Annotated in this window: 82 protein-coding genes (2 of these 82 only partly in view); 37 read left to right on the top strand and 45 right to left on the bottom strand. The window is 40.5% G+C overall.

From position 1 onward, the window contains the following. From KO525_RS08610 to KO525_RS08580, 7 genes are all read right to left on the bottom strand, one after another. Positions 1-688, bottom strand: the 5' portion of a protein-coding gene (locus KO525_RS08610) for a Na(+)-translocating NADH-quinone reductase subunit C (RefSeq protein ID WP_215963377.1). It extends 77 nt beyond the left edge of the window; only the first 688 of its 765 coding nucleotides appear in the window; its start codon is at positions 686-688; its stop codon lies off the left edge, out of view. Further along, entirely contained in the window at positions 681-1883 is a 1203-nt protein-coding gene (locus tag KO525_RS08605; protein ID WP_215963376.1) for an NADH:ubiquinone reductase (Na(+)-transporting) subunit B, read from the bottom strand. The genes KO525_RS08610 and KO525_RS08605 overlap by 8 nt, the downstream gene beginning before the upstream one ends. A 2-nt stretch (positions 1884-1885) precedes the next feature. Beyond that, entirely contained in the window at positions 1886-3226 is a 1341-nt protein-coding gene (locus tag KO525_RS08600) for a Na(+)-translocating NADH-quinone reductase subunit A (protein ID WP_215963375.1), read from the bottom strand. A 356-nt stretch (positions 3227-3582) separates the two neighbouring features. Beyond that, complete coding sequence (fabV, locus tag KO525_RS08595; RefSeq protein WP_215963374.1) at positions 3583-4773, bottom strand: enoyl-ACP reductase FabV; 1191 nt, start codon at positions 4771-4773, stop codon at positions 3583-3585. A 114-nt stretch (positions 4774-4887) separates the two neighbouring features. Continuing rightward, positions 4888-5985: a TRAP transporter substrate-binding protein gene (locus tag KO525_RS08590; protein WP_215963373.1), complete on the bottom strand. Its 1098-nt coding sequence runs from the start codon at positions 5983-5985 to the stop codon at positions 4888-4890. A 20-nt stretch (positions 5986-6005) separates the two neighbouring features. Then, positions 6006-7370, bottom strand: coding sequence for a TRAP transporter large permease subunit (locus tag KO525_RS08585; protein WP_215963372.1), 1365 nt, complete (start codon positions 7368-7370; stop codon positions 6006-6008). A 2-nt stretch (positions 7371-7372) separates the two neighbouring features. Beyond that, the gene (locus tag KO525_RS08580; RefSeq protein WP_252736728.1) at positions 7373-7924 is read right to left on the bottom strand and encodes a TRAP transporter small permease subunit; all 552 of its coding nucleotides are present in this window, start codon (positions 7922-7924) and stop codon (positions 7373-7375) included. Between the two features lie 347 nt (positions 7925-8271). Between KO525_RS08580 and KO525_RS08575 the strand changes: the two genes are divergently transcribed. Further along, positions 8272-8715: a hypothetical protein gene (locus KO525_RS08575; RefSeq protein WP_215963371.1), complete on the top strand. Its 444-nt coding sequence runs from the start codon at positions 8272-8274 to the stop codon at positions 8713-8715. A gap of 104 nt (positions 8716-8819) precedes the next feature. Here the strand turns inward: KO525_RS08575 and KO525_RS08570 are convergent, their stop codons facing one another. After that, on the bottom strand, positions 8820-9134 hold the full coding sequence (locus KO525_RS08570) for a BolA family transcriptional regulator (RefSeq protein ID WP_215963370.1): 315 nt from the start codon (positions 9132-9134) through the stop codon (positions 8820-8822). A 102-nt stretch (positions 9135-9236) separates the two neighbouring features. Beyond that, positions 9237-9848, bottom strand: coding sequence for an alpha-ketoglutarate-dependent dioxygenase AlkB (locus KO525_RS08565; RefSeq protein ID WP_215963369.1), 612 nt, complete (start codon positions 9846-9848; stop codon positions 9237-9239). A gap of 63 nt (positions 9849-9911) precedes the next feature. Here KO525_RS08565 and KO525_RS08560 point away from each other — a divergent pair, with 63 nt between their 5' ends. After that, the gene (locus KO525_RS08560; protein WP_215963368.1) at positions 9912-11072 is read left to right on the top strand and encodes a methyltransferase; all 1161 of its coding nucleotides are present in this window, start codon (positions 9912-9914) and stop codon (positions 11070-11072) included. 1 nt (position 11073) lies between these two features. After that, a complete protein-coding gene (locus KO525_RS08555) occupies positions 11074-11622 on the top strand; it encodes a YajG family lipoprotein (RefSeq protein ID WP_215963367.1) in 549 nt (182 codons plus the stop codon). 77 nt (positions 11623-11699) lie between these two features. On the opposite strand, the gene KO525_RS08550 is transcribed toward KO525_RS08555, so the two are convergent. Beyond that, on the bottom strand, positions 11700-13790 hold the full coding sequence (locus tag KO525_RS08550; protein ID WP_215963366.1) for a hypothetical protein: 2091 nt from the start codon (positions 13788-13790) through the stop codon (positions 11700-11702). A gap of 564 nt (positions 13791-14354) precedes the next feature. Between KO525_RS08550 and KO525_RS08545 the strand changes: the two genes are divergently transcribed. The 3 genes from KO525_RS08545 (at position 14355) to KO525_RS08535 (ending at position 16778) form a co-directional block, all read left to right on the top strand. Beyond that, positions 14355-14954, top strand: coding sequence for a peptidylprolyl isomerase (locus KO525_RS08545; protein WP_215963365.1), 600 nt, complete (start codon positions 14355-14357; stop codon positions 14952-14954). Between the two features lie 89 nt (positions 14955-15043). Next, positions 15044-15367, top strand: a complete 324-nt coding sequence (locus tag KO525_RS08540; RefSeq protein ID WP_215963364.1) for a hypothetical protein — start codon at positions 15044-15046, stop codon at positions 15365-15367. Between the two features lie 79 nt (positions 15368-15446). Then, entirely contained in the window at positions 15447-16778 is a 1332-nt protein-coding gene (locus KO525_RS08535; protein ID WP_371744396.1) for an MFS transporter, read from the top strand. Positions 16779-17159: 381 nt separating this feature from the next. On the opposite strand, the gene KO525_RS08530 is transcribed toward KO525_RS08535, so the two are convergent. The 3 genes from KO525_RS08530 to erpA form a co-directional block, all read right to left on the bottom strand. Then, positions 17160-20297, bottom strand: coding sequence for an efflux RND transporter permease subunit (locus tag KO525_RS08530; RefSeq protein WP_215963362.1), 3138 nt, complete (start codon positions 20295-20297; stop codon positions 17160-17162). 13 nt (positions 20298-20310) lie between these two features. Then, a complete protein-coding gene (locus KO525_RS08525) occupies positions 20311-21399 on the bottom strand; it encodes an efflux RND transporter periplasmic adaptor subunit (protein ID WP_215963361.1) in 1089 nt (362 codons plus the stop codon). Between the two features lie 145 nt (positions 21400-21544). Continuing rightward, positions 21545-21910, bottom strand: a complete 366-nt coding sequence (erpA, locus tag KO525_RS08520; protein ID WP_215963446.1) for an iron-sulfur cluster insertion protein ErpA — start codon at positions 21908-21910, stop codon at positions 21545-21547. Between the two features lie 391 nt (positions 21911-22301). Between erpA and KO525_RS08515 the strand changes: the two genes are divergently transcribed. Both KO525_RS08515 and KO525_RS08510 read left to right on the top strand, forming a co-directional pair. Continuing rightward, a complete protein-coding gene (locus KO525_RS08515; protein WP_215963360.1) occupies positions 22302-25052 on the top strand; it encodes a calcium-binding protein in 2751 nt (916 codons plus the stop codon). Between the two features lie 86 nt (positions 25053-25138). Continuing rightward, the gene (locus KO525_RS08510) at positions 25139-27799 is read left to right on the top strand and encodes a tetratricopeptide repeat protein (RefSeq protein WP_215963359.1); all 2661 of its coding nucleotides are present in this window, start codon (positions 25139-25141) and stop codon (positions 27797-27799) included. Here the strand turns inward: KO525_RS08510 and KO525_RS08505 are convergent. After that, positions 27788-28504 (bottom strand): DUF6776 family protein, encoded by a 717-nt coding sequence (locus KO525_RS08505; protein WP_215963358.1) that lies wholly within the window; start codon positions 28502-28504, stop codon positions 27788-27790. The two genes, KO525_RS08510 and KO525_RS08505, sit on opposite strands and share 12 nt — an antisense overlap. 136 nt (positions 28505-28640) lie before the next feature. On the opposite strand from KO525_RS08505, the gene KO525_RS08500 reads away from it, so the two are divergent. The 4 genes from KO525_RS08500 to hemL all read left to right on the top strand — a co-directional run bounded on the left by KO525_RS08500 (position 28641) and on the right by hemL (position 33154). Further along, entirely contained in the window at positions 28641-30332 is a 1692-nt protein-coding gene (locus tag KO525_RS08500) for a chloride channel protein (protein WP_215963357.1), read from the top strand. Continuing rightward, the gene (hemJ, locus tag KO525_RS08495; protein ID WP_215963356.1) at positions 30329-30757 is read left to right on the top strand and encodes a protoporphyrinogen oxidase HemJ; all 429 of its coding nucleotides are present in this window, start codon (positions 30329-30331) and stop codon (positions 30755-30757) included. Before KO525_RS08500 ends, hemJ begins: the two co-directional genes overlap by 4 nt. An 81-nt stretch (positions 30758-30838) precedes the next feature. After that, entirely contained in the window at positions 30839-31843 is a 1005-nt protein-coding gene (locus KO525_RS08490) for an aspartate carbamoyltransferase (RefSeq protein ID WP_215963355.1), read from the top strand. 30 nt (positions 31844-31873) lie between these two features. Continuing rightward, positions 31874-33154: a glutamate-1-semialdehyde 2,1-aminomutase gene (hemL, locus tag KO525_RS08485; RefSeq protein WP_215963354.1), complete on the top strand. Its 1281-nt coding sequence runs from the start codon at positions 31874-31876 to the stop codon at positions 33152-33154. Positions 33155-33222: 68 nt separating this feature from the next. On the opposite strand, the gene mrcB is transcribed toward hemL, so the two are convergent. Beyond that, positions 33223-35487 (bottom strand): penicillin-binding protein 1B, encoded by a 2265-nt coding sequence (gene mrcB, locus KO525_RS08480; RefSeq protein WP_215963353.1) that lies wholly within the window; start codon positions 35485-35487, stop codon positions 33223-33225. Positions 35488-35921: 434 nt separating this feature from the next. Here mrcB and KO525_RS08475 point away from each other — a divergent pair, with 434 nt between their 5' ends. Continuing rightward, a complete protein-coding gene (locus tag KO525_RS08475; protein ID WP_215963352.1) occupies positions 35922-37997 on the top strand; it encodes a trypsin-like serine protease in 2076 nt (691 codons plus the stop codon). Between the two features lie 89 nt (positions 37998-38086). On the opposite strand, the gene hrpB is transcribed toward KO525_RS08475, so the two are convergent. Then, a complete protein-coding gene (gene hrpB, locus KO525_RS08470; protein ID WP_215963351.1) occupies positions 38087-40549 on the bottom strand; it encodes an ATP-dependent helicase HrpB in 2463 nt (820 codons plus the stop codon). 67 nt (positions 40550-40616) lie between these two features. Between hrpB and thpR the strand changes: the two genes are divergently transcribed. After that, positions 40617-41168, top strand: a complete 552-nt coding sequence (gene thpR, locus KO525_RS08465) for an RNA 2',3'-cyclic phosphodiesterase (RefSeq protein ID WP_215963350.1) — start codon at positions 40617-40619, stop codon at positions 41166-41168. A gap of 48 nt (positions 41169-41216) precedes the next feature. Here thpR and KO525_RS08460 read toward each other — a convergent pair whose 3' ends face one another. The 8 genes from KO525_RS08460 to KO525_RS08425 form a co-directional block, all read right to left on the bottom strand. After that, on the bottom strand, positions 41217-42260 hold the full coding sequence (locus KO525_RS08460; protein ID WP_215963349.1) for an MJ1255/VC2487 family glycosyltransferase: 1044 nt from the start codon (positions 42258-42260) through the stop codon (positions 41217-41219). Positions 42261-42274: 14 nt separating this feature from the next. Continuing rightward, a complete protein-coding gene (locus KO525_RS08455; RefSeq protein WP_215963348.1) occupies positions 42275-42808 on the bottom strand; it encodes a phosphatase PAP2 family protein in 534 nt (177 codons plus the stop codon). Between the two features lie 105 nt (positions 42809-42913). Beyond that, positions 42914-44443, bottom strand: coding sequence for an exopolyphosphatase (locus KO525_RS08450; RefSeq protein WP_215963347.1), 1530 nt, complete (start codon positions 44441-44443; stop codon positions 42914-42916). Further along, positions 44436-46526: a polyphosphate kinase 1 gene (gene ppk1, locus KO525_RS08445; protein ID WP_252736730.1), complete on the bottom strand. Its 2091-nt coding sequence runs from the start codon at positions 46524-46526 to the stop codon at positions 44436-44438. The genes KO525_RS08450 and ppk1 overlap by 8 nt, the downstream gene beginning before the upstream one ends. Before the next feature lie 198 nt (positions 46527-46724). After that, positions 46725-47555, bottom strand: a complete 831-nt coding sequence (locus tag KO525_RS08440; protein WP_215963346.1) for a UDP-2,3-diacylglucosamine diphosphatase — start codon at positions 47553-47555, stop codon at positions 46725-46727. Between the two features lie 62 nt (positions 47556-47617). Beyond that, positions 47618-49324, bottom strand: a complete 1707-nt coding sequence (locus KO525_RS08435) for a lysophospholipid acyltransferase family protein (RefSeq protein ID WP_215963345.1) — start codon at positions 49322-49324, stop codon at positions 47618-47620. Positions 49325-49458: 134 nt separating this feature from the next. Further along, positions 49459-49866 (bottom strand): VOC family protein, encoded by a 408-nt coding sequence (locus KO525_RS08430; protein ID WP_215963344.1) that lies wholly within the window; start codon positions 49864-49866, stop codon positions 49459-49461. Between the two features lie 152 nt (positions 49867-50018). Further along, on the bottom strand, positions 50019-51614 hold the full coding sequence (locus KO525_RS08425; protein ID WP_215963343.1) for an isocitrate lyase: 1596 nt from the start codon (positions 51612-51614) through the stop codon (positions 50019-50021). A gap of 150 nt (positions 51615-51764) precedes the next feature. On the opposite strand from KO525_RS08425, the gene KO525_RS08420 reads away from it, so the two are divergent. Continuing rightward, entirely contained in the window at positions 51765-52700 is a 936-nt protein-coding gene (locus KO525_RS08420) for a LysR family transcriptional regulator (RefSeq protein ID WP_215963342.1), read from the top strand. Between the two features lie 156 nt (positions 52701-52856). Beyond that, complete coding sequence (locus tag KO525_RS08415) at positions 52857-55055, top strand: malate synthase G (RefSeq protein ID WP_215963341.1); 2199 nt, start codon at positions 52857-52859, stop codon at positions 55053-55055. Between the two features lie 85 nt (positions 55056-55140). Here KO525_RS08415 and KO525_RS08410 read toward each other — a convergent pair whose 3' ends face one another. Beyond that, positions 55141-57024 (bottom strand): methyl-accepting chemotaxis protein, encoded by a 1884-nt coding sequence (locus KO525_RS08410; protein ID WP_215963340.1) that lies wholly within the window; start codon positions 57022-57024, stop codon positions 55141-55143. Between the two features lie 266 nt (positions 57025-57290). On the opposite strand from KO525_RS08410, the gene KO525_RS08405 reads away from it, so the two are divergent. From KO525_RS08405 to KO525_RS08380, 6 genes are all read left to right on the top strand, one after another. Continuing rightward, entirely contained in the window at positions 57291-58118 is an 828-nt protein-coding gene (locus tag KO525_RS08405; RefSeq protein WP_215963339.1) for an MBL fold metallo-hydrolase, read from the top strand. A gap of 49 nt (positions 58119-58167) precedes the next feature. Beyond that, positions 58168-59538 (top strand): surface lipoprotein assembly modifier, encoded by a 1371-nt coding sequence (locus KO525_RS08400; protein ID WP_215963338.1) that lies wholly within the window; start codon positions 58168-58170, stop codon positions 59536-59538. 9 nt (positions 59539-59547) lie between these two features. Beyond that, positions 59548-60828, top strand: coding sequence for a FecR domain-containing protein (locus KO525_RS08395; RefSeq protein WP_215963337.1), 1281 nt, complete (start codon positions 59548-59550; stop codon positions 60826-60828). 27 nt (positions 60829-60855) lie between these two features. Then, positions 60856-77205, top strand: coding sequence for an Ig-like domain-containing protein (locus KO525_RS08390; protein WP_215963336.1), 16350 nt, complete (start codon positions 60856-60858; stop codon positions 77203-77205). A 7-nt stretch (positions 77206-77212) separates the two neighbouring features. Then, the gene (locus tag KO525_RS08385) at positions 77213-78040 is read left to right on the top strand and encodes an MBL fold metallo-hydrolase (protein ID WP_215963335.1); all 828 of its coding nucleotides are present in this window, start codon (positions 77213-77215) and stop codon (positions 78038-78040) included. A gap of 104 nt (positions 78041-78144) precedes the next feature. After that, positions 78145-79773: an HD domain-containing phosphohydrolase gene (locus KO525_RS08380; RefSeq protein WP_215963334.1), complete on the top strand. Its 1629-nt coding sequence runs from the start codon at positions 78145-78147 to the stop codon at positions 79771-79773. Between the two features lie 84 nt (positions 79774-79857). Here KO525_RS08380 and gpsA read toward each other — a convergent pair whose 3' ends face one another. The 4 genes from gpsA to KO525_RS08360 are packed head-to-tail and all read right to left on the bottom strand — an operon-like array spanning position 79858 to position 82121. Beyond that, positions 79858-80868 (bottom strand): NAD(P)H-dependent glycerol-3-phosphate dehydrogenase, encoded by a 1011-nt coding sequence (gene gpsA, locus KO525_RS08375; RefSeq protein ID WP_215963444.1) that lies wholly within the window; start codon positions 80866-80868, stop codon positions 79858-79860. A gap of 31 nt (positions 80869-80899) precedes the next feature. Then, on the bottom strand, positions 80900-81403 hold the full coding sequence (secB, locus tag KO525_RS08370; RefSeq protein WP_215963333.1) for a protein-export chaperone SecB: 504 nt from the start codon (positions 81401-81403) through the stop codon (positions 80900-80902). Positions 81404-81418: 15 nt separating this feature from the next. Further along, positions 81419-81676, bottom strand: a complete 258-nt coding sequence (gene grxC, locus KO525_RS08365; protein WP_215963332.1) for a glutaredoxin 3 — start codon at positions 81674-81676, stop codon at positions 81419-81421. 13 nt (positions 81677-81689) lie between these two features. Then, positions 81690-82121: a rhodanese-like domain-containing protein gene (locus KO525_RS08360; protein ID WP_215963331.1), complete on the bottom strand. Its 432-nt coding sequence runs from the start codon at positions 82119-82121 to the stop codon at positions 81690-81692. 216 nt (positions 82122-82337) lie between these two features. Between KO525_RS08360 and gpmM the strand changes: the two genes are divergently transcribed. Further along, positions 82338-83867, top strand: a complete 1530-nt coding sequence (gene gpmM, locus KO525_RS08355; protein ID WP_215963330.1) for a 2,3-bisphosphoglycerate-independent phosphoglycerate mutase — start codon at positions 82338-82340, stop codon at positions 83865-83867. Between the two features lie 97 nt (positions 83868-83964). Then, positions 83965-85113: a murein hydrolase activator EnvC gene (locus KO525_RS08350; RefSeq protein WP_215963329.1), complete on the top strand. Its 1149-nt coding sequence runs from the start codon at positions 83965-83967 to the stop codon at positions 85111-85113. A gap of 19 nt (positions 85114-85132) precedes the next feature. Here KO525_RS08350 and KO525_RS08345 read toward each other — a convergent pair whose 3' ends face one another. After that, entirely contained in the window at positions 85133-85666 is a 534-nt protein-coding gene (locus KO525_RS08345; protein ID WP_215963328.1) for a DUF1569 domain-containing protein, read from the bottom strand. Positions 85667-86034: 368 nt separating this feature from the next. On the opposite strand from KO525_RS08345, the gene KO525_RS08340 reads away from it, so the two are divergent. Beyond that, positions 86035-86838, top strand: coding sequence for a divergent polysaccharide deacetylase family protein (locus KO525_RS08340; protein WP_252738701.1), 804 nt, complete (start codon positions 86035-86037; stop codon positions 86836-86838). A gap of 47 nt (positions 86839-86885) precedes the next feature. Here KO525_RS08340 and KO525_RS08335 read toward each other — a convergent pair whose 3' ends face one another. The 5 genes from KO525_RS08335 to ftsY form a co-directional block, all read right to left on the bottom strand. Continuing rightward, positions 86886-87707, bottom strand: coding sequence for a DUF2797 domain-containing protein (locus tag KO525_RS08335; protein WP_215963327.1), 822 nt, complete (start codon positions 87705-87707; stop codon positions 86886-86888). A 167-nt stretch (positions 87708-87874) separates the two neighbouring features. Further along, positions 87875-88741 carry an RNA polymerase sigma factor RpoH gene (rpoH, locus tag KO525_RS08330; RefSeq protein WP_215963326.1) on the bottom strand — a complete coding sequence of 289 codons (867 nt, stop codon included), beginning with the start codon at positions 88739-88741 and terminating at the stop codon, positions 87875-87877. 441 nt (positions 88742-89182) lie between these two features. Further along, positions 89183-90169 (bottom strand): permease-like cell division protein FtsX, encoded by a 987-nt coding sequence (gene ftsX / locus KO525_RS08325; protein WP_215963325.1) that lies wholly within the window; start codon positions 90167-90169, stop codon positions 89183-89185. Between the two features lies 1 nt (position 90170). Continuing rightward, positions 90171-90857, bottom strand: coding sequence for a cell division ATP-binding protein FtsE (gene ftsE / locus KO525_RS08320; RefSeq protein WP_215963324.1), 687 nt, complete (start codon positions 90855-90857; stop codon positions 90171-90173). Between the two features lie 140 nt (positions 90858-90997). Continuing rightward, positions 90998-92398 carry a signal recognition particle-docking protein FtsY gene (gene ftsY, locus KO525_RS08315; protein WP_215963323.1) on the bottom strand — a complete coding sequence of 467 codons (1401 nt, stop codon included), beginning with the start codon at positions 92396-92398 and terminating at the stop codon, positions 90998-91000. A 115-nt stretch (positions 92399-92513) separates the two neighbouring features. Here ftsY and rsmD point away from each other — a divergent pair, with 115 nt between their 5' ends. Both rsmD and KO525_RS08305 read left to right on the top strand, forming a co-directional pair. After that, positions 92514-93149 carry a 16S rRNA (guanine(966)-N(2))-methyltransferase RsmD gene (gene rsmD, locus KO525_RS08310; protein WP_215963322.1) on the top strand — a complete coding sequence of 212 codons (636 nt, stop codon included), beginning with the start codon at positions 92514-92516 and terminating at the stop codon, positions 93147-93149. Positions 93150-93254: 105 nt separating this feature from the next. Further along, positions 93255-94058, top strand: coding sequence for a DUF481 domain-containing protein (locus KO525_RS08305; protein WP_215963321.1), 804 nt, complete (start codon positions 93255-93257; stop codon positions 94056-94058). Positions 94059-94163: 105 nt separating this feature from the next. On the opposite strand, the gene KO525_RS08300 is transcribed toward KO525_RS08305, so the two are convergent. Then, positions 94164-94781 (bottom strand): YjaG family protein, encoded by a 618-nt coding sequence (locus KO525_RS08300; protein WP_215963320.1) that lies wholly within the window; start codon positions 94779-94781, stop codon positions 94164-94166. Between the two features lie 13 nt (positions 94782-94794). After that, on the bottom strand, positions 94795-99438 hold the full coding sequence (locus tag KO525_RS08295) for a hypothetical protein (RefSeq protein WP_215963319.1): 4644 nt from the start codon (positions 99436-99438) through the stop codon (positions 94795-94797). Between the two features lie 230 nt (positions 99439-99668). Here KO525_RS08295 and KO525_RS08290 point away from each other — a divergent pair, with 230 nt between their 5' ends. Both KO525_RS08290 and KO525_RS08285 read left to right on the top strand, forming a co-directional pair. Then, on the top strand, positions 99669-100049 hold the full coding sequence (locus tag KO525_RS08290) for a DUF2721 domain-containing protein (RefSeq protein ID WP_215963442.1): 381 nt from the start codon (positions 99669-99671) through the stop codon (positions 100047-100049). A gap of 78 nt (positions 100050-100127) precedes the next feature. Next, positions 100128-101666: a DUF3369 domain-containing protein gene (locus KO525_RS08285; RefSeq protein WP_215963318.1), complete on the top strand. Its 1539-nt coding sequence runs from the start codon at positions 100128-100130 to the stop codon at positions 101664-101666. A gap of 108 nt (positions 101667-101774) precedes the next feature. Here the strand turns inward: KO525_RS08285 and KO525_RS08280 are convergent, their stop codons facing one another. Both KO525_RS08280 and orn read right to left on the bottom strand, forming a co-directional pair. Beyond that, on the bottom strand, positions 101775-102656 hold the full coding sequence (locus tag KO525_RS08280; protein ID WP_215963317.1) for a sulfite exporter TauE/SafE family protein: 882 nt from the start codon (positions 102654-102656) through the stop codon (positions 101775-101777). Between the two features lie 112 nt (positions 102657-102768). Then, entirely contained in the window at positions 102769-103314 is a 546-nt protein-coding gene (gene orn / locus KO525_RS08275; RefSeq protein WP_215963316.1) for an oligoribonuclease, read from the bottom strand. 113 nt (positions 103315-103427) lie between these two features. Between orn and rsgA the strand changes: the two genes are divergently transcribed. From rsgA to KO525_RS08255, 4 genes are read left to right on the top strand one after another with little or no spacing between them, the layout of a single operon-like run. Then, a complete protein-coding gene (gene rsgA / locus KO525_RS08270) occupies positions 103428-104483 on the top strand; it encodes a small ribosomal subunit biogenesis GTPase RsgA (RefSeq protein WP_215963315.1) in 1056 nt (351 codons plus the stop codon). A 38-nt stretch (positions 104484-104521) separates the two neighbouring features. Next, a complete protein-coding gene (asd, locus tag KO525_RS08265) occupies positions 104522-105385 on the top strand; it encodes an archaetidylserine decarboxylase (protein WP_215963314.1) in 864 nt (287 codons plus the stop codon). Between the two features lie 24 nt (positions 105386-105409). Beyond that, positions 105410-106297, top strand: a complete 888-nt coding sequence (locus KO525_RS08260; protein ID WP_215963313.1) for a DMT family transporter — start codon at positions 105410-105412, stop codon at positions 106295-106297. A 9-nt stretch (positions 106298-106306) separates the two neighbouring features. Then, on the top strand, positions 106307-107020 hold the full coding sequence (locus KO525_RS08255) for a glycerophosphodiester phosphodiesterase family protein (protein ID WP_215963312.1): 714 nt from the start codon (positions 106307-106309) through the stop codon (positions 107018-107020). A gap of 70 nt (positions 107021-107090) precedes the next feature. On the opposite strand, the gene epmA is transcribed toward KO525_RS08255, so the two are convergent. Beyond that, positions 107091-108059, bottom strand: a complete 969-nt coding sequence (epmA, locus tag KO525_RS08250) for an elongation factor P--(R)-beta-lysine ligase (protein WP_215963311.1) — start codon at positions 108057-108059, stop codon at positions 107091-107093. 50 nt (positions 108060-108109) lie between these two features. Then, positions 108110-108679, bottom strand: a complete 570-nt coding sequence (gene efp / locus KO525_RS08245; protein ID WP_215963441.1) for an elongation factor P — start codon at positions 108677-108679, stop codon at positions 108110-108112. A 39-nt stretch (positions 108680-108718) separates the two neighbouring features. Here efp and epmB point away from each other — a divergent pair, with 39 nt between their 5' ends. Beyond that, positions 108719-109726, top strand: coding sequence for an EF-P beta-lysylation protein EpmB (gene epmB, locus KO525_RS08240; protein WP_215963310.1), 1008 nt, complete (start codon positions 108719-108721; stop codon positions 109724-109726). An 8-nt stretch (positions 109727-109734) separates the two neighbouring features. On the opposite strand, the gene KO525_RS08235 is transcribed toward epmB, so the two are convergent. Continuing rightward, positions 109735-109944, bottom strand: a complete 210-nt coding sequence (locus KO525_RS08235; RefSeq protein WP_215963309.1) for a hypothetical protein — start codon at positions 109942-109944, stop codon at positions 109735-109737. A gap of 114 nt (positions 109945-110058) precedes the next feature. On the opposite strand from KO525_RS08235, the gene KO525_RS08230 reads away from it, so the two are divergent. Continuing rightward, the gene (locus KO525_RS08230) at positions 110059-110367 is read left to right on the top strand and encodes a prephenate dehydrogenase (protein WP_215963308.1); all 309 of its coding nucleotides are present in this window, start codon (positions 110059-110061) and stop codon (positions 110365-110367) included. A gap of 70 nt (positions 110368-110437) precedes the next feature. On the opposite strand, the gene KO525_RS08225 is transcribed toward KO525_RS08230, so the two are convergent. Together KO525_RS08225 and KO525_RS08220 are read right to left on the bottom strand one after the other, a co-directional pair. Beyond that, positions 110438-111049: a dUTP diphosphatase gene (locus KO525_RS08225; RefSeq protein WP_215963307.1), complete on the bottom strand. Its 612-nt coding sequence runs from the start codon at positions 111047-111049 to the stop codon at positions 110438-110440. 170 nt (positions 111050-111219) lie between these two features. Next, positions 111220-111759 carry a DUF3016 domain-containing protein gene (locus KO525_RS08220; protein WP_215963306.1) on the bottom strand — a complete coding sequence of 180 codons (540 nt, stop codon included), beginning with the start codon at positions 111757-111759 and terminating at the stop codon, positions 111220-111222. A gap of 213 nt (positions 111760-111972) precedes the next feature. On the opposite strand from KO525_RS08220, the gene KO525_RS08215 reads away from it, so the two are divergent. Beyond that, positions 111973-113118, top strand: coding sequence for an MFS transporter (locus KO525_RS08215; protein WP_215963305.1), 1146 nt, complete (start codon positions 111973-111975; stop codon positions 113116-113118). Between the two features lie 4 nt (positions 113119-113122). Continuing rightward, the gene (locus tag KO525_RS08210) at positions 113123-114478 is read left to right on the top strand and encodes a sodium:alanine symporter family protein (protein WP_215963304.1); all 1356 of its coding nucleotides are present in this window, start codon (positions 113123-113125) and stop codon (positions 114476-114478) included. A 105-nt stretch (positions 114479-114583) separates the two neighbouring features. Here KO525_RS08210 and KO525_RS08205 read toward each other — a convergent pair whose 3' ends face one another. After that, positions 114584-115343 carry the 3' portion of an extracellular solute-binding protein gene (locus tag KO525_RS08205; protein ID WP_215963303.1) on the bottom strand. It continues 410 nt past the right edge of the window, so only the last 760 of its 1170 coding nucleotides appear in the window; the start codon falls outside the window, past its right edge — the gene reads right to left on this strand; it ends in the stop codon at positions 114584-114586.

The raw sequence follows: 115343 nt of genomic DNA, 5'->3' as shown, positions 1-115343 counted from the left end.
CACCGTTACTTGTTAATGTTGCACCCGATAATGCGTCCACACCGTGAACATCATTAGCATCTGCACCACCTTTAACTAAGTTAACCACAGGCTCACCTTTACCGTTGTAAATCCTTTTGCCAGGCCATAATGCCTTCCACTTAGGATTCATAACTTCAGCGCCTAGTCCCGGAGTTTCTTTATGGTCTGAATAAACAACATTTTTAACTGTGTTTAAGTCAGCCTCAAGACCAACATAACCATACATTAAGTCCCATAAACCTGAACCTACAATTGGTAATACAATCGAAGCAACTTTACCGGCATCGTCATGAACCAAGTAAATAACAGCTTCGTTTGCTTGACGATTAATACCTGCAGGGTCATTTGCAAGTTTCTCAGATTTTTTCGGGTCACGTGCATTTCGACGCTCTTCGAATAAATCAGGATTACCTTCAACAAATTTACCAGTCTCTAGGTCAATCATACGAGCTTCTACATATTTATTATATGTTGCAACAATGTTACCAGCTGCTTTGTCTTGTAAGCCTGCAGCTTCAAGTACTAGAGTTTGTTTATCAAGTAGCTTGTTGGCTACTTGACGAGGTTTAAGTTGTACCGCAGACACTGATACCAGCGCCGCACAAACGATACATACAGCAAATACGAAACCAACCGTTTTGCCAAAAGTCTCTTTATTATTAGACATTGCGTGCTAGCCTCCGTTTTACGTTACCTTGAACCACAAAGTAGTCGAACAATGGTGCAAATAAGTTAGCGAATAAAATAGCTAACATCATGCCTTCAGGGAATGCAGGGTTCACAACTCGAACAACTACAACCATGAATCCAATTAACAAGCCATATGCCCATTTACTTTTATCAGTAAATGACGCCGATACTGGGTCTGTTGCCATAAACAATGCACCAAGTGCAAAACCACCAACAACAACGTGCCAATGCCAAGGCATTTGAAACATTGGGTTAGTCGCACTATCAATCGCATTAAATGCAGTTGCCGTTAAAATTGTACCGATTACAACACCGGCAACAATGCGCCAAGATGCAATTCGAAGATAAATAATAAACAAACCACCAATTAACAAGGCAAGTGTTGATGTTTCACCTACAGAACCAGCAATGTAGCCGTAAAATGCTTCAGTCCAAAGCGCAATGTTATTGTAGTCCAACGAACCAGCGGCTGCTTGACTTAACATAGTTGCACCAGAGAAGCCGTCAGCGGCAACCCACACTGCATCACCTGAAATTTCGGCAGGGTAAGCGAAGAACAAAAACGCACGACCCGCTAATGCAGGGTTTAAGAAGTTTCGACCCGTACCACCAAATATTTCTTTTGCAACAACAACACCAAAGGTAATACCAAGTGCCGCTTGCCAAAGTGGAATAGTCGCTGGAAGGATAAGCGCGAATAAAATTGAAGTAACAAAGAAACCTTCATTTACTTCATGTTTACGCACTGATGCAAATACAACTTCCCAGAACCCACCAACAAGAAAAACCATTGCATAGATAGGTAGGAAGAAACAAGCACCGTAGAACATTTTCATCAGGGAGCCTGAGTCACCGGCGAGTGATCCGCCTAATGCTTCAAACAGCCCAAACTGCCATGTGTCAGGTAATGAGTATCCGGCAGCTAAAGCATCAGCCGCTTGATGGCCAATATTAAACATACCAAAAAACATGGCTGGGAATAATGCCAACCACACCATGATCATAATACGTTTTAAATCAACGCTATCACGAACGTGGGTTTGACCTTTATTAACAAGACCAGGCGTATAGAAAATAGTCGCAGCTGCTTCATACAGAGCGTACCATTTTTCGTATTTTCCACCTGGTTCGAAATTAGGTTCAATTTTTTCTAAATAACTTTTAAGACCCATGATTAGCCCTCTTTTTCAATCGTGGTCAAGCAATCACGAAGAATCGAACCGTATTCATATTTGCCAGGGCAAACAAATGAACAAAGTGCCAAATCTTCTTCTGCTAATTCCAAACAACCCAATTGTTGTGCTGAATCTGTGTCGCCAGAGATCAAGTCACGTAATAACAATGTTGGTAGTACGTCTAAAGGCATGATGCGTTCATAGTTACCGATTGGCACCATTGAACGGTCAGAACCATTTGTCGTAGTTGTCATTTTGAAAAGCTTCTTAGGCGTTAAATGGCCTAGGAATGCACGAGTAACCGAGAATTTATTAGAACCAGGCATCGCCCAACCCAAAAATTCTTTTTCACGGCCTTCCGCAATAACAGAAATTTGCAAATGATAACGATGCAAATATCCGTGTACGCCCATCGCTGAAGTACCACTTAACACTGAACCAGAGATAATACGGTTTTCACCACTCTCTAATTCACCTGCCGTAATATCTGCAGTTGATGCGCCCACAGTTGTGCGGATCAAACGAGGATTTTTAACAACTGGGCCGGCCAAAGCGATAATACGCTCACTGCTTAATTCACCTGTTGTAAACAAGTGACCAATTGCTATCACTTCTTGATAGTTTACATGCCAAGCAACTTTGCTTGCAGAAACTGCATCAATGAAGTGCATCTGGGTACCAACCAAACCAGCTGGGTGTTTACCACCAAACTCGTGCAATTGAACATTTGGAGCTTCAGCTGTAATGTTTGCACCTGGTTTTTTCGATACGTGAATTTTGCCATCAGTCAATCGGCTTAACACGGTTAAACCCGCATTGAATAGCTCTTGTTGCTCTGCAATAACGACTGCTGGGTCCGCAGCAAGCGGATTAGTGTCTGTTACTGAAACAAAGATTGATGACGGAGTGCTGTCTAAGGCAGGTGTCTTGTCAAACGGACGAGTGCGTAACGCAACCCATTGTCCTGATTCGACTAGATTATCAACCACTTTGTCACGTTCAATAGAAGCTAGCTCGCTAGGCTCATATTTTGCGAATGTGACTTGCTCGTCGCCTGAAACTTCGATCACTACTGATTGAAGTACACGCTTCTCGCCACGGTTGATTTCCTTGACTACACCGGCTGCAGGGGCAGTGAATTTCACGCCAACATTCTTTTTATCTACAAAAAGAACCTGACCTTTCTTTACACTGTCGCCGACCTTAACATGCATCGTAGGACGCATGCCATGGTACTCTTCGCCAAGCGTAGCAACAGTTTTAACTGCTGGACCATCGTGGATGGCTTGTTGTGGAACGCCTTCAATAGGCAGATCCAAACCTTTTTTTATGTTGATCATACGCATATGCACTAATTTTAAGTTGGAAGAAATGGAATCTTTTTGGCAATCAAATTTCCTATCTAACTGCCTAGCACTCGATGCACTATCAAATGCCGTAAAATCTTTATTTTTTGTAAGCGTAACCCACCTACATCATTTAGCCGCAAATTGTAGCATCTTATCGGCCTTTTTGCCTATCGCAAATTTGCATTATTTGCGTCTCAACACCCTAATTAGTAGGCTAAAAATCAACCACTCAGTTAAAATTCAACGTAGAATCCCAAATAGATATCTTAATTGGGATAAATCCAATTCCATAAAAAAACCGAGTATTTTGTCAAAACTCGGTTTTTAATTAGCAATTGGCTCTAAGGTTAGATGACGTTAGCAATTTCTGCCACTGGGTTTATATCCGCATCATAATCAACGTTGTCGTAGTCGAAACCAAACAAGTGCAAAAACTCTTGATGGTAGCCAACATAGTCAGTCATTTCGTCAATTGTGTCGGTATCAACACTGTCCCACACCGCCTGTACTCGCTCTTGTACCGAGTCTTCAAGCTCTTTGTAGTTTTGGAACAAGTGACCACCATCGTCAAAGCGAGGTGTATCGCCATATAAATTTTCTCTAAACAATGCAGAAATTTGTTGGATAACGCCTTCGTAAGTACCGTCTTCTTTCATCACTTTGAAAAGTGCAGAAATATATAGTGGCATAATCGGAATTGCTGAACTCGCTTGGGTGACAACGGCATTAAGCGACGAAACATAAGCTTCACCTTTAAGATCTTCAGTAAGTGTGCGGATTGCTGTGACCGCTCGGTCTAGATCTTCTTTCGCTTTACCAATAGTTGCATGACCGTAGATTGGCCAAGTCAGCTTTTTCCCGATATAGGTATAAGCTGTTGTTTTGAACCCTTCAGACAACACATCAGCATCTTTTAATGCATTAATCCACATTTCCCAGTCTTCGCCACCCATGACTTTAACTGTATTAGCAATTTCATCTTCGTTTGCTGCTTCAACCGAAACTTCATCAATAATACGTTTAGACGTATTTAAGTTTTTAGTGGTGACGCTATTACCAATCGGTTTTAGTGTTGAAGAATATGTTTCGCCCGTGTTTGGATCTGTACGACGTGGAGAGGCAAGTGAATAAACGACCAAATCGATTTTGCCCATATCAGCTTTGATCGTTTCAATCGTTTTTGCTTTTATTTCATTAGAAAATGCATCGCCGTTAATACTTTTTGAATAGATACCAGCCTCATCTGCAGCTTGTTGAAAAGCGGCGGTGTTGTACCAACCGGCAGAACCTGTTTTTCTTTCAGTGCCTTCTTTTTCAAAGAAAATACCCAATGTATTTGCACCATGTCCAAACGTAGAAACGATTCGTGACGCTAGGCCGTAACCTGTTGATGCACCAATGACTAATACATTTTTTGGTCCGTTCGCAGCAAACTCTTGCTCTTTTACAAATGAGATTTGACGCTTAACGCTTTCAGCACAGCCAGCTGGGTGTGCATTAGTGCAAATAAATCCACGAATTTTCGGTTTAATAACCATCTTTATAATTTCCTATCTGAGTATTGTGCTGATAAGCATTCAAAATTTTCGGCAAGTTTACCTGTTCATTCACTAAAAACAGATCAGACTAGCCCAATTCTTTTTCAATTTATCTTATTGTTCTCTATTTTTGTAATATTCAACTTCGGACAAATTATGATATTCAGAGACTTGTAGTTGGAATTGTCGATATGATTTCATAATTTTAGCGAACGTTTCATCACTTGCTTCTTGCTCTGCAATCACTTCATTTGAAGCTTGCTTCAAAGCCGCCATCACGTCATTTGGAAACGACTTAAACACAACACCATGCTTGTTTTTTAGCGTTTCCATCGCATTATTATTACGTGCCGTATATTCATCCAACATATCTTGATTTATAGCACGGGTCGCCACTTCCACTATTTTTTGCAAGTCTTTAGGCAACTCATTATACGCTTTTTCATTGACAGTAAATTCTAACATTGCCCCCGGCTCGTGCCACCCAGAGGTATAATAATGTTCAGCGACTTTATGAAACCCAAATGCAAGGTCATTATATGGTCCAACCCATTCAGTTGCATCAATCGCTCCTGACTGCAAAGACGTAAATAATTCACCGCCAGTTAAAGCCACTGGTACCGCACCAAGTTTTTTCATCACTTCGCCACCAAGGCCGGGGATCCGAATTTTGAGACCTTGCAAATCCGCTACGCTATTTATTTCTTTTTTAAACCACCCCGCGGCTTGTACACCGGTATTACCGCCAGCAAACGGGATCACGCCAAATGGTTTGTATAATTCACGCCACATTTCGATGCCACCACCATAATGCAACCAGCCATTCGTTTCTTGAGCGTTAAAACCAAATGGTATTGCGGTAAATATTGGTGCTGCAGGCATTTTACCTTTCCAATAATACGATGCTGCATGGCCCATTTGCGCTGTGCCTTGCGATACAGCATCAAAAACTTCAAAGCCAGGGACAATTTCACCAGCGCCGTAGACTTTTACGGTTAATCGTCCGCCACTCATCTCATTGACAAGTTTGGCAAAATTTTCTGGTGCAGTGCCTAGGCCCGGGAAGTTTTTAGGCCAACTTGTCACTAATTTCCACTTAAAAGTTTTTTGGCTTTTAACAACATCGCCAGATGACTGCTTATCGCCACCGCAAGATACCGCCAGCATAGATATAAACGCTAAGCCTATTAATTTTCCTACTAATTTTTTCATCAACTTTTCCTTATCTATCTCTAACCATATATATAGTTTGGAAGTGCAGTTGCTAATTCCGGCCATATCGCCAAGGCAATTAACATAAAAATTTGCATAATAATAAAGGGTATTACGCCTTTGTATATAGCGGTGGTAGGAATAGATTTTGGTGTCACGCCGCGCAAATAAAATAATGCAAAGCCAAACGGGGGGGTTAAAAATGAAGTTTGAAGGTTTATTGCGATCATTATTCCTAACCATATTGGATCTACGCCCATCATAAACAAAACCGGAGCAACTAATGGTACAACTACAAAGGTAATTTCAATGAAGTCTAATATAAAGCCGAGTAAAAATATTACCACCATCACGATTAAGATTGCGCCAAATACGCCACCAGGCATATTTTGAAACAAACTATGGATCAACTCTTCACCACCAAATCCGCGAAAAACAAGCGAGAATATAGACGCGCCAATGAGGATCATAAATACCATTGACGTTACGCTAACAGTTGAAGCCATTACCTCTTTTAACGTCCCTAGGGTTAAACTGCGTTTTGTCATCGCAATGAGCATAGCACCACAAGCACCAATTCCGGCTGCTTCGGTTGGTGTCGCAACGCCAAATAAAATCGAACCTAATACCAAAAAGATCAGCACTAACGGCGGGATTAGACTGCTAATTAGTACCGACACTGATACCTTTTCAACGTCTGTTTGCCTTGGTGTCCATTCCGGCTTAAAAAGGCCAATACATATTGAATATAATAGATACAAACCCACTAGTATCACCCCTGGTACAATAGCACCAGCAAACAGATCCCCTACTGAAATTGTTTCGGGTGAGAAGTTACCTTGGGCTAATTGCGCCTGTTGATAACCATTAGATAAAACGTCTCCAAGTAGTACGAGTGCAATTGATGGTGGGATTATTTGACCTAATGTACCCGTAGCTGCAACAACGCCCGTCGCGTAGCTTTCTTTATAGCCTGTTTTTAGCATTGTAGGTATCGCCAACAAGCCCATCGTAACAACCGTTGCTCCGACAATTCCGGTACTTGCCGCCATTAGGGCACCAACTAAAGTAACAGCAATGCCCATTCCCGCTGGTAAACGGCCAAATACTTGAGTCATACTTAACAATAGCTGCTCAGCAATTTTTGATTTTTCGAGCATGACGCCCATAAAAACAAATAGCGGTACGGCAAGTAATGTTTGATTTGTCATCACGCCATACAACCGACTAGGTAGTGCGCTTAACAACGAGCCATCAAAAACATCAAATAACACACCAAAACCAGCGAAGATCAACGCCGTTCCAGCCAAAGAAAACGCTACAGGATAACCAAACATCAGCACAACACAGACTATAACGAACATCAAAAGACTTAACCATTCCATCTTTAAGCCTCCTTATCTGTGGTTTGGGTTATTTGTTGGGGTCCAAATTTGTTAGCAAGTATTTCTACTACTTCAGCCAACGCCTGCAGGATTAATAATAAAGGCATAATGAATAAAAGTGACTTAAGTAAGTAAACAATCGGTAACCCACCGGCTTCTTGTGACCCTTCGCTAACTTGCCAAGATTGTAAAACATAATCCCAACTCATCATTAAGATAAAAATACAGGTCGGGATTAGAAATAAGCAATGTCCAATTACATTGATAGATTGTTTATGTTTGGAACTCATTCTTCGATAAAAAATATCAACGCGAACATGTTGGTCGTTTTTTAGGGTTGTTGCCATGCCAAGCATTAGAACAAATGCATGCAAATACATTACGCCTTCTTGCATGGCAATTGAGCCAACATTAAAGGCATAGCGCAAGATAACAACTAAGGTCATGAGCAACATCATTGTAAGTGTTAGCCAAGCGATAGTACGCCCAACTAGATTAGAAAATTTATAACATAGGGTTACAAATTGAAAAGCAATACGATTTTTGGAAATCAAGGAGTCACCTATTTGTTATTATTTTGTTATCGACTCTACCGCGCAATTCCGCTTCGTCTAGTGTTAAACGCGACCAAATAGCAGGATTGCGGCAGTACTTTATTAAACTCATCGCAAAGAGGCAACTTTAAGCTTATGTATGCCACACAAGTTAAAAAAAATTAAACCATGGGGTTAAAAAATCTTTTTTGTAACTTTATTACACAATCTACAGATTAATTTAAATAATCTATCAATAAAGTAACTATCATGTAATTTTATTACGTAATTTAGTTTACAGACTCAAGTTAATTAGTATAATAACTCTAGTTTTAAAGAGTTATAACTTTACTATTTGGGAGAATATTATGAAAAAGTTATTTTTAGCAGCAGCCACACTAATGAGCGCAAATTCATTTGCAATGTCAACTGACTATAAATTTGTCGCCGTAAATGACACACAAGTTACTAATTTATGCGTTATCGCCGCAGAACAGGGAATTTCAGCAGCCAAGAAAGCCGCACGCTTTAGTGGGCTAAATACCGACGGCGCTTTCAATTCAACAGAATGCAATGGTACAAGCATTCGTCGTTTTGCAGCAAAGTTCAAAACGCAAGTTGAACAAGTAGAAGCTGAACAAGTAGAGTATGTATTTAAAGCCAAAGTTCAGGATGATGCATCTCAAATATGCGTACTTGCAGCTGAAGAAGGTATCAATGCAGCAATTAAAGCCGGTGGCCTAGAAGTTACTAGCTATATCTGCAACGGTATTAACATCAAACGCTTTGCTCGTAAATACAACAAAGCATAAACATTATTAAATGTTTAAAGATATTAGTTCATGCGTATAAGTTTTAGTACAGACGAGCACCCAACCGCTTGTCGTACTAAACTTATACCACCTAACCACTTTTACTAACCCAGTTTACTGCCACCGAGACAATCGGGAGACTCTGGCGCTGCATTTACTTCCTGCCATTCCGCCTCAGAATATGTGTGGATTGCTAAAGCATGAATGTCATTCGCTAACTCTTCTGCAAGGCATGCATTAACTAAACGATGTCTTTGAATCAGTCGCTTACCATCAAATAACTCACTCACAACTACCACTTTAAAATGAGATTCGCTGCCAGCAGGCACATTATGATTATTGCTTTCGTTTTCGACCTGTAAATGTAACGGTAAAAACGCATTTGTTAGTTTGTCTGTAATTCTGTTTTGGATCTGCATAATTTTATCGTGTTAATCCTAGTTTCGTGACCGGTATTCTATCGGGTTTAGAGAATATTTATAATAATTTTTGAGCAGAGGATATGGTGTCTTATTTGCAGCTCACTGCACTATATACCGAAACGTTAAGCTAATCCGTTCTGATGACACTTTTTTTCTGACTGGGATTTGATGATGGAATTGAGACTGCATCCCCGCTTTCATCAATAATAAACTGCCGTCTTCGAGCAAGATGCTACTAACCGTTTTACTTTTTAACTGCTTAAACTGGATTTCTCTTGCGGCTCCAAGTGAAATAATGGCGACAACCGGATCTTTACCTAATTCTGCCTCATTGTCAGCATGCCAGCCCATTTTATCTTCACCGTTTCGGTAGCGATTCAATAAAACAGAATTAAAACTAAAAGCGGTATCTTCTATCAATTTATTTTTTAACGTATTCAATGCTTGCGGCCAACCAACGGATTGATGGTCAACGCCGCTATAACGGTAGGTTAATCCTTCGTCTCCATACCAAGCTTGCATTCTGGGTATGATATGCCATTTATTATAGACATGAATCTTAGGTTGCTGCCATTGTACTTTAGCTTTTAACGTAGCGAATAAGTCTGCGCTTTGATTCGATAGCCAGTTCGGACGATATTCGACCCAAGGCGATAACGCCCCTAAATCAGCTTTTATTAACGAATTTATGTCAAATAGTTCCTGTTGCAATTTACTTCACCTCATAGCAATGGGACAATCATATTTTATTGCTTCATAATTAACTGGGCCACTATGCCACTCAATACCACACTGCAATGCGCAACCGGCGAATACTCGTTGTTTCGATACCCAAAGAATCAACACGATGCTGCTCTACAAGCATGGGACAGCGCTGACGAACTTGTTATCGAATACGTTGCAAACACCTATCCTGCAGAAAAGTACATCACGATATTAAATGACCAATTTGGCGCTATCGCCACTGCACTTAATCAGTTTAATCGAGTTTCAGTGACTGACTCACGTGTTAGCGAACTTGCAACAATACAGAATGGTGCCGAGAATAAAATTGTTGACCCTATTTTTTGCAACAGTCTTGAGCCAATTCCAAGTCGCGATGTGGTTATTCTAAAACTCACTAAAAGTGTCGCGTATTTACAGGACCAATTGCAACTGTTAGCACAAAACAATAAAGCTGTTGAAATCGTAGCGTGTGGTAAAACAACACAAGTTACATCAAAAATAATGAGTATTTTTGAAAAGTATTGCGACAACGTTAAAACAAGCTTAGCGAAAAAGAAAAGTCGACTTATATTTGGCACACTTAAGAGCAATGGTACATCAGAACCTGAAATATCTCCTGTTGAAGACCGTTTAAATTACATTGAATGGCCAGAGCAAGGGATTCAAATTGGCGCATATGCTAACGTATTTAGTCATGACGGACTTGATATAGGTGGGCGTTTTCTTGCTGAGAACTTGCCGACGTTTACCTCGGATCAGAAAGTGGTTGATTTAGGCTGTGGCAATGGTCTGTTAGGTCTTGCTGTTTTGAAACAAACAACCCAAAGTGAAACACCAATTTCACTGCGTTTTGTCGACGAGTCTTATATGGCGGTTGAGTCAGCTAAACACAATATTGCCCAAACATTCCCTGATGAATTCTCGCGATGCGACTTTATTCAGGATGATTGTTTAACTAAACAGAAAGCCGAATGTGTTGACGTAATATTGTGTAACCCTCCGTTTCATCAGCAAAACACATTAACGGAACATATTGCTAAGCAGATGTTTAGACAATCATTATTGGCCCTTAAACCTGGTGCCTCGCTATATGTTGTTGCAAATAACCACTTACCTTATCAAAGTTATTTGAAAAAGATGTTCGGTGGATTTAAAGTTCATGCACAAAATAAAAAATTCTCAATCTACCACTGCATAAAGAGGGCATAAGATGTCAGTTTTAAGTACTGTAATTCGCGTTACATTAACCTCAGTCGTTATCGGCTTTTTGTCTGCGTGTATAACGCCAACATCTCAACCTATGTTGATATTTCCCGATACGATAATCAACAAACCAATGATGAGCGTAAAAAGCGCTACCGTTGTTGACTCTAGAAGTAATAAAACATTAGCAGTCATTAATAAGGTAGATACCCCTCCTAATCCCAATTTGGAGTCGCAATTAACCACGTGGTTAAACGACTCAGTGACCGTTAATCCCCGTGGGCGATTGGATTTCACTGTTGAAATTTTAAATTATGCGACCTACGTAATGCAGGGAACTATGCAATTTGAAGCCGAGTCTGTAATGGAATGGCAAGCGAAAATCACTGGTGAGAATGGATTTAGTTGGATTAAAAACTACCAAACAACAATTAAGCAAGATGGTCCACTCAATATGGACAAGTCAGAGATTGAAATACATCTTAATAAAATGGCAAACACCTTGTTGTCTCGCACATTAGAAGACCCTGAATTTAATGCTGCGTTGAGCCACTAAAAACAATTTATAGATCTAAAAAGCGATCTACTACGGTCGCTTTTTTGTTGCTGTTTGGCTAGGTTTACTGTTAGTTATCAGATTTCTATCAACAGTTCTTCTTCAAATTCAGGTTGTTCTATTTTGAATAATTCGGTTATTTCTGAAACTTCACCGTAGGCCATTATTGCATCGTCGCCACAAGACAGGCCATCAACAGCAACCGGGTGAACTCTTTCTAAATGATGGTACTCATCGATAAAATATTTATCATTTAATGGTTTTGGTTGGCATAACCGGATAGCCAAAACGGCTGGTTTAGTAACTTTCCCTAATTGGGAGATGAAATCAAAACCAGTCTTTTGTTTTTCTAATGTTAATAAATCTTCAACCCAAAACATATGTTGTTTGCCACTGCGGGTGGTGATACTAGGCAGTAATAATATGTAACCTGTGACTTCGGGCACTTCGTCAGATAACTGCCAATATAGGTTTTTTACATATTCAGCAAACATCTTACTTGATGCAAGTCGCTGCAAATCATCAAAATAATCTTTTTTCTCTAAGTTAGAAATTGATATGTTGCCAACTCCTAAATGTTCAATAAAACTTGTACGCTTATCCATAACATAGGTAAATGGCATGCTTTCATGGTTCGCACTCACAACTGAACGCAAGGCTTGCGTTAACCCTAAAATGTCCTCCGTTTTGCCGCTGGCTTTAAGTTGACCGCAATAACGTTGAAGAAAATCGCTAAGTAACTGACGTCCTTGATGTTCTTTTGCCACTCCTTCAACTTTTAATCTCAGCAGTGTGCCGTCGCCTTCAATGACACTATAAGTTTGGTTTTTAACGGTTCGGTTCATTCGACGGCTGACGCTAGGCAAAGTAACAAGCACTTCATCGTTTGCATTAAAGTCTAACGACTCGTCAAATTTAACAGCCAAACCTTTAGTTGAGAAGTTGAGGGTCTTGCCAACAAATGATTTTTTGGTTTTACGGTGAATAACGATACACGTAGTATTGCAGTGGAATCTATCCTCCATTCGGCAGTCGTTATTATTATTTACCGCAACGCTGATTTTTTGAGTAGCCATCCGGGGTCTTATGACGTACTGCAGAAGTGAAACAGGTAAGCTCTCACTGTTGTCTTGTTTAGCATAAGGCTTCAACAAGTTTAAGTTCCATAACATATCAGACACATCACTCACAGACAGCAATTTGTCACTGCTAGATAACAATGTTGTGACGTCTCGAGATGGCGGTTTGTTGATCGACTGCAGGCGGATATTATTTTGCGAATTTAAAACCGAAGGCGCTTCGATATTACTTCGAATATGTGTCGACATAATATCAATTTTAATTAGTCGCACTTCTTCACTTGTGAGCGCGTCTTGTAATTCTGGGTGCTCTGCTAACACCAAAGACAACTTGGTAAAATCCACTGCGACAAAATCGGTTTGATCGTTAACCAGTAACTTCTTAATGAGATAAAATTTAGTAATGTTTTGGCTTTGGGATAAAACCGCTTGAAACTCCGGTTTGAGAACGAGTGCACTAACGACACAGGAATGCTGATCTATTTGTAGCGACTCCCAAAATGTATAATTGGAATCACTTAAAAATACCGAGAGCGGTTTAAAATTATTTAATCCGTTATCAAGGGTATAAAACACAGATTTGTTATTGTTTAAATAATGTTGCTCTAACACCCGCTGTTCAATGCTATCTACTAGCGCATTAATATCGATATCATCTTCAGAAACGTCGTGTTTTATTCCACATTCTCTAATGCTTTTGATCTTTCTGCGGTTCAATTGGATCAGCTTAGTGTCAATCGCAGGCCCCGTTTCTTTCTCACTTTCGGGTAAGCGAGCATATCGGCGCTTGGCATAATTGCTCAGCTCTTCGTAAACACCTAGTGTGTATCTGCCCTCTGTTTTATCTAGCAGGGCGTTAAATACATCTATTGATTCAGGGTCAAGGAAGTGACGAATACCATTACATTCGAAAGACTTACACATCTCATAGAAATAAATTCTAAAATCCAAGACGCGTGCGCAGGGCTCACCAATATGATTAATCCCTTTAAGTATTGCCATCCGTTCAGAAAACGTCGCTTTTTTTGCGGTGTGCTGAACTAAAGTCGACAACTTAGGATCACCAGCTCGTGATACTAACGTCCACATCAGATATTTAAATTTAGTTATATCTACGCCATCGAATTGCATAATTTAACAATTTATTTTTATTATTGGTTTGCTTAATTTTTAATCGAATAAAAACATTACTTTATTTAAATGTGTTTGTAAACTCCGCTTAAAAAGCGCAATTTTTAACATTTATTTAATTTGGTAATTTCTATCAAAATTTAAATTAAGTATTTCAATACACTACGAAGCTGTTTCGTAATCGAATAAAATAGATACTAAAAGTTATTAAAATTATTGTTCAACAAAATTAAATTAATCATTAACTTAAAACAAGCTACATAAACTAAAACGTCACAAAACAATTACTAACCTTAGAAAAACACGAGTAGCATTTAAAACGAGTAGAATGCTATTTGAATATCATAATATTTTATTGTTACCCTTTTACTTAACCTCAAGCGCTTTTAAATAGAAAAACAATCTAGTGCGATTTCTAGGTCGTTCATTGGCTAATTCAGTCGCCTAGGATATGCTTCATCCATTGGTATAAGCCACTGATTTTGTTACTCTGTTGAGGCATCTGTGTAATAGGAAATATAAATGAAAACAATCCAAAAAATCTTAGTCTGCGTTTTTCTTATGGCGTCTATAGCAAATGTTGCCGCCGCCCCTAGAGGAGAATATATTCAACCAGACAACCTATACCCCAAGGTAAAGTTCATCACTAATATGGGCGAGCTAATTGTTGAATTAGACAGAGCAAAAGCGCCGATTACGGTGAACAATTTTCTAAGCTATGTCGTTGCTGAGCGCTACAACAACACCCAGTTCCATCGTCTAGAACCACAGTTTGTTCTACAAGGTGGTGGTTACACCACTGAAATGGAAAGTGTTACTGAATACCCGCCAATTGTGAACGAATCAGGAAATGGCCTAAAAAACGAGCAATATACAATTTCAATGGCTCGGCAATACGCACCACATTCGGGTACCAGTCAGTTCTTTTTCAACTTAGGGGACAATAAAAGCCTAGACCCAGGCCGAAATTGGGGTTACGCCGTATTTGGTAGTGTTACATTAGGTGAAGACATTTTTGAAAAAATAGAAGCTATTACAACCGGCACGTCACCAGAATTGGGTTGGCCGAGTTTCCCTGATAAACCGATTATTATTCATAAAATAGAAGTACTGGCAGAATAATTTATAACCACTATAATCATTTGGAGGTGGTCAAATAAAGACCACTTGTTAATTCCCTAAAAATAATATCAATAAGCGGGAGAGTTATAGTGGCAAACGCAGCTACATTTATCGACAACAAAGCAAGGCAATTATCGTATTATGCTGATGCCTTTGTTTGGGGATCATTACCAGCAAGTGAGGTTAACTTATATTGTTGGGACACGTTAGAGGAATGGTCACAAGTGGCTGCTAATGATGTCAAAATGACGCCAAAAGAAAGTGCTTTTTGGTACTTGTTGCACCAATTAGTGTGCAGTAATTCAAGTGAGATTAAAGGTTGCCCTAAACTTCGCTCTGAAGTAGATACCTGTATTAATTACTTACGAGGTTGTGGTCGTTATCCCGACTTTTGTTGCGGGATCCGCCCATAAAAATGAGTAAATTAATAAAGCGCTTGATTTAACACACATATATAGAAACAATCGGCTTAGTTGATTCCCTAAAGGCCGATTGTTTTTGTCACTCTTATACTCCATAAAAAACGGATTTTCCGTTTATTTGCAAGCTAATGTCATTCGAGTTTTTTTCCTCGGTTTTTCAGCTGGCATCCCCATCATGTTAGTTTTCAGTACCTTGTCTATTTGGCTTGAAGAGGCTGGTGTTCAGCGTTCTAGTATAGGATTTTTTAGCTGGATTACATTGGTTTACGCCTTTAAATGGGCATGGGCGCCTGTCGTAGATAGGTGGTCACTCCCAGTTTTAGCACCATTGTTTGGGCGTAGAAGAAGCTGGCTATTGTTAAGCCAAGTCTGCCTCGTTATGGCAATTGCTTCTATGGGGATGATTGATCCTCAAAGTCATCTTGCTCAAATGGCCGTTGCAGCGCTCGTTGTCGCGTTTTGTTCCGCCACCCAAGACATTGTCATTGACGCCTTTCGAATTGAATCTGGTGAAACGCGCCAACAAGGCGCAATGGCCGCCTCCTATATGGTTGGTTACCGCCTAGCTATGATAGTTGCAACCGCTGGCACTTTACTGCTTGCTACCTATTTTCAAACAGACAGCACGCTTTACCAGTATGCGAGTTGGCGATGGGCTTATTTTGCTATTGCTTGTGTCATGTTGGTGGGCATTGTCGCCACATTATCATCTCCTGAACCAGAAGAGATACAAGTAACTGAGAGCTTAACGCCTCAACCGAGAAATTGGATTAAAAAGCTGTACTACTCTTTAATCCAGCCCGTTATCGACCTATTTGAACGCTTCAAGTGGATAACTTTGATCTTACTTATTTTAATTTGCACATATCGTATTTCCGACATTGTCATGGGTGTCATGGCCAACGTGTTCTATATCGACATGGGTTACACCAAGCAGGATATTGCGGCAATGTCGAAAACATTTGGTGTCGTTATGACATTGCTTGGGGCATTCTTTGCCGGTGGTTTAATTAATCGCTTTGGCATTTTAAAAATATTATTAAGCGGTGCCATTCTATCTGCTGTGACGAATATCCTGTTTATCTATTTGTCTCGGTCAGAACCATCACTTTTGTTGCTAGGAACGGTTATTGCTGTCGATAACTTAAGTGCGGGCATTGCAATGGCGGCGCTAATTGGTTTTTTATCCTCTATTACAAATAAAGAATTTACCGCAACCCAATATGCCTGGTTAAGTTCTGCAATGTTACTCTTGCCTAAGTTCTTAGGCGGTTTTTCCGGTGTTTGGCTAGAGAGCTTAGGGTATACACATTTTTTCACCATGACCGCGCTTATCGGCATTCCAGCAATTATGTGTATCTTGTACTTGATTAAAAAAGATTGGGTCCCAACAAAACGTTAACTTAATCGAAAAATACGACATTGCTAATGCAACCATGCATTATTTTCATCTACGATGAGCGAAATAGTAGATGCAAAGGCACTAGTTGTGTTTAACTATCAAAATACGAATCGACGGATGTTCACGATAAAATTATGATTAGATTGTTTTTTTTACTGCCACTTATTTTATGTTTTATTTGGTGGCTCTATTTAAAAAATAAAGGCTGGACGATAGAACAAGGTAAGCAGGGCTTTTATTATATTATTGGCTTAACCGGCGTTATGGCAGTATTTTTTGGATTGATGTATTTACTAAATCACCACCTCAAATAAAAAAGAGCAGACATTGTCTGCTCTTTTTACATAAGGGTTGAAGACTATTTAATACCAAGCGATACCTTTATGTAGAAGGAGTCGGTGTTATTATTTCAGTAGTCCTTACCTTCCTAACACCACGATACCAAAGCTTAATATTCTCGCCCATCATTAGTAAGCAAGGCGTTAACACTAACGTCAATAAGGTTGAAAACGCTAATCCACCAGCAACAGCCAGGGACAACTGAGACCACCACTGGGTAGAGGGCCCGCCAAATTCCATTAACCTATCCATTAAGTCAATATTAACCTCTAATACCATTGGCATTAACCCTAAAATCGTAGTCACTGTGGTTAGCATTACTGGACGTAATCGTTGCGCGCCGGTTCTTAATATTGCCTCCGCTACTCGCATGCCCTCTTTACGCAGAACATTATAAGTATCAATTAATACAATATTGTTATTAACCACGATACCCGCCAACGAAATAACACCGATACCAGACATTACAATACCAAACGGTTTTTGCACTATCATCAGTCCTAGGAACACGCCAACCGTCGAGAAAATAACAGCGCTTAAAATTAACAAGGCTTGATAGAAACTATTGAACTGAGTAACCAAAATAATCGCCATGACAAACAGCGCCACTAAAAACGCATTTTGTAAGAAACCTTCCGATTCAGCTTGATCTTCATTTTCACCACGAACTTGAATATTAATGGTTTTACTCAAATTTAAGCTGGGTAGTTGTTCCATCAACATCGGAAGCTCTTGGCTAAGCAAAACTCCCGGTGCCATATCTGCTGCTATTTGCACAACGCGTCGGCCATCGACTCGACGAATAACATCAACTTTTGGAACGGCTTTTTGTTCGACAAAATTACTCACAGGAACGAGACCTGATGCGGTTTTTACACGAACCGACTGCAATTGGCCGATATCACGCTTTTCTTCTGGGTAACGAACTCGAATATCCAACTCGTCATCAACATCGTCTGGGCGGTATTCACCAATTTTTAAACCATTTGTAATCATCGAAATTGAGCTACCAACTAAAGTGGCGTCTGCGCCAAAACGCGCGGCATTACTTCTATCGATAAGTAATTGCCATTCGATACCATCCTTATTTGCGGTGTCACTTATATTGATAAATTTCTCTGTTTCATCGAGTGCCTTCCGAATCGTGCGTACGGCATCTGACAGCTCCCCAGGAAAACGTGAACTTAGTTCGAGTACTAACGCTTTACCACCACTTGGGCCATTTTCATCTTTGCGGACTTCAATTTCGACGCCGGCGATATCTTCCGTCAAAGAATAAACATCGGCAATGATTTTGTCCGCCTTTCGGCGTACTTGCCAATCAACTAAATTCATTCGCATGTAGCCAACTTGATCACTACCACCGGTACGCGCATAAAGGGTTTCAATTTCTTCGAGGCCCACCAAACGCTGTTCTATTTTTTGCATGATTTTGTCTTTTTCATGAATCGACAAATCACCATGGGAACGTACTGTAATATTCGCGCCAACAGGCTCAACATTTGGGAAAAACTCAACACCTAAACCACTTGCACCGTAACCCATAAACACTGCAATGGAGATCGCATTAGAGAGCAACAACGTTTTAAACGGGTGCGCGATTGCCTTCGCCAGAACGCCAACATAACGACCGGTAAAGCCACCTAGCTTGGTTATGTCACCTTCTTCAGCTTGTATTAATTGACGTTTTTTCTTGTCACTCAATGGTCGAACTTTACCGATTAGTGAACCAATGGCGGGAACAAAGATCAGGGCCATAAACAGCGAGGCTGTTAACACAGCAATAAGTGTAATAGGTAAGTATTTCATAAACTCACCCATCATTCCCGGCCAGAATATTAACGGCGCAAAAGCGGCTAAGGTTGTTGCTGTAGATGCAATAATTGGCCATGCCATTCGCCTAGATGCCACTCGATATGCCTCTTTACGTGGTTTACCTTCACTCATCATCCTATCGGCAAATTCGGTCACCACTATGGCACCGTCAACTAACATACCCACGGCCATTATTAATGAAAAAAGAACAACCATGTTGACCGTCATTCCCATTAAAGATATCACCAGGATACCCGTCAAAAATGAGCCTGGTATTGATATACCAACTAATATTGCAGAACGGCTGCCAAGTGTGGCAATAATTACAATAACAACCAAGATAACCGCTGAGAGAACATTGTTCTGCAAATCTTTTAACATCTGCCTAACATCTTTTGATTGATCGCCGGTATAAGTAACTTCGATATGCTCCGGCCATAACCCTTTTCCCTGCTCAACAATATCCTTAACCTTCTCAATGGTTTCAATAATGTTTTCACCTGGTCGCTTTTTAATTTCTAGTGACACCGCGGGGTGAGCATTTAATCGAGCAAAACTATTTGGATCCTTATAAGAGCGGCGGACTTGAGCAACGTCACCAAATGTTATGACTTTATCACCGTCAATTTTAATTGGTTGGTCGTACACGTCTTTTACTGATTCGTAAACAGACGGCACTTTAACCGCAAATCGACCTGCGCCATTGTCTAATGTACCTGCTGCAACTAAGCGATTGTTTCGATCTAATAAGTTAAAGATGTCACCTTGATCAAGGCCGTAACTTTCCATCAAAAGTGGGTCAACAACGATTTCAACAATATCTTCGCGGTCACCACCGACTTCAACTTCTAAAACTTCCTTAAGTCCTTCAATTACATCTTTAAGTTCCCGAGCAATAGTGACTAAACCACGTTCCGGTACCGGCCCTGAAAGTACAACTGTTATCACAGGCTGTTCGTCGGCCATACTCACTTGCTTGATTACCGGCTCTTCGGTTTCTGATGGCAGTTTTGCTTTGGCGATTGTCACTTTGTCGCGCACATCGGCTAGCGCTTCTTTTGAATCAAAACCGGCGATAAATTCAAGTTGAACAGAGGCATGACCTTCACTGGCATTGGAGGTCATTTCTTTGACTCCTTCTAAAGACCTAAGCTCATTTTCCATTGGTCTGATTAACATTCGTTCCGCATCTTCTGGCGAAATGCCGTCATGGACAATCGAAACGTAAATAATAGGAATAGTTATATCCGGATTGGACTCTTTAGGAATGTTTGAATAGGTTACTGAACCGGAAATGATCAACAAAATGAAGAGCATTAAAACGGTGCGAGTGCGGTCTAAGGCCGCGTCGATAACACCTAACATATTGCGTCCCTGCCTATAGTTGCTTGTAACTTACATTGACTTTGTCGCCAATTTTTACAAATCCTTGCCCAAGCGTTATTACGTCAGTTTTAGCTTTAAACCCACCTAACCACACTCCATCTTTGTCTGCTTTAATTAAATCAATGGGATTAAATTTTACGACACCATCTTCTACCGTCTTCACCCCCAAGTTACCCAACTGGTCAAGTGACAACAGCGCTGGCGTGACTTTTATTGCTAATTCATTGTCAAACAATAATGAAATTTCGGTACTGACACCGGCTCGTAAACGCTGATTAGGATTGTCTATTTCGATTTCAACTGGAAACGTATTGGTCCCTTTATCCGACACGCTTGCTAGATAGCTCATGCGTCCTTTAACGGTAGACCCATCCACCATTTTCACCACAACTTTAGTATCAAGATTCAAATTGGCGATATGAGATTCAGTTACATTGGCTGAAACAATAAGTGGATTTAAGTCAATCAGAGTAAACATCACTTGGCCCTTGTTTACAAAACTGCCTAGCTCAATGTTTTGCTCGTCCAATACGCCTGAATATGGAGCGCGAATTGTGCTTTTCTCAAGCATGATTTCGCTTTGTCTTAGGTTGGCTTTTGCAGAGACTAGAGCGGCTTTGGCCTGTGCGAGAAGTGATTGTCCCTGAAGTCCTTTCTCAGATAAAGACTTCATGCCGGCATATTCGATCTCACGTTGTTCAACGACCGCTTTGGCAAATTCTATTTGTTCAATTCGGTCATCGATTGCGAGTTTAACAATTGCCTGCCCCTTCTTAACGCTTTGCCCTTCAATCACTAAAATCTCAGCTACGCGACCATCTAGTTCGGCGCTTAGTTTAAGGCTACGTTCGGGTTCTGTACGACCATACAACTCGATGCTGCGGCTAATAGACGAGGCTTCAAATGAAGTGACTTCAACCTTAGGCAACTTGGTTTCATGTTTAGATTCGTTTTTGGCAGCGACTTCTTTGCTTTGCAAGCTACCTGATGCCATCCAACCCACGAGAATGACAGTAAGTATCATGGCGAGAATGTAAGGCTTTCTTTCGAATAATCCTGGGGCGTTATTTGTAGCGCTCATATTTTTCCTAAATTTGAACTAAAGAATAGTGGCTGGCCCCATTCTATGGCAACAAACTCAACAAAAATAGGCTACATAATAAAAAATGACCAACTTATTGGTCATTTTTTGTAATATCTTGTGTCTCTTTTTTTTACAATTAAGATTAAACGCTGAAACTAGCGCCACAACCGCACGTTGTCGATGCGTTTGGATTGTTAACAAAAAATCGAGAACCCTCTAAACCTTCTGTGTAATCGACAATACCGCCAACTAAATATTGTAGGCTCATTGGATCAATCACCATAGAAACACCTTGTTTAACAACTTCAGTGTCACCTGGGTTTACAGCTTCATCAAAAGTAAATCCATATTGGAACCCAGAACAACCACCACCGGTTACATAAACACGTAGCTTCAATTCAGGATTTTCTTCTTCCTCAACTAACACTTTTACTTTTGCCGCTGCCGCGTCAGAAAACTGAATTGGTAATTCAGGTGCGTCTTGGGCCAAATCAGTTGCGGATACCATTTCTGTCATTACTAAAACCTCTGTTATTAAGGGCGCTGATTATCTAATACCTGACAAATTTAATCAAGTATTCAAGAGAACCAGAAAGCATAATAAAGATAGTTTAAATTGGACGAGGGAAAAACACTGATTAGCGCGGTATTGGGCACCATCCGCTTTACCAAGTCAGGCATAGACACAAACAAGAGTTTTTCTTGTTTGTGTCATGATATTACCGATTATGTGTCAGTATTTTTTACAAACCAACTTCACTTTTTCAGTAAGAATGGATATAACCTTGATTATTAAAGGATTCAAAATTTAAGGTATGTTTTTTGCAGTATTTCTAGTATAAAACGTAATGTATCTCGTAAATGTATTAATGGTTAGAAATCCGTAAGGAATAGTTGTTGTGATCTTACCTAAAAACTCGAAATTTGTATTCAAAACTCTTTTGCTTGGGACGTTATTGCTCCCGACTACCACTTTGGCTGCCGCAAATCCCGTCGTAAATGGAACTGAGAATGCCGACACGCTTAATGGCAATAGTGGCGATGATGAAATTAATGGTCTAGGTGGCAATGATACCATTAGTGGTAAAGGCGGCTCAGACATTTTATACGGCAATGACGGTGATGATGAACTTAATGGCGACGGTGGAGCTGATACCTTAGTTGGCGGTGATGGCAACGATATTTTGAAAGGTGGTAATAGCAAAGATACCCTTTTTGGTGATGACGGCGACGACGAATTATATGGTCAAGATGCTGACGATGTGCTTAATGGCGGCAATGGCAACGACATTGTTAGTGGTGGCAATGGTCAAGATTTGATTATTGGCAGTGACGGTAATGATGATATTGACGGCGGAATAGGCAACTATGACAAGTTATCCTATGAAGAATTGAGCCATGCCATTGATGTAAATTTACAAACTGGCTCTGCGACGAATGCGGCAAACTCAAAAACAGATTCCGTTACAAACATTGAACTTGTCGAAGGTTCAGAATTTGACGATACAATAATTGGCGATAGTAAACTCAATATATTAGATGGTGGCGCAGGGAACGACATCATCGATGCCAGTGGCGGTAACGACTTCGTAAAAGGCAGTACAGGTAACGATGTTGTTGAGGGTGGAGCCGGCACAGATACATTATCTTATGCGCATAGCGATAATGCCGTCATGATTGATTTAGCAGATGAAACTTCACAAGATACAGGCCTGAATGGGTTTGACACTATTTCTGGATTTGAAGACTTAATTGGCTCTGTTTTTGGTGACACCCTTAGTGGTGATGACAACGAAAATGAAATCTATGGTGGAAATGGCTCTGACATTATTAATGGTCAAGGTGGTGATGATACCATTTATGGCGATGAAGACTTCACAGCTAATTCAGATACCATTGCAGACTTATATTCAAATCCTGACGTTACCGGTGTTGCAGGCAACGACATTATTAACGGTGGTGACGGTGAAGACACTATTTTTGGTAATGCTGGCAATGACATTATTAGCGGTGGTAACGACGATGATGAAATAGACGGTGGTGACGGCATAGATACAATTCATGGCGATGCTGGCGATGACGTAATTGACGGTGGTGCTGGCGCAGATTTCCTTTATGGTGATTCTGGCGAAGATAATATTCGTGGTCGTGATGGAAACGACAATATTTGGGGTGGCGACGACAACGACAGACTGCGTGGCGATGATGGCGACGATACCCTTTACGGTGAATCTGGAAACGATGAATTAGAAGGTGATGACGGCAACGATACTTTATATGGCGGCGACGGAAACGACACGCTTAAAGGTTTAGCTGACAATGACATCTTATATGGCGGTAAAGGTGTCGACTCTTTGAAAGGTGGCAGTGGTGACGACTATTTAGACGGTGGCGAAGGTGCTGATGAATTAATTGGTGAAGGTGGCGACGATACCTTTATTGCTGGCGATGGCGATCTCGTCAACGGCGGAAATGGCGATGACAAAGTCTTTTGGGATAGCTCAGTTGAAGCTAGCGCAACGATTGAAAATAACTCAGATGCATTGTTTGTCTCAGGCCCAATTGACAGCGCCAATGTAGTCGCGACATTTGTCGATAACGATGTACGAGTAAACTTCTCAGAACAAAATAGTGTTTTGTTAACGAATCAAGCGGTTGGTAACAAAGCTTCTATTAAAACAATATCTTCGGTTGATGAATCTGGTGACGTAACGGGTGATTACTTTGCTGACTTAGACGATTATAGTTTTAGCAATCTAATAAATAATGAAACGTTTTCGAATTATGGCATTGAGGGCGAATATCTCACTACGACCGATACAACATTAAACGGAAACCTCAATATAGATGGTGAATTGAGTAATAATTACAACTTTGTTAACAATGGCGACATTCAAGTTCAAAACGAAAGTGTTATTACAAACAAACTAAAAATTACCAATAACGAAGGCAAAAAAATAACCTTCTTAGGTGATGGTTCTATCTCAGGAACCTTTACCAGTGGCGGTTCTGTAAACGACATGGGTCGCATATACAACAACGGTATCATCGAAGTGGGTGACGATTTTATTCTGACCTTAGCAGGCCAAACAATTTCTGGTGATGGCACATTCAAAGGCGCTACCGAAATTTCAGACTCCACAATTAATCCAGGCAACAGTCCAGGTACTCTGACATTTGAAGGTGACTCTGAATGGACAGCACTTACGTTAGCCATGGAGATTGCTGAAGACAATGGTGTCTTTATTAATGACAAAATTATAGTTGATGGTGACCTGTCTTTCCTTGGGCTTTTTGATTTTGATATTGCATTCCAAGCCCCATTAGATCTGTCAGATATCGAAGGTGAATCATTTACGTATATCGAAGTAAGCGGTGACTTAATTTATGACGGTGTAGTTGTGGAAGATGCTAGCACTTTTGACTTTGGTGATTGGGTTGAAGGTCTTGTTGAAGGCTGGACTTGGAACTGGTTAGGTAATAGCACAGACGGTTGGCAGTTTAATTTAAGCTATATGGTCAGCGACAATGGTGGTGGTGACGGCAACGGTGGTGGCACGACAGATGTCCATGAACCAAATGCAACATTCCTAGTTGGTCTATTTGGCGCTGCATTATTATGGCGTAGAAGAAAGTCGCTACGCGGTTAGACCAATTTTTACAAATATTTGGAATTGATGTATAAAAGGCGACTCTGTCGCCTTTTTTTGTACTCCTATTGTAAGTTGATTATTGTATGGCAAATAAATTTTGCATTTGGGTTTTACTCGTAACTTTTAATTCTGGGTTACTTACTGCATGTTCACCCACACGTACTCCCAACGAACACTTGGAGGTGGGCCAAAATAAATTCCAGCAAAAAGAATATGCTCAGGCCATCATCCACTTAAAAAATGTCATATCACTCTACAATGCAGAAACTAATGTTGATTTAGACCAGGCCAAATACCTTTTAGCCAAATCATACGATAGCGTAGGAAAGCAAGAAAACGCCGAGAGATTTTGGGTCGATATTACTGATAGCCCGCGTTTCCAAGTCGAAGCAATTAAAGCACTTTCACAGTATTATTTTGAGGAGGCCAACTTAGTTTCTTTGGCGGACTTAATTGCCAAATACCTCGGTAAAAACGTAGACACAGATCCACTATTGTCGCTCTACCAAGTTTTACTCGCCCAAAAATCCAATGAACCCAAAAATGCCAGAGCTCTTCTATCTCAGTTGACGACGGAAACGTTAGCATCACCTCTTGGTCAATATACGCAAGCATTTGTCAATTCAGAGACGGACCCTCAATCGGCAGTTGAAACAATTTCTAAGCTGATATTGTCAGAACCAGACTATAAAGCGGCTTGGTTATTGCGCGGGCAAATTCATGCGTCGAATGCCAAATACAACGACGCCTATCGAGATTACAGTACCTATCTGACCCTAAACCCAACGGCAACCTATGTACACTTCCTGCTAGCCTTAACAGCACAACATCTTGATAAATATGAGCTAATGCAAAAGCACGTTGCGGTACTTTTAAAGCAAAATCCAGAGCAACCGCTGTCCAATCATCTTCAGGCGCTTATTTTCTATCGACAAAGTAATTTTGAATTAACTAAATTTCATGCCGAATTGTCAATCCAAAATGGCCTAGCAAATTCGACGAATGCGTTAATGGCGGGTATTGCGGCTGCGAATTTGGAACAGTTTGAAGTGGCTTTTAACCATTTAGAACGTCTTCAGGATGAGTTTGCAAATCACCAGGGATTTTTGCGTGTGTTTAGTTGGGTCCAGTTAAATTTAGGGTTGCTGAATGACGCTGTTGCAAAATATAACGAAATTAACGTGGATACCGATTCCGAATTTCATTTAGGCAATTTACTTGTTGATCAGCTTATAGCGAAAAAACAGCTTCAAACGGCAAACGAATTACTCGAAAAATTACAATTTGCCCCTGTTTCTAACCCCATGCTTAAACTCAAACAAGGTATTTTGCAACTTAACGCTGGTAATAAGCATGGCTTAGAAATCATTCAGGGATTAGCACAAGAACAAAAAGATAACGTCACGATCAAAATGGCGCATATTTTAAGTCTCGCTGACCAAGGTAAATACGACGATGCCATGAAACAAGCGATTGATTGGCACTTAGATGATAAAAACAACGTACTAGCCGTGAATGTCATCGCACTTTTACACCAGCAAAACAAGCAATTCGACCTGGCTGCAAAATGGCTACGCCATTCATTGCAACTGCAACCCAAAAATGTTCCTGCTTTACTTCACCTAGGATATAAAGCCCTTGACGATAAAGATAGTTCAACTGCAAAACACTATTTTGAACAGGCACTACAATTAAAACCTAATCATAAGAAAGCCATAACCGGATTATTGAAACTCAAAGCAAACGATAACAATGCGATTAGTACTAAGCAATTAATGGCCAGTATAAATTTCAACGGCGATGCCATGCCAGCGATCATAGCGATAACTCAATATCTATATCAAGATGGTCAGTACGACAAACTTCGCGAATTAATAAAGTCAAATATCGAAATTACCGATTGGACTTTGGAAATTTGGCAGATATGGCTCCGTGCCCAAATTGCCACTAACCAATTGGATTTAAAGGATGACTTGTATCTTTTCTCTAATCGTTTTCCTGCCGAAGAAACATACCTTTATGTCATTTCACTAATTGAAGATCAGCGCCAATACGATCTAATCTTGACCTATATCTCTTGGCTTGAATCCCATTCAAAATCGAGCAATAACATTCAATACGCTAAGGCAAATGCATTGCTTTATACCGGTGATTTAGCAACTGCAGAGTTTTTAATTACACAATTAAGTGAAAAACCACCATTACCCGCTCTAATGTGGTTAAAAGGTAAATTGTTAATTGAACAGGGTAAAACGTCAGTTGGTCTGCTAAAAGTGGCAAACTATTTTAATCAATACCCTACACGAAGTGCGATGATTGAATTAGCGACCGCGGCAAAACAACAAGGTCACTTTGACCATCTTGTTATCATTGCGCATCATTACTTCCGACAATCACCCAATGATCACAATGCCCGGGCGATGGTATCTAATTGGTTAATTCAAAATGCCCCAAAAGCCGCAATTGCGATACTTGATGTCCCCCAATCTCGTCGTTTTATCTTACAACACTGGCAAATATCAAATAATTTGGCATGGTTATACTTGTCTACCAACAAGCCTAAAAACGCCCTTGTATTTGCAGAACAAGCTTATTTGCAACAACCAAAGAATCCCCAAGTCGTTATTAATTACGCTCGTATTTTAAAAACGTTGGGCGAGGTTCAGAAGGCAGTGCAAACATTAAAACGGTTCGCTACGCCAACTGAAGATATGAGATTATTACTAAAGGAATTAGGAGCTTAGTTCAGGCCATTCCAACTTTTCATTAAACGATTTATATGGCTGCCATTTTGTTTTGGGCTGAACCACTTTGATTTCAATGTCTTCTGGAATGAACCCTTCTTTGAGCTCAAACTCACCTTCAAAATATTGAAAATAGTGGAAACTAAAACGTAATTGCTCAGATGCTAGATTTGACATTTTAGCTAAATCCAACGTTCTAGTTTGTCCATCTTCAATGCCTACTATATTTAATTTAATATACCCTTTGGCATTTCGCTTGCGTGTATCCGTTTGCACTAATGCGAACTTAAATTTGTAGTGATTAATTCGATTCGTCGATTCTATGTCAAACTGTTCAATAGCTAAACCGTCTGCGACCAGCTCAGGTGCGAGCACTTTCTGATAAAAGTTGAGCTCAGTTCTGAGTTGCAGCGATTCTTCTTTTAATCCCAACAATTCTTGTTTCATCTGCACTGCAGCATTTTGCTCGACTTCCATTTCAACTGTAAGGTAGTTTATTTGCCTGATCTTCTGGTCTAACTCCTCATACAGCCCTGTAAGTCTTTGCTGTTGTGTATTTAACTGATTTTTCTGCCAAATAACAATTTGCCCACTCAATTGAAAACCGGCATAAAATACCGCCGCCAATATAACGATGAGTAATAATAAAAACTGAAAGCGACCTAAACGGTTCTTAATACTTTCGAAACTCCACCACGCATTCATAAAAGATAAATTTGATTATATGTCATGACTTTATGTTACACTTTTGTCTCATCGTTTGACTAGCGCTGTTTTCCTTTAAGGGCATACTTTACTCCCAAATAAAGACAACAGTGTCGTTATTAATTACGGATAAAACATGCTTTCAAACAGTCTTTTCGCTCTTCGAAGACGACTGGCTTACCCGAGGACCAGTATCCAGCTTAGTATACTGGGACTGATTGGTGGGTGCTCAGCGGCTGTTCTTATTGTTATTTTTCGCCTAACTATCGAGTGGATCCAGTCGTTTTTTAATCCTAGAGGACCATTTGACGACATCCTCGAATATATCGTTCCGACCTTACCTATTTTTGCGGCTTTGCTCATTGCCATTTTTGCCGACTTCACAGGCTACAAGCATTATCGTTTAGGGATCCCTTTTGTATTACATCGAATTAAAGCCCATTATGGTAATATCCCGTTTTGGAATTTTGCCAACCAATTTGTCGGTGGCGTACTCGCATTATCAAGTGGTTTTACCGTTGGACGAGAAGGTCCTGCGGTTCACATAGGGGCAACCGGCGCCAGTTGGTTTGGCCAATGGTTACGACTTCCACACAATTCAGTTAGAACGCTTTCAGCTTGTGGTATCGCCGCTGGTATATCTGCCTCTTTTAACACGCCGCTCGCGGCGGTTATATTCGTCATGGAAGTGGTGTTGCGTGAATACAAAATTCATATTTTTATTCCCGTCATGTTGGCGTCGGCAGCAGGTTCTCTAATTACCCAAGCCGTCTTTGGCACCCAAGCTGAATTTGAATTTTTGAGCGTATTTATATTACCGTCCTATCACTATCCTTGGTTAATCATTTTAGGACTGACATTGGGCGCAGTTGCGTTTGTATTTAATCGTAACTTAATGCGAGTCATTAAAGCGTTTAGATATGTTTCTATGTTCCCTCGACTGCTACTCGCTGGCACTATTACCGCCATCTTTGGATACTTTATTCCTGAATCATTTGGTGACGGTACAAGCGCCATATATCAAGCGATGGTCGACCCTACAAATTTAAACTTAATTGTCATACTGCTCGTTTCCAAAGTGATCTTAACTTGGGTGGCGATAGGCTTAGGTATCCCCGGTGGCATCATTGGCCCTATATTTGGTATCGGCGTGTTAATTGGTTTGCTCATCGCTAATGTGGTCATAACGTTAGACCCTACCACCCAATATATGAGTACCTATGCCGTACTTGGTATGGCGGGCCTAATGGCAGCGACTTTACACGCCCCATTGGCCGCATTGGTTTCTGTAATGGAACTTACCGCCAACCCCGGTGCCATAACACCGGCTATTATAGTCATCGTTATGGCTTATGTGACAAGTGCGCAATTTTTAAAAAATCGATCTATCTTCCTTCAGCAACTCGACTTCCAAGGCTTGATGTATCAGACCCCTCCTGCCACAAATGAGCTTGAAAAGATTGGAGTTTTAGCTGAACTGAACCGCAATCTAAAAATTATCGATTATGTCAATGAGCAAGATGTCAGATTCCATATTCGTGAACTCGAGCCTGAGCAATCCCTTGTTGTCGCTATACGCCACGACTTAGGTGTCGACTATTCTCTTGCGGAGTTCGATTCGTCCTTTTCTAAAAAACAGGACAAAGTAAAATACATCCCAATGCAAACCATCGATACTCGCTCTACCCTCGCCCATGTCTATGAATTACTTCAAGATCAACGCGACGGCGCTACTTTAGTCACCTCAATTAGCGGCGAAAAAGTCGTGGGCATAGTGACCTGGGAGCAATTACATTTAATTTTGATGAAGAGGAATGCGTTGATATGAGTATTTTGTGGTTTAAAGCTTTTCATATCTTTTTTATGGTTGCCTGGTTCGCAGGAATTTTTTACCTCCCACGATTGTTTGTATACCACGCAGAAAATCAACACCAAGTAACGTCAGATACGTTTAAGGTGATGGAACGACGATTGCTATATTTTGTAACGCCGTTTGCCATTTTGACATTCATTTTTGGGGTAATACTCATTTTTCAATATGGCTTAGCGTGGTTCAAATCAGCCCATTGGTTACACGCCAAGTTATTACTCGTCAGTTTGCTCTACATTTACCACGGATATTGCTTCAAACTCTTAGCCGACTTTAAGCACGACCGTAATCAAAAGAGTTCTAAGTTTTATCGCTTTTTTAATGAAGTCCCAGTCCTGATCCTACTAGCAATTATTGTTTTAGCCGTCGTAAAACCATTTTAGTATTAGGCGCTAATTTCGCTATTGTCTTAGGTTGAACTTTGTTAAAATCCCGCCAATTTACAGCCAACGAGTAAAAAAGATATGAACTTCACCGGACAACACATCTTATCGGTCAATCAATTCGAACGAGAAGATTTAGAATATATCTTTAACATTGCCCAGAAAATGGAGCCTTACGCTCACCGTAAAGTTCGTACTAAGGTACTGGAAGGTGCGATATTAGGTAATTTGTTTTTTGAGCCTTCAACCCGAACTCGTGTGAGTTTTGGCTGTGCATTTAATTTACTCGGTGGTGAAGTTCGCGAAACCACTGGCATGCAATCTTCGGCATTAGCAAAAGGCGAATCACTATACGATACTGCCCGTGTCGTGAGTAGTTATAGTGATGTCATTGCAATGCGTCACCCAGATACGGGTTCTGTTGCTGAATTTGCAGAGGGCAGCCGAGTCCCGGTTATAAACGGCGGCGACGGAGCAAATGAACACCCGACACAAGCGCTGTTAGACCTTTACACAATAGACAAAGAACTAGCCGCTTTTGAACAAAAAATTGATGGCATGCACATCGCTATGGTCGGTGACTTAAAAAATGGTCGTACGGTCCATTCTCTTTCAAAACTTCTAGCTATGTACAAAAACATTCACTTGAGCTTAGTGTCCCCCTCAGAATTAGCAATGCCAGATTATGTCGTTAGTGCCCTTGAAAATGCAGGTCACAAGGTGACAATTAGCGATAAAATGGAACAAAATATCGATGCAGATATCGTTTACCAAACGCGCATTCAGGAAGAGCGATTTGAATCTCAAGATGAAGCGAATAAATACCGTGGTCAATTTAGGTTAAACAATGAGATTTATACTAAATATTGCAAATCGAATACGGTTATCATGCATCCTCTGCCTAGAGATTCGCGTTCAGACGCAAATGAACTCGATAACGATTTAAATCAAAATCCTAATTTGGCGATTTTCCGCCAGGCTGACAACGGCGTATTAATACGTATGGCCCTTTTTGCAATGACCTTAGGGGTTGCAGAAAAAGTTGATAAATATCAGTGTGACGTACCTTGGGTATCGTCGAAATAACTCCACGTAATTAAAATAGCAGAATCCATTATGACTCGATCTTCAGAATTATTTGAACAAGCTAAATCTCATATCCCAGGTGGGGTGAACTCACCGGTTCGTGCATTTAACGGCGTTGGCGGCACACCAATCTTTTTTGCCAAAGCTGACGGCGCATTAGCTTGGGATGTCGATGGCAATGAATACATTGACTACGTAGGCTCTTGGGGCCCAATGATCTTAGGTCACAATCACCCCGCAATTAAACAAGCTGTTTTAACTGCCGTTGAAAATGGTTTGAGCTTTGGTGCACCCACAGAGATCGAAGTGACTATGGCAGAAAAAGTAACAGAGTTTCTACCAAACGTTGAAAAAGTGCGGATGGTTAACTCAGGTACTGAAGCGACAATGAGTGCAATTCGTTTAGCTCGTGGTTTTACTGGCAAAGACAAATTACTTAAATTTGAAGGTTGTTACCACGGCCATGCAGACTCGTTACTGGTTAATGCCGGTTCTGGCGCGCTCACAATGGGCGTTCCAAGTTCTCCGGGTGTGCCTAAAGTTGTCGCTGAACATACATTAACCGCAGAGTTTAATAATTTAGATTCTGTACGTGCTTTGTTTAAAGAACATGGCTCTGACATCGCCTGTATTATTGTCGAACCTGTTGCCGGTAATATGAATTGCATTCCACCAAAAGACGGATTTTTACAAGGTTTACGTGACATCTGTGACGAATATGAAGCCGTGCTGATTTTTGATGAAGTAATGACTGGGTTTAGGGTCCACAAAGGCAGTGCACAAACATTGTTTAATGTTGTACCTGATTTAACAACCCTTGGTAAAGTCATTGGAGGCGGTATGCCAGTTGGCGCTTTTGGTGGTAAACGCGAGATTATGGCGCATTTAGCACCAGACGGTCCAGTCTATCAAGCCGGGACATTATCGGGGAACCCTGTCGCAATGGCAGCCGGATTAGCCGCATTAAAAGAATTGGAAGTTGAAGGATTTCATCAGGCGTTAGCTGACAAAACGACCTATTTGTTAGATGGCATTAAGCAACAAGCTATTAAACATGGGATACCCCTTACAACTTCCCAAGTTGGCGGCATGTTTGGTTTGTTTTTTACCGATGCTGAAAAAGTTGAATCATTTGCTGACGTAAAATTGTGTGACGCAGAACGATTTAAAAAGTTTTTCCATCTATGTTTGGACAATGGCGTGTATTTGGCGCCGTCAGCATTTGAAGCTGGCTTTGTATCTATTGCCCACACTCAAGCTCAGTTAGATAAAACTATTGCAGCTGTTGGTGAAGCGTTTAGTCAACTTTAACAACTCAGCGTCATCAAAGTATCTATTGATTCAGTGGGTTGTGCTCATACCCACTGAATTTTTACTGATTAAAACCAATCAAAAATAGATGGGCATTCTGTTACTAGGCCAATTTTGTTGGTATTAATTGGCAAAGCAATATTTTCACCACACTCACCGGACAGGATCTCGCCATTTGTTTTATCAACAAATCGCATTTCAATATCGTTAGGTTGCGGCTTTAATACACTCTCGGCCTGTCTTGCTTGTTGTAGCGCAATAAATATCGACAAAGCGCCTCGACTTCCGGTTAACTCCACCGGCGAGTTGTCATCTTTACCAACCCATATAGACGTAACCTTGTTTTGATCAAAACCAACAAACCAACTATCCCTTAAGTCGTCAGTCGTACCTGTCTTTCCACCATAACTAACCTTAGGATAATATTTACCTAGTCGCATAGCCGTGCCTGTTTTTGTCACGCTATTTAATGCAAATCCAAGCTCATAACTCGACGCATAATCTACCACCTGTTTTCGCTCTACATCTTTCTGCCACAAAACAAAACCCGTCTTATCTGTCACCTTTGTTATCGCTGAAACAGCCTGTTTTTGTCCGAAATTAGCAATCGGTAAAAACATGCTTGCAACTTCAACTGGAGACATTGAAATGGCCCCTAGCATTAAACTTGGGTAGCGAGGTATGTTTCGATTTACCCCTAAATCATGTAACGTATCGATTATCTTATTCAAGCCAACATCCATCCCTAAATGCACGGTTGCCAAATTAACCGACTGACTCAATGCATCATGTAACATGATAGTTTCGGAGCTTTTTTTATCGTAGTTTTCAGGCTGCCAGGTTTGGCCTTGTTTATTTTCCATCGAGATTGGCATATTGGATAATTGACTGCCCAAATGAAACTTGCCACTACGTAAACCAGCCAAATACACTGCAGGCTTAATCAACGAACCGATATTTCGATTGGCATCCAAAGCTCGATTAAATCCATAAGCATGTGGATTTTTGTCACCAATTAATGCGCTTATACTGCCGTCTTCTAAACTGATACTAACCACAGCGCCATTGACGTCTTTAAGCTTATGAGTGGTCTGTAGCTTTTTAACTGATTGACCAAAATGCTTCTGATAGTTTTTTTGAAGTACTGGATCTAAACCCGTAAAAACCAATAATCCTCGTTCATTTTGATACTGCAAATCCAAGGCTTTTAATTCACGTTCAACTAACTGAATATACGAAGGAAAACGACTTTTACCCTGCCTTTTTTGCAAATCAACTTCCATTGGAGAACTGACATATAGCTGATACTCGTCTCGAGTAATGACATTTTCAGATACCATCAATTGCAAAACAAGATCACGACGCTGTCTTGTCCGGTCAACATGTTTTGTCGGACTATAATAAGAGGGTCCTTTGACCATAGCCGTCAACAATGCAAACTGTTCAGGGCTCAAATTTACTAATAATTTATTGAAGTAATATTTGCTGGCTAGCGCAAACCCGTGGATGGCTCTGCCACCATCCTGACCTAAATATATTTCGTTAAAATACGCCTCTAAAATAGCGTCCTTACTAAATCGATAATCCAAAATCAGCGCAATAAACGCTTCTTTTATTTTTCTTAAGTAAGTTTTGCGGTTGTCATTAAGCAGTAAATTTTTGGCCAGTTGCTGAGTCAACGTGCTACCACCTTGCACTTTTCGACCGGCCATTAAATTCGCCCACAATGCCCGGGCGATGGCACTAGGTGATACCCCATAATGATGATAAAAATTACGATCTTCGACAACAAGTAACGTATCAACCATCCATTCTGGGACCAAGGATAGGTCGACAATTTCACGATCTTCGTTAGTTCCGTGGGTTTGACGAGATATTAGTACAGGGTCAAGTAGCTCAATTGGTGTCACTTGCCAAGTTGTATCAACAAAACTAGCGACTTGTGCGATACGGTCTTTTTCAAACCCTACTCTAATCTTTTTTGCATCAAGTTCACCCTCAGCGTAAACAAAATGGCGGCGATATATTTCAACATAGTTAGTTTTAACACTGAATTGCCCAGGCTTAATCAACGCCTTAGTTTGTTGATAACCCAGTAATTCTAGTTCTTCTATGAGTTCTTTTTTAGGGAGGAAATAATGTGGGTACAAATTGAGTGGACGGGCAAAAACTTTAACCGGTGTTTGCCACTTCGGTCCGGCCATCCGCTCTTGAACCCAAGCATCTAAATAAACTAAATAAAACGCCAAAACGATAGACAAAAACAACCCAGTTTTTACAAAACGAAAAAACCAGAGCTTTAATATTTGATTTGGGTCAGTCGCTGGATTCATAGACACTATTAATTTAAATACTCGCCGTTGTTGTCAACGGCTATTAAAACGATTAACCAATGAAATTACAAATTCAAATTGGCAAATAGAGAAAAAACACAAATACGAACAGCATAAGTTATAACAATAGCGAATATTAGATTAATAAAACACCGCTTCATTTTTTGTCAGAAACGAGGTCAAGATAAAAAAGCCCTAAACTTCCTATGGTTAAAAGAAATTTCAATTCAAATTGGGTTTTGTTTTTTTATATGAATGTTTACCAATCAACATTCCTTTGTAACTCTTTATAAACAATTTACTGATTTTACACTAAGGTTAAATTGACAATTTAATTTGCAAACCAATACCAGATCTGGGCAAATTGCCGTCTAAGAAAAAAGACATCAGACCACAATCGAGTTTTTTGTCGCCGAATAACAAAGGATCCATGAATGAAATTTAACTTAATTGCCTTACTCGCTTTATTTAGTTTGGCTACTTCGAATGTTATCGCTTCTGATAACGAATTTAAACCGAGCATAGGTAAACGCATAGTTGGTGGAGTAGAAGCCGAACAAGATGCATGGCCTTGGATAACAGCGCTTGTTTATACTTATGAAGAACTCTCTACATCGCTTGAAGTCGATAGCGTATCTTACACGTCAGATTCATTTACTGGCTCCCCAGGTGGCACAGTAACTGGTTTACTTATGAGTTGCGGCCTAGGTGATGCAGAATGTGATGCCGAAGGACAAATTTGTCTTATCCAACGTGGTGAAATCAACTTTTCAGATAAAGCTCTTAACTGTGAAAGCGGTGGCGGCGTTGGCGTTATTATTTATAATAATGAAGACGGCATTATCAGCGGTACGTTAGGAGACGACTTTGCAGGTACTATCCCTGTTGTTTCAGTAATTCAAACAGACGGTGAATTGTTACTAGATAAAGTGGGAACTACGGCATCTATTGAAGTAGCAACTTCTGCTGAATTAATCCAATCTTCTACCTGTGGCGGCAGCTTAATTGGCGACCGTTGGGTGTTAACAGCATCTCACTGTGTCGATGGTCCAAATTCAGAATTTTTAAAAGTGAACGTTGGCGAATATGACCTTAGTGACGGTGCAGAAAATGCGTTAGAAATTAAGAACATTTATATGCATGGCGAATACGATGACGAAGCTCTCGTAAACGACGTTGCATTAATCGAATTAGTAGAGCCAGTCTCAACACCTACAGTTTCACTTGGTTCAGGTACAACTACAAGCCAGGCAGTAACTGATAATTCTATGGTAACCGTTATGGGCTGGGGTGGTCGTGAAGGATATGCAGCGGGCGCCGGTCCAACATCGGATTTCCCAGATGTTTTACATCAAGTTGACCTAACGTTATTTAGCAACCAACAATGCGCCGATATGATGGCAGAGCAACAAGGTATTACAGAAGACGTTACCGCTGAAGAAATGGGTATCGCTCCAGTTATGATTTGTGCTGGTACATATGATGGTGGCAAAGGCTCTTGCCAAGGTGACAGTGGTGGTCCACTTGTCGTCGATTCTAACGGTGAATTCCAACAAATTGGTGTTGTGAGCTGGGGGATCGGTTGCGCCGCTCAGGGTTATCCTGGTGTCTATGCTCGTGTATCTGAGTTTTTACCTTGGATAAATGGTATTACTGAAGGTATTGCCATGCAGCAAAACTTAAACTTAGGTTATATTCCTTCAGCAACAGCTTTAAGTACCTATATTTCAGTTTCAAACAATAGCGCTGTATCGACAACATTGACGTTAACTGCAGAAAGCTCAAATTATGAAATTGATTCATCTGATTGTGCTAATTTAGCGCCGGGTGCATCATGTGACGCTCTTGTTACTGTTAGCTCTTCAGGAGCGCGTAATTTAGATACCTATATTAACGTGACAGCTGATGATGCAAGTATCACCACAACAAGAACAAAAGTAACAGCGATTTCAATTAACGCTTCCAATAACATTGGCACTGAATTTACCGCAAATGGCGATGTTGCTTGGTTCACAGGTGGTGACGCCATTTGGAGTGAAAACCCAACAGATGATGGTGTCCGTAGCGGAACGATCGACAATTTACAAAAAAGTGTTTTGCTTGCACAAGTTACTGGCGAAGGTAAGTTCTCTTTTGAATGGTCAGTTTCATCTGAAGAAAATGTTGACGACCCTGAATCACCTTATGATGCCCTTTACATTTATCTAAATGGCGAATTGTACGACTTTATTTCAGGTGAAGTAGACTTCACAACCGTTGAACTTGAATTAGGTGAAGGTATTAACTTTATTGCTTGGGTATATGAGAAAGACCCCTACACGATGGAGTTTGAAGATACTGGTTACTTGAAAAATGTGGTTTTTGACGCAACAAATGTGACTAACCCGACAACGCCAACGGGTACCGGCACAACCAATAAAAATGCTCGTGAACGCAGTGCACTTGGATTTGGCGCCTTTATGTTAATTATGTTGCCAGCTTTGGTTGCAATTAGACGCAGAAAATTCTGAATCTAAATTTAGTTAACCGTAAAAAGCCAGCGAATTCCGCTGGCTTTTTTCATTCCCGCAATACAGCCAAATACGGCACACCAAAATAATTATAGGCGACTTTTAACTTTAGTTGTTGCTTGAAATTCCACTGGGTTATCCGGCCAAGGATGTTTAGGGTACCTACCTTTCATTTCTTTTTTGACGTCCTGATAAGCATTTTGCCAAAAGTGATTTAAATCTTGAGTAACTTGTAATGGTCGTTTGGCGGGCGATAATAGCTCAATCAAAATTGGCTGTTTACCGTCACAAATCGCTGGATTAGTCGGCGTCCCAAACATCTCTTGTAGTTTTACTGATAATTTAGGGATGTCCCCTAAATAATCGAGTTTACGTTCATGTCCGGCAGGTGTGAGGTATCGAACTGGGCATAAATGATTTAGCGCTTGCTGCTTTTGCCAATCAATTGTGCTCAATAAAATTTGATGCAAGTCGATATTTTTAAGCTGTTTTAACGAACGCACATCAGATAAATATGGCGCTAACCAGTTAGGCAACTCCGCTATTAAAACTTCTTCCCGCCAACTTGGCCAATCCTCGTCTCTGCCATATCGAGTCGCGAAGATAAATCGGTTTCTTAAATTGACAATGTTGTCACTATTCCAACCTAAGACCCCTAAACCATTATCTTTAATGTAATTTAGCCACAAATTTTGCCATTCAGACTGTTCCAAATTAACGGCAACAGGATTTGAATTTAGGATAAGTTGACCAATTTTAGTCTGCTGTAATTTAGACGGTTTTTGTTTTGACTCTGACCATGTAAGTTCATCAACGGTATCGATAATACTCGGAAAAAATGACTCAATATCGACCAAGTTCACCCTTGTATAATGGCCAACATAATTGCCATATTTAGATGCATTGATACTGGCAACAACCACTAATTCAGCGACGGGTTCGACTTCACGCTGATGAAACTCAACGGCACTACCCCCGCTTAACTTCCAGCGTTTAGCTGTTTTTTTAGCGATTTGATCAGGAAATGCCACACACAATAAAAGGCCGATATGCTCTTCCGCTAAATCACCACGGGAAATCGGCTTGATTGCAAGTCGCGAGCTTATTCTGTTTGCTCCAGTTAACAACTGTTGCCATTGATATGATGACAGCTTAAGCAGTGAATTGTGCACGTCACCAGATTGAGCCAGCGAACGTTCTTCTAATAATGCAGCGAGCAAACATGCCGTTGGCACTAAGCGCGTATCATCTATTGTTGTTTGATTGTCCTGAGCAAATTGGATCATTCGAAAACTTCGAATGTCGGTACTCACTTTTTGATACTGCTTGGCCAGTGCCGTCAGTTGCCACTTACTGTCTACTTGTTTTAGATACCCTAGGGAAGCCAATAATTCACAGGCACGTGCGACTCGTGGTGTTTCGGGTTTTGTTAACCAAAATAGCTGGTCTATTGTTGTGCCCCAAAGAAAAACTTCTAACATCAATTGAGCAAGGTCAACTCGTTCGATTTCAGCAACATCAAATCTGCGTCGTCGCTCAAAGTTTTCTTTTGAGCCTAACCGATAACAAAACCCTGGTGCTAATCGGCCAGCACGACCAGCCCGCTGTTCCGCAGAAGCAATTGACGTAGGTTGCGTGATTAATTGTTCGATACCCGACTTAGGCTGGCTATACACCAGCTTTTCATTGCCGGCATCCACCACGACATCAACCCCTTCAATGGTCAAACTGGTTTGCGCCACATTGGTAGCTAATACTATTTTACGGGTTCCGGCAACACAGGGCTCTATCGCTTTGTTTTGTTCCGCTATCGATAAACGCCCATGCAGTTGCAAGCAGTGGGTGTTTTGATCTAAATGAGGCGCAAGCAATCCCGATATTTTGGTGATGTCGTTAACACCCGCAAGAAATACCAGAATTGACGAACTGTGATTATTAGCAGCATGGAGAATGGCCTTTACGATTTCGTCATGGCTTGGCAATAAACTGGCGCCAACATACTCAATCGTTACTGGAAACTGACGCCCTTTGGACTCTACGATTGGAGCGTTTAGTTCGGTCGATAAAGTCGCTAAATCTATGGTCGCTGACATAATCATAAGTCGCAACGCTTCGTTTAACTCCTGAGCGTCAATGCTTAACGCTAACGCCAAATCGGTTTGCAAAGCGCGTTCGTGGAATTCATCGAAAATAATCAATCCAATACCTGATAATTCAGGATCGCGTTGAATTTTTCTAACCATTACACCGTCGGTCACTATGGTAATTATGGTTTGGCTACTCGATTTATTCTCGCCTCGCATTGCAAGGCCGATGGTTTCGCCAATTGACTCGCCAAGCTGCTGCGCCAGAAAAGACGCAATTTGACGCGCTGCAACTCGACGAGGTTCTAAAATAACAATCTGGTTACCGGTGGTGTAGTGGCCACTTTCTAACAAAAGTAGCGGCAACCGAGTTGATTTACCCGCCCCAGGGGGCGCTTGTAATATTACTCGATTTGACTCCGCTAATCGTAATTGTAATTGGTTAAATATGGCATCTACAGGTAACATCAATGATCAGATTACAGGAAAAAAAGTTGCGCTATTATACCCCAATGGCAAACATTTAAGGAATTTTATGTCACAAGGTCAGAGTCGAATGTTTATCGGATTAGAGCTCGATAAAACAACAAAACTTGCAATAAATCATTGGCGTGAAACTCATTTAAGCTTTTTGCCTGGCAAGCCAGTGCCAATGGAAAACTACCATATTACCCTGTCATTTTTGGGGCATATTCCAGCTAGCAAAATGGAATCCTTGGACTTATTGCTGCAAAAAGTATCAGAGTCGAATGAGTTTTCAAGAAGCTTAGTAACAGCCGAAATAGCAGAGCTTGGTACATTTTTGAAACCACAGGTGTTATATCTCGGAGTAACCAAAACGGACACGCTCATGACGTTAGCAAAACGCTGCAGATCGGTTAACAACAAGTTATCTTTGCCACAACACCATAGCGAATACCGTCCACATATTAGTTTATGTCGCAAGCACCTCGAAAACACGCCGATAGATGTACAAACGCCAAAATTAAAACTGCGTTTTGACCAATTCCATTTATTTGAATCAGTTTCAAGTTCAACATTTGGTAAGCCACCTAGCTATATCAAACGATTGTCTTATACGCTTTAACGGCTTCGAGGTGCAAAACTTCCCATTGCACCTCAATTAAAACAGCGATCACCTTACAAATTGAGGCATTAATATTGGTTGCCATAAACTTTGGCATAACTTTTCTGGATTTTTGTAGTCGCCTGCCAATAGCCAATCAATAAGGGGGGTTGGATCACTCGGATAATTAATTGCGTCTTTCGATTCCTGTTGCAACCAAGTTTCCAAAACGGCGTCATCTAAACCGGTCATCACATTCGCAAGTCCCAACAAGCTCAAAGTTTCAGCGTTAGAGGCTTGTTCAAATTGGCCATCTAGTGGTTTTAGCAATAACTTTTTACCCACGCACAGTGCTTCGCTAGAGAGTTCAAACCCGGCATTCGCAATAACACCAGCGCATGACTCTAAGTCTCGTAAAAATCCCTGACGACACGGTTTTCGGTATTTAATTGCTCGGGTATCAACATCCTTTTTAATTGAAGGATGGTAAACAACAAAATTGTGATCATGTTGGCCGTTCAACAAATCACTAATCTCATCAAGCTCTTCAAATGGCATATACACTAAAATATCTTCAGATAAAGCGCTCGTAGGTGTTTCTCTTTCGATAAAAGGGGGAATAATAGCTTGGCCAAAATGAAACCAATGCACACCTAAGGAAATGTCAGCCGGTGCAAAATATTTTAGGATCTGCTTATTAATCCAATTCATGCCCTTTGCAGGAACCTGTTCATAGTTAAACACGGCTTGATGACTAATGTTAATAACCGCAATACCCGCCTTTTTTGCTGCCCATGCAGAAACTGGCTCAAAATCATTAAGTACTAAATCATAGCAACTGACATCCAACTGATGGATGTCTTTTATCAAGCCAAACAGTTTGGCATTGCTTGCCGTTTTTAAATAATTTATCTTGCCGTGATCATGGCTAAACGTCAGTCCGTCAAAAGTACGATATTGACCAAATCGCTCCATATCAAAATATTGGTCTCGCGGTCTGCCCGAAAATACATAATCTACATCTACGTTTTGCGCAGCAAGCGCCTTCGCCATAACTCTTGCTCTTGTGATATGGCCATTGCCAGTACCCTGAATGCCGTATAATATTCTCATTTTTGTCCTTAATCCTAGATTGCCAATAGAACAAATGCTGCTTGAGCACAACCATAACCCAACAAACCACCAGCTAAAATATCACCAGGAAAATGCACGCCAAGTAATACCCTTGCTAAACCAATTAAACTCGCCCAACAATAAGCTAAAACCGCAAACTCTGGATAATACGTTGCAACAATGGAGGCAAAAACAAACGCGGCTGCGGTATGTCCAGACGGCATACTAAATTTATCAGAAGGCGCTATATGAGATTGAAATGCTTGTAATTTATTAAAAGGTCTGTTTCGTTTTACGAGGTTTTTTAAACTGATGTAAATTGGAACTTCAATTGCAAAAGCGGCGAGTGCCGTATAAAAAAACGATTCTCCATGCGGCGTTCCAGCCCACAAGATCAACAGTGCTATCGCGAAGTACAAATAGCCGTCACCAGTGCGTGAAACCCAGACACTGAGGTTTTTAATCGGGTTGTTCGATAATAGATGACACTTATAAAACAAAAATGTATCTAATTGTTGAAGCTTTCCATCTCTAATTACACTTGCCATGCTGTACCCCTTACTAAGGTATAAAAGGTTTCAAGTGTGATTAGATTAGAAAATTTAAATGTCGATTATGTGAACACCGCGCGACAACTTTGTGACATCAGAACGTTATTCGCCAAATTTGAGTTTGAAGCCAATATTAGCCAGATACACTTGTTCCATTTTCAAGTCTGCTGCTATTACAGGGTGGTCCGCCAACCACCCTTTTGGGAAAGTTAAAAACATACTGTGATCATCGACTTCAAATTTGATGTCGGGGATAAAGTTTGCTTGTCGCTTAATATTTAAGAGCACGGACAAACGTAAAATAATCATACATTGCAGTAATTCAATTTGTCGAAATTGAGTTAGTTCTGGTAACTCCGCTAAGCGGATTTTTTTACGGTGAAAGCGCGTCAATAGCGACAGGAAGGTTTGTTGTTCAGCATTAAAGCCATGTAGGTCAGCATGCTGCAAAATATAAGCTGAATGTTTTTGGACACCGCGCGAGTGAATGTGTAATCCAATTTCGTGTAAAAGTGCCGACCACCCGAGTAAATCTTTAACTCGTTTGGTATTTAATGACCAATCTTCTTTGGCTTGTTTAAACAAATTAAAACACGTGTTTAACACTAAATTTGCTTGCTCGATGTCAACATCATACCGTGTTGCTAAGCTTTGAATAGAATGCTCTCGAATATCATCGTGGTGTAAAGAGTCGTCCATTTCATAGATGACCCCCTCACGCAGCGCTGAATTTGAAAAACTTAATTTATCGACACCTAAACTAATAAATATAGCCGTTAATATCGCCAACCCAGCGGGGTAAACTTGTATACGTTGGTCGTTAACTTCACCAAGTTGCAAAGCGTCTATTTCGCCAACTTGCTCGCAATATGCGCGCAACTTTTCCAAGTGTTCCAGGGTCAATTCAAAATCATCTAAATCAACATTATTATCCGCACTAGTAATAATACTTTCAATAGAGCCTGACGTACCTAGCGTTTGTTGCCACGTCGCCTTTAACAACTTATCTTCAATTTTTTCAAGTTGTTGTTGAGCAGCCGTTATTGCTTTTGAAAAGTTACTATGGGTAATCTTGCCATCAACAAAAAAACGTTGAGTATAACTGACACAGCCCATATCCAAACTTCTCAATATTTGAGGTGTTTGGTTTTTTCCTAACGCAAATTCTGTCGAACCACCGCCAATATCAATAATGAGTGAATTTTGTGGTAATTGGTGTGTGTGAGCAACACCATTAAAAATTAAGCGAGCTTCTTCCTGCCCGGAAATAATTTCTACCGGATAAGGAATTATTTTCCGCGCAGCTTTTATAAATTTATATGCATTACGTGCTTTACGAAGTGTGTAAGTACCAACAATTCGAACCGAATCTGGATCAAAGCCACTAATGCTCTTTTCCATCATTTTGAGCGTATCAAGACCACGACGAATCGCTTCTTCAGATAAATAACACTCTTCTGATAGCCCTTCTGCTAAACGTACTTTTTGTTTTACTTTGTGCAGTACCTGTACCGTGCCTGAAATAATACGTACGACAACCAGATGAAAACTGTTTGAGCCTATGTCTAAAACGGCTATTTTAGTCGAGTTACGGAGATCCAGTTCATCAAATGCCGTAGTTATTTCAGTCATTATCGATTTTTTCCAAGTGCTTCAAGTAATGATAGGCTTCGATCTGTGATCGAAGGTTTTTTCGGTTTCCTCGCCTAACATACCCATTTACTTGGTTTTTGTCGATAACTCGGGCCTTTAACGTGTCCTTAAATTGCAATTCAAGCAAATATTTAATGCGTTCTTGCAAAACGGGGTCATAAATCGGACAGCCGACTTCAATTCGATCACGCATATTGCGCAACATCCAATCTGCCGATGATATATACGTTTTTTGGTCGCCGTCATTATGAAACAACATGACTCTAGGGTGCTCTAAAAATCGGTCAACCACGCTAATAATTTGAATGTTGTCACTCAACCCCTTAATTCCGGGCCGCAGGGCACACATACCACGCACAATTCCACGTACTTTGACATTATTTTCACTGGCTAGATAAAGTCGATCGATAATGTCGTTGTCTACCAAGTTATTCACTTTAAATGTGACCGCGCCAACTTTGCCCGCCTGTGCATTTATAATTTCTTGATCAATCAAAGCCAATATTTTTTCTTTAGAATTGATTGGTGAAACCATTAAATGGCGAAATTTTTGTTGGCGGTAAGGTAATTGAATGAGTTCAAATACCGATATTGCTTCTAATGAGAGGTCTTCACGTTTGGTAAATAAACTAAAATCGGTATAAACCTTAGCCGTTTTTTCATTAAAATTACCGGTACCAATATGAGTGTAATGAACAAGCTGTGCTTTTTCTTCGCGGCTGATCACGCATACCTTAGTGTGGATTTTAAATGAGGGATTACCAAATACGACACGCACACCGGCATCTGTCATGGTTTTTGCCCATGCAATATTCGCCTCTTCATCAAATCGCGCACGCAGTTCCATGACTACGGTGACCATTTTACCATTATCCACGGCATCAATGAGCGAACTGACGATTCGAGAATTTGGCGCAATGCGGTACATAGTAATACGAATATGCTTTACAAAAGGGTCAAACGCCGCCTGGCGGACAAACTCAGTGAAGTGTAAAAAGCGGTGATATGGGTAATACAATAAAATATCGGCGTGGGAAATTGCGTCAAACACCGTATCAAAACAACTAAACTGCTTACTTGTAATCGCTGGTAGTGGTGGGTTTTCTAAATTTTTACGACCTATATTGGGGAATCCAATAAAGTCAGATACGTTGCGAATACGCCCACCAGCAATTAGATTGTCATACGATGAATGTTTAAGATGCTTTTTTAAACTTTTTACCATTTCCGGCGGCATTGCGCCGTCGTAGATAACCCGCACAGGCTCGGCAATTAGACGTTGCTTCATGCTGTCAGACATCTTTTCTACGTAGGAATCGACTATGTCATCATTAATGGAATATTCAGAGTCTCGGGTCATTTTAAATGAATAGGACTCTATTTGATCAAACTTAATAAATCCTCGAAAAATAGACTCAATAAATAGCTGTATGACATCGTCTAACAAGATAATGCGTTTGTCTTTGTCTCCTTTTTCCTGCGGCAGGATGACGAAGCGTGACATCTTGTCGGTGGGTATTTCCAACGTGGCATATTTGGTCGGTTTGTCATTACGATGAATTGCGACGTAATAATAGGCCGAGGAATCATTTAGTCGGCCAACCAGATCGACCTTTTTTTCAATCATAATGGGCGCTATATGGCGCAGTATTTTGTTATCAAAAAAACCTTTTAGCCAATGACGTTGTTTGTCGTTAATTTGAGGTTGCTCAATTAGACAGATGTGGTTTTTTTTAAGCTCTTTAACAATTTGCTGAAATACGATTTCAAATTTTGCGCCTAATTCCGCTACTTGTCGCTGGATTTGCGCCATCAGTAGTTCCGTGTCGGCAGCAGCATCAAGATCGGCACTGTTATTAAATATAATGATTTTCCTTCGGACATTGGCGACACGAACACGATAAAACTCGTCCATATTGCTCGAATAGATCCCCAAAAATCGAATACGCTCAATAACTGGATTATTTTTATCTGCAGCTTCTTGCAGTACGCGTGCATTAAACGCTAACCAACTCAGCTCTTTAGGAAAATACTTCTGTTCTTTATCAATGCTTACATTCATCGACTGTCCTACATCATACCAATCGGTAATAAACCTATGATTCTATAAAAGAAATGAAAGCGACAAGATATGCCGCCATAATATTAACTATAATTCAGAAATGTGAAATTTGTATGACAGACATAAAACTTTATGAACAATTTATGACCAAAACAGTGGAGTAAATACGTATTCTTTACGTCTGCTATAACCTCGATATTACGCCGCAGCTTCGTCTAGTTTTGACAGCCGCTCACCCCAGTTCATTTGGCTCAATACTTCAGTTTTATTTTCACCATCTTTCCATCGAAGCAGCTTTAAGTTCCCTGATTGACTTTCTATCATGGTGGTACAGTTTTCAATCCAGTCACCGTCATTACAATACAAAGTGCCGTCAACCATTTCCATTTGAGGATAATGGATATGACCACACACTATGCCATCAACATCCTGTCGTTTGGCGTCAGCTATCGCGGCGTCACGGTACCTACGGATTGCTTCATTGGCCTTTTTAACCTTCGTTTTAATGTAAGACGCCATTGACCAATAAGGTAATCCTAAACGTTTTCGGACTGCATGGCATTGCCGGTTTAACCACAGCAAAACATCATATAAGGCATCACCCAATTTGGCATGAAACTTACCAAAACACACCTCGGAGTCATATTTATCGCCATGTAACATCAATAATTTTTTGCCCGTGACTGTGGTATGAATAAACTCAGAATGTATCTGCACATTACCAAAAAGTTGTTTAACATAAGGCTTCATGAGTTCGTCATGATTACCTGGTAGATAAAAAACGTCGACGCCTTCCTGCGCCCGTTGCAATATCAGATTAAGTATTTGATTATGCGTTTCTGGCCAGTAAACTCGACGTTGCAACGCCCAAAAATCGACAATATCGCCGACCAAAAATATTCTATCAGCGGTGTTGTCATGTAGAAAGTTTAGTAAAAATTCCGCTTTGCAATCACGGCATCCTAAGTGAATATCCGACAACCAAATGGTGCGGTGATGATTCTTGGCAATATAATTGGCTTGGCTCATAACAGATCCTTTCGTTATCCTGATTATCTACAAAGTTATTCCTACAGACTTATTTCTCACGCTTAACTCTGCAGATAGCGTTTCCGCTTTTGGGGTTTCATTTTTTCAATGTCCACCAGCACAAATCCATCAATACAGTCTGAAAAGTCTGGGTCAACGTTATAGCTACAAAACTGGGTTCCGCCGTCGTCACACAGTTCGGAATATTGTTTATATAACGTTGGAACACTAGTGTTTTCATCTTTCATTTTTTGTTTTAGCAAGGTAAATTCGGTTTGATAGTCATCTCCATTAAAGTGAAGGCCGCTATCGGTTGGTAACAAAAATGGTGTTTTGGCATAAACAATTGGTCCACGACTGCCAAAATAGGCCTGATAAAATCGGATTAAGCTGGTTTTTGCTTCCATATTTAAGTCATTGCTGACACTGACGGCCCCCAATAAATATCGAATATCAGGGTGTTTCGCCAAATAAGCACCAATGCCCTGCCACAAATAATCTAAACTACGTTTGCCCCAATATTTGGGTTGCACAAAGCTTCGTCCTAGCTCTAGCCCACGTTGTACTATTTCATCCGTTAAGTGGCTTAAATCAAACAGCGTATCTGTGTATAAACCAATGTGGGAGTGAAACTCCTTAACACGTTTGGTTGGTGCCATTCGGTATGAACCCACAATTTCGAGCTCTTCGTCATCCCATAAAATAATGTGGTCGTAGATATTGTCGTATTTGTCGATGTCTCTTCTTAAGCCTGTACCTTCACCGACCGCTCTAAATGTAAGCTCTCTAAGCCGTCCCAATTCACGCATAACCGACGAATCACTGTCGTGAGTAAAGTTGTAGATCAATTTACCATCACTGGTTGTGCCAATAAGCTCACTTAGCTTGAGTGCTGACTTCAGCTGTTTTCGATCTTCGGGGTGGGCCATACTTTCTAATTGCTCAGAAAAAATGGGTAAGGTTTTTTTCTTTGATAATTTGTATAAATGTTTCTTGAACAACTTAACGAGCTGTTTGTTCTCAACAGGAATATTAGTATAGGTGGCGTAACTTATTGGTTTTCCAATTCTCACTCTAAGTTCTTGGTCATGTTTTTTAAACATCTCGTGAACTAACCACAGCGTTGACACCGGTTTTGCCAGCATCGACAAACCATAAAAGAACGCGGAGTTTTTGCCATCAATATGAATGGGCAAAATTGGCGCTTGTGTTTTTTTAGCAAATCGTAAAAAGCCGTTTTTCCATTTACCGTCTTTAACACCTGTTGCTGACATTCGTGACACTTCACCAGCGGGAAAGATTAACAATGCGCCACCATCGACAAGGTGATTTTCAATCGCTTTCATGTTTTCTTTGGCAGTTTTATTGCCCATGTTATTGACCGGAAGCAATAAAGGTCGCAGCGGTTTTATCGCCCACAAAATGTCGTTGGCAACCACTTTTACATCTCTTCGAATATTGCAAAACATTTTAAGTAAAACCAATCCGTCTAAGCTGCCGATTGGATGATTGGCAATTGCCACAACTTTGCCTGTCGAAGGGATATGCCTTAATTCACGATCTTTGGTGATAAACCCAAATTCGAAAAATTCTAGTGCTTGTTCGACAAAATCAACACCGACGAGATGTGGATAAGTTTGTTCAAAACGTTGGAATTCAGATTCGTGGAAGATAAACCTTAAAAAACGCAAAAACGAGTTCTTTAAAAACGGGCTACCTGACTCAATTGCTGGGAAGTTTTCCGCAACGACATTTTCTACCGAAATCATATTTTACATTCCATAACTACATTACCTCGTCAATGTAGTCTGCCAAAATGACAGTTCCGTGACCGTAACATTGCAACGAGATGAAAGTTGTCAAATTGAAATATAACGCAGATTATCGCGGCAAATTTATCCTGCTAATCACTGGCGGCTTTTAGCTCTACAGTATTGCCATCAGGGTCCTGAATATAAATGGAGGGGCCATATCCGCCGGCGCCATACCGAACTTCAAACCGCGGAGGAGACTGGAAGTGTGTTTTTATATGTTGACTGATTTGCTCTATTGTAGCGTCAGCTACAGTTAAGCAAAAATGATCGAGATTAACGGGTTTACATGGCGCACCACCACCTTCTCGACCAAGCTCGCCTGATATATCGATAATATCAATTAACGAATGACCCGCACGCAATTGTATCAAGCCCAATTCTTCTGTTCTATCACGCTCAATTGGGCAGTTTAAAATGTCAGAATAAAATGAAACAAGACCCGACAAGTTATTGGTACGAAGTACAATATGATCAATCCCAATGATATTAAGTGCCATATTAAGTTGCTCGATTTGCAGTGGGATGTTTTGAGTATAGTTGGTTTTAATTTTAACGATAAAGCGAGCTATTAATAAATTTTAAACAAAAAAAAGTCAGCGAATGCTGACTTTAAACTCATGACAAAATGATTATTGGTTGAGAAACCAGATTAGCCAAATTGATTCATTGTATTGTCATCACCTGCAGCTTTAAGTGCTGCATCACCGGCAAAGTATTCTTTATGGTCATCACCCATATCCGAGCCCGCCATGTTTTGGTGTTTAACACACGCTATACCTTGACGGATTTCTTTACGCTGAACATTTTCTACATAACCTAACATGCCCTGGTCACCAAAGTATTCCTTGGCTAGATTGTCAGTAGACAATGCAGCAGTGTGGTACGTTGGTAGCGTAATCAAATGGTGGAAGATACCCGCTTCTTTGGCTGCGTCCGCTTGGAACGTTCTGATCTTTTCATCAGCTTCTTTTGCCAATTCTGTTGCATCATAAATTGCACTCATTAAATCTGCACGCTCGTAACCTGTTACATCTTTCCCTTCTTCAACCCAGGCATCAAACACCTGTTCGCGGAAGTTTAGTGTCCAGTTAAACGATGGACTGTTGTTATAAACCAATTTCGCATTTGGAACGACTTCTCTGATTCGGTTGATCATTCCACCAATTTGACCAATATGCGGTTTCTCTGTTTCAATCCACAACAGATCAGCGCCGTTTTGTAGTGATGTAATTGAATCTAGAACGCAGCGGTCTTCACCAGTTCCCGGTTTAAACTGGAATAAGTTTGAAGCCAAACGCTTAGGACGCAACAACTTGCCATCACGATTTAATACCACATCACCATTTTTCATATCGGCAACAGAAACTTCTTCGCAGTCTAAGAAGCTATTGTACTGATCACCTAAATCACCCGGTGTATTTGTTACTGCGATTTGTTTTGTTAAACCTGCACCTAATGAATCTGTGCGGGCGACAATAACACCATCATCAACACCCAGTTCTAAAAATGCGTAACGTACCGCTCTAATTTTTGCTAGGAAATCTTCATGGGGCACTGTGACCTTACCATCTTGGTGACCACACTGTTTCTCATCTGAAACTTGGTTTTCAATCTGAATACAACACGCTCCCGCTTCAATCATCTTTTTAGCGAGTAAATAAGTTGCTTCGGCATTACCAAAACCAGCATCGATATCGGCAATAATTGGTACGATGTGCGTTTGGTGATTATCAATCTCATTTTGCAATTTTTGTTCTAGTACTTGGTCACCCGCTTCACGTGCTTTATCTATTTCACGGAAGATGCCACCCATTTCACGAGCATCGGCTTGGCGCAAAAACGTATAAAGCTCTTCAATTAACGAAGATACAGAGGTTTTCTCATGCATCGATTGATCAGGTAATGGCCCAAACTCTGAACGAAGTGCTGCTACCATCCAACCTGATAGGTAAAGGTAACGACGGTCAGTGCTATTGAAATGTTTCTTAATAGAGATCATTTTTTGTTGGCCGATAAATCCATGCCAGCAACCTAACGATTGAGTATATTGACTTGAATCTGCGTCATAATTTGCCATGTCTTGGCGCATAATTGCGGCTGTATATTTGGCGATGTCCAATCCAGTCTTGAATTTATTCTGCGTACGCATTCTTGCTGCGTGCTCTGGGTTAATCGCGCTCCAGCTTTCGCCATTCTGGCTACGGATGGCTTCTAATAGTTCAATTTCATTTGTGTAAACAGACATAGTCGATTCCTCGAGTTGTTATTTTAATAATTGAAACTCAACAAGGTTTGTCGAGATAAAACAAAACTTGTTTGCATTTGTTGATGACAACTCTAGGGTATTGCACTAGGATTCATCAAATAGATAAATCTCATTTACGGAATTCACAGCATGAATATTAGTAAGATCGATCTCAATTTATTGGTATATCTAGATGTATTATTACGAGAGAAAAACGTAACTCGCTCTGCAGATCAACTTTCAATCACTCAACCTGCGATGAGCAATGGCTTAAAAAGACTTAGGGATTTGTTTTCAGATCCAATACTTGTTCGCACCTCAGAGGGCATGATGCCTACAGCCCGGGCATTGCAGTTACAACCTGTGGTCCGTGATGTACTGTCTAAGCTTGAAGCGACAATTCAACCTGAAACCGAGTTTGATCCGCTAACTTCAAATCGCACTTTTCGAATCATGGCCAGTGATTACGCTGAAACAACATTGCTTGCTAAAGTGCTTGGCGAGCTTAGAACAAAGGCTCCTAGCCTCACTTTAGATATTGTAACGCCTTCGGATGTGAGCTTTCACGATGTAGAACTCGGTAAAGTAGACATGGCGATCAACCGGTTCGAAGAGTTGCCGTTGTCATTCCACCAAAAAGTAATTTGGTACGATACTTTCTCTTGCATGGTAAGCAACGACCATCCATGTTTGCCCGATTTTGACTTAGATAAATACTTAAGTTCAAAGCACGTTTGGGTGAGCAAAACCGGCTTTGGCGTTGGTGTAGGTATTGATCCAAACGAAGTTCAAAAGCTTGGTTGGGTTGACGTAGAGTTGGCAAAGCTAGATAAAAAAAGAGACATCAGCGTGTTTACACGGCATTACCACATGGCCATGTGGCTTGCCAAAGAACAGCAATTAATTGCAACGTTACCAACCAAAGCAACCGAGCTTTATGCCGATAACCCCATGATATGCGTGATGGACCCGCCATTTGACATTCCGCCAATAGCCTTAAAGATGGCCTGGTCTCCACTATTGCACCACGATGTTGGGCATATTTGGTTAAGACGCCTTATCGTAGATGTAGGGGCCAAACAGTAATTTGGTCATTTTGGAGCCATAAACTTGTTTAAAAGAAATACCTTAGCACCATTATTCATGTTGTGAATGACAAACATCAAAACACTAAACTGTTTAAATATAGGCATTTCCATTTAATATCAATTGTTATCTAAATTTCCGTTGGGGTCTTATATTATGCAGGACGTAGAACACATTCAATTTAACAATCTATCGATTGACGAAGCTTTGTATCAATTCGTAAACAACTCCGTATTAAAACACTTGGGGTTACAACCAGATGCATTTTGGACGGGTTTTGAGCAGCTACTAGGCAAACATATATCCACAAATGAGGCCTTGTTAGATAAGCGTGAAACATTGCAAAGCCAAATTGATGCGTATCATCAATCAAACCCAACATTTGAATTTTCGGAATATAAACGCTTTTTAAGTGACATAGGCTATCTGTTACCAGAGCCAGATGGCGTTACTATCAGCCCGAAAAACGTCGACAATGAGTTGTCGGAAATTGCCGGTCCACAACTTGTTGTGCCCGTAATGAATGCGCGATATGCCCTAAATGCAGTAAATGCTCGATGGGGAAGTTTATATGATGCACTTTATGGTACAGACGTTATTCCTCATGATACGGGGTCAGAACCTGGCGCACATTACAATCCAATTCGCGGAGAACAGGTTATTGCCTATGGTAGAGCCTTTTTAAATGACATAGTGCCAATATCTGGCGCAAGTTGGGAAGATGTTTTAGGTTTTGACATTGAACTAGGTCAACTAAAACTTAAGGTTGCCGGTCAAATTGCACCACTAGAAACCCCAACGCTATTTGCGGGATACCGTGGCCTGCCTCATGCACCAACCCATCTTTTGTTTAAACATAACAATTTGCATTTCTACATCGAAATCGACGATACCCATATTATAGGTAAAACCGATTTAGCCCATATCAAAGACATCAAAGTTGAGTCGGCAATCAGTACAATAATGGACTGTGAAGATTCAGTTGCAGCTGTTGATGGCGAAGACAAGGTGCAAGTTTATAAAAACTGGCTTGGGTTAATGCAGGGGGATTTATCAACTGAAGTAAATAAAGGGGGTAAGTCAATCCTCCGCAAAATGAATCCAGATCTGCAATTTATTGGTAACAATGGCAATTCACTTAGTTTAAGTGGTCGTTCATTGATGTTTGTCCGCAATGTTGGCCACTTAATGACAACCCCTGCAGTCTTATATAACCAAAAAGAAATGCCTGAAGGCATTTTGGATGGCGTAATTACTAGCTTAATTGGTAAAATCGATTTGCTTAAACCTGTTGATGCCACAATCAAAAATTCGCAAAAAGGGTCAATATATATCGTTAAGCCCAAAATGCATGGCCCAGAAGAAGTCGCATTTGCAAATCAATTATTTGACGACATAGAAGACCTAATCGACGTTCCTCGCCATACCATAAAAATGGGAATTATGGACGAAGAACGTCGAACCTCTTTGAATTTGAAGGCATGTATAGCCGAAGCGGCTGAACGAGTAGTCTTTATCAATACTGGATTTTTAGACCGTACAGGTGATGAGATTCATACCAGCATGTTGGCGGGCCCATTTTTACCAAAAGCTCAAATTAAAACTGAACCTTGGCTAGATGCTTACGAACAATCAAATGTGGCCTACGGATTAGCAACTGGGTTTCACCACGCAGCTCAGATCGGCAAAGGTATGTGGCCTATCCCAGATCATATGCAAGCCATGATGGTTGCCAAACTAGCCCACCCTCAAGCTGGAGCAACAACAGCGTGGGTGCCTTCACCAACGGCGGCCACGTTACATGCATTGCATTATCACAAAATCAATGTTGGGTCGGTTCAGGAGTCGCTACTGACACGCTGTAAGTCAAATATTGATCAGATCCTGCAAATACCTTTGTTGCAAGATGAAGAACAGCTTACACAAACAGAGATCACCGCTGAAATCGAAAATAATGCTCAGGGAATTCTCGGTTATGTGGTTCGGTGGGTTGACCAAGGAGTTGGTTGTTCTAAAGTGCCAGACATTAATAATGTGGGCTTAATGGAAGATCGGGCGACATGTCGTATATCAAGCCAACATATCACCAACTGGCTACATCACGGCTTATGCAATAAACAACAGGTAGTCGACATTTTCAAAAAGATGGCGGTAATCGTAGACAAACAAAACCACAATGACAAAAGTTATGTTTCTATGGCGCCTCATTTTGACTCGTCCATAGCTTTTAATGCTGCATTAAATCTTGTATTAGAGGGAACAACACAACCAAGTGGTTATACTGAACCTTTGTTACATCAAGCTCGATTAGCCAAAAAACAAGCGCAAGCTACACCCGCACAAATGGCTGGTTAAGCATAGTAAATGACCAATCGCTAACACTAAAATGGGGCCACTGTGGCCCCATTTTATTCATTTAATATACCTGCCCTTGAGCTCACTAAGACACTTTATATCGCTCAATTTCTTCATGTAATATTGCTGCTTGCTTAGCAATATCTTGGCTTGCTTCAGCATTCGTCGCTGCACTCATTTGACTGCGTTCGGCAATATCTCGTATTTGAATAACGTGTTTACTCATTTCTGTCGCGACTTCATCTTGCTCCTGCAATGAATTGGAAATTTGACTATTCATATCCACCACTTCCTGCACGTGACTTGAAATTAACTTAAGCGACTCACCCGCACGGTTAGCTTGCTCTGAACATTCAATTCCGTATTTATGGCACTGTGTCACAACAGCAACAATAGTCTGAGTACTCATCTGCAAAGAATTAATGATAGTTTCAATTTCACTTGTGGACTCTTGTGTACGCATCGCAAGGTTTCTAACTTCATCGGCAACCACAGCAAATCCCCGACCTTGTTCTCCAGCACGCGCAGCTTCAATCGCTGCATTCAACGCCAATAAGTTTGTTTGCTCAGCAATCCCCCGGATAGCGTCTGAAACAGTACCAATTGATTGACTGTCTTGTTCTAGTTTTTCAATTTGTGATAAGGCTTCCTGTAACTGACTGGCCAGTTCGTTAATATTTTTCGACGTCTGCTCAACCTCGTTCGAGCCACTATCAGCTAATTCTCCGGTTTTATTCGCGGTCGCTGTGGCTAATTGGGTATTTTGATGAATATCTGAAACTGTTGCCTGCATTTCGGCGCCTGATGTCGCGACCATATCACTTTCTTGGAACTGCTTTTCCATCCCATCTAAAGTATCTTGGGCATTCTCGGCAAGTTCTACCGTGGCATTATCCAATGTAGTTAACGCCTTATTTACGTTGTAAATTAAATGTTTAAAATCACTTATAAGCGTATTAACATCCTCACCTAACTCAACCAGTTCGTCTTTACCTTTTGTTTTAACAAGCCAGGTAAGATCTTTTTTAGTTCGTATATGAGAGATTGCATTTCTAACCGCCAATATTGGACTAATAATGCTCTGACTCGTGTAATAAACAACTACCATGACAAAAATCATAGCGCCGATAAAGACGATAATAGCCGTAATCGTTGCGGTACTAATTGCCTGCTCTAGGCTAGTTTCAAGTTTGCTTTTAATCGCACTCAAGCTGTCTTCAGTTTGCGTTATCGTCCCACGCAGTTGACCTAAAAGGCCAGACTGCGCGTTTAAACCAATCGCTTTTTCCGCTTTCGCTAGGTTTAAAAATTTTTCTTTATAGATATCCAAAGACGCTTTAATTCGGGTTGCGGTGTCGCCCGTTAGATCGGCATTATCTATGTCTTTATAAAAATGCGTCATTTGTTCGTCAAATACCGCAAGGTACTTGGCATCTCGACGTAACATAAAGTCTTTTTCTGTTCGGCGTAATTGCAACATATCAACCAATAATCTATGAGTCTGATTACTCTTTAAAATATCCTCGACATCATGCACAGCATTTCGTAGTTCGCCATATAATCCATCTTTTGAATCCAAGCCGACTTTCTGTTGAAACTGACTCACTTCGACAAACTGCTTCGTGTAGAGCTCAGATATTTGAGCAAAGGTGTCTAGTTCGGATGCTTTAATACCCAAATCAGAGGTCATAACACCTAGTTCTGCAATTTGTTTTGATAAAAGAGCAGAATTCTTAGTAAACAAATCGACGTATTTAAGCTCTTTTCTCGCGAGAAAATCTTTTTCATTTCGACGTAACATTAATACTTGAGAATTTAGCGACTCCACCTTTACTAGCGCTTGTCCCAAATCATTCATTTTAGTTAGGTTAATCAGCATCAAAGCAAATAGCGTAAGTAAAGCCAGAGCAATCACGACTGCGTTTACCTGCAGGCGCGCTCTAATAGTTAAATTTGTCAATAAGTTCATATAGAAGCCTTTCTATAAAGTTTATGATTTAGGATGGTGTTAGTTAAGCTTTATCGGACTATTTTAGTCAGTCATTAATAGAAATGATGTCCTAATTCAATTTAGTGCAACTTCATTTAGGTATAACAAATATTACCGATCTTTCTAGTTCACCTAACAAAAAAACTAGTTTTATAGGAAAGTTCAAGCATATATGGCGTTATTCAATTGTAATATCAGCGGCTTTGGCGTATAAAAATCATACTTATTATAGGGGTAGTTATCTAATGAAAGTTACGTTTTATGGTGTTCGGGGTTCGGTTCCAACGCCAGGAAAGGAAACCAGCCGCTATGGAGGCAATACGCCTTGCACCGTACTGGAAAGTAATAATGGCCAAAAGCTAATATTAGATGCGGGCACAGGTTTACGGATCGCCAGTTGTGAATTTAGCGATTACCCACTGCCAATCAATATTTTGTTGAGTCACCATCACTGGGACCATATACAGGGATTTCCGTTTTTCTCGCCTGTCTTTAAAAAGAACAGTCAAATCACCATTTACCCCGGTCAAACCGATACTCAGCACGATACGGCGATATTAGACCAAATGTCCAAAAGTTATTTCCCGGTTAAATATCATCAAGTCCCTTCGACAATTACGATAAAAAAGACAGATTTTTCAGAAGGATACGACATTGGTGACTTTCATATTCAGTCGATGAAAATGAATCATCCGGACGGTGGCACAGCCTTTAGGATATTTTGTGACAATAAGCTGTTAATATACGCGACTGACAACGAGTTATTAGCCCCTGAAAGTCATAATAAACATGGTGTCCAAGATTGGGTTAAATTTTGCGAAGACTCAGATATGTTAATTCATGATGCACAATATTTAGCACATGAAATGAATGATAAACTTGGTTGGGGTCATTCATCCATTGATGAAACACTAAACTTAGCAGAGTTGGCTAACGTTAAGCTATTGTGTTTATTTAGCCACGACCCACTAAGAACAGATGATCAGCTTGATGATTTAACGGCAAGAATACTCGGTGAGAAACCACCTTATAGTTTCTTTTTTGCAAAAGAAGGGAGGAGCCTGACTTTATAAAAGGCTCAATCAAATTTGGTAACTAATTGAAAATAATTCTAGGTTTAAAATGTTAAAAAGTATGGCAAGGATATATTGTTTAATCGCTGCTTTAGGGATGACTGCACAACTACATGCGGAACAGCCCTCTTTTACCGAAGTGATAAAACAACTTAATTCATTATTAAAAGCCAAAGATTATATTGCTGCATATCAATATGGTGACGACCAAACCTTTGAATACGGTGGTGACCCTGAATTTGATTTATTAGTTGGTTTAGCGGCCTACGGCAGTGAAAAATATCAAGAAGCAGTTTTTGCTTTTGAACGGGTTTTATTAACCAAACCAGGTTCTTATTTGAGTCGCTACTATTTAGCCTCTAGTTATCTAAAAGTAGATAACCTTCATGCCGCAGCCGCCGAGTTAGAGCGCCTATTAACACGCCCGTTAACCCAAACACAACGCGAAAAAACAGAAGCTTTACATAACCGTGTTGAAAGAATTTTAGTCAATCGTAATTTAACCTGGTATCAGCAAGTATCTTCAAGTATTGCATATGATAACAACGTAAATAGCGGTACAGACCAAAAAACGATTACATTACCTAATATCGGCGAGATTCAATTATTTGACACTTCAAGAGCAACACGTGACTTGAGTTATTCTGTAAATTATATGGCAGGATATCAGCACCCTATCAGCCAATATCAATGGTTAAAAATTGATGTATTGGCAAGCTATTTTGGCTATGCACAGCAAACTCAATATCAACGTTTTCAAGCTGGGTTTAATCTCGCCTATGAGCAAGAATTGTTGCGTGGAAAAGTATCAGTCGCAGGTTTTTCTCGGCCACTGTGGCGTGAGGTTGAACAAGCCACAAGTGTTGAAGACTTAACGGGCAATGTTGAAAAAGAAATAGGGCCTTACCGCACAGAGAATGGTATTTCGTTATTTTTTCAGAAGAACACCAGTCGCAAAACCAGTTATCGTTTAGGCGGTAACTATTCAAAAATAGCCAATGATGTTAATCCCCAGCTTGACATGACACGAACCAAAATTAGTGGTTCGTTCCAATACAAAACAAAGCTACTGCACACCATAATTGGCCATTGGCAACAAGATGTTACCGATGATCAAGCAAGTAATTACAATAGTAAAGACACTATGGGTGTTACATACCAAGTCACTTGGCCAATCACCAATACCTTAGTTAGCAACAGTTATATCATGGTTGAAAACCACAAGTATGACGACGAGCACCCACTATTTAAAGAAGTAAGAGATGAGGTAATGACTGCCTTATCTTCACAGCTGCTGTTTAATTCATCAGATAAGCTACAATTAAAGCTCTCGATAAATGTACAGAACAAAGAGAGTAATGTAGAGCTATTTAGTTACGACCGCTTGGAAGTGGCCGGCAGTTGGCAATATCGATTTTAGGAGACGTACATGTTAATTCGTTCAGTACTATTATTATCAGGCTTAATGTTTATATCAAACGGCCAAGCCCAAACCGCAGCGGGAAAGACTCTCGTAACTCGTGGTGCGGTAAGCGCTATTTCGTCTTCCGGTGCAGATACCAGAAAATTAAAACGCCGTTCGCCGATTTATAGCAGCGATGTCGTTTCAACAGGTGCTAATGCAAAAGCTCAGTTACGTATGACCGACGGCGGCATGATTGCATTAAAAGAAAATAGTGAACTCCTTATCTCCGACTACAAGTTTAGCGACGACAATGGTCGTGGTTCGGTTGTTATGGAACTTGTGAAAGGTGGCCTACGTTCAGTTACCGGTTCAATTAAAGCTGAAAGCGGTGATTACAAATTAAAAACCCCTGTAGGCAGTATCGGTATTCGTGGAACTCACTATGAAGTAGAAATCGTTGGCGGCACAATTTGGGTTGCTGTATGGGACGGTGCGGTGGATTTAGACATTACCTCTGGTGATCAGTCGGGTAGCACTTTATCCCTCGGACAGAATGAAGGCTACTCCTACGCCAGTATTGATCCTCAGGGCAAAGTAACCACATTTATCGAACCCCCTCAAACATTTGAAACCGGCATGACCACGGAAGCCGACGATATCGATCAGAATGAAGAAGAGGAAGAAGAAGAAGAAACCCAAGAAGAGAGTACAAGTAGCACGGTAGCAACCACTACTGTCGTTGCGTCAATTACGGTTGAGGCTGATTCCGACTCCGAAGAAAACACAGAAGCTGAAGATGAAGCAGAAATCGATTCTGAAGTTGAACAATCACAAGAAGTGGCAACTACAGTTGAAGAGAATGCAGATAATCTGATTGAAGACGAATCATTTTTAGCAACAGACGATTTTAACTCCTTAGATACCACACCTATTGAAGAGCTTTTAGCAGAACGAACAGGGGATTTCACCTATAACCAACTTGCTAATTCTTCGTTAGAATCATCGGTAGGTCCTGTAAGTAACTTCCAAGTTGCAATGACCATCGACTTTGACAAAGGCACAGTCCCTGAAGGCAATATGTCTTTTGACGACGCTGGTGGCGAATGGTTTGCGACTTTTGATGGTGTCATAAATATTGATGAAATTGACCTAGATATAACCTATGCCTCCCATGGTGACAACTTAGCCGATGGCGATATAGAAGTAGACTTTCTTGACGGATTAGACTCAATAATTGGTGATTTTACGCTGGAAGAAATTGCCAATCCTGACATTAATGTCAAGGGTACTTTCACCATAAAGTAGCAAAATAAATTTAACACGGGCAGTAAAATGATAGTTTTTCTAAAACGACTAATACACACCTCGACAATGGTAGGCCTCTGCCTGATTGTAATGTCCTGCGGTGGTGGTGAAAATACAAGTGACAATACGGATGAGAGTTCTCATTCAACTGCCGATAGTGCCTCAGATTTAACGCCTGCCGAAATGGCAATTAATGCCACAACTTTAAACCGCATCACTTTTTCGCCTGTAGCAAAAATTGGTGGACAAAACGTCAATTCTGCTTTGACCTACAATGCCGCTTTGCTAAATGCTACGGGTAACTTTAAGTACCCTCTCGCTGGCGACTTATTTACTGGCAATGTTACAGTTTCGGTAACGGCAGAAGATACCGATGGTATTAAACGTGTCCTACTTGGTTTCTCAGGTACAAGTGATGTTTTAGTGGTTTGTGAAGAAAATTGCGGAACTGCAGTTTCAACTATGGTTAATGGTATTAGCCCTCATTTATTTGGATGGCAGTCAGGAGAAAATAGTCTGCAACTTTGGGTTGAAGACGTCGCAGATAACTTACAACAAGTTGCAACAGTCAACATTAATTGGCAAAGCAAAGTCATTACTGGCGTTGCAGCAAGCATCGACGAAACTACAGACACGCTCAATGTCAATTGGGATGTCAATGCCAATGTCCTTCGATACAACGTGTATGTCACCACTGAATTTGGTTTAACAGGCCAAAATTACGTTGAACTAGAGGGCGGTGACGCCAAATTATCATTAACTACTAATTCTGCAAGCTTAACTGAAAAACCCATTGGAAATTCCTATTATATCTTAGTAACCGGAATCGACGGTACGGGTGAAAGTGCATACAGCAATACCTTGTTATTAGAAGGTGATGTCATCACCACAGCCCCAATTGCTGTGAATGACGCTTTTACCGTTGTTGAAGACGCCACATTAAATGGCAACTTTATGACGAATGATACCGTATTTGATGATGGTGTAATTTTGGCCAACACGATAGCGGTTAACAATCCTAGTAATGGCCAAGTCACCATCAACAGTGACGGTAGTTTTAGCTATGTACCTAATAACAACTTTACCGGTACAGATCTATTTACTTACGCCATTTTTAATGAAAACAACCAAACAAGTGAAGCATCGGTCACTATTACGGTTACTCCGGTAAATGACGCGCCAACGGCACTTGACGATAATATCATCATGACAAGTTTGCCTTTTACATCCTCTGAAAGTGGTGTGTTAGCCAATGATAACGACGTTGACGGTGACACTCTTACCGTTGCAATTGATTCAACAAACTTACCAGCCTTTGGTACCGTGCAGTTATTTTCAAACGGTACATTTGAATATACTCCTGCTGAAAACTTCGTTAATTATGACCGCTTTGGTTACACTATTACCGACCCTTCTGGCGCAACTAGCCAAGCAATTGTCGAAGTCACCACCCCAGATTTTAACGGTTACCCGCCGATTACGGTAAACGATCAGTTTCAGTTAAACGAAGACTCATTACTTGTTGTTAGTTCAGAAAATTCAATTACAAACAATGACTTTGATGAAGACACCGCGATGAGTGAAATTATTCTCACACTGATGCAAACTACTCAAAACGGTACTTTGCTACTCGCTTCCGACGGCACATTTAGTTACCAACCAAATCCCAACTTTTTTGGTTTAGATACTTTTCAGTATCAACTTGCTGATGAAAAAGATAATGCAACTTCTGCTACCGTAGAATTAACCGTTGTGGCGCAAAATGACATTCCAACAGCTTTAAACGACAGCTATAAACTAACCAATGATAAGACATCGCAGGTGCATAGAAGCTTTGGTGTATTGGCAAATGACACCGACATTGACGGCGATAATATCAATGTTGACTTATCGAGTGTTACCCAGCCAAGTTTTGGCGAAGTGGTAATGGCGGAAAATGGGAGTTTTAGCTACACCGCCAATTCAGATTTTGTTGGGACAGACAGTTTTAGCTACCGCGTAAGTGACGGTAGTTTACTTAGTTCAATAACAACCGTTTCGATTAATGTCGTAGATGTAATCGCAACAACCGAAGATATAACGCCAATTGAAATCGCATTGGCGGACATTTCAGATCAGCTACCAAACAACGCTACGTTGAATACCGTAAGTGCAAGTAACGGTACAGCAACCTTCAGTAACGGGGTTGTGCAATACATTCCAGAAATTGGTTTTGACGGCATCGACAACTTACTGTTAGTTTTTGATTTTGAAGATGGTGAATTTGAAGTTAATTTGCCGGTTCGTGTAAATCTTAGCAACCAAGCGCCACTCTTTATTTCCTCTGAACAAGTTACTTTGTCTGAAAACGCGACTATTAACAGCCTTGTCATCGCGGTATTAATCGAGGATGAAGACGTTGAAAATAGCACATTCACCCTAAGCGACGATTCAAATACGTTTGCTATTGATCAAAATTCAGGTCAAATCACCTTAGTTGCACCAGTCAATTTTGAACAAACCACAAGTTATCAAATTTCAGTTATTGCAGAAGATCCGTTGGGCGTAACTGCGAGTCAAAATATTACAGTTTCAATCATTGATGTGCCTGAAGCACCAATGATTACCAGTAACTCAGCGTTAACGATAGATGAACATTTAGCTGCTGGAACATTAATCTATTCCCCAATCGTTTTTGATGGTGACAACGAAACCGAATTTACCTTTGCGTTAGCTAATGGTGGCGATGCATTTAGTATTGACCCAAATACCGGTGCTATTACCATCGACAATCAAGCCTCTGTTGATTTTGAAACGTCACCAACCTTTAATACCGTCATCACTGTGACTGACAGCACTTCGCTCAGTAACGACTTTGCATTTACAATTTCATTGCTTGATGTGAACGAAGCTCCATCAATATCAAGCCACACGCTGCTAATCGAAAGCCTTGTCGAATCATTTTCCGAACCGCAAACAACGGCCTTTATTACGATTGAAGCAACAGAGTACGATCTATCAGATACCTTAACTTGGACGTTAACCGGCTCTTCTAACTTTGCAATTGACGCCCAAACCGGTGAAATAAGTATTATTGCCAATGCCGTGTTCGATTTTGAAACAACCCCACTTTATACCTTAAGTGTTACTGCTACTGACCAAGCCGGATTAAGCGACAGCTATGATATCCAAGTCAGTGTTACAAACGAAAATGAACCGCCAATGATCACAAGCGCTTCTGCCGTTAGCATTAATGAAAATATCAGTTCAGGCACACTTATTTATACGCCGGTCGTCACTGACGGTGACAACGAAACCGAATTTACCTTTGCGTTAGCAAATGGTGGCGATGCATTTAGTATTGACCCAAATACCGGTGCCATTACCATCGACAACCAAGCGTCTGTTGATTTTGAAACAACACCGACCTTTAATACCGTCATCACTGTAACTGACAGCTCTTCGCTCAGTAACGACTTTGCATTTACAATTTCATTGCTTGACGTGAACGAAGCTCCATCAATATCAAGCCACACGCTGCTAATCGAAAGCCTTGTCGAATCATTTTCCGAACCGCAAGCAACGGCCTTTATTACGATTGAAGCAACAGAGCACGATCTATCGGATACCTTAACTTGGACGTTAACAGGCTCTTCTAACTTTGCAATCGACGCCCAAACTGGTGAAATAAGTATTATTGCCAATGCCGTGTTCGATTTTGAAACAACCCCACTTTATACCTTAAGTGTTACTGCTACTGACCAAGCCGGATTAAGCGACAGCTATGATATCCAAGTCAGTGTTACAAACGAAAATGAACCGCCAATGATCACAAGCGATTCTACGGTTAGCATTAATGAAAATATCAGTTCAGGCACACTTATTTATACGCCGGTCGTCACTGACGGTGACAACGAAACCGAATTTACTTTTGCATTAGCTAATGGTGGCGATGCATTTAGTATCGACCCAAATACCGGTGCTATTACCATCGACAACCAAGCGTCTGTTGATTTTGAAACGTCACCGTCATTTGATACCGTTATTACGGTTTCCGACGCGTCAAACCTCAGCACTGATTTTGATTTGGCTATCACGTTGGTAAACGTCAATGAAGCACCTGAAATCACAAGTCATACGATGTTAATCGATCCGTTACTTGAGTCATTCTCGCCTGAATCTGCAACGTCCTTCATAACGTTTGATGCTCTAGACGTTGACGCGCCAGATACCTTAACTTGGACGTTAACCGGTTCGAGTCAGTTCTCTATCGACGCGCTAACTGGTGAAATAAGTATTATTGCCAATGCCGCGTTCGATTTTGAAACAACCCCACTTTATACCTTAAGTGTTACTGCTACTGACCAAGCCGGATTGAGCGACAGCTATGACATCCAAGTCAGTGTTACAAACGAAAATGAACCGCCAATGATCACAAGCGATTCTGCCGTTAGCATTAATGAAAATATCAGTTCAGGCACACTTATTTATACGCCGGTCGTCACTGACGGTGACAACGAAACCGAATTTACCTTTGCGTTAGCTAATGGTGGCGATGCATTTAGTATTAACCCGACAACCGGTGAAATCACAGTAAACAACCAAGCCTCTGTTGATTTTGAAACGTCACCGTCATTTGATACCGTTATTACGGTTTCCGACGCGTCAAACCTCAGCACTGATTTTGATTTAGCCATTACGTTGGTAAACGTCAATGAAGCACCTGAAATCACAAGTCATACGATGTTAATCGATCCATTACTTGAGTCATTCTCGCCTGAATCTGCAACGTCCTTCATAACGTTTGATGCTCTAGACGTTGACGCGCCAGATACCTTAACTTGGACGTTAACAGGCTCTTCTAACTTTGCAATCGACGCCCAAACCGGTGAAATAAGTATTATTGCCAATGCCACGTTCGATTTTGAAACAACCCCGCTTTATTCGCTAAATGTAACGGTAACGGACCTTGCAGGCTTAACCGACAGCTACGATCTTGATGTATCAATTACCAATGAGAACGAAGCTCCCATTGCTGTAGACGATGTAGCGAGCGTTGTAAATTATGACTCAGTTGAAATATACGCGTTAGAAAACGACTCGGATCCAGAAGAAGATGCACTTTCGATTGTAAACGCAAGTGCTGAGAATGGATCTGTATCTATCGTTGAAGGGGCTTATCTAGTTTATATACCAAATGCCGATATAACGTCGGACATTGTCAGTTACACAGTGAGTGACGAGCAAGGTTTAGAGACTGTTGCACAAATCCAAGTGACTGTAACCCCGCTTTCTTTAGCGGGACAACATGACATCAATGGCGACCAAGTAGATGATATTGATGTCACATATGATAGCGATAATGATGCATGGAGCTTTGCCATCGCAAATCATGTTGAGTCTGCTTTTGAGATTATTGACAACAAGCAGTACCCATTCGAATTAGAAAGTGACAACACGTCAATTTACACAACACTGTCTGATCAATCGGAGCATAATTTTGGCATCGTCATAGATGAGATGCTTTATTACGTGACAATCCCGTTATTGGATACCATGGCCTCTTTGCAAATTGACTTTAACGGTACAGACTTAACGACGTTATTAACTGACGTAGACCTCTTAGGCGAATTCATCCTAAGTAAACCGACTTATTCGGGTAAAAATGCATTCCAACGAATTGCCGTTAATCCGCTTGAAGTCAGTGGTGCATCAATAACATTTGACGACACTTTTGGGGTTAAAACAGGTAGCTATACTTATGATAACGGTCAAGAAGAGTTTACTTGGGCGTTAAATGGAAATGATTTGTCAATCACTTTGACGAGCCCAAAAGTTGACGAAGAAACGGTAAGTATTGACGAACTTTTAGAATTAAATGCGATTGACCAAACAACCTATGACACTTATGTTGCCAACAATGGTTCGAGTGACGCTGAGGTTACGGTTTCGATAGAAACCACCAGCTTAACTTTGTCTCTGGTCAAAAACCGTGCACTTTACTTAGACGTCATCGAGAGCTTTGAGGCGATATACAATTTGCCGTCAGAACTTGGTAGCGGCAGTGTTCAAGTAAATGAAGAAGACAAATCATATCGCCTATATCGTCGTCCAACTATCGGTACTTATACATTTTCTAATTTATCCGGAAATGTTGTTTTACCTTTGTTTGACTTGTCGAAATCAGATTACGAACAAACAGCAATTAATGCATTTTTTGATGTAAATGGTTCCGGCTCATTAGTTGACCTGGGTCTCAATTTCAATTGGAGCATTAATGAATCGTCAGAATTGGAAGTCAATATTGAAAACGGCGATTCTTATACCTTCACTAAGGTAACCTTTGATGATAGCGCTTATGAAGTACTTATTAGTGGCACAACCTCAGATCAAACCCTTTCTGCAATTGGTTATATTGTAAAAGAGCAAGACTTATCGTCTTTAGATTTAACTAACTTGCTAACAAATAACGTATTGCTAGATGGCCGCAGTAACAGTCAGTTAGATAGTTTTGATGGCGACGGTCAATTACAAACTAAATACCTAAATGCGCATATCATCAGCAGTATAAGCGCACAAAATGCACCCGTTGGCATGGTTGAATCCACCGGAATTATGAGCTATTCCGATAGCAGTAGTGTCACTAACTGGGCTGCACAAATTGAGAATGACGCTCTGTATTTAGTGCAATATTTTGATACTGAACAAGGCCTGCAATATTGCGATCCGAAGAGCGACAGCGGTTGTTACGAAGTTCTTATTAACGAATTAAATGTTAAAGCCTACGACCCTGAAACTAATCGTTTGTGGGTCGTTGAATCTATGCAAGTTCTAGACTTTGACTCGATATTGCTAGAAGAACCAGCCCCAACTTATGATGTACTTGTTGAGTTTTTAACGTATTACACAATTTCACCAGCCGCCAATCCGGTAGACGATGCTCTTACGGTAAATGAAGAAGAATTTGCTGCAAATATAGATGTGTTAACTAATGATTTAGATAGTCAAAATGCGGCAACTGAAATGCAACTTGTCGGCGCGACAGCGTTTGCAGGCATGACATCTTTAGATATGTCTGGTCAACTTGATTATTCTACATCGCCAAACTTTAACGGCGAAGATACGATTCAATACGTCGTCCTAGACAGTTTAAACAACCTAGGTACAGCGAAAGTCGTGTTAACCGTAACCCCTGTTAACGATGAACCAAATGCCTATTCCGATATATTTACTTTAAATGAAGGTGACTCGATTGCCCTAAACCCATTAGCAAACGACGTTGATATTGACGGCGATACTTTGACCATAGTGAGTTTTGAGGCAACAACAAACGGCACCTTGACTCAAAATGGCGATGGCACATTGCAATACACTCACAATGGATCAGAAACCATCACAGATTCAACCACTTACATTGCGACAGATGGCACTGTGAATGTTAGTTCAACAATAGATTTTGTTATTACCTTAACCAATGACACACCAGTTGCAGTAGATGATACAGCGAGCTTAAACGAAGCAAGCAGCACAACAATTAATGTTAAAGTTAACGACAGTGATGCAGAGAGTTCGCAAAATGATCTCATTGTTTCAATAAATCAGCACCCGACGTCGGGCACTGTTACCGTTAATGGTGATGGCACGATTACCTACGTACATAGCGGTGATGAAACGATTGCCGATAGTTTTATTTACGATTTAAGTGATGGCGAATTAAGCAGTAGCGCCAATGTCGATATTACAATTACGCCGGTCAATGATGCCCCAGTCGCGGTTGATGACGATGCAACAGTCGTAAATTACAGTACCCAAAACTTCGACGTATTAATAAATGACACCGATGCTGACGGCGATGCATTGACCGTATATTCTGCCACAGCTGTATCCGGTAATGTGGTTATCGAAACTGACAATACGTTAACCTATACGCCAATAGACAACGCAACAAGCGATACAATAAGTTATGTTGTTTCAGATGGGCAACTGCAAAGCGAAGCGGCAACCGTCACCATCACTATCTCTCCAAAACCATTAGTTGGTACTCTAGACATTGATGCAAACAACTCCGATGATATTGTTATTACCGATGTTGGTGAATCTAACGAGTGGCAAATTGCCGTGACCAATGTTGACCTACTTTTTGAGATTAAAAACAGTAGGTATTATCCGGTTGAATCCGAAATTGATGGTTCGTTTGATTTGTCATTGTCATACAGCAGCAGTGATACTCAATTTGGAGCCGTTATTGGAGATGAGTTGCACATTGTAGATATGTATGACTTATCAGATTCTGCGAAAATTTCTGCGGATCGTGTTGGTACTAACTTACCTAATAACTTTGACCAACTGCCATTGTCATTTGAATTAGTACAAGCATTCCCTATAAGTAAAGATGGTTACGTACAGCAGAGTATTGGTGTTCACCCTCGTTTTTCTTCCGGTGATATCTATTACTTTGAACGACTAAACAACACAGGTAAAGTGATTGACCTAACGGGTGAGCAAGAATTTACTTGGACCGAAACCGACGATGTAATCACTATTACTATGGTTAACCCAACTGAGTACCCTGAAGAAGTTACTGCAAGCAGTCTGTTGGATTACAATTTAATCACACAAACTGAATACGATAATTTTGTTGAGACGACAGAAGATGAGTATCAAACCTTTGCTATCACCGTGTCAACGACGTCCAAAGTCATCCAAATCACCGACAATGTTGAACTCTATTTTGATGTAGATATCGAGACTCAAACGCGTTATGAATTAGCACCGATGACTGACTTTGCTGGGGCGACGTATTATCAGTATAGCGATCCATCAAGTTCTCGTTTATATGATAAAACAACCGTTGGCACTTATGGTACAGCGGACTTATCGGACGAAACCTGGTACTTACCACGATTTGAAGAACTCAATAATGTCTTTAACCTCACTCATTATGCCAGCGACTTCTATAGCGACGGAGCAACGGGCTATATCGGTAATTTGTCAGCCGGTTTCGATTGGCAAATTGATAGTGACGGCGTAATTACTGTCCAGATAGATTTCGACCCTAACTTTGAAAACTATACGCTTACACCACTTAGCGAAAGTTCAGAGCATAGGGTTGTTCTTGTAGAAGCCACTAATACGATTGACGGTAACAGCTACGCGACATTAAGTTACTTTGCGAAAGACAATACAGTTAGTACTTCTGACATTCTTAATTTTGTTAGCGACAAAAAGTTATTGAGCTCGTTTGTCACAGCAGCACCTGCTAGTTTTGACGAAAATGGCCAATTGCTTGCAGACGACTTATTGTCATTTAGGTTATTAAGTTCAGCAGCAATAGGAGCACCAGACGGAGAGAGCGAAGTCGTAAGAGATACCGCGTATAAAAATGGTGACTCTATTAATCTTAACCAAACAGATTGGACATGGTCAGAATTCGAAGGTGAAATCAGCCTCAAAGGCTACTACGATGAATTCATAAGTAGTTATATATTTTGTGACCCTGAAGTTGATCAAACCTGTTTAAAACTGCGCGAACGAACGTGGCAAGTTATCAATATAGATCTTGTCAACCGCACTTTGTGGGTGGTCGAATCTGAACTATTTATTGACTTATTACCATCTGAAAATGAAGGAATAGCGACCTATTATCAGCTTATTTCTCCGCGTATAAACCACTATCAAATTAACGATCCGCTTTATTTAACCGATGATACGGCGACTGCAATTGAAGAAGTGGCGCTAAATGATATCGATGTATTATCGAATGATCTAGACAGTAAAGGTAGCACTGGAAATCTGCGAATTATTGGTGTCAGCGCGGTGTATGGTGATGTTACAACCGATGGCACAACTATCGATTACACCCCAGCTGTCGACAATAATTACCAAGATACTGTGAGCTATATCGTTGCCGATGAATACAATCAATACGATAATGCTACGCTAACCATTGATATTACTCCTGTGAATGACGGGCCAAGTATTAACTCGACTCCGGACACATCAGCCACAGAAGCGATAACCTGGGATTATCAAATATCGGTAATTGATGTTGACGACTTTGATCAATCCACAGACTTTACATTTACGATAGTCCAAGGCCCTGCTGGCATGGCAGTAAACTCGTCAGGTTACGTAACGTGGACTCCTGGAGATAGTGTAACGACATCTGGTGAAGTAATCATTGAAGTTGCCGATGGCGGAGAAGACGGCGCGGCCCCTGTCACTCAGACCTTTACAATTACGGTTGAAGTAAACTCACTTCTTAATAACATCAGCTATACCGATAGTACAGTGCAAACCTGTCTTAACGGTCTTTACGACGGTTCGACGACTCGAATGTTGGATGTGAGTTATTTCAACTGTGACACAGTTACTACATTAGATGACTTAGCGTTATTTGATAACTTACAATCCTTGCAAATATCTAGTGCATCAGATTGGTCAGAACTCCCTAATTTAGATTTATCTGAATTTAGCGCATTTGACTCAATCGATATTCCGGACTGGAGCCTTCTCACAAGCAATTCAAACCTAACGACGCTAACGCTTTACAATGTTACGCTTGCAGATTGGTCATTTTTAACTGATCTAAATTTAAATTATTTAAATTTAGATTTTAGTAATTTAAATGACTTATCTGAAATTACTCACATGGCAAATTTGCAAACGCTTTTATTGACGTCAAACAATATTTCAGATTGGTCAGGAATGACTAACTTTTCGTTAACGCATTTTTCCGCAGCGGAAACAAGTTTTTCAGATTTGTCATTGTTAGCATCTATGACCCAAATGGAACACCTCAAACTTTACCAAACGGGGGTTTCTGATTGGAGTAGCTTAAATAATTTCAACTTGCAGACACTAGAAGTACAAAACACTAGCTTTTCAGATTTAAGCTTACTATCTAGTATGTCTAATTTAAATTATCTTAATATTTCTGACACTCCTACAACAGATTTTGTTGGACTATCAAATTTTCAACTTGTTAGCTTTTTCACAGCAAGTACATCGTTTGATGACAATGCAATGTCTTCACTTGCAAATAGTTCAAGTACGTTAATTGAACTTAATATCAACGACACTAGTGTGACCGACCTTTCACCATTACTAACATTCGTAAACCTACAGTCGTTGCACGCCAATATTGCAGGCACGAATCCAGCAGGAAATGCAGTTTTACTCACCCTATTCAATAACGGGGTCAGTATTCATGATGCTGAAGACAGTGACGAAAATTCAATTATGGACTTTTTAGAAGATCCGGACGGCGATGGCCTAATCAATTCCATTGACCCGGACGACGACAACGACGGTGTATTAGACGGCTCTGACGCTTATCCTTACGACGACACGTTGAGTGCGGCGGATGATTTTGCACCATTTGTTGAATACAGTGACTACCCGATGACAGCCGCCTTTACCAACACGGACGCATATTGGTTTGACCAATCAGACGAATTTACATCCGGTGGATCTGCACTGCGTTCTGGTGTCATAGGTGGTAATCAAATATCAGCGATAGAAACAACGGTAAACGGCAGTATCGACGGAGGCCTACTAACTTTCGATTGGAAAGTTTCCTCTGAAAGCGGTGTCGATTTATTAAGCTTATATGTTGACGGTGTTCTCATAACGTCAATCAGTGGCGAGCAAGATTGGACTCAATACCAATTTACGCTAACAGAAGGAACACATGATGTTGAATGGGTATATTCCAAAAATCACGGCGGCACCTATGGCGGCGATGATGCAGGTTGGTTAGATAACGTTAACGTTGTTGTTTACGATATTAATGACGCACCAATTATCAACGAAATGTCGATTAATTACGGCAGCATGAATGTCTTAGAGAACTCAACAAGTTTATTTACGGCAACCGCAACTGACGAAGAAGGTGATACCATAACTTTCTCATTGTCAGGAACAGATGCTGCTCTATTTACAATTGATAGTAATGCAGGAACGGTAAGCTTTACCAATGAACCTAACTATGAGGCCCCTGGTGATAGCAATGGTGACAATGTCTACGAATTTAATATTGTAGTGACGGACGACAACGCTAATTCCGAGTCCTCTTCAGAACCGATTTCAATTTCCGTAGTTAATGCTCAAGAAGCGCCGGTCTTTACATCAACAGATACAATTTCTGTTTTTGAAAACGCGACCTTAGTTACTACTGTCGTAGCCGCAGACGATGACAGCGCAGATACGATTACTTATTACTTTAGTGAAAGCGGTGCTGATTCGGATAAATTCAACATAGACTCTACAACCGGTGTGCTTACATTTAACGAAGCGAAAGACTATGAAATGCCGTCAGATTCTAATTATGATAATGTTTTTGAAGTTATTGTAATAGCTGAAGACAGCAGTGAGACTAACCTAAGTGCTACCCAAACTATACTTGTAACGCTGTTGAATCTAAATGAGCCACCGGTCATATCCAACCAGCAAACATTTGGTATCGCGGCTGAAAATCAATCCTCAATCGTCACTGTCGGTGCCTACGATCAAGATAGCAGCGACTCAATAACGTATAGCTTATCAGGGACAGATGCAGCCCTTCTCAGCATTAATAGCAGCACTGGTGTTGTAACTTTTAATACCCAACCAAACTTCGAAGCTGCGATAGACAATGGCGCTGATGGCATCTACGAATTTACCGTAACAGCCACCGACAGTGGCGATGGCAACTTATCTGACAGTATTTCTTTTGAATATTCCATAGCAAACGTTAATGAAGCTCCTGTGATTTCTACCACATCAAGCGGTGATGCCGATGAAAATCAATTAGTTGCGTTTGACGTCGATGCGACTGATGTTGACTCTGAAGATACACTGACTTATACCATCAGCGGTACTGATGCGGGATTATTAACGATTAACAGTTCAACAGGGCTAATAAGTTTTGCAAATGCACCTAATTTTGAAACACCAGTCGATTCTGGCGCAGATGGTATCTATGATTTTGTAGTTACTGTAACCGATTCAGGCAGTTTGCAGGACTCCGTTGCTATGGCCGTAACGTTAAATAACATTAACGAAGCGCCTGTTATTTCAACTAGCGATTTAATTTATCCCGATGAGAATCAACTCACCGTTGTTGATGTTGACGCCGACGATGATGACTCTAGCGATACACTAACTTATAGCCTTACAGGTACGGACGCTTCATTATTGTCGATAGACAGTGCAACAGGTGTTGTTAGCTTTAATACTTTGCCTGATTTTGAAACTGCAATTGATAATGGTGTTGATGGAACCTTCGAATTCTCAGTAACGGTAACTGACGATGGTACTGGCGCTCTATCTCATACAGTTGATTTTGTTGCCACTATTAATAATTTAAATGAGCCTGCCGTTTTCAATACGGCAAATAGCGTGACCGTTGATGAAAATGATTACACTATTATGACGGTTTCTGCGACAGACCCAGAATCCGATACAGTAACTTATGCAAAAGCTGCGGAAAGTTCGGACGGCGAATTTTTTGCAATCAATTCATCGACAGGCGAGCTAACATTCTCTTCGTTACCGAATTTTGAAGCACTAGATGACAGTGACGCAGACAATATATTTATCGTTGCCATTGAAGCGACTGAAGCTGGTTCTGGATTAGTGACAACCCAGAACATCGCGGTGACATTAGAGGATGTGGTCGAAAATATCGAACTGGCATTGGACACAACCTTTAATAATACGGGTATTCAAAGCTTTAATACCTTTGCCGACAGTTACAGTGAATACTTGGTAGACGCCGTTCAAGATGCCGCTGGCAATCGTTATTTAGCGCTTCAATCATCTGATAACACAACCATTATTGTAAGTAAGTTGAATAGCAACGGTTATTACGACGTAAGCTTTGGCGTTAATGGTATTAAGTTCATAGACCCCAATAATTTGCAAGACTATAACGTAGAGATGTTTGAAGATTCACCTAATGCATTTACGGTGGCTGACATAAAAATTGATGACACTGGTAGAGTTTACCTTGCAGGTACTCAAGACGATGGTTCATATATTGACGCTATGGTGATACGTTTAGATGCCTCTGGTCAACTAGATAGTTCATTTAGTAGCGATGGCAAATACGTGCTATCAACCCCTTCTTCACCTTCTAAAGCCGTCGATGTGTTAGTACATTCGGCCGGTACTGAAATATATGCTCTTTCAGAAAGTAATGGCAACGAGATGGTTATCGAATCAATATTTACAGTCGACGGTAGCTATTCAAATGCAATTGCTGAAGATGAAGATAGTTTTGAACCTGTTGTGCTTGGTGAAAATAGCAGTGGTAATATAATTGAAATTACCAATAACTTAACAAGCACTTCAATTGATGTCGTTGAGTATGATACGTCTTTGGTTAGTCTTGATTCGAAAAACATCAACTTAGCTGGCACAGCGTTAAGCTGTTTACTGTCATCAACTAACGATAAAGCGTACTCATTGATGCAACCCGATAGCAGCACTCTGTTAATTGGCGGTAGTACGAACTGTTTGAGCGGCGGTGGTGGTTCAAGTGAAGAAGATGCATTAATTGTAAGGCTGTCAGCTGACACCCTTAACTACGACACAAGTTTTGACAGTAACGGTATTGCAATGCGAGATATCGATGGCTCAGGAGACGACGACCCTGTCATTTCAATAAGCCAAGATAGCGCAGGTAATATTGCGTTTTTGACAAAAACTTCACTTGGCGGCGGTAATTCATTTGGCTTGACGATGAGTCAATACGAACCGACCGGCATCCTAAGTTCACTTAGTTCTATTTTAAGTGCTCTTGACCTCACCCAGACTTCTGGTTCTGTCTCCGGTGTGCATGCCGTAGTTTTACAGGACTTAACTGATGGGACAGATAAATTAACATTAATATCCTCACGTGAATTACCTGGCGAAACAATCGAATTAGAAACCTATCTAGTCGAGTACACCCCAGAGGTAGATACAGACCTGTCACTGAAAATAGATGAGACCAGTTTTGTTTATGACTTTAGTCCGGTCAGTACGCAAAATATTGCTAGTGCATTGTTGACTAGCGGTGGCGACATCTTTACGACATCGACTCGTTTCAATAGTGGCTCCGGATCAAGTTATCAAGGCTTTAGTTTACACCAACATTATCTGTCTAATGGTTTACAAAACCAGAGCTTAATAGGTAACCGCTATTTGGGGGTAATTCACCATGATGGCAGTGACGACGATTATTATGCGGAACTTTCAGGCGGCATCATTGAGTTAAGCGATGGAAGTTTAGCGGTTATCAAAGCGATAATTGATGATTCAAGTGAAGTGTATTCTGTTTCGATTGAAAGAACGAATATGTCTGGTACGGTTTTAAATTCAATTGAAACCTCAACAACTACCGGTTTAGTTGACTTCGGTATTATTGAGTCAGTTCATAGTAACTACAATCCAAATACAGAAGAAATAATCATTTACGGTAAAGTCATAGACAGCGTCTCTGAATCCCAAGACTCTTACATTGTTAAGTATGATGTGTCTGACCCTACGATGATATCAGAAGTATATAGTTCGGTATTTGACGTATTTGAGGTTGATGAGGACGACTACCTAACAGCCGCTATAATCTTAGATGACGATGATGCTGATGGCATGGGTGATGTCATTGCTGTAGGCACAGCGTATTACTACAGTAGTGAAAGTCAGTTAGATGCCTTTGCCATTAACGTTCAGCAAGATGGGACACTTTTAACCACATTTGACGGGGACGAAGATAATAACCATGCCCTAGAGCTATATATGACGAACAGCAACGGCTTTGAAACAAGAACGATGGTTAAGCTAAGTGATGACTCTCTCGTTCTTGCTGCCAATGATGACTATTATAATGAAGCTTATTTGGTAAAACTCACGCATAGTGGAGGCGGTATTTATCAAGTAGATATTACCTTCGATACTTATATAGAAGAGGGTGAGAGCGCAGACTATGATGATTACCTTCTTTTAAAACCTTTGAGCAATATTGGATCAGGCGCACCACTAAATTACTTCATTAATGATATGGCTGTTGACGACCTTGATAATATTTATATTGTAGGGTCTGTTGATGCCTATGATGTATATGGCTTTGTTGCTAAAATGTCTGGCTACACGGGTGCTTATGATAATCTATTTGGTGGTTTGAATTACCCTGGTTTCTTTATTCCTGCTGGCCGAGCCGCTTGTGACTATGCTGGTTTACCAACAACGGAAATAGATATTTGTGATGTATTCACCTTCGAAAAAATACAAATCGACAACTATATCGATGGTTCTTTAATAATCCACGGCCTAACAAATGGGCTAGAAGGACAAACTAATACGACCATTATGAAGTTTAACGAAATCGTCGATGACACTCCCCTAGCCTATGACTTATTTCAGCCAGGAGCTTAACCTCTATATGAAAGTAACATTTTACGGAACACGGGGCTCCTGCCCAACGCCTGGCAAAAGCACTCTTAAATACGGTGGCAATACCGCCTGTGTTTTAGTTGAATCGGAAGATGGTCGAAAACTTATTCTAGATGCCGGTACCGGTATTAGAGTACTGGGTGATGAAATGGTGAAAAATCACGACGACATTTATTTGTTGCTGTCTCACAATCATCATGACCATATCCAAGGCTTTCCTTTTTTTAAGCCTCTTTATCAGGCTGGGCGAAATATTTATATCTATCCAGCAAAGACCAATCCAAACCAACCTCGTGCCGCAATAGAGCAAATGAATGGTAGCTACTTCCCTCTCGAAGAACACGAATTAAAAGCAAATTTTGAATTCAAAGATACATCGTGGGAACAACAACCAGTAACCATAAACGGCTTTCGTGTTCACCGTCGAGAAATTAATCACCCAAATGGTGGTGCTGCCTATATCGTCGAACATGGCTCTAAGCGGGTTGCTTATGTTACTGACAACGAATTAAATCCCCCCAATAAGATGGCGACATCCGCATATGAATGGAAAGAGTTTCTATTAGGTGTAGACTTAGTTATCCACGATGGTCAATACATCGAAAAAGATATGCCACTTAAACATGGCTGGGGTCACTCACTAATTTCCGAAGTCGTCGATTTAGCAAAATGTGCGAATATTAAAATGCTCGCGTTTTATAGTCATGATCCGGATAGAACCGATGATGAAATTGATCAATGGCAACAAAAAATAGACAATATGAAACTTGATAATGACATTTTTTTTGCAAAAGAAGGTCAATGTATCGAGCTTTAAACAAACAGCAATAAGTAAATTAGTAGTTTAACTCTAGAAATATCACTATAATTTAGCCTGTAACAACAAAATAGCTTCAAAAGCTTTTGGGAATTGAGAACTTAATGAGTACTGACTTTAGTCAATCGGCATTAGACCATCTAATTAATATTGGTGTTGAGCTCTCAACAGAGCAAGATACAACCAAGCTATTAGAACACATATTAGTTAGCGCTAAAGAGTTGTCTAATGCAGATGGTGGTACCATTTATTCAATTACTGAACAAAAGACCCTAAAATTTGAAACCCTAATGAATGACACATTAGGTATGTATATGGGCGGTACATCAGGGACTAATATCCCATTTCCTGACATTCCGATGTATATCGATGGTGAACCAAATCACAATGCTCTTGTTGCCTATGCTGTAGTTTCCGACACCGTTATTAATATTGAAGACGCCTACAATACGGGCGACTACGATATGAGTGGCGCACGTAACATGGATGAAAAAACGGGTTACCGAACAAAATCGGTCCTAACTATTCCTATGAAGAATCATGAGCAGGAAATGATTGGAGTAATCCAATTAATTAATGCTCAAGATGGCGACAATATCATTGGTTTCGAACCGCACTTAGAACACATCATTCGATCGCTTGTGTCAATGGCGGCAGTCGCGCTTACCAACAGACAGTTAATCGATGGCATGGAAGAGCTTTTCCAATCTTTAACACGCCTAATAGCCCGCGCGATCGATGAAAAATCCCCATATACTGGCGGACACTGTAACCGTGTACCTGAACTTACGATGATGGTTGCAGAAGGTGTTTGCCGACAAAACGTTGGGCCGCTTGCTGATTTCTATTTAGATGAAAAAGACAAATACGAATTATCAGTTGCCGGTTGGTTGCACGACTGCGGAAAGATTGCGACCCCAGAATATGTAATGGATAAAGCCACAAAGCTAGAAACTATTTACGACAGGATCAGTCTAGTTGAATGCCGTATTGAACTGGCGAAAAACGAAATACTCGTCGCCCATCAAGCTAAAATCATCGACGGTTTAAAAAATGGTCTGGATGTTACCGAACTAGAACAAAATCTACCTGCCATACTGAGCGAACTAGACGACGACAGAGAGTTTTTATGTAAAGCCAATATCGGTGGCGAATTTATGCGCCCTGACGACCAACAACGGGTGAGTGATATTGCAGCGAAACATACCGTGACCATAGGTGGTGTTCGCCAGCCCTTGTTAACTGAAAACGAGATTTATAACCTTGCTATCGCAAAGGGTACATTGACACCTGAAGAACGTGAAATCATTAACAATCATATGGTCGTCACCATCGACATGCTAGAGTCTCTGCCCTTCCCTAAACATCTTCGCAATGTCACCGAGTATGCGGCTGGCCATCACGAAAAAATGGACGGTACGGGTTACCCAAGAAAGCTCAAGCGAGACGAAATGTCGGTCCCTGCCAGAATGATGGCTATCGCTGATATTTTTGAAGCATTAACAGCGGCTGATAGACCCTATAAAGAACCTAAAAAGCTTAGCGAGTGTTTGCGTATTATGGGCTTTATGAAACTAGACCAACATATTGACCCAGATTTATTTGATGCGTTTGTTGACCAGGAAGTCTATTTAGACTATGCATACCAGTTCATTAGTAAAGAACAGATAGATGAAGTTGATGTGACAAAGATCCCAGGTTATGTCTTACCAAAAGACCGAGAATATAGTTAAGCCCGTAGCGATTTTTTAATCGTTAAGATACTTTTAGTAAATACCTCTAGTTCCTATAACGTACTTTCCATCTCAAGACTCACACTATTCAGATTTTGGATCCCGCGCTAATAAAGCCATAGCAGCCTGAGCGGCAGGTTTGTCTTCGTATAACACTTGAAAAATTTGTTCAGTGATAGGCATTTCAACATTATTACGTTTGGCTAGCATATAAACTTCTTTGGTATTTCTATAACCTTCAACAACCTGACCAATTTCAGTCATGGCATCATCAACACTTTTTCCTTCACCTAAAGCCAAGCCAAAGCGACGATTACGTGATTGGTTATCGGTACAAGTCAAGACTAGGTCGCCAAGGCCAGCCATCCCCATAAAGGACTTTGACTCAGCGCCTAACGCGACGCCTAAACGCATCATCTCCGCTAATCCGCGGGTAATTAATGCTGTACGTGCATTTGCGCCAAAACCAATACCATCGGCCATTCCAGCACCAATAGCGATAACATTTTTCACCGCTCCGCCTAGCTGAACCGCGGTAAAATCAGCATTGATATACACCCGAAACTTACGTTCACAATGTAAATAGTCGCTGAGTTTTTGACAAAACTCTTGATCTTCAGATGACAAAGAAATTGCTGTTGGTAAACCTGCAACCATTTCTTTTGCAAAGGTAGGGCCGGATAAAACAGCAAGTGACGGTTCACTTCCTAACACATCTCGAGCAACGTCTTGTAAAAGTCGACCCGACTCTGGGTCTAACCCTTTGGTAGCCCAACAAATTTTGGCATTCGAAGGTAACCAAGGTTTTATCTGAATTAATAAATCTGAGAATACATGACTCGGCACGACAACAAGATGTATGTCAGCCTGTTTAACCGCTAATTCGAGATCATCGGTAACATCTAACGATTCAGGAAAAGTTGCACCAGGTAAATACTTTGCGTTTTCCCGCGAGTTTTGCATTTGTTCAATTTGAGTTTTATCCCTACCCCACATGATCACATCGTGACCATTGCGAGCAAAACAAAATGCTAGGGCCGTTCCATAAGAACCGGCGCCTAACACTGCAATTTTATATCGTTTAGCAGCTGTCATCATATTCCCAGACTTAAATCCAACGAAGCAATTACGCGTCTAGTTTTTGACCTTCGCCAGCCGCTTCAGCAGTCGCTTTAGCTTGTGCTTGCTGTACATATTGAGCAAATAACGCATCAAAGTTTACTGGTGCTAAGTTTAGCGCAGGGAAAGTACCGCGATTAACTAAGTTAGAAACTGTTTCACGAGCATAAGGGAAAAGTGTATTTGGGCAGAACGCGCCTAACATGTGTGCAGTTTGTGCTTCAGGCATGTTACCGATAACAAAAACACCAGCTTGCTGTACTTCACATAAAAATGCAGTTTGACCTTCAACAGTCGCAGTTACGGTAACAGATAATGTTACTTCAAAAACACCTTCTTCAATTTTAACGCTACGGTTATCAAGATCTAATTTTACGTCTGGCTTCCACTCTTTAGTGAAGATAGCTGGTGAGTTAGGTGTTTCAAACGACAAATCTTTAACATAGATACGTTGAATCGAAAATTGTGGTGCAGCTTGATCTGCAGCAGGTGCTTGGTTTTCTTCAGCCATGGTTTATTCCAGTAATTATTTTATTAAAAGATTGTCGAGTTTATTTGCTCGCTCTAACGCCATCAAATCGTCACAACCACCGACATGGTAATCGCCGATGAAGATTTGAGGCACGGTATACCCACCTTTTGCACGTTCAATCATTGGCGTGCGAAGCTCTGGGTTTTGATCTATTTTTATTTCATTAAATTCAACGTTCTTCGCTTTTAACAAAGCTAAAGCTCGAGAACAAAACGGGCAATACGCCTTCGTATAAATGTCAATTTGAGCCATTAATTCGATTTCACTATTTTTTCTTAACGACAGGTAAATTAGCGCCTGTCCAAGTTTGCATGCCGCCCTGTAAAACAGTGACTTGCTCAAATCCAGCTTTGCTAAGCAAACGTGCTGCACTTTTTGCAGAAACCCCAGCATTACATACTACAACTATGGGGTCCGACTTACGTTTTTCAAGAGAACCAAATTGCTCTGAAGTAATTTTGTCCAACGTTAAGTTCAGCGCATCAGTGATATGACCCTTTGCAAAGTCTGCCTGTGGGCGAACATCCACCACTACGCCATTTGAACGATTTACCATCATAGTTAAGTCTTGTGTACCAATCACTTTGATTGGTGACATTGCGCCACTCACAAAACTAGACACCAACATGACAAATAAAATTGCCCAGGCCATTGTCATCATATAATGGTTACCGAGAAATTCGATAAATTGTGTCATTGTACCCATCCATTTATTTCAAAAGTCGCGCGATTATACCTATTTCAAAGCAAGAAACCAAAAGCTTATAGAATGAAAGTTATATTTCATTTTGCTCCACCCTATCAGGTTCATACTTTTCATAACCGCAAATTACAATTTGTTATAAAAACTTAATTAAAAACAGGTTAGAATAAAGGCACTAAAAAATGAATTCAGCCTAAAAGTGAAGCTCCTATGTCAAATAAAAAACCTTTCGTTTTAGTGATTATGGATGGTTGGGGATATCGTGAAGATACCACTAATAACGCCATTGCTAATGCCAATACTCCTATTTTAGACGCACTATGGAAAAACAAACCTAGCACGTTAATTTCTGGCAGCGGTTTAGATGTTGGTTTACCTGACGGTCAAATGGGTAACTCTGAAGTTGGCCACGTTAACCTAGGCGCTGGACGTATTGTTTATCAAGACTTCACCAAGATCACAAAGGCAATAGACGACGGCACATTTAACGAAAACCCAGCGCTAGTTGCTGCCGTTGATAAAGCCGTCGCTAATGACAAAGCTGTACATGTTATGGGTTTGATGTCACCAGGTGGGGTTCACAGCCATGATGACCATATTTTAGCAATGGTTAAACTTGCCGAGCAGAAAGGCTGTAATAAAGTTTATGTCCATGCATTCTTAGATGGTCGTGATACGCCACCACGAAGTGCTGAAAATGCATTAGCCAAATTTGAAGCTCATTTTGCTCAATCTGGTCAAGGTAAAGTCGCGTCACTAATTGGTCGTTATTATGCAATGGACCGCGACAATCGTTGGGATCGAGTTGAAGCGGCCTATAATTTATTGACACTAGGTGATGGTGAATTTACAGCTTCAACGGCAGTCGAAGGCCTTAAAGCCGCCTACGAACGTAATGAAAACGACGAGTTTGTTAAGCCGACCATTATTGGTACAGCAGCGCCAATAAGTGATGGCGACTCTGTTGTATTTATGAACTTCCGAGCCGACCGCGCACGTGAAATCACACGAACATTCACTGAAAAAGAATTTACAGGTTTTAATCGTACTGCCATTCCTAACCTTGCAGACTTTGTGACATTAACGCAATTTGCTGCTGATATTGACGCCAACGTTGCCTTTCCAAAGGTTGAGTTGACTAATGTTATGGGTGAATGGTTTGAGAAACACAATAAAACACAGTTGCGCATTTCGGAAACTGAAAAGTTTGCCCACGTGACGTTTTTCTTCTCTGGTGGTCGCGAAGATTTATATGTTGGTGAAAAACGCGAACTTATTCCTTCGCCGCAGGTTGCTACTTATGACTTACAACCAGAGATGAACTCTGAGTTATTGACGGACAAACTTGTCGCAGCTATCAAATCTCAAGAGTTTGACTTCATCGTTGTTAACTATCCAAATGGCGATATGGTTGGTCATACGGGTGTGTACGAAGCCGCTGTTAAAGCGTGTGAAGCGGTTGACCACTGTATTGGTCGTGTGGTTGATGCACTAGAATCTGTCGGTGGTGAATGTCTTATCACTGCTGACCACGGCAATGCTGAATTGATGACTAATGCAACAACTGGTCAAGCCCATACTGCACATACTAGTGAGCCAGTACCCTTCATTTATGTTGGTCGAGATGCGCAAGTTGTGCCTAACGGTAAATTAAGCGACGTTGCGCCAACGATTCTTAAATTAATGGGCATGGAACAACCTGCAGAAATGACAGGCAAACCGCTCATGTTGGTTGACTAAATCATCACCTAACACATTGTTAGTTGATTAATTTCCAACAAATTGATTAGATAGGGGCTTATTGCCCCTTTTTATTTTTGTGGACTGCACAGTTAATATGACATCGTTCAAAAATGTTGCCTTTGGTTGGATGATTTGCGTATTTTCGCTATTGTACTTCGCATTACCTGCGTATGCCGAAGATGCCGTGAGCAAAGAGACCGCACGGTTAAAACTTGTTCAGGACAATATCAAGCAACAGCGTTTACTGCTTGAACAACAAATTAAAAAAGAATCCAATATTGAAACTCAGTTTCAAGCCGCCGAACTCAAAGTTGCAGAACTTGCACTTAATCTTGCGCAAACCGAACGACAAATCTCTGCAACACAAACTAAAATAAGAAACCTAGACAAAGAACAATCTGAACTACTAAAACAGAAAAAATTGCAGCAAAAAGTACTCGGTGAGCTAATTAAAACAGCTTACTTAAGTGGTAAACATGACTACACTAAGCTACTTCTTAATCAGGACGATCCGGCACAATTGGAACGCCTTATTACTTACTACCGTAAAATTAATGACGCACGGGTTGCACAACTTGACGAAATTCAAGCCGTATTTACACGACTGACCGAAGTTGAAGAACAACTTATTGCCCAAAAAGAACAGCTTGCCACTAGTAAAGCAGATCAATTAAACGACAAAAAACAACTTCTCAGTTCCCAAATGGAACGTAAAGCAGCGTTAAACAAACTGCGCTCAAATATTAAAACCGACAAACAAAAACTCGAACAATTACAACTCGACCAAGAGCGACTCACAAACGCGATTGCCCGCGCCAAAAGAAATGCAGAACGCGATCCTGAAAACTTAATCGGTTTGTATAATTTGAAACGCAAACTCAAATGGCCAACTCGCGGTCGTTTAGTTCGTAAGTTTGGTCAACGTAGAAGCGGTGCATTGCGTTGGAAAGGCGTTGTTATTGACGGTAATTTAGGCAATAGAGTCAATGTAATCGCAGACGGTATTGTTCTATACGCAGACTGGTTAAAGGGTTTTGGTTGGGTAGCTGTTGTAGACCACGGTAAAGGCTATATGAGTTTATACGGGCATAACCAAGCCCTGTTAAAACAAGCCGGTGACTATGTTGAACAAAATGAACCCATCGCACTTGTCGGTCAAAGTGGCGGCCAGCAATCCGCTGGACTATATTTTGAGATTCGTTACAAGGGCGAAACCGTAAATCCTGCTCGCTGGTGTCGTTAATGCCGCCACTATTGTTAAATTAACTAATAATCTCATCTAGATGGTTGTTGAGGTGCATGATATGCGCCATTTCAAATTCACGTTTAGTTAATGCACCATACGCAAAATGCGGGGCTAATTGGCCTTGATATTGATCAAAAGCGACTAATGTATTTCTAAGATACGTTAGCGCAACTTGCGCACTTTTATGCTGTGCTATGTTGGGTGCTCCAGGAATTGGCTCACTAAGGCTATGCGTCATTTGACCTTTATGCTCAAAAGCGGAAAAAGCCAGCTTACCTATTGTTTCTTTAAACACTCTCGACTTGTGAACTGGAAATTTTGTCATTGAATACTCGATACTCTGAGCACAATGCATAAATATTTGATACGGTTCCCAGACCCCGCTCGAACTCAACTCTTGTCTCGACAAACGGTCTATAACCGTAAGTGCATATTCAGTTGTAAGTTTGTCCTTACTTACCTTGTTAATAAATAAATTTAAGCCTACGATACCTGAAATGGCAATTCCTGAAGTGACGATTGAGCCTTTAATAAATTGCCGACGATTCATGTGACTTCCTTCAAAATTAAAATACGAACACCGTTTATGGGAGTGTATTACAGTTTCACTCAAGTTCAGTGATAAGTTTATACGTGCAGTTGCCAAAAAGAACTCGTTTGCTTCCTTTTTCTTTTTTCCATTTTAAAAGGTGATGTTGAGTTTTATTTAACAACATGCTTTTAAGCAGTTGCCCTCGCTAAAGCCTGAACCGCTTAAATCGATCAATAGTCGGCTTTTGATCCAGAAAAAACATTCAATATAATTGCCGTAAAAGAGTGCAACCAATTGCCGCTCGGTTATAATAATTGTCAATTAAGAATAACGATTGATTCGTTATCAAAAATAATAAAACACAATAATAAGAGTCGTACGCTAACTTGAACCAAATTACGTGTTGGTTCGTCTTGATCTTGAGCTTTGTTTTTTCTACAGCTCATGCTGGCCAGGTGGCCATTGTCATTGACGATATAGGATATAAACAGAGCGACAGAAAACTGCTTGAATTAAGCGGACAGCTTACGTATGCCGTTTTGCCACACACCCCACTTGGTTATGCCTACGCCAAACACGCCAGTAATAATCATCGCGACGTCATTATTCACTTACCCATGCAAGCCAATACTCACAATGAGTTGCTTGGACCAGGAGCTTTGACTCAATCAATGTCAAAACAGCTTTATCAACGAACACTGTTGGCGGCTCTTGAAGATATTCCATTTGCTGTTGGAGTCAATAACCACATGGGGAGTTTGTTAACTCAACAGGAAAAACCTATGGGTTGGACCATGGAATTATTACGTCAACACAATATGTTTTTTTTGGATAGCAAAACCACTAAATACAGCAAAATTGAGAAAGTCGCTAAAGAGTACGGTGTGTCGTCTCTAAACAGAAATATATTTTTGGATCATCACCGTAATAAAATTGCCATTGAACGGCAGTTTAATAAATTAATAAAAATCGCTAAACAACACGGTTCAGCAATTGCCATTGGGCACCCTTACCCAGAGACGTATCAAGTACTAAAAAGTCAACTTAAACGATTGGAGAAGGAAGGGATAGAATTGGTGCCGCTTTCGACATTACTAAAACCGACAACAGTTCCTGTGTTTTTGGTTAAAGATGACGAAGCTGACATATTAAAAGCCCCTGCCCTTGCAACCAAAGACGCAACACACTAATTCACAATAAAAAGTTTAATTAGTGCGCCGATCCCATAAAAGACGCCTTAATAACTCACTTCAATTTCATATGACGTAAATTTTCGAACATTAATCACGCCGGTATCAAAAATAAGGTATTGCCCCTTAATTCCCAGTAACACGCCGTTGACTTCAACATTTTTGTCAAAGTTGTGTGAGGCTATTTTGGTTGGGTATTGCGTCACTGGATAATCAATCGTGACCAATTCCTGATCCAATAATTCTACCGAGTCTTCACCAAATTTTAGTCTAATTTCGTCAAGTCGTTCCGATATTTGTGGCACTAACTCTAGGGCTTTTTGTTTTAAATCGAGTTCTGGATTTTCGCCCTTCAACATTGCTCGCCAATTGGTTTTATCAGCGATAAATTCCGCTAACGCGATCTCCACTAAACCAGACTGTAAACGGGTCTTAACTTTAAACAACGGAATCGCCTGTGTTGCGCCCTGATCAATCCACCTTGTTGGTATTTGCGTATGGCGTGTTATACCCACTTTTAACCCTGAGGTATTCGCTAGATAAACATAATGTGGGATCATGCAATTCTCTTCACCCCATTGAGGCTCTCGGCATGTGCCTTCGGCGTGGTGGCAGGTTTCCGGTTTCATGATGCACATATCGCATGACGCAAGTTTTCTCATACACGGAAAACAATGTCCTTGAGAGAAACTCTTTTTCGTCTTTTTTCCGCAACTGCTGCAATTAATATTGCCGGTATGAGTAAGTGTTAATGACTTACCAATAAAGTCATTTAACGGTAGCTCTTCATCGCCTACTGGCAATAAGTAAGTTACTTGATTTGTTTGCGTGTCTAGACTTGCACGCATTTTTTTGAGGTGTCCCAACATAAATGATGTTCTTAGTGTTTACGTTAATTATTAGAAGTATAAAGCGAATTGGCAGCCAGACCAACGTAATTCATAATGCAATTCTCAGGGCAAAAAAAAACCAGCCACATTGGCTGGTTCTAATTACAACAGTTGAGGTGCTATAAACTGCTAATCGCGTAACTGCTTTAAGCAACTAACAACGCTTGAACTTTTTTCATTGCATTTTTTTCTAACTGACGAACACGTTCAGCAGAAACACCGTATTTGTCAGCCAACTCTTGCAACGTTGTTTTGTTGTTATCGTCTAACCAACGGCTGTGCAATATATCCTGACTACGGTCGTCTAATGTTTTAATTGCAGACATCAAACGGTTGTTAGTATGTTCAACGTACTGTTCTTTTTCAACGTTTGCCGCTAAGTCAGAATTATTTGTCTGTAAATACATTGACGGTGAATACGCTGCAGAATCAGAATCATCTTCATCATTACCGATATCAAACGCCATGTCGTAATTACTCATGCGAGATTCCATCTCTAACACTTCTTTTTCTGACACGCCTAAAGTTTCTGCAACAGTTGAAACTTCCTCGTTGCTAAACCAGCCAAGACGTTTTTTCGACTTACGTAAGTTAAAGAATAATTTACGTTGTGCTTTCGTTGTCGCAACTTTAACGATGCGCCAATTTTTTAATACAAATTCGTGGATTTCAGCTTTAATCCAATGTACTGCGAAAGAAACTAAACGTACGCCAACCTCAGGGTTGAAACGTTTTACCGCTTTCATAAGGCCGATATTACCTTCTTGGATTAAATCCGCTTGAGGTAAACCGTAACCTGAATAGCTTCGTGCAATATGTACAACAAAACGAAGGTGCGACATGATAAGTTTGCGCGCAGATTCCAAATCTTCGTTTTCATATAGTTTGAATGCCAGTTCTCTCTCTTCCTGAGCAGCTAACATATCAATGCTTGTCACGTAAGAAACATAAGACTCAATGCTGCCGCTTTGAGGCGTTATCGCCAATGCCATTGATTGATTTTTTCGGCTCATATTTAAACCTCCTTTAATTAACTGAAAGGCATCTTAGCACTCAAGCTGATAGAGTGCTAATTTATTTTTCGCTATTTATAGATCGATTAGATCTATGGCTATAAGCCTAATATAAGATTTAGAAATAACCTTTAAATACAGACAGATAAAATGAATTTTTGCAGAAAAACCAGCTGGTAAATCAAAATATTTGAAGAATATTGTTCAAAAAAACGCAGATTGAAACACTTTGTTACGCTTTAGCGCTAAATTAAGTGCTGTACTTTTTGACAAGAAACGTCTTGCTGATTGCGGATAGTTATTAGTCAACAACAACCGTGACTATCTGAGTATAAAGTAGAACAATGAGGAGCCTGCGTTGTCGACTGCTAGCGCATAGAGCATTGAGTCCTGCCGCTCAAGTGTTTGAGGCTTCACGGCAATTTTTACGTAAAAGAATGCTTAATCAATGTTTGGTTCAATTTCTTTAATATGACGATGCACAGACCAGAAAGCGCCTGAGAATCCTAAAAACGAAGCTATTGCCATTAACCAACCGAACTCGGCAAATGATAGGCCCTCAATTTCAAAGTCGTTGACATACAAGCCAGAGATTTCGACTAAAGCAGATTGCATCCACCAGACAACAAAGTTTACAACGATAAACGCTATAAAGCCGCCCATCAGTCCGTACCACAAACCGGTATAGACAAAAGGTCGCTGGATAAATGCTTCCGTCGCCCCTACCAGTTTCATTACTTCTATTTCTTCTCGTCTAGAGATTATCGATAGCCTAATCGTATTGCCGATGATTAACACCACAGATACCAATAATAAAATAGCAACGGTAATTACGGACTCCTGCAACATATTAACAATGGCGTTGAGTCGCGTTAACCAATCTATATCAAGTTTACCAAAATCAACTTCGCGTTCTTTCTGCAGTTTAAGTAATAGGTTTTTAGCACTTTCAGCTTGACGAAAACGGGCTGTAGGCGTGATTACAAATGACGCTGGCAGTGGATTAGATTCTAAATATGACAACGCCTGACCAAAACCTGAAAGCGTTTTAAACTCTTCAATAGCGTCATTTTTACTAATGTATCTAAGTTCATCCACTTCGTCATAGGCACTAATTCGTCTAATGGCGCTGGCAATTTGTTGCTCTGACAATCCTTCGTTTAAAAATAAACTGATCTCAGAGGCACTGTCCCATTCAACATTAATAGATTGAACATTTTTGACTATGATGTGCAAAGTAGCAGGAAGCGTTAAACTTAACCCCATGACTAATATCGTCATAACAGAGGCGACTGGGGTACGCCAAATCTCACCTAAACTCGTTACAATTTGTCTAAGGTTATTAATCCAAAAGTATACAAAACGTTGCAGTGGGTTAACACCGCGGTTTGTTGCACCCTTTTGTTCAGAACTAAATAAAATGCTCATTTTACATCCCCAAACCGTTTTCAGCAGATAAGCCATCATTGGTCATTCGACCTTGTTTTAAACTTAATGTGCGATAACGCATACGGGCAATCAATCCTAAATCATGGGTAGCAATTAATACTGAAACACCCACATCATTAAATTGCTCAAATACATTGATGATTTCTTTTGATAACTCAGGGTCTAAATTTCCTGTTGGCTCATCGGCCAATAACAAAGGTGGTTTATTTACGACAGCGCGCGCAATACCAACTCTTTGTTGCTCGCCGCCAGACAGGATTTTCGGGAAACATTTGGCTTTATCTAATAAACCAACTTTATCCAAAGCAGCGTGAACCCGTTTCGCTATTTCACCTTGGGTATAACCTTCGATAACTAATGGCAAAGCAACATTGTCAAATACGGTGTGTTCTTGTAACAGTCGATGATTTTGAAAAATCATACCAATGTCACGGCGCGCGTAAGGCACTTGGTTCGGAGTAATGAGATTTAAATTTTTGTCATTAATAAAGACATTACCGATTGAAGGTCGTTCAATCATGCTGATCAGTTTTAATAGCGTACTTTTACCCGCTCCGGAGTGGCCTGTGAGAAACGCCATTTCTCCACGCTCAAGATGAAACGATACTTTTTCAAGAGCTCGAAACCCACCAGGATAGGTTTTACTGACCTGCTCAAATCGGATCATTAGCGCTACTTCCCTTCATTCTTTATTATTGTTTTTGAACTGGTCATAGATTACCCCAAGGTCAGGATAGATAAAAGCCCATTACTTGAATGGGCTTTTGGTATTTTCGCTGTTTTACCTACACTTGAATAAATTCAGTATTAATTTTCACTTTCATCAAACAAGGCATCAATAAAAGATTGATGCTCAAAGGTTCGTAAATCTTCAATTCCTTCACCAACCCCGATATAGCGGATTGGAATTTCAAATTGTTCTGCAACCGCAAAGATAACGCCACCTTTGGCAGTGCCGTCGAGTTTCGTTAATGATATACCCGTTAGACCAACCGCTTGATTAAATAATTTAGTTTGGCTTATGGCGTTTTGGCCAGTTGTTGCATCAATAGTTAACATGATTTCGTGTGGAATATTGGCATCCAGTTTTTTCAACACTCGTACAATTTTTTCAAGCTCTTGCATTAAGTTATCTTTATTCTGCAATCGACCCGCAGTGTCTGCAATAAGCACATCGGCTTTACGCGCCTTCGCAGCTTGGTAAGCGTCAAAAATAACTGACGCACTGTCAGCTCCAGTATGCTGTGCAATAACCGGCACGTTGTTACGGTCACCCCATACTTGCAATTGCTCAACAGCTGCCGCTCTGAACGTATCACCTGCAGCCAACATGACAGACTTGCCTTGTTGCTGAAACTGTTTGGCCATTTTGCCGATAGTGGTTGTTTTACCAACCCCATTAACACCAACCATTAAAATGACAAATGGTCCATCGTCGTTATCAACAACTAATGGCGCATCAGATTTTTTCAATATGTCTGACATTTCAGATTTTAATAAACCGTACAGCGCATCTGCATCTTTTAACTGCTTTCGGTCTGCGTGTTCAGTCAGTCGGTTAATCAACTTAACCGTGGTATCCATCCCAACATCAGCCATTAATAATTGAGTTTCTAGCTCTTCATAAAGGTCATCATCAATTTGTTTGCCTTTAAATAAAGATAAAAAGCCACCACCGATTTGCTGACGTGTTTTACTTAAACCTCGTTTTAGACGTTCGAAGAAACCTATTTTTGGCTCAGCTGGCGTGCTCTCGTTGTCATTTTCTGTCGCCTCAGCAGCTTCAGCATCAACATCATCAACCAATGTCGCATCATCTGTTACTTCGCTTGTTTCAGTCCTCGTGTCCTGATCTTCTTCAGGTATACCGGGCTCAGTTGATGCGACTTCGCTATTGTCAGTAGCGACTGGCTCGTCAATACCAGTTTCTGCAACGGCAAATTCTTCCGATGAAGGTGTGATTGGGGCGATATCTTCGACAATACTTGATCCCGCTTCATCAGCATCAACATTTGCTTCTTGCAAAGCTCCGTTGTTAGAAGGGGTTGTTTCAGACCCGACAACATCCTTCTCTTGGTTTGATTTTTCGCCAATTTCAGTTGTACTGTCCGACTCTACAAGCTGGCTCTGTTCCGTATTTTCAGGTTGTTTCTGAGGTTCCTGAGCACCTTTTTTAAACCAAGATAAAAAACCAGACTTTTTAGCCATTAAAAAAACCTTTAAATGATGTGTTAGGCGCGGGATAATTGGCGCGTATATTATCTTAAAACAAACTAAATAATAACCACCTGATGAATTTCAACCCCAAAATTGAGGTAAAACTTTGAAACCAACGACTAACTCAGCAAAACGTGGCAAAAATCAAAGGTCAAAATCAGCACAATCAGGTGAGATCAGAATTATTGGTGGCCAATGGCGGGGACGAAAATTAAAAGTTCACGACAAAGAGGGCTTACGCCCAACAACAGATAGGTTAAAAGAAACCGTTTTTAACTGGCTGATGACCCACACTCGTGACGCTTTAGTTCTCGATTGTTTTGCTGGCGCAGGTTCTCTTGGATTCGAGGCTGCTTCACGTCACGCAAAGCAGGTGTATTGCATTGAAAAAGATAAAACCGCGGCATCCCAGTTAACGAGCAATGTCAAACTTCTCGGTGCGCAACAACAAATTACCGTTTTGCAGGGTGACTTTTTTACGCAGCAGCAAATTTTAAATTTTCAGTTTGACCTTATTTTTATTGATCCCCCTTTTAACAAAGGTTTCATGGACAAAGTCGTACCGCACTTGATTGACCACAAACTCATTGCTACAGGGGCTTTAGTTTATATCGAACAGGAAACGACATCTGACTTTGACTTGACGACAAATGCGTGGTCTGAACAATTTGAACAAATTAAAAATAAATCCGCGGGACAAGTCTCTGCCACTTTATATCGATTTATTGGTAACGACGCTTGAGTTTACAGCACAACATCTGTAAAACCCCTGTAAAACACGAAGAGACTCAACGGACTGACATTCATTCAATATAAATAGTCAAAATTAATAAGAATTAAATTACCTATGCTTCAACAATGCCAATCGTTTTATTCAAATTTCAGCAAAGCAAAATCCCTTACAACCTTAAATAGTAAAGACCTTACTGCTTTGTTTTTATTCACCTTCAGCGCACATACTATGGCGATTGATGAGACCGAATCACTTCGACAACGTTCGCAAGATAAAACGCTATTTACCAATCTGTCTTTAGATTTATCCGGAAAAAGTGGTAACTCTGACACCGAAAATTTTGAGTTCGGTCTTTACCACTCACAGCGTCATGATAAACATTTTGGATTTATAATGGCTTCACGTGAATATGCAAAAAGTAATGGTGCAGAAAGCGCCAACAGCTCGTTTTTGCACTTTAGATACAATTACTACTTTGCTAAAGAGAAGTCGTTTGAGCTATTTACTCAAAGTAACTTTGACGATTTTCGTTCACTTGAATCGAGAAATTTATTAGGGATATCCTATCGCCAAGAATTCCATAAAACCCACGCTTTTGGAGCCGGGTTGTTTAACGAGCACGAAAAGTACTTAGTAAATGATGATCCAACCAACTTTACCCAAACCCGTGCCAATCTTTATTGGGTATTTGCAAAACCATTAAGTAAATATGCAAACTTGGCGAATACCCTGTATTACCAACCAAATATAGAAGAGTTTGGCGACTGGCGGGCCTTTAATAAGTTTTCGATTAATTCGGCATTAACTGAAAATTTATATCTTAAATTTGGTGTTTTGATTGAACATAACAGTCAGCCTGTTTTAGATGTAGAAAAAACAGACATCAGCTACCGTGCAGGATTTGAATTCGAGTTTTAGTTTTTTACTCATTAAAAAAAGAGGGTTTGAATAACCCTCTTTTATTTTGCCTTTCTAAGCTCTCGTTTCAGAGTGTTGCTTTGAGCGCCTATAATCCAATGGCCTTTAGACCTCGAACTCGATACCAATATTAGTAACACCATCGGCAAGGGCAAATTCAATTGCTTTTTGGCGAATCGATTTTGCATCAAGCTGTTTCAAAGGCAGGCTTTCAACAAAATCGATGGCACTGCTTAAAAATGCCATTTCATTTTGCATCAGCTCATGTTCGCGAACGGCGTCATTATCAAGTTCGGTGTCGGCTTGATATTCAATAAGGTGCACAATACATCCTTGAGATATTTTTGCTACGGCAACCGTATCTAAGTCATCTTCACTTTGTAAGCCATTGATGTACGATAAAACAGCGGTACAAAAATACAATGCTGGATAAACGCCATACATATCAAATTCATGTTCGTCCGGTGTCAGCAATTCTATTTTATCTTCCATTGCCGACAAGCTGACTTTTGCCCCCTTCACCAACAAACGCTCCCACAAACTATTAATCATGTTGTCGAGATTATGTTCTTGAGGAAAATCGGTTACGTGGGCAAATAGATAATAATTAGGTTTCATGCGTTCAATTAACATCAAAGATATGATGCCTTGTTGCTTGTAACCTAACTCTCGAATACGTTGGAAGTTATTGGTTTTCGGTTTGTCGTTGGTTAATTTAGACAAAATGTTCCTCTCATTATGGCTTCGGCTTCTGTAAAGCCTCGAGTTGCTGTTGGGCAAAATTGAATTTTAACCGATATTCCGTCACTTGGGTTTCCAATGCACCTACTTTTTCAGTTAATTCTAATTGCAAATCGTTATTTTCAGAACGAAGTTGTTTAATCACCTCACGCGCTTGCTCAACATCCGCTGCGGATTTTTCAGAGTTTAACGTTATGCGCTGCATGGTTAATTCTTTGAGTTTCGATTTTGCTTTTTGTTCTTCTTCATTAGCAACATTAAGTTGCTCCATCAATATTTGCGAACGACGCTGCTGCTTTGTTAAATCGGCTTTCGTTTGAGTTAACTCAGACTGCGTTGCGACAAACTCTTCATCAACATGAGACAATTGACCTAGTGAGTCTTCTAATCGTACTTTTAATTGGTCGTGTTCCATCTTCAAGCGACTATTCGTACCTTTTAATGCCTCGATCATTTCAGTCAGTTCAATATTGGTTTGGAATAGCTGATCCGATTGCTCATTACTAAAGCTCTGTATTGAGCTTAGTTGAGCTTGCAACATATGGATCTTCTTATCCGCGGCTTCATTCGCTTGCTCTAGCTTCACAGCGTCTTTTTGTAATTCGTCACTCCGCTGCTCAGCTTCACGTTTAGCCTGTTTAAGTACTTTAACTTCCTGCTCATCGAGACTGTGGTTTAGGTCTACTTGTTCTTGCAGCTCCGTTGTTAACTTTTTAGCTGACAACAATTCTTCAGTTAGTCGCTTAATGTCTTCACGTTGTTTTTCATCGTTATTATTTGCAAGTTTAACTAAGTTACTGAGATCAACATTTGCCTCTTGTAACATAATTATTTGTTCGTCATTTGAATTGTCACTGTCAGCCTGCGATGAGGCTAATCGAGCAACTTCCTGCTGAGCTTTAAAGAGTTCACTTTGCAGTCGTTCTTTATCATCAAGTTGTTCTTGATTTTCGGTTTCCGCAGTTTTTAATAACTGCTGGAAACGACGATTCTCACGCATTAAATGATCGATTTGATCACTATCAGCTTGTTGAGAATTATCAATCTCAATTTTTAGTTCTGCAATATCATGTCGTAATGCTTGTTCAGTTTTTAACGCTGAATCTGCAAACGTTTTGGCTTGTTCTTGCAAATTGTCAATTTGTAACGTGAGTTGGTCATTCTCGGCAATAAGCTGATCTTGGAATTCAAACCGAGCATTAAGCTCAGTATCCAGTCTTGCAACTTCCTTAGCTTGCTCTGCAAAACGATTTTGCTCCTGGGTAAGCTTGCTTTCCCAACTTTCAATAACTTGCTGATGTATCTTTTTCTCTTCTTCAACAGCCAGTCTAAACGCGTCAAACTCGGCCGTTTTAGCTTGTGCTTGCAGTTCGAGTTGCTCAAAGTTTTGAATTTGTAATTTTAGTTCAGCTATTTTCTCGTCGAGCTGTGATTGCAACAAGTTTGCTTGTTGCTCTAACATCTGTTTTGTCTCGGCGAGATGATCTTTTTCTGTTTGTAAATTCAGTTCTAGTTGGCTGTTTTTATCAGACAACTGTTGAATTTCATTTTCCAATTGCGCTTTATCAGTGAGTAAGGCTTGGTACTCAACGTTTGCAGTTTCTAAGGCCGCATTGACTTTGGAAATCTCAACCTCAAAATTTAATTCAGCCCGCTCAAATTCATTTCGCAACGCTGTATATTTACTGTCTGATTTACTAATGATCTCAGCGAGGACGGATTGCGTATTTTCACTTTCAGTCAACGATTCTTTAAGCGTTTCAATTTCAGTTTCGCGTTGTTGAATATCGGAATAGGTTACTTCAAGTTGGGCCTGTAACTCGTTATTTTGTTTCGTTAGACGCTGGAACGCGTCACTATTTGCGTCGCGAGTTTCATCTAATATACCGCTCAACTCATCACGTTGCTTTTGCAATGATTCGTATTGCTGAGCTAATAAATCACGTTCTTTACTGGTTTTATTTAACTGATTTTGAACTCCAATAAGTTCATCCGACAGATCCGAGTGGGCGAGTTGTTGTTGACTAAACTGCTCGCGCTTTTCGTCTTTAATTTGCTCTAGCGCTTGATGTAATTCAGTTTGCTCATTTTGCAATTCAACTATACGAGATTCGAGGGTTTCAATATGACTTTCAAATTCATCTCGTTTCGCTTCAACAATGTGAAGTTGGTGCTGCAAAATGGCATTTTCCGTAGTTATTTGTGCCTGGGCCTCTTTATGAGCTGCAACATTAACCTCTAAAGTCTGATTTAAATCCTCAACTTGCGCCGTAACTTGATCAATCGTTTGTGCTTTTAATTCTAATTCTGTTTCAACGGCATTAAGCTGAACAAGTTGCTGCGCTTTTTCTGCTTCAAGGCTTGTTACTTGCTCAGAATGTGACTCTTTTAAATCCGCTAACTCAGCATTAATTTGGCTATTTTCTGCGACTTGCTCCGCGAGTTTTTCCGCTAGAGCGTCAACTTCATTTTGCTTTGTGTTCAGGTCATGAGTTGTTGCTTCAAGCTGCTGCTGAAATAAAGCTCGTCGCTCTTCTAATTCAGTGGCATCGGCTGTCAATTTAGTGATCTGTTGCTGTAAGTCATCTACTTGAGAATTAATGGCTTTAATTTCTGACTCATGGTCACTTTTAGCTAAAGCACTGGTGGACTCAGCACTAGCCAACTGTTCTTGCAATGAGGATAACTCGAGCTCGAGTTCACTTTTTTCACTCGTTAGAAACTCAAGTTGTTTGCCTTGTTCAGATTTAACTTCATCCAATTCGGCTAATGACTTAGCCTGTTGCTCAAGTTGTTCAATCTTACTTTGTTCACTTTCAATGCGACTTGCTAATTCGCCTTGAGTTGCACTTTGTTGAGCAGCTAACGTATTGCTTTGCTCGCTGAGTTCTAATATTTGAGATTCTTTAGCTTGAAGTTCACGCTCTAAATCCGCGATTTGCCTATCGTAGGTCTGCTTAACTTTATTTGTATTTTCTTCGGCATCTTTTTTAGCCGATTCAAATGCTTCAAGTTGTGCTGCCGCCTCAGTTTGAAGCTTAACAATATCGCTTTGCGCATCATTAAATTGGCTTTCTAACTCACCGTAACGGGTATTTTGCTCCGCTTGAACTTTGTCAATTGAGGTGACTTTGTCCTCTTGAAAATCTTGTTCGAGTTGCAACTTTTGTTCGTTTAATTGCTTTTCAAGCTCAACTCTAAAGTTGTCTTCAAGCTTTTTGACGTCTTCTTGGTGTTGAGATTTTGCAAATCTTAGTTCGCTACTCAGATCATCAAGATTTGACTTAGTATGCTGCGACTGCAATTTGATTTCTGTCAGCTCGATACTTCGTGCTTCAAGGATTTCGAGCCGTTCAGCTTGTTCACTAATTGTCGTCTCAAGCTGAGTTTTAGTGTCGCTTAAAGAACTAAGTTGAAGTTCCAAGGATTGAATAAGTTCACTTTTTTCAATTTCGCTTTGGCTGCTGTTAGCCAATTCGTTTTTTAATTGTTCAAACTCGTTACGTTGTTTTGCATGCTCAGACTGAAGGGCACTAAGGCCGGCAATATTTGTATCGCGTTCAAGTTGGAGATTAGCATTGTCTCCATGAAGTTGTTTTAGCTCTTCGTCTTGCTGCAATTTAGAATGTTCAAGTTCAGCTAACTGACTCTTCAATTGGTCAATTTGTGACGTTAATTGCGAAAATTGCTTGGCATCATCGTTGAGATTGCTTTCAAATGTGAGGCGCTGCTTTTCCTTACTGTCCAGTAGATCTTTAAGTTCTCGAATTTCACTTAAGTAAGCTGTTTTATCGTCTACATGGCTTTTTGCGCCTTCTGCGACTTCAATTTCTAATTGAACCACCTGCTGTGTTAAAGACGCTAAATCAATTTGGCTTTGATTAACCTCTGCCTGCAATTCATCAATATTCAGAGCTTTTTCTTCACATTGCTGTTGCAACTCATCGTATTGTTTTTGCAATTCGATTTTAGCGGCTTGTTCACCACTGAGTTGTGAATGCAATTGAGATATTTGAGATTGAAAATCCGATTCTGAATCTCGTTCAGACGTCTGTGCTGAATTTAATTGCTGCTCCAAAGAAGCGTATTTGTCAGCGTCCTGCTGATAAGACTGGCGCAGCGAATTAAGTTCTGCGTTGCGTTCGGCAAGCTCTTCTTTAGTTAAGTTAAGTTGCGCGGTCAGTCTCTCCAAACGATTTTCACTGTCATCGTCTGCTTTAGGTGACAACTCTTCTAGCTGGTCGTTTAAGTCACCAATTTGGGTTGTTAACTGGCTCAGTGAAAGGTCTTTTGCAAATAATTGTTCCGAGTAATATTCGGCTTCTTGTTCAGCTTTAGCTAAACGTTTTTGCAAAGTTTGGATATCGGTGGAAATTTCAGTCGCCGAAAAAGTAACTTCATCATGAGATTCTTGGTCGGTGAGTTGCTGTGATAATGATAGTAAAGCGTCTTCAATTTCTTGCTTTTCTGCTTCTACATCTTCAAGCTGACTTTGAAGTTGAGTTTGAGATTCGGTTAACTCGTCTAGAAGCGATGCGATACTAGATCGAACTTTAATAAAAGCTCTTTCATCTAAGGCTACAAACTGTTCAAATGTTAAATCCTCAAATGGATTTTGAACAGGCTTCTTTTGCGACAATTTCCTAACCCCTAATTAAAATTGGAACGACAACTGAGTTTAAATAATAATAGTTTAGACTATTTTTTAAGTAACTATCAGTGCTAAATATTTTGTAAAATTTACACTCTACACAATAACAATAAAACCATTAAAATATAAACACTTTTTAATGCCATATAATTGATAATTAAGCATGCATATGCGTATTATTTAAATTCCACAACGATAAGTATTCGCAAATGATCATAATGAATATCACGACCCCAGCTTTGCTGTTCCCTGCAATCTCACTTTTACTGCTTGCTTACACCAATCGGTTTTTGGTTTTGGCCCAGCTAATTCGAGAACTAAATCAACGTAATAACAAGGGATTAGAGCAAGTAGTTAAACGGCAAATATCTAATTTACGCATGCGTTTACTGTTGATCAGGGCGATGCAAACGGCTGGAGTACTCAGCTTTTTATTGTGCACTGTTGCCATGTTCCTTTTGTTTTTGGAGATGTCCCAAATTGGCACTGTGATTTTTGGCCTCAGTTTATTCACCTTAATGATGTCTTTGATTATCTCATTGTATGAAGTTCGAATTAGTACAAAAGCAATTGAAATAGAACTGGAATCTATGGAGTAAACGACTACATTTATAAAAGCGAAAGCGATATTTTGCCTCCAACAAACGTGTTTTAAAACAACATCAGGGTAGAAATTAGTGAACGATTTTTTATTTGCAGACGAAGCGATCAACGATGATGAAGCATCTAATAAAAGGCCTTGGAAGGTGCTTATTGTTGATGACGAGCCTGATATTCATAATGTAACAAAATTGGTTTTAATGGGTTTTGAACTTGACGGTCAAGGGCTTGAACTGCTCCATGCTTATTCCGCTGCGGAAGCTGAAAAAATAATATTAGAACAGTCCGACATTGCAGTCGGTTTCATTGACGTCGTTATGGAAACAAACGACGCTGGATTAAAGTTAATCAAATTTATACGTGACGTGGTAAATAACCACACTATGAGACTCGTCTTGCGGACAGGTCAGCCTGGCGAAGCGCCAGAAGATACCGTTATAAAAGATTACGACATCAACGATTACAAAAACAAAACCGAGCTCACTGCCAGCAAAATGAAAACTTTGATGTTCGCGACATTGCGATCTTATCGAGATATTCAAACTATCGAACACCACAAGCTCGGATTAGAACGCATTATATCTGCGACTATAAATTTTTTAGATTGCTCATCCTTGACCGAATTTGCATCGGCTGTTTTAGACCAAGTTGCTAATGTAATGGGATTAAATCATTCAAAAATAATGTGTTGTGCTGCACTCAACAACCCTAAAAAGGCAGTCGATTTTAGATTATTGGCCCTAAGTGGCGTGCAATCAAGAGCAACAATTCACGACGAAACGCCTATGCCACCCGGTATCAGAGCTCTGCTTGAAAAAGCCCATGCGACACAATCATCAATTCGCGAAAAGGATCATTTTGTCGGCTATTTTGTAAATAACAGTGGCTTGGAAAATTTACTCTATGTCAGTCACGATCACGACTTAACCGATACCGATCACAATATTTTGGAGTTTTTTACCAATAATATTGCAGTGGCCTATGACAATATTCGAATGCGTGAAGTTGTTGAACATTCGCAAAAAGAACTTAGTTATATACTAGGTGAAGCAGTAGAGAAGCGTTCGAAAGAAACGGGAAGTCATGTTAAACGGGTCGCGAATTTCAGCTATATGTTGGCGATTTATTATGGGTTACCAGCAAAACAAGCCGAACAACTAAAAATGGCTTCGCCATTGCACGACGTTGGAAAAATTGGGATCCCCGATAGTATTCTAAATAAACCGGCAAAATTGGATCCCGAAGAATGGGCAATTATGCAAACCCATGCGCAGCTTGGCTTTGATATTTTGACCCAATCGCAAAACGAGATATTGCAATTAGGTGCCATAATCGCCCAACAACACCATGAACGTTGGGACGGAAAGGGGTATCCGGCAGGACTCGCCAAAGAAAACATCGAAATTGCTGGCAGAATCACGGCCATTGCTGACGTGTTTGACGCATTAGCATCTGAACGTTGTTATAAACCGGCTTGGCCACTGGACAAAGTGCTTAATCTGTTAAAAGAAGAGCGTGGTAAGCAATTTGAACCGAAGCTGGTTGATATCTTACTCGAACATGTCGATGAATTTATTGCAATTCGCGACGCTTTTCCTGATTCCATGGAAGAATAATAAACAACTCATTTTTAGTCAGTAATATAACAGGCAGATCACTGTACATTTGTCTGTTGTTTTACAGCAACTTTTCTAAAAGCTACCTACAACAACGAGTAAATCGTATTACACAAATTCAATACAACCGACGACAAAAACCCAGCCGGCAAAGAGTAATTTGAGTTGCAGCACTGGTAGCCTTGTTGCGACCATTTTTGCAACGATACCGCCAATCACCGCGCCCGGCCCAGCATACCATAGTACTTCATAATAAATATTGCCATTGGCGATATGATGACCAACCCCAGCCCAAACCGTGGTCGCAGATAATACAACGGCAACGGCAACAGCGAGTGTCACTCTGTAACCTCTGAGGATGAGATAAAACGCCACAAACTCACCAACACCAACAGATAAGAACGCCGTAATAACGCCACCAATAAAACTAATTAGCGCAAGTATAAGCAAATCCGATTTATGGCCAATAGCCGTAAGTTGCTCTTGTTGATGTTTTTTATACTTCAAATAAATGGTAATAAATAAAGCCGAACCCAACATGACAGAGAACCAGGCAAAAAACTGCGTCAAGGATGCAGGAGGTTGAATATCAAAAAGATAAACAGACCACAGTCCAACCATACTGGTAGGCACACAAACAGCTAAAAATGGTACCAGTAATTGCCAATCACGGTGTTGGTGAATATCTACTCTTACATGCTTAAGCCAAACAATCGCTCCCGTTGTCATCCCAAAACATTGAATAGCAAAACTGGTCGCAACTGATTGAGATTCAGATAAACCTAAGTTCTGGAAAGCTGGAATAAAAACAACCCCACCACCAGCGCCCGTTACATTGGCAAATAACGCCCCTATCATGCCCAACAAAGCAAATGGAGAATAATCATCAAACGTCAACGAAAATACTGAAAAACACAGCAGAAAAAGGAAGACAAACCGCATGGGTGAAGATTTAATTAGATCAAACAAAGGAACATACTTGGTTATCATAAGTGCATTGATTCTATTCAAACCGAATTTAAATGCAAGCGTTTAGAATTACTGAACAGTAGACATAAAAAAAGCCACACTAAGTGTAGCTTTTAACTGCATTCAAAAACCGCTAAAGGACAAAAAACTTTTCTTTATAACGCTTTAACTCTTCGATGCTTTCACGAATATCTTCAAGCGCTAAGTGGAATCCTTTTTTCTTGTAGTTATCTACAAGTTCCGGTTTCCAGCGACGAGACAATTCTTTAATTGTACTGACATCAATATTTCGATAATGGAAAAACTCTTCCAACGTCAACATGTGTACATGCATAAAACGTCTGTCTTGACAGATACTGTTACCGCACATAGGTGATTTCCCTGCGGGTACAAAATCTTTCAAAAAGTCGATGGTAATTTCACACGCTTGCTGCTCTGACACAGTACTTTTACGGCAACGGTCAGTTAATCCTGACTTACCATGCTGTGCAATGCACCATTCATCCATGTTGTCTAACACTTCATCCGGTTGATGAATCGCAATTTCAGGACCTTCAGCTAAGATATTTAAGTCACTATCAGTGACAATCGTCGCTACCTCTAGCACTTTATCAGTGCGAGGTTCCAATCCTGTCATTTCTAAATCAATCCAAATTAGATTATTTTCACTAAATGTCATACAAAGGCCCTACTCAATCCTTTTGATCACGCTTACTTACGTATAAGATACATCACATTGTTAATGTTTTTCATTACTTTCACAAGTTTTTATAATTAAATCATAGAGCAAAAGTGGCAAAACAAAAGAAATTATCGCATTCTCAATCAAGAAGAATTCGAGACAACCATAATAAGCGTATTGCGAAAGCCAAAAAACCCCAAGAAGACGATGATTTTCTTGAAGATAACTTGTTAGGCCCGCAAACATTTGGTCAAGTTATAACTCGCTATGGACAACATGCAGATGTTGAAAATCCGGCTGGAGAAAATGTTAAATGCCATATTCGCCGCACTGCTGGGTCCTTAGTCTGTGGCGACAAAGTTATTTGGCGGCCTTATAATCAAAGCGACTCTGACTTTGCCGGGATCATCGAAGCTGTTGAACCAAGGGAAAGTGAATTTGTTCGTCCCGATTTTTACGACGGTTTAAAGCCTGTCGCTGCAAATATTGACCAAATTCTAATTGTTGCTGCGTTATTGCCAGATTTAGCACCCAATATTATTGACCGTTACTTGATTGCAGTAGAACAACTCGACATTACGCCAGTGCTCCTTATAAATAAACTCGACTTAATTGACGACACTAACCGAGAGTTAGTTGCCGATATTCAGCATATGTATGAGTCCATTGGCTATAAGGTGGTTGTATTATCTGCCAAGCTTGAGCAAGGTATCGAACAAATAAAATCTCTACTCGTTGATAAAACTAGCGTTTTTGTTGGTCAGTCGGGTGTCGGTAAGTCATCTATTGTTAACGCTATCTTGCCGTCAGTAGATATCGAAACTAAACAAGTCTCTGACAACAGTCGTTTGGGCGTACATACAACAACGGCCTCTAGACTTTATCGATTAGAAAATGGTGGTTCAATTATTGATTCACCGGGTGTACGCGAATTTGCTATGTGGCACTTAGAGAATGAACAAATATTACATGGGTTTGTCGAGTTTCGACCTTACCTCCATCAATGTAAATTTCGAGACTGCAAACACCAAAAAGATCCAGGCTGTGCATTGCAAAAAGCAATAGCCGATGGCTTAGTCAGTGACACAAGATATCAAAGTTATTTGAAAATTTTACAAACCGTAACAGATATTACCTTGCGTCATCAGTCAAAAGAATCAAAATAGGTTTATTACAAACCCCTTACAAGTAAATAGGTTTTAACGTGAATTTAGATAATTTAAAAATCGCTTTTCAATACGCCCTTCCAAAACATGGAGTGTCTAAACTTGTTGGATTCTTAGCGAAAGCTAAGTTAGGCATTTTATCCACAGGTCTGATAAAAGGCTTTATTAAGGCATACGATATTGATATGAACGAAGCGGCTCAACCTGATCCGTCAGAATACAAGACGTTTAACGATTTCTTTACCCGTGCACTGGCACCTGGCGTTCGTCCAATTGTTGAAGGTGAGAAGACAGTAGCACACCCTGTTGATGGCAAGGTTAGTCAATTAGGGCCAATAAAAGACGGTACACTAGTTCAAGCCAAACATCATTATTATACGACGTTAGAATTGCTCGGCGGCGATCAGGATTTAGCTGACAAGTTCGACGACGGTATATTTGCCACTATTTATTTGGCACCAAGCGACTACCATCGTTTACACATGCCACTTACAGGTACATTAACTGATATGGTTTATGTTCCTGGTGATGCTTTTTCTGTAAATCCGCTAACAGCGGCAAATGTGCCAAATCTATTTGCAAGAAACGAACGTGTCGTTGCAGTGTTTGAAACTGAAATTGGCCCAATGGCAATGGTTTTAGTTGGCGCAACGATTGTGCGAAGTATTGAAACTGTATGGGCTGGTGAAATTACACCGCCTAGAGGAAAAAGCGTAAATCGCTGGCAATATCCAAGTGAAGGCGACAATGTGATCACCCTTGAAAAAGGTGAAGAAATGGGTCGATTTAAGCTCGGCTCCACTGTGGTTTGTTTATTCCCTAAGGACAAAGTTGAGTTTTTAGAGTCGGTAACTAACGAAACAGTTACGCGTATGGGTGAGCACTTCGCTAACATAAAATAACCAAATTAAACGCGAGCAACGTTTTTGAAATCAAATTTTAGTATGTCTCCGATGTTGCAATTGCACCTCGGAGTAGCGTTATTAGGTGTATCAGGGTTATTCGCGAAATTAATCGATTTATCTGCGCTCGACATTATCGCATACCGCGGTTTATTTACTGCGGTATGTCTTGGTCTATTTCTGTGGGTCACAAAGTCGACGTTAAAACTAAACAATAAAAAAGACTATTTGGTTGCCGTCATTTTAGGTATTTTGGCGGCTCTGCATTGGTTAACCTACTTCATTAGTATTCAATACACCACTGTCGCTATTGGTATGATTTCTATGTTTACTTACCCCGTGATGGTTGTCATTTTAGAACCACTTATCTACGGTCGACGACCGTCAAAAACAGACATTATAATCAGTGTCTTAGTTTTATTTGCGATTAGTCTATTGTTTCCTAATATTTGGTTAGATTCTGTCGTTGTAGATGATCAGTTTGTGGTCGGCGTTTTAGCGGGTTTGTTTTCAGCTTTGTGTTTTGCACTTAGGAATATTGGTATTCAACATCACTTTAAAGGCTATTCTGGGACTCAAGGGATGTTTTATCAGTTTTTAGTAACGGCCATAATATTCCTGCCATTTAGTGACACAACCCCACTTGAACTTGAAATGAACAATATTCAATTGCTTATTGTTTTTGCCATCTTCTTTTCGGCTATGGCACATGTTTTGTTTGCCTCATCTATCAATGTAACAGGAGCCAAAACAGCCGGATTAGTGGCCTGCTTACAACCATTATATGGCGTAATATTGTCGATGTTTATTTTAGCTGAAGTTCCAAACATGATGACACTCATTGGTGGCTTAATCATTATTTCCGCCGCCATATTTGAAACGACACAAGGTCATAAAAAGTCAAAAGTGTAAGAGGTTTACATGAAGGTCTTTGCACACCGCGGTGAATCCGCTATTTACCCAGAAAACAGTCAAACGGCAATACAACAATGTAGTCGTGACGGTATGGACGGCATTGAAATCGATTTGTATCAAACTGTCGACGATCAATTTGTTGTTTTTCATGACCGATGGATGACACGGATACTTGGTCTCAATAAACGTACTGTTGACTTAACCGCAAGCGACTTAGCACAACTTAATGGTAAAGATGACAAACCGCTGCCGACCTTAGCTTGGACTTTGGCCGCCTTAGCCAATTCAGGATTGATTCTAAATATAGAACTCAAAAACATTCACAATATAGAGTTGTTTTATCGGCAGCTACTTGAAGGTTGTGAGCAGTCTCAGTTTGACTTGAACCTAATTATTATCTCGTCTTTTAATCATCAATATTTAGCCGACTTTGCCAAACTGAGCTCCTTTATCAAACTAGGCCTTTTGCTCGGTACTCATCCCGCCGGCGACGACCTGCTGCTTCCGGATTTTCCAATCTATAGTGTTCATTTAGATATGGACAATATCTCCGAAGTACTAATTCGCCGCTATCAGCAACTCGGTGTTCATATCTATGTGTTTACCGTTGATCAAGAAGAAGAAATAGACTGGCTTTATGAAATGAATGTAGATGGTATTTTTGCCAATAACCCGCGCCAGATATCTAATTCCGCACTTCGCCAAGTAGCGCTTGAATAATCACATAAGTGGGTCGAATTTTTAGTACGTCTATTGGTTCCTCAACTCCGATATCTTTATAAACAGGTATCTAAGCATTGGAAATGTCAAAAGATAAGGCTTGGCTTATTGTCGGTAATTGTGCCGCCAACATAAATAATCGATCAACACCTAACGCAACCCCAGCACAACTTGGCAATCCACTGTCTAACGCAGCCAATAAAAACTGATCGGCACCGCGTTGAGGTTTGCCTTCAATTTCACGCTGTCTATTATCAGAGATAAATCGGCATTGTTGTTCTTTACTGTCTTGGAGTTCAAAATACCCATTAGCCAACTCAATACCTTTGAAATACAACTCAAACCGATGTGCAACTTGGCTATTGGTTTGATTAATCTTTGCTAAAGCTGCCTGTGTAGCGGGAAAGTCAAAGACAAAACAGGGTGTTATGTCGTCACCTAATTGTGGTTCAATGACCATGCTAAACAACCACTGTAGAAGTGTGTCTCGACTTGATTCTTGCTGTAACCAGTCATCTTGTGAGTAAGTGGTTATGGTTTGTTTTAATTGCTCTAACGTGATGGTCAAAGGGTCAATTTTAATAAAACGCTGAAATACGCTTTGGTAAGAAAGCTTCAACGCTGGCTTAGTATTTAGTAGTAACTGAACCAACTCGTCTAATTCAGACATAAGTTGGTGGTCGTCAAATCCGAGTCTATACCATTCCAACATCGTAAATTCTGGGTTATGCAAAGTTCCCGCAGCTTCGTTTCGAAACGCTTTGCATATCTGGAATATAGGACCACTGCCCGCCGCTAACAATCGTTTCATATGAAATTCAGGTGAGGTTTGCAAATAAAGTCGCGCTAAACGTTCTTCTGCTGCATATTCAAAATGTGTTTCAAATGGGTCTAAATGGAGATCTGTGATGGTATTTCGACTCAGTAACGGAGTCTCAACTTCAAGTACATTGCGGCTGGTAAAAAACGCTCTTATCTGAGCGATAAACTTGGCTCTTTTTATTAAAGTGGAATGGGTTGCAGTAGGTTGCCAGTTCATTTTAAACCGTAATAAATTCGGCCTGTCACAGGTGACAGGCCGCTTAAAGTTTACTTTTGCGCGCGACCGACGTATTCGCCATTACGTGTATCTACACGAATAACTTCGCCAATTTGCACAAATAGTGGAACGCGGACAACGGCACCGGTAGATAATGTTGCAGGTTTACCACCCGTTCCGGCCGTATCACCTTTTAGACCTGGATCCGTTTCCGTGATTTCAAGTTCAACAAAATTTGGTGACAATACGGCAATTGGGTTACCATTCCATAAAGTGATAGTACAAACATCACCTTCTACTAACCATTTTACACAGTCAGCTACCGCTTTTTCATCGGCAGCGATCTGTTCAAATGTTTCGTTGTTCATGAAATGCCAAAATTCGCCATCTGTATATAGATACGCTAAGTCAGTATCCATGACATCAGCGCCTTCAACAGATTCGCCTGATTTGAAGGTTTTTTCTAGAACTTTACCGCTGACCAGTTTACGGATCTTAACGCGGTTAAACGCTTGGCCTTTGCCCGGCTTTACGATTTCATTCTCTAAAATGTTGCAAGGCTCGCCGTCAATCATTAACTTAAGGCCAGCTTTAAATTGGTTGGTGCTAAATGTTGCCATTTCACCCTCTGAATAATTACCTAAATGAAAGTGAGACGAATGATACATCAAGCTGAGCGCTCTGTAGAGTCCCTATGGCAAAAAGAATTGAAGCAAAGTTTCAGTGATCCACTAGCGCTACTTAATTTTTTGTCTCTTGACCCTTTAGATTTTGCTGCTGACATTGACGCTAGAAAACTATTTCCGATGCGTGTTCCGCGCTTTTTCGCTGAACTTATGCAAAAAAACAACCCTACCGATCCCTTATTATTACAGGTGTTACCACGTAAAAGTGAATTTAAACAAGTAGACGGTTTTACTTCGGATCCCTTGTTAGAACAGAACAATTCGACTCCTGGCCTCCTACATAAATACCGCTCTAGGGTTTTGATTATCTTTAAAAGCGGTTGTGCGGTTAATTGCCGGTATTGTTTTAGACGCGACTTCCCATACGAAGAGAACCAAGTTAACAAACAGCAATTACTGCAACATTTAGCGTATATCGAATCGCACCCAGAAATAAATGAAGTGATACTAAGTGGCGGCGACCCATTAATGGCAAAAGACGAGCACATCGCTTGGTTTGTCGAGCAACTTGAATTGATAAAACACATCAAACGACTACGACTTCATACCCGTTTACCGGTAGTTATGCCAAATAGAATAACAGAAAAGCTAATAGCAATTCTAAGTAAAACTAGACTTAAGTCGTCCATTGTTTTTCATATCAATCATCAAAACGAGATCAGCGATATGTTAGCAGGAAAATGCCACCAGCTAAGAATCCAAGGCATTCATTTGTTTAATCAGGCCGTCATATTAAAAGGGATTAACAATACGATTAAACAACAGGTGGAATTAAGCGAACGGTTATACGATGTTGATATCCTGCCGTATTATTTGCACCTGTTAGATAAAGTCGTCGGCGCGGCACATTTTGATGTCCCTGAGGATGAAGTTAAACAAATATATCGAGGTATGTTAGCTGAATTACCTGGATTTTTAGTACCAAAACTTGTGCGGGAAATAGGAGGAGAAACAAGCAAGACACCTGTTCTCCCCTATTAAAAATTGACCTACACTTTAATGTTAATGTGCTGGCCGATAACACTACCCGTGCTACCCACAGATGCCTGAGTACTAACTTGGGCAGACGCAGAAAGTAAAGCTAATACCGCTTTGCCTTCGAGTTCTTGCGCACTCTTAGCCAAATTGGCGCTTAATGCTTCACCACCTTCCATCGCACCCGAGATTGGCGTACCTGGCCCCATTGGAGATAAATTCATAAATGAACACCTATATTAATGGAACAAGCTAATTTTATTTATAACCTCAACTAATAAGATTAAAAAGTGTAAACTAGCCATATTGATTTATCGGACAAAACAAAGAGTACTTGAGTGGAAAATATTATCTCGAGCTTAGAAGAGAATTTAAAATCGTTATACCGTAAAGCTGTTGATGCAGACATTCGCATAAATGACCTTAAAAAACAAGGTCATGGAAAGTTTGGGCACATTTTTAAACAGGAGGATTTATTTTCAATTAAAGCGAATAAATTCATGCCTTATCTAGAAGAAACCGCGGCTAAAATTTTACATCTAAAAGAGTCTGGGGACTTAACCAGTCATCAAGCGGAATTGGAGACGGTTGTAAAACAACTGCATTTACTGCATAAAACCTTAGCTGAGTTTAAAGCTGTGGTTTAATTAACTCTGAATATTAAACACAAAAAATGCGCCTAGTGGCGCATTTTTTATGATTATTTATCATCAATTATTAAGCTGGGTAAGCAGCTTTTAATCCGTTATACACTTTATCTTTAAAGTCTTCAGCAGTGGCATCAGTCGCACGCAAAACGTCCATCAATACCTCATTGTCTTCCTTGCCGTTCCAAATTTTTATGTACTCACCTGTTTTATATCCGTGATCTTGACGGAAAAAGTTGAGTACATTTTTCCCTACATAATGGCGGAACAATTCTTCAAAGCTCAAGTCAGTCTGTTGCATTAATCCGGCAAACGTCAGTACATCGAAGCTTTTAGTCGCCAACGTGCTTGCAACCATTGCTTCTATTGTCTCAGCAAACGTATCTGCTGGTTTCGGCGTTAATAACTCCGCCGCAATTTCGTCTGCAATCTCAGACACAGATTGGCCGGTGACTAGACGCGCGCTCAAACCAAAATGAAAAATATCGATGAGTTCTAAGTGTACTTGTTCAATATCTGGGGATTGATGTTTCCACCATTTCCAACCGTAATGATCTAACATTTCTGCTAATTCAACCCAAATTGCACGGTGCCAAGCAAAACCCTGCTCGCGCCACTGAGGATGCACTTTCGTGTTCATGTCATCTTGCATTTGCAACATGGTTAAAATTTGTTGTTTCATAAGCCTACACGTTCGGTTCAGAGGATAATTGTGCGGTATAATAACAGAGCTTCAATCATATGTTGAAGAAAATTCACAGCGAACATTATCACTTATCATTAGCCGCTTGACGTAAATTAACGACACGAGATTAAGCTAAACATTCACTTCGCGCATTCATACTTATGCACTTACTCAGACATAACTGCAGAATTGATCTTTCCAAAATTTGTGACTTTTTGTTGCAACTCATTGTTAAACCAATTTGTAAGCAGTCGCTTGTCATATTTAAATGAATCAGCTGAACTTCTCAATAGTCCGCCTCGGTGCATAAACGACATATCTTTTATAACAACGGAACCTTGATCGAGTAGCTTGTCGCTTTGGGTAATTTTAAAGTCAAAGGCGATCTTAGGCCAATAAATACTTTTTACGATGCGGATCTCTCGGTTCATGGAAAAGTTAAATTGAACATCGCCCGCCAAATTAACATCCGTAATGGTCATATCCAATTGAATGTCTTTAGGCAAAGACGCAGCGAGCTTAACAATGTGTTTTTCTAGTTGATTAAATACCCTTTTTTGAAACCGAGCTTTTGACTCGTTGGTGCCTCGAACATCGGTATATTTAGCAGGTTGATGCCACGTAACATTCACATTCTTGGCATTTTCGTCAAAGTAAGCTGCAGTGGGCAGAGTCAGGAAAAAAATTATCAGCAATCCTAATTTCATTGTGTCTCTCCTTTTTAAAGTGACCATGATAACAAACAGTAAAATGCATAATTCGCTATTTACTTATGCTTTAAATGGAATGCTAGTCCGATTATTTGCGGACAGACGGTTTTGATTTGTATATTCTATTAGAATCAATTCAAGCACAAGAGTTCCAAATTGCCATCTTTTTTTTCTAATTTCAGCCACCTAAATCGTAATGTTTGGATGTTAATGTGCGCTCAATCACTAATAGGTTCTATTGGCCCTGTTGTTGTGTTTGTTGGGGGTTTTATTGGCATTAAGCTCGCACCTGATGAAAAATTCGCGACATTGCCCATTGCCTTTATGATCGTTGGTACCGCTTTATTTATGTTGCCTGTCGTCAAAATATTAGCATCCGTCGGTCGAAAAAGAGGATTTCAACTCGCTATTTTGTGGGGGATAGCCAATACGTTATTTAGTGCTTATGCAATTTATATTCAAAGTTTTTGGCTATTTTGTTTAAGTGTCCTGCTATATGGTGGGCTTATCGCTAGCGCACAGCAATTCAGATTCGCAGCCATGGAGTCGGTTGATGAACAGTACGGCGGTTTGGCCGTTTCGGTACTGCTAATTGCTGGTTTATTTGCGGCATTTTTAGGCCCCGAAATTGCCTTTGTTGGTAAAGACTGGTTTAGCACTGAGTATGTAGGCTCATTTATCGGCCTAACCGTATTATTTTCATTATCCCTCATTTTTATCCAATTTTTTAATGCTCCTGCGGCTGTAAAGACAGTCGGTCGTTACCAAGGTCGTGCATTAACTGAAATAATAAAACAACCGATATTTGTCGTTGCAATACTGTCAGGAACGGTGGGTTTTAGTGTCATGAGCTTTATTATGACGGCAACCCCAATAAGCATGCACGTCCATCATCACTTTGATTTGGCAGAAACTAAGTGGGTTATTCAGTCACATATAATCGCTATGTATTTGCCGTCTTTTTTTACTGGAATATTAATCCGTAAGTTTGGCCACAAAAATGTATTATTTGCTGGTTTATTGGCCTTTTTAGTTTGCTTAACCATCGGATTCATTGGCCAACAATACGTACATTACTGGCTCGCTTTGGTCCAACTAGGCATTGGTTGGAACTTCCTGTTTGTAACTGCAACAGCATTATTACCGATGAGTTATAAGCCAGAGGAAAAATTTAAAATCCAAGGGTTTAACGACTTAATTATGTTTAGTTGCCAAGCAATTGCGTCACTTTCAGCGGGTTGGATCATCCAACAGTTTGGTTGGACGACCATGTTAAGTTTGTGTTTACCACTGTTATTAATCACGTTATTTGTCATTATTTGGTGGCAACGTAGTCTCAAAATCCAAGAAGGTTAGTTCAATGGACTTTTTATCAGAAATCACCGCGGCATTTGTCAATTTTGTTTGGGGGCCACCTCTCATTATTTTATTAGTCGGCGGTGGATTATTCTTTTCACTTTACTCACGATTAGTGCCATTTCGTTATATTGGCCACGGCATAAGCCTATTGACGGGCAAACACGACAAAGACTCTGAAGACGGACAACTTACCCATTCTCAAGCCTTATCTGCGGCACTAGCGGGTACCGTTGGCATGGGCAATATATCCGGTGTTGCATTAGCCATTACAGCCGGTGGTCCCGGTGCCGTATTTTGGATGTGGTTAACAGCGTTACTGGGTGTTTCGACCAAGTTTTTTACCTGTTCGTTGGGCGTTATGTTTCGTCAAAAGGATGCAAATGGTGAACTTCAAGGCGGACCAATGTATGTCATCATGGAAGGTCTAGGAAAAAACTGGAAACCACTGGCTATGCTATTCGCCTTTGCCGGTTTGTTCGGCACAATTCCGTCGTTTCAAGCCAATCAGCTTACTGCTGCATTCCGTGAGGAGTTAATCCCAGAAAACTGGATTTCTTCTCCTGAAATGTTTAATTATATAATGGCTGCGATTGTCACTACACTTGTTGCGGGTGTTATTCTCGGTGGCCTACAACGTGTTGCATATGTCACGAGTCGACTTGTCCCAACAATGGCTATTACTTATCTGCTAATGACGCTTGCTGTGTTATTTAACCATCTTGGTGAAATCCCAGCACTCATCGGGTCTATTTTTACCGAAGCATTTAACCCTAAGGCTATCTCTGGTGGCATTATAGGCGTGATTATCATTGGCGTTTCCCGGGGTGTATTTTCTAATGAAGCTGGTATCGGCACTGAAGTCATGGCCCACGGTGCAGCAAAAACCAACGAACCGATCCGTGAAGGCCTTGTTGGCATGTTAGGTCCAATTGTCGACACACTTATCATTTGTACTTGTACCGCTCTTGTCATATTAGCTTCGGGCATGTGGCAGGGCGTTGAAGGAGTCAAAGGGGTTGAACTAACAATGCAGGTCTTTGGCCAAGAATTAGGCTTAACTGGTCAAGTCTTGTTGGCAATTCAAATACTTTTCTTAGCCGCGAGCACTATGTTTACCTATTGGTATTATGGTGAAAAATGCTTTGTCTTTTTGTGGGGTGAATCTAGCCGAAAATACTACAAGTGGTTTTATTTGTTTATGATCATTGTCGGTTGTATTGTGACGCTCGATGTCGTCTTTAATTTCATGATGGGAATGTACGGGTTAATGGCAATTCCGACAATGTTGTCAGCGTTCATATTAGCGCCCAAAGTGAAAACAGCTGCCAATATCTATTTCAAAAAATTAGCTAATTGATTGCCGTTAGACAGTAGTAATTTATATCAACGACGAGAGACTTAACATCACTCGTCGTTTTTATATCTTGTTAGCCTTTATACGTTTAGTTGCCTTCTGAATTGGCTAATTCTCATCGAGTTCTTTGAGCGATTTGTCCGCCACATGTTGCATATAGTCGGACACCTGTTCTAAATCAAGGATACCCGCACGATAACGTCCGATCCCTTTCCCCATTGCCGCCCAAGCTATAGCCATCTCCCGTGTTGTTGGCAACGGAATAGCATGTTCCAATTGCTTAAATATGGCCTTTTCATTGCTATTCGCATTGTTATAGATTTCTTTGCTAACGACTTGATTGACCGGCAATGCATGTATCTCTGACCACAACAGTGTTTGGGTTTCGTGCGATTGAAAAAACATCGCAAGCTTTTTCAAAATTGCTGCCTTGTTTGACGATAATGAGTTGTTTGGAAAGGCAATAACGTAAGCAGAATAATAAGGCCGCATGATTTTATTTTCGATGTGGGGCAATTCAGCAATCCCAACATTGTCCCCCATATTTTTTATCAATTTTCCGCTGGCCCATACGCCGTTAATCATATAGGCCATATTACCGTCGGAAAATCGGTCAAAAGTACACTGGTAATCGCATTTCTCATCCACAACATTTTGCTGCGAAAACGACCAATAATATGACAATGCGTTTTTCATGCCCTGTGTATTTAGTTGGATTTTTTGGTTCACTAATGGTGGCTCCCCAAATGCCGTCAAAAATGGTAAAAACCAATACATCTCGTTATAGCTCCAACCAATCAAGCTTGTCCCTGTTGTTAATATAGATCTTTGCTCAATCAACTCACGCCACTCTTTAGCTGGGTCGGCA

The organism is Psychrosphaera sp. B3R10, from assembly GCF_018861025.1.
In the GTDB taxonomy this organism is placed as follows: Bacteria; Pseudomonadota; Gammaproteobacteria; order Enterobacterales; family Alteromonadaceae; genus Psychrosphaera; species Psychrosphaera algicola.
The sequence above is the reverse complement of the archived record's forward strand: the minus strand, read 5'-3'. Positions and strand labels throughout refer to the sequence as shown.

Excerpts from the sequence above, each read along its gene's own strand:
- KO525_RS08605 (WP_215963376.1), bottom strand. The coding sequence starts at position 1,883 with ATGGGTCTTAAAAGTTATTTAGAAAAAATTGAACCTAATTTCGAACCA.
- KO525_RS08600 (WP_215963375.1), bottom strand. The coding sequence starts at position 3,226 with ATGATCAACATAAAAAAAGGTTTGGATCTGCCTATTGAAGGCGTTCCA.
- fabV (WP_215963374.1), bottom strand. The coding sequence starts at position 4,773 with ATGGTTATTAAACCGAAAATTCGTGGATTTATTTGCACTAATGCACAC.
- KO525_RS08590 (WP_215963373.1), bottom strand. The coding sequence starts at position 5,985 with ATGAAAAAATTAGTAGGAAAATTAATAGGCTTAGCGTTTATATCTATG.
- KO525_RS08585 (WP_215963372.1), bottom strand. The coding sequence starts at position 7,370 with ATGGAATGGTTAAGTCTTTTGATGTTCGTTATAGTCTGTGTTGTGCTG.
- KO525_RS08575 (WP_215963371.1), top strand. The coding sequence starts at position 8,272 with ATGAAAAAGTTATTTTTAGCAGCAGCCACACTAATGAGCGCAAATTCA.
- KO525_RS08570 (WP_215963370.1), bottom strand. The coding sequence starts at position 9,134 with ATGCAGATCCAAAACAGAATTACAGACAAACTAACAAATGCGTTTTTA.
- KO525_RS08560 (WP_215963368.1), top strand. The coding sequence starts at position 9,912 with ATGCCACTCAATACCACACTGCAATGCGCAACCGGCGAATACTCGTTG.
- KO525_RS08555 (WP_215963367.1), top strand. The coding sequence starts at position 11,074 with ATGTCAGTTTTAAGTACTGTAATTCGCGTTACATTAACCTCAGTCGTT.
- KO525_RS08550 (WP_215963366.1), bottom strand. The coding sequence starts at position 13,790 with ATGTGGACGTTAGTATCACGAGCTGGTGATCCTAAGTTGTCGACTTTA.
- KO525_RS08545 (WP_215963365.1), top strand. The coding sequence starts at position 14,355 with ATGAAAACAATCCAAAAAATCTTAGTCTGCGTTTTTCTTATGGCGTCT.
- KO525_RS08530 (WP_215963362.1), bottom strand. The coding sequence starts at position 20,297 with ATGTTAGGTGTTATCGACGCGGCCTTAGACCGCACTCGCACCGTTTTA.
- KO525_RS08525 (WP_215963361.1), bottom strand. The coding sequence starts at position 21,399 with ATGAGCGCTACAAATAACGCCCCAGGATTATTCGAAAGAAAGCCTTAC.
- erpA (WP_215963446.1), bottom strand. The coding sequence starts at position 21,910 with ATGGTATCCGCAACTGATTTGGCCCAAGACGCACCTGAATTACCAATT.
- KO525_RS08510 (WP_215963359.1), top strand. The coding sequence starts at position 25,139 with ATGGCAAATAAATTTTGCATTTGGGTTTTACTCGTAACTTTTAATTCT.
- KO525_RS08505 (WP_215963358.1), bottom strand. The coding sequence starts at position 28,504 with ATGAATGCGTGGTGGAGTTTCGAAAGTATTAAGAACCGTTTAGGTCGC.
- KO525_RS08500 (WP_215963357.1), top strand. The coding sequence starts at position 28,641 with ATGCTTTCAAACAGTCTTTTCGCTCTTCGAAGACGACTGGCTTACCCG.
- hemJ (WP_215963356.1), top strand. The coding sequence starts at position 30,329 with ATGAGTATTTTGTGGTTTAAAGCTTTTCATATCTTTTTTATGGTTGCC.
- KO525_RS08490 (WP_215963355.1), top strand. The coding sequence starts at position 30,839 with ATGAACTTCACCGGACAACACATCTTATCGGTCAATCAATTCGAACGA.
- hemL (WP_215963354.1), top strand. The coding sequence starts at position 31,874 with ATGACTCGATCTTCAGAATTATTTGAACAAGCTAAATCTCATATCCCA.
- mrcB (WP_215963353.1), bottom strand. The coding sequence starts at position 35,487 with ATGAATCCAGCGACTGACCCAAATCAAATATTAAAGCTCTGGTTTTTT.
- KO525_RS08475 (WP_215963352.1), top strand. The coding sequence starts at position 35,922 with ATGAAATTTAACTTAATTGCCTTACTCGCTTTATTTAGTTTGGCTACT.
- hrpB (WP_215963351.1), bottom strand. The coding sequence starts at position 40,549 with ATGTTACCTGTAGATGCCATATTTAACCAATTACAATTACGATTAGCG.
- thpR (WP_215963350.1), top strand. The coding sequence starts at position 40,617 with ATGTCACAAGGTCAGAGTCGAATGTTTATCGGATTAGAGCTCGATAAA.
- KO525_RS08460 (WP_215963349.1), bottom strand. The coding sequence starts at position 42,260 with ATGAGAATATTATACGGCATTCAGGGTACTGGCAATGGCCATATCACA.
- KO525_RS08455 (WP_215963348.1), bottom strand. The coding sequence starts at position 42,808 with ATGGCAAGTGTAATTAGAGATGGAAAGCTTCAACAATTAGATACATTT.
- KO525_RS08450 (WP_215963347.1), bottom strand. The coding sequence starts at position 44,443 with ATGACTGAAATAACTACGGCATTTGATGAACTGGATCTCCGTAACTCG.
- ppk1 (WP_252736730.1), bottom strand. The coding sequence starts at position 46,526 with ATGAATGTAAGCATTGATAAAGAACAGAAGTATTTTCCTAAAGAGCTG.
- KO525_RS08440 (WP_215963346.1), bottom strand. The coding sequence starts at position 47,555 with ATGAGCCAAGCCAATTATATTGCCAAGAATCATCACCGCACCATTTGG.
- KO525_RS08435 (WP_215963345.1), bottom strand. The coding sequence starts at position 49,324 with ATGATTTCGGTAGAAAATGTCGTTGCGGAAAACTTCCCAGCAATTGAG.
- KO525_RS08430 (WP_215963344.1), bottom strand. The coding sequence starts at position 49,866 with ATGGCACTTAATATCATTGGGATTGATCATATTGTACTTCGTACCAAT.
- KO525_RS08425 (WP_215963343.1), bottom strand. The coding sequence starts at position 51,614 with ATGTCTGTTTACACAAATGAAATTGAACTATTAGAAGCCATCCGTAGC.
- KO525_RS08420 (WP_215963342.1), top strand. The coding sequence starts at position 51,765 with ATGAATATTAGTAAGATCGATCTCAATTTATTGGTATATCTAGATGTA.
- KO525_RS08415 (WP_215963341.1), top strand. The coding sequence starts at position 52,857 with ATGCAGGACGTAGAACACATTCAATTTAACAATCTATCGATTGACGAA.
- KO525_RS08410 (WP_215963340.1), bottom strand. The coding sequence starts at position 57,024 with ATGAACTTATTGACAAATTTAACTATTAGAGCGCGCCTGCAGGTAAAC.
- KO525_RS08405 (WP_215963339.1), top strand. The coding sequence starts at position 57,291 with ATGAAAGTTACGTTTTATGGTGTTCGGGGTTCGGTTCCAACGCCAGGA.
- KO525_RS08400 (WP_215963338.1), top strand. The coding sequence starts at position 58,168 with ATGTTAAAAAGTATGGCAAGGATATATTGTTTAATCGCTGCTTTAGGG.
- KO525_RS08395 (WP_215963337.1), top strand. The coding sequence starts at position 59,548 with ATGTTAATTCGTTCAGTACTATTATTATCAGGCTTAATGTTTATATCA.
- KO525_RS08390 (WP_215963336.1), top strand. The coding sequence starts at position 60,856 with ATGATAGTTTTTCTAAAACGACTAATACACACCTCGACAATGGTAGGC.
- KO525_RS08385 (WP_215963335.1), top strand. The coding sequence starts at position 77,213 with ATGAAAGTAACATTTTACGGAACACGGGGCTCCTGCCCAACGCCTGGC.
- KO525_RS08380 (WP_215963334.1), top strand. The coding sequence starts at position 78,145 with ATGAGTACTGACTTTAGTCAATCGGCATTAGACCATCTAATTAATATT.
- gpsA (WP_215963444.1), bottom strand. The coding sequence starts at position 80,868 with ATGACAGCTGCTAAACGATATAAAATTGCAGTGTTAGGCGCCGGTTCT.
- secB (WP_215963333.1), bottom strand. The coding sequence starts at position 81,403 with ATGGCTGAAGAAAACCAAGCACCTGCTGCAGATCAAGCTGCACCACAA.
- grxC (WP_215963332.1), bottom strand. The coding sequence starts at position 81,676 with ATGGCTCAAATTGACATTTATACGAAGGCGTATTGCCCGTTTTGTTCT.
- KO525_RS08360 (WP_215963331.1), bottom strand. The coding sequence starts at position 82,121 with ATGACACAATTTATCGAATTTCTCGGTAACCATTATATGATGACAATG.
- gpmM (WP_215963330.1), top strand. The coding sequence starts at position 82,338 with ATGTCAAATAAAAAACCTTTCGTTTTAGTGATTATGGATGGTTGGGGA.
- KO525_RS08350 (WP_215963329.1), top strand. The coding sequence starts at position 83,965 with ATGACATCGTTCAAAAATGTTGCCTTTGGTTGGATGATTTGCGTATTT.
- KO525_RS08345 (WP_215963328.1), bottom strand. The coding sequence starts at position 85,666 with ATGAATCGTCGGCAATTTATTAAAGGCTCAATCGTCACTTCAGGAATT.
- KO525_RS08335 (WP_215963327.1), bottom strand. The coding sequence starts at position 87,707 with ATGTTGGGACACCTCAAAAAAATGCGTGCAAGTCTAGACACGCAAACA.
- rpoH (WP_215963326.1), bottom strand. The coding sequence starts at position 88,741 with ATGAGCCGAAAAAATCAATCAATGGCATTGGCGATAACGCCTCAAAGC.
- ftsX (WP_215963325.1), bottom strand. The coding sequence starts at position 90,169 with ATGAGCATTTTATTTAGTTCTGAACAAAAGGGTGCAACAAACCGCGGT.
- ftsE (WP_215963324.1), bottom strand. The coding sequence starts at position 90,857 with ATGATCCGATTTGAGCAGGTCAGTAAAACCTATCCTGGTGGGTTTCGA.
- ftsY (WP_215963323.1), bottom strand. The coding sequence starts at position 92,398 with ATGGCTAAAAAGTCTGGTTTTTTATCTTGGTTTAAAAAAGGTGCTCAG.
- KO525_RS08305 (WP_215963321.1), top strand. The coding sequence starts at position 93,255 with ATGCTTCAACAATGCCAATCGTTTTATTCAAATTTCAGCAAAGCAAAA.
- KO525_RS08290 (WP_215963442.1), top strand. The coding sequence starts at position 99,669 with ATGAATATCACGACCCCAGCTTTGCTGTTCCCTGCAATCTCACTTTTA.
- KO525_RS08280 (WP_215963317.1), bottom strand. The coding sequence starts at position 102,656 with ATGATAACCAAGTATGTTCCTTTGTTTGATCTAATTAAATCTTCACCC.
- orn (WP_215963316.1), bottom strand. The coding sequence starts at position 103,314 with ATGACATTTAGTGAAAATAATCTAATTTGGATTGATTTAGAAATGACA.
- KO525_RS08255 (WP_215963312.1), top strand. The coding sequence starts at position 106,307 with ATGAAGGTCTTTGCACACCGCGGTGAATCCGCTATTTACCCAGAAAAC.
- epmA (WP_215963311.1), bottom strand. The coding sequence starts at position 108,059 with ATGAACTGGCAACCTACTGCAACCCATTCCACTTTAATAAAAAGAGCC.
- efp (WP_215963441.1), bottom strand. The coding sequence starts at position 108,679 with ATGGCAACATTTAGCACCAACCAATTTAAAGCTGGCCTTAAGTTAATG.
- epmB (WP_215963310.1), top strand. The coding sequence starts at position 108,719 with ATGATACATCAAGCTGAGCGCTCTGTAGAGTCCCTATGGCAAAAAGAA.
- KO525_RS08235 (WP_215963309.1), bottom strand. The coding sequence starts at position 109,944 with ATGAATTTATCTCCAATGGGGCCAGGTACGCCAATCTCGGGTGCGATG.
- KO525_RS08225 (WP_215963307.1), bottom strand. The coding sequence starts at position 111,049 with ATGAAACAACAAATTTTAACCATGTTGCAAATGCAAGATGACATGAAC.
- KO525_RS08220 (WP_215963306.1), bottom strand. The coding sequence starts at position 111,759 with ATGAAATTAGGATTGCTGATAATTTTTTTCCTGACTCTGCCCACTGCA.
- KO525_RS08215 (WP_215963305.1), top strand. The coding sequence starts at position 111,973 with ATGTGCGCTCAATCACTAATAGGTTCTATTGGCCCTGTTGTTGTGTTT.
- KO525_RS08210 (WP_215963304.1), top strand. The coding sequence starts at position 113,123 with ATGGACTTTTTATCAGAAATCACCGCGGCATTTGTCAATTTTGTTTGG.